The following is a 96,717-nucleotide window of genomic DNA, read 5'->3' on the forward strand; positions in this document are numbered from 1 at the left end:
CCATCCGCCCGCTGTTTGTAAGTGCAGGGGCGGTCAGCGTCAGGCCGTCCCGGGCAATCACCCGACCGCCGGCCTCGTTGCTGGCCCGGCGGGTCAGGTTCAGCAGCAGCGCGGTGGCGCTGAGCTCGCCGCTGTTAGCCAGCGTTTCACCGTTAAGCGTCAGCGTTCCGCCGCTGCGCAGCGCGCCGCGGTTAGTGAGGTCTGCCACGTCAAGCGTCAGGGCCGTGTCCCCCTCAACGGTACCCTGGTTCTGCAGGCTGTCCGCCGTGATGTGCAGGTCGCCGGCGGCAATACTGCCCGCGTTAGTAAACGCAGTGCCGTTCAGGGTGAGCCGGTCGTCCGCCAGCAGGCGTCCGGTATCGGTGTTGGTCAGGCTGAGGTACTCACCGCTCAGGCTGACCCCGTTGATTTCACCCTGGTTTGTCAGCGTGTCGCCTTTAATGCGCAGCGTGCCGTCGGTGGTGATAAGCCCGCCGTTGGCCAGCGCCGGGATATTCAGCGTTAAATCCTGCGCGCTGTAGACCGACCCGCCCGCGAGGTTCGTCAGTGACCCGGTCTTCAGGCCGAGCAGGGTGGTCCCCTGCAGCAGCCCGCCGTTCTCCACCGAGGCAGCGTCCAGCGCCAGCGTACCGGCAACCAGCGAACCGCTGCTGGTGATGCGCCCGGGGGCCGTCAGGGTCATGCGGTCCGCTTTTGCGGCGCCGGACTGGAGGATGTTATTTCCGCTGAGGCTGAGGGTAGCGGCGGTGAGCTCGCCGCCGCTGGTCAGGTCGCCGGACGCGTTAAAGCTCAGCGCGTCACCGGTGGATTTCCCGGCGTGCGTAATCGTGCCCGCCGTCACCGACAGGGCGCCTTTCGCCGCCTGCGTGCCGTTCAGCGCGGCATTCTGCGCCTGCAGGGTGAGCCCCTTCCCGCTCTGCAGGTGCGCATCCCGGCCGGTGGTCAGGTCGCCGGCGCTGACGGTGACCGCCCCCGCCGCGTCCGTCTGCCCGTTCAGGCTGGCGCTGCGGGTCGCGGTAATCTGTATATTGCCCTGGCTGGTCGTGCGGGACGCCTGACCGCTGGTCAGGGTGCCGGCCTGCGCCGTCAGCGCCGTCGCGCCGGACAGGGTGCCGTTTTGTTCAAGGTTGCCTGCGGTCACGTTCATCGCGCCGTCAGCCAGCAGGCTGCCGCCGTTACGCAGGGTCTGCTGCGCCGTGACGGTCGCATCACCTTTTGCGCTCAGCGTGCCCCGCTGCTCCAGGGTTCCGGCGCTTAACGCCAGGTTGCCGGCGCTCTGCAGGGTGCCGTTGTTGGTCACCGTCTGTCCCTTCAGGGTGACGTCGCTGCCCTGCGCCGTGCCGTCATTCGTCAGCTCTCCGCCGTTCACGTCCAGGTGGCCTTTCGCCGCCAGCAGGCCGCTGCTGGACACCCTGTCGCCGGAGAGCGCAATGTCGCGCCCCGCATTCACCTGCCCCTGGTTGCTGACGGTGCTGCCCGTCAGGCGGATATCTGCCGCGGCATCGGCCCGGCTCTGGCCGTCCAGCACCAGCTGCCCGCCGCTCAGGGCCAGACTCTCCCCTGCCGAGACCGCACTGCCCGTGGAGGACAGTGTGCCGCCGCTGCTGAGGGTCGCGCGGGTATCGCTTCCGCTGCGGGTATTCGTCAGGGTGATATCCTTCCCGGCCGCCACGCTGAGCGCACCCTTGCTGGTGACGCTGCCGCCGCGCTGCGTCAGGCTGCCGCCGGTGGACAGCGTGGTGTCGGCCTGGCCCGTCAGCGTTGCATCCGCAAGCGCCATTCCCTGTTTGCTCGTGACGGTCAGCGCCCCGCCCTGTGCCGACACGCCGCCGCCGTTGACGGTCAGAGTGTCCTGACTGTCCAGCGTCGCCGCGCCGCGGGAGATAAGGGAGCTATTGCTGAGCGTCATCGCCTGCCCGCTGCTGACCGCCAGCGCGCCCGCGCTGTTTGTCCCGCCACCGGTCATCTGCACTTTCCCCGCCGCAGAAAGGCGCATATCGCCCTGGCTGGCGAGCGTGCTGTTACTGAGCTCCATATCCTGCGAGCTGGCCACGTTCAGCGCGCCCCCGGCCTGATGGCTGCCGCTGAGGGTCACTCCCGCGCCATTCGCGCGAATCGAACCGCTGGCCAGGCTGTTCCTGACCGTCAGTCTGCCGCCCGCATCCAGCTGAATGTCGCCCTGGCGCGCGGTGAGGTTGCCGAGGTTCACCCCCACGCCCGCCTCGCTGGAGACCAGACGGATACGGTTGGCATACATCCCGCCGAGCGCGCCGGTATCCACCGCCACCACGGGCGCGGCGCCCTCACCGGCAATCGGCCTGACGCTGCCGTCTGCGCCCACGCGGTTCGCCCCTGCCGTTACCGTCAGGTCGTTCGCGTGGATCGCGGCGTTCACTTCCGTTGCGCGCGCAATAATCGACAGCGCGTCGCTTTTACTGGCGTCCAGCCCCTGGCCTTCAACCGTGATGGCGCCTTTCGTCACCTCCAGCGCCAGCAGGTTACCGCTGGCGTCGAACTGCGGTTTCCCCGTGGTCAGGGTGACGTTCGGGGTGTTGATAAATCCGCATCCGTTACAGGTGATCCCGTACGGGTTGGCCACCATAACGTTTGCTGCCTTACCGGCGACTTCCGTGTAGCCCTGCAGCTGCGAGCGGCTGGCGCCCGTGACTTCGTTGATGATACCTTTCGCTTCCCGCCCGGCCTGCAGGTTGGGGTTGTTCTGGATAAGCCCGCCCAGCTGGGTCCGGGTTAAACGGTCCGTGCCGTTATTGAGGATAAGCCCCTCGTTGCCGACGTTATACTCACCGAACTGGTTATGCGAGATACCCGCCCCGTTGGGCGTGGCGATGTTGACGACCGGCACCCCGTTCCCCGCCCGATCGACCGTGGTCTGCCCGGTCGGCGTAAGCGCCGCCGCGACGGCGGGTGCCACCGGCTGCCAGACCATCAGGCCGCAGACAATCCAGCTGATCAGACGCTGCGAGAAACGAACGGGTGGGTGACGGGTATCCATAGTCGTAGAGTCTCTTAAAGCATGAAGGCAATGCGCCAGTTAACGCTCACATGATCCGGGCCGAGCCAGTCGGGGTAGTGCAGAGGCGTGCCGACCGAAATCTGGCTGCTGTACCCGCGCCCTGCGCTGCTCAGCCCCACCGAACCGCCCCACAGCGTGCCGGAGGCAAAGCGGTCCTGACGGTCTTTTTCCAGCCAGCCGCCGTCAACGGCGACCGTTGCGCTTACCGCGCCAATCACCGGGAGGGTGAAGAGGGAATACCCCAACTCGTTACGCCAGTAGCCGCCGTTATCCCCGGACAGGTACTGCTCTTTAAAACCGCGCACGGAGCTTTCGCCGCCGAGCGTCAGGCGCTCGGAGCCGTACAGCCGGTCGGGCGACCACTGGCCGTAGGCGCTGGTCAGCCACCACGCGTTGCGGGCGACAGGCCGCTGGAAGCTGGCGTTCAGGCTCCATTTACGGAATTCCGCGCGCGGCATATCCCCGGATTTATTTTCGTCGGTTTCGGCACTGAACCAAGGCATGCCGTGGCTCCAGGTCGGGTTGAAGGTCGCCACGCCGCCCAGCATTTTTTGCGTGTGGGTAATCCCGAGGACCAGGCTGGAGAGGTTGCGCGTGCTGCTCTTAAGCGGCGCGTCGTTGAGCCAGTTGCGGCTGGAGCGCTGAACCACGCCTGCCGCAATACCGGTTTTCACATCCCCGTTGCGGAACACCACCCAGGACGCGTTAAGGCGGTGGGTTTTAGTATCGCCCGTGGAGAGCCAGTTGAACCCCTGGTTACTGATGGTGGTCCGGTAGTTACTCCAGGCGTAGCTGTAGTCCAGCAGGCCGTAGCCGAACGGCACGCTGACGCCCGCCTGGAAATTCTGCGCATCGTACGCGCTGGCAAAATCGCTGCTGCGCCCGCCGCTGACAAACCATTTATCCGCCAGCCCCAGCATATTATTGGCGGTGAGCACGCCACTCAGCTGATCTTCGCCGGTGCTCTTCTGCCCGCTATTATCCAGGCTTACGGATACACTTAAGGGAAATTCCGGTTTTGCCGTGAGATTAACGATGGAATATCCGGCCTGCGTTCCCGGCAGAATTTCAATCTGCACCGGGTCGGTACGCAAACGGTTAATTTGCTCCATGCCCTGTTCAATGTCGCGTAAATTAAGGATGCCGCCCACCCGTCCCGGAAACGCCATTTTCAGCATGCGCGGCGTTTCGCCTTCCAGACGAATTGCTTCCAGTCTGCCTTCCAGCACAACAATATTCAGCTGACCGCCGGAGAGATCCTGCTCGGTGAGAAAGGCGCGGCTGGTGATATATCCCCGGCTGATATACCAGTCAGAAATATGGGCGAGAAGTTCCGTTATTTTCGCCATATCCAGACACCGGCCCTGCCACGGTGCGACAAGGGTCTGACGGGTTTTCGGGGAGATTAAGGTCGCACCGGAAAGGGTAATGGTATTAATGGTGAAACAGGGCCCGGAGCCGGTTGCAGGCAGAGGCCTGGCAGGCGCGGGGCGAGGAATACTCCGCTCCAGCTCTTCGCGCTGTTGCTGGTTCTGTAATAAAAGCTGCTGCTGTTGCTGCTGAATAGCGTCGCGATCGGCTGGCGACAAGGGGGCAGCATTCACACTCGCTGAAAAAAGCGCAATTAATAATATAGCAACAGTATAATTCACAAATGAAACTATTCTATTTTTTATTTCGGAGCTATTCATCCATGCCACAAAAATGTCCGCAATGATTATTTTTGTAATATAAGAGCATTCTTAAAGCGAGTATATCTAATTTGCATTAGGGCCCCTAAAATTAATGGTTCTTTCGGAAAGGTGAGAAAGATATTAAGAGAAAATAAGAAATGGTTTAACTCACCCTTAAATCTTGAGTTAGCCGTAATACACTAGCTGTGGAGACGAAACGTTTTTCTCCACTCTGCCGGACTGACCCCAAAACGCGCCTTGAACTGCTGTCGCCAGGTGACGGGGGAATTAAATCCCACGAGTTCAGCCACGCGCTCAATCGGCATATTTCCGGCCTCAAGCAGGATCTGGCTGCGCCGCAGGCGTTCGGCGGTAAGCCAGTCGGCGACGCTCATCCCCGTGGCTTTAATAAAATGCCGGGTCAGGGTGCGGCGGCTCATCGAAACCACCTCTGCCAGCGAGTCCAGGCTATGCGGTTCGGTGATGTGCTGCTGCAGGTAGTCGATCAGGCAGTTAATGCGTCCGTCGCGGGTATCTTTGGGTACCGGCTGGGCGATGAACTGCGCCTGACCGCCCTCGCGGTGGGGCGGAACAATCATCCGACGGGCAATCTGGTTGGCGACCACGCTCCCAAAACGCTGGCGAATGATATACAGGCAGCAGTCCAGCGCAGCCGCGGTACCGGCAGAGGTGATGATATTGCCGTCATCCACGTAAAGGGCATTAATATCCAGCTGAACGCGCGGGAAGAGCGACTGAAATTGACGTTCGAACTCCCAGTGGGTGGCCGCACGTTTGCCGTCGAGGAGCCCCGCCCAGGCAAGAACAAACGACCCCAGACACAGCCCGACGATTTCCGCACCGTTGTCTCTTGCCTGCACCAGGCTGTCGAGCAGCGCCTGGGGCGGTCGTTCAAGGACGTGCTGCCAGTAGGGAACGACGACAATATCGGCCTGACCCATAGCGGTGAAATCCTGCGTGGCGTTGAGGGCAAATCCGTCTTTTGAGGTGAGGAACCCCGGCGTTTCGGCGCAAATCGTCACGTTAAAGCGCTTTTCGCCGGAGACCGAATCGCCAAACAGAATGCAGGGAACGGAGTAGTGGAACGGGCTGAACCCGTCTACCGCGACAATCGCGACGTTGATTAGCGACATCTGTCTCTCCTTTCCCTTTTAGACGCTCAGAATATAACGGTTTCGCCATCCTGGGGAATGCTCACCGCGTCACTCACCTGATTGGCTTCAACGTACTCACGCAGCGCGCTGCGGGTCAACAGGCAGTGGTTAATCGCCTCCATATGGCTCGCCACAATGTTGGCCTGCGGCAGCAGGAAATGAACGTTAAGCACATCCTCCTGCCCCATAATAATGGGCCCAAAACCAATGACGTGTGCATAGCCAGCGTTCAGTACCACCACGTCCGGCTGGTGCTTTTGCAGATCGGCCGCTACTTCGTCACGCCAGACGGTATCCCCGGCAAGATAGAGCGTCTTCTCATCGGGATGACGCAGCACCACGCCGCAGGCCTCGCCCAGCCGCTCCGCCAGCTCCGGCACGGCGTAAGCGCGATCGGTGCCGTGCTGCCCGCCGTGGGTTTTCGTAATCTGAATATCGCCGAAGAAGGTCGCGTCGGTCATGACCGTCAGGTTGCTGAATCCCTGGCTTCGCAGCAGCGCGGCGTCACGATCGTTTTGCACGTAGATCGGTTTGTCTTTGGCGATCAGCTCCGCCGCGGCGCGATCCCAGTGATCGTCATGGGTATGGGTGACGATCACCGCGTCGGCGCCCAGCAGCGTGCTGACGTCAACGGGGAGTTCGACCGTCGGGTTACGGCGTTCGGCATACGCCGTGCCGGGAAAGCCCGGATAAGCCCCCTTCGGGGCCAGCATCGGGTCGATTAAAAGACGTTTTCCGGCGTAGGTAATCAGCTGGGTGGCGTTGCGAATATGGGTAATGTTCATGGGCTATCCTCCGGTTGGTGTGATAAGGAGGATAGCCAGCGGTCGCAGCTGACGCTGTGGGTTAAAGGGCGATTACCGATGGAATCGGGCCAATTTAAGCAACCCGTTTTCCGTCAGATCGTTTACCAGCCCGGCACCGCCCCGCCGTTAAAGATCGTCTCCGCCGCTTTCGCTACCTCAGGCGATTGATACGACTGGATAAATTCCTTCACGTTCTCCGCGTCCTTGTTGTCTTCGCGCGTCACCACGATGTTCACGTACGGCGAGTTTTTGTCTTCAATAAAGACGCTATCATGCACCGGCGACAGCCCGGTTTGCTGAATATAGGTCGTGCTGATGATGGCGACATCCACTTTCGGATCGTCCAGCACGCGCGGCAGCTGCGCCCCTTCCAGCTCCATAATTTTCAGCTGTTTAGGGTTGGCGGTAATATCCAGCGCCGTCGGCAGCAGCCCGGTGTCCGGCTTCAGGGTAATGAGCTTCTCCTTTTGCAGCAGCAACAGCGCGCGGCCAAGGTTGGTCGGGTCGTTTGGAATGGCAATGGTTGCCCCGTCCTTCAGGTCAGAGACGGATTTGATTTTGCGGGAATAGCCGGCCATCGGGAAAACGAAGGTGTTCGCCACGGCCACCAGCTTGTAGCCATGCGCCTTGTTATCCTCAGCGAGGAATGGGCGATGCTGGAAGACGTTGGCATCCAGTTCCCCCTGGTTAGTCGCATCGTTAGGCAACAGCGAACCGCTGAAGCCGACCAGCTCCACGTCCAGGCCATATTTCTCTTTTGCCACCTTTTTGGCGACTTCCGCTACGTCCTGTTCAGCGCCGTTGATGACGCCCACTTTAATGTGTTTGGCATCGCTGCCACTTTGATCGCACCCTGCCAGCAGCAGGCCAGCAAGTACCAGAGCACCCAATCGACGTTTCACAAGACAGTTCCTTTTGCTGAATGTTGTAGTGACTATATCGACAACGAAGCGGTGAAATAAAAACCGAAAAAGAATCAATAAGAAGGATCGGTTATATGCGAGTATTGCCGGGTGGCGCAGCGCTTACCCGGCCGACAGATTCAGGGCTTAAAGGGCTTTCGCCAGGTAATGTCGCTGCATGCCCGGGTACGGATAATCCTGCAAAGACATCTGCAGCTGGTACCCCTGTTTTTCATAGAACGGGCGCGCCTGGAAGCTGGCGGTGTCGACCAGCGCATGCTTGCAGCCTTTGCGTCGGGCTTCCTCTTCGGCCGCTTTGATGAGCTGGCTGCCCACGCCGGATCCACGCACGGCGTCGCTCACCCAAAGAAAGTCGATATTCAGCCAGTCGCCTTTACGCACCCCAATTAGCCCGCCGAGCATGGCGCCTTTATCGTCCCGCACGTAAACGCCAATGTCGCCGCTAAAGTTCGCCAGATCGATAAACTGTCCGTTAAAGGCTCTCAGACCGACGAGTAACTCTTCTTTTTCCTGCGCAGTAACCACATGAGTAATGCTCAGGTGCATATTTTTATCTCCTTGTTATCTGTGCCGCTTCACTATCTCACACAGATCTCCCGGAGAAAATTCATACTTTCGGCTGGCGTCGCTACACTGAATGTAACGATATATTTCATGGGAAGCCTGTGACTTCGAAAGGGGGTTGTTGATGAAAGCCGCGCACCTGGTCTGCCTGCTGGTTTGTCTGCTCTTCGCCGCGTTTGTCCATGCTCAGGAAAAGGATGACCCTGCGAAAGAGGCGCAAATAAAGCAGCAGGTCCTTAAAGATATTAAGAAAACCTGCACGCCACAGAAAAAGCAGAGCGATAAAGCCTGGCAGGCGATGATTTTATCGTCCGAGGCCAATCAGTTGCTGATCAAAAATGCCATTACCGCCGTGAAGCGCGACAACCTGGATGCCTACTGGGGGGCGATTGGTCAGGTGGATTGTATGGAGGATTATTAAGCGTGAAGCCGGGCTTCACGCTTTTTTCAGCGCTTCCGCATATCCGGAATGATGAGATCCCCGCGCAGAACATAGGACCCGAGCATCTGCGTTTTCTCCGTCAGCCAGCTCACAATGCGCGCCGCCATCGCGTCCATGGAATATTCAATAGCCGGGATCACCGGAATACCCGGCAGGTGCAGCGATCCGGCAAGGCTGAAGACCATGATGTCGTCCGGCACCGATTTATTAAACGCCTGCAGCTGCGGGATCACCCGCTGGGCTTCCTGCTCGTCCGCCACCAGCAGCGCGTTGAAGTTCAGGGTGCTGGCGTTATTAAGCAGCTCCTGTAGCGCAACGGACGAAGAAGTCGCATCCATAAAGACCAGGTTGCGATTAAAGGGCAGGAAATTTTTCTCCAGCGCATGCTTGTAGCCGAGAAGCACCTGATCGGCAAAACCGCTGCCGTGGGGGTGGATCAGCGCAATCTGGCGACGCCCCTGACTGGTGAGGTAGTTACAGGCGGTCTCGGCGGCAAAGGCGTGATCAAACTGAATGCTGTTGGCGTTATCAGACTCCATGCAGTCCACCAGAATGACGTTGTCCATCTCCACGTCCAGCGGGAAACGGGCGCCAATCACCAGGATGTCATCGCAAAGCCCGCAGGAAAGTTCTTCAAGGGCGTTCATCACTTCCGCTTTGCTGTGCGCGAAGCGCAGCAGGAGGTGTTTTTGATGCTGGCTGAGCTGTTTTTCCAGCGCGTAGAGATAACCGGTGGTCTGGTTAATATTTTCCTGCGCGCAAATGACCCCGATACACCCCGTCGACTGGCTCAGCAGCGACTGGGCTATCACGTTAGGCCGGTAGTTCAGCTCATCCACCGCTTTTAGTACGGCCTGACGGCTGGCTTCCTTTACGCCACGCGACCCACTCAACACTCGCGATACCGTGGCTTTAGACACCCCGGCAAGACGTGATACATCATTGATTGTCGACATCTCTTTCCCCTGGCAGGCTTACCTCGCGCCTGCAAATTCCATCACCGCTTCGGCTCACATTATAGCCAGAACGGAGTATATCCGTTTCCGTTTTTCATGGAAACCGATTTTCCGTTTCCACTCCAAATGATGTCAAAACTGCCAAATTATGTGACGCACATCGGGTTAATTAGCCTCATAAGTAAGGCATCTTGATGGTTGTCACACTTCTGTCTTTTATGAATGGAAACCGGTTTCCGTATAATGTCCAATCATCCTCGCAATAACTTTTTACATTTAGAGGATGGTTGTCGATGTTCAAAATTATGCTGTGCTGCTCTGCCGGGATGTCCACCAGCCTGCTGGTCAGCAAAATGGTCGATGTCGCGAAAGAACGTGGTTTGCCGGTGAAGATTGATGCGTACGGCGTTTCCGAATTTGATACGCAGTTTCCGCAATACCAGGTGGTACTTCTCGGACCGCAAGTGAAATACATGTTACAGACACTCTCAGACAAGGCGGCGACGCAAGGCATTCCGGTGCAGCCCATCGATATGATGGACTACGGCATGCAGCGTGGCGATAAAGTACTGGACTATGCTCTGTCGCTCATCGAAGCGGCACACTAAAAGGTGTTCACATGAGTTCGTTATATCAATCCATGGTCGCGGTGATTGAGCAGTCGATTACTCCGCTGGCCGCGAAGCTGGGTCAGCAAAAGTACGTGATTGCCATCCGCGACGGCTTTACCGCCGCGCTGCCGTTTATGATCATCGGCTCGTTTATGCTGGTGTTCATCTTCCCGCCGTTCTCGGCGGATACCACCAACAGCTTCGCCCGCGGCTGGCTGGATTTCTCCCAGACCTACCGCGAACAGCTGATGCTGCCGTTTAACCTCAGCATGGGGGTGATGACCTTCTTCATTTCGGTGGGGATTGGGGCAAGCCTGGGGCGTCAGTTCAACCTCGACCCGGTGATGTCCGGCCTGCTGGCCTTTATGGCCTTCCTGCTGGTCGCCGCGCCGTATGCCGACGGCAAGATATCGACGCAGTACCTCTCCGGACAGGGCATCTTCACCGCGCTGATCACCGCGATTTACGCCACCCGCGTTTACGCGTGGCTGAAGCAGAACAACGTCACTATTCGCCTGCCGAAGGAAGTCCCGACCGGCGTGGCGCGTTCGTTTGAAATCCTGATCCCGGTGATGGTGGTGATCGGCACGCTGCACCCGCTGAACCTGTTCATTGAAGCGCAAACAGGGATGATTATCCCGCAGGCGATCATGCACCTGCTGGAGCCGCTGGTGTCTGCCTCTGACTCCCTGCCAGCCATTCTGCTCTCCGTGCTGCTGTGCCAGATCTTCTGGTTCGCCGGTATTCACGGCTCGCTGATCGTCACCGGCATCATGAACCCGTTCTGGATGGCGAACCTCTCGGCAAACCAGGCGGCGCTGGCGGCCGGCGCGGCGCTGCCGCACGTTTACCTCCAGGGCTTCTGGGATCACTACCTGCTGATTGGCGGCGTAGGCTCCACGCTGCCGCTGGCGTTCCTGCTGCTGCGCAGCCGCGTAACCCACCTGCGTACCATCGGCAAAATGGGCGTTGTGCCGAGCTTCTTTAACATCAACGAACCGATTCTGTTCGGCGCGCCGATCATCATGAACCCGATGCTGTTTATCCCGTTCGTGTTCGTTCCGCTGGTTAACGCCTGCCTGGCGTACGCGGCAACTAAACTCGGCTGGCTGGCGCAGGTCGTCTCGTTAACCCCGTGGACCACCCCTGCACCGATTGGCGCCTCGTGGGCGGCGAACTGGGCGCTGAGCCCGGTGGTGATGTGCCTGGTCTGTATGGTGATGTCCGCGCTGATGTACCTGCCATTCCTGCGCGCCTATGAGCGTACGCTCATCAAAAACGAAGAGCAGAAGGCCCAGGCAACCGTCGGTGCCGCCGAGACCGCCAGCAATTAAGTCAAAGAGGAAGAGTCATGAAATACGCATTTCCCGATAACTTCTGGTGGGGCAGCGCAAGCTCTGCTCTCCAGACCGAAGGGGCAAGAGAGGGGGAAACCACGTGGGATTACTGGTTTGCCCGCGAGCCGAACCGTTTTCACAACGGCGTGGGGCCGCAGCAGACCTCCACGTTTTATCAGCACTGGAAAACGGACATTCAGCTGTTAAAGCAGCTGAATCACAACAGCTTTCGCACCTCGATTAGCTGGGCGCGCCTGATCCCCGACGGTATCGGTGAAGTGAACCCGGACGCGGTCGATTTTTACAATCAGGTCATTGATGAGCTGAATGAACAGGGCATCACGCCGTTTATGACCCTGTTCCATTTCGACATGCCGATGGCGATGCAGGAAATCGGCGGCTGGGAAAACCGCGACGTGGTGGAGGCTTACGCCCGCTATGCGCAGATCTGCTTCGAGCTGTTTGGTGACCGCGTGCTGCACTGGTTTACCTTCAACGAGCCGATCGTGCCGGTGGAAGGCGGTTATCTGTACGACTTCCACTACCCGAACGTGGTGGATTTTCGTCGGGCAGCCACCGTGGCGTATCACACCGTGCTGGCCCATGCGAAGGCGGTGCAGGCCTACCGCGCCGGGCATTACGCGGGGGAAATTGGCATCGTGTTGAACCTGACGCCGTCCTATCCGCGCTCGCAGAACCCGGCGGACTTGAAGGCGGCACACGTTGCAGATCTGATGTTTAACCGCAGCTTCCTTGACCCGGTTCTGCGCGGCGAATACCCGGCGGATCTGGTGGCGTTACTGAAATCTTACGATCAGCTTCCCGCCTGCAAGCCGGAAGACGGTTTTCTGATTGCGGAAGGGAAAATCGACCTGCTCGGCATTAACTACTATCAGCCGCGTCGCGTGAAGTGCCGAGACAGCGCGGTGAACCCGCAGGCGCCGTTTATGCCGGAGTGGTTCTTTGATAGCTACGAGATGCCGGGCCGCAAGATGAACCCGTACCGCGGCTGGGAAATCTACGAGCCGGGTATTTACGATATTCTGGTTAACCTGCGCGACAATTACGGCAACCCTCGCTGCTTTATTTCTGAAAACGGCATGGGCGTCGAAAACGAGCAGCGCTTTATTGAAAATGGCCAGATAAACGATCGGTACCGCATCGAGTTTATTTCCGAACATTTAGCCTGGCTGCATAAGGGTATTAGCGAAGGGTGCAATTGTCTCGGTTACCATATGTGGACGTTTATTGATAACTGGTCGTGGTGCAACGCCTATAAAAATCGCTACGGATTTATCCAGCTCGATTTAGAGACACAGAAACGCACCATTAAGAAAAGCGGAGAGTGGTTTGCCGCCACCGCGTTAAATAATAGTTTTGAAAAAGAGTAATGATATGATCGCACTAGAAGAAGCCGTAATGGAAATTATCGTCAATGCCGGACAGTCCCGCAGCCTGTGCTTTGAAGCCCTGCACGCGGCGCGCCAGGGCAACATTGACGAAGCCAAAAGCCTGCTGCGCGAAGCCGATGGCTACGCGCGCCAGGCGCACAAGATGCAGACCAAACTGATCGAGCAGGATGCGGGCGAAGGCCGCCAGCCGATGACGTTAATTATGGTGCACGCGCAGGATCACTTAATGAATTCCTTATTAGCGCGTGAACTGTCCGAAGAAATTATTCATTTATACCAGAGATAATCTATGGCGAAATAATTATTGTAATACCTCTGTACCCTAAATAGAGATCCACTTGTTCTGATGATAGCGACATACTCTGTCAGATCGGAGCGGGATGGTTATTGTCTGAATAAAATTAAACTATATTGAGATAACCATGAATACGATTAAAAAACTTCCATTAACCATGGCGGTTATCGCCGCGCTTTGCCCAATTTCCGTGCTCGCACAGGAATTCACCCAGGAGCAAATCGACGCCATTGTGGCGAAAGCGGTGGATAAAGCCCTGGCCGAGCGGCAGGCTAAAATGGATGCGGCGGTCGCGAAAAAAGCGGACGTGGTGACCGAGCCGCAAAGCGCGGCGCAATCTCCCGATATGGCGATCCCGTTCGGGGTTAAATTTACCGGCTATGCCCGCTACGGCGCACATTTCCAGGCCGCCGATCAGAAATATGTGGCGGTGGACGGTTCCTACAACGGCGCGTCCGCCATTGGTCGTCTGGGCAACGAAGGCAACGGCGGGGAATTCCAGCTCTCCAAGGCCTTCAAGGGTGAAAACGGCGCCATCTGGGATATCAACGTGATGATCGACCACTGGGGCGACGAAGTTAACCTGAAAAAAGCCTACGCGGGGGTGACCAACATTATGGCCTCCAACCCGAACGCCTATTTCTGGGCCGGGCGTGACTTCCACCAGCGTCCGCAGCAGGGCATCAACGATTACTTCTGGATGAACCACGACGGCCAGGGCGCCGGGGTGAAGAACTTCGACATCGGCGGCGTGCAGTTTGACGTCGCCGCCGTGGCGGCGGTGGAATCCTGTAGCCCGGAAGTGATGGAAGATGAAGCCAACCCGTCGCGCATCACCTGTACCGGCGGTTCCGGCACGGGCGATAAAGGCAACTACGCCGCGACCTCAAAAATCCACGGCATGAAGCTCGGCCCGATCGACATGGAGCTGTACGCCAACTACGGCTTTGACTCCAAGGCGGTGGAGAGCGACGAGCGTCTGAACGCCTGGCAGGGCGGCGTGGTGCTGAGCCACACCAACGACAGCGGCGTGAACAAGGTGATTGCCCGCTACTCCGATAACGCGGACAACAGCGTGTTCAACAAAACCGAGGACCTGACCACGGTCTACGCCAGCTTCGAAGGGCTGTACAAATTCACCCAGGCGACGCAGGTGGAGTACATCCTCGCCTTCCACGACTACGACAACAGCCGCGATAAGACCGACAACCGCAAGAACTACAACGCCATCGTGCGTCCGATGCACTGGTGGAACGACGTTCACTCCACCTGGCTGGAAGCAGGCTGGCAGCACGTTGACTACGATAACGGCGGCGACAACAAGGGCTGGAAGCTGACCCTGTCGCAGAACATGTCTATCGCCATGGGGCCGGAGTTCCGCCCGATGCTGCGCTTCTACGTGACCGGCGGCAAAGTGGATAACGCACGCACCGCGCGCGTGAACAACACCAAAGACGAAACCCTCGACGACTTCAACGTCGGCGCGATGTGGGAGGCGTGGTTCTAAGCAAGGTAGAAGCAAAACGGCAACGAGAGTTGCCGTTTGTAGTGTTTGCTCCCTCTCCCGTGGGAGAGGGCTGGGGTGAGGGCATCAGAGCGCACGCTATCATGCTATGCTGTTGACCGAATAAACGACAACATAGCAGGGGAGAAAATGGGTTCCACACGTAAAGGGATGCTAAACGTTCTGATCGCCGCCGTTTTATGGGGCAGTTCCGGCGTTTGCGCGCAGTACATCATGGAGAAAAGCCACATTTCTTCGCCTTACCTGACCATGGTTCGCCTGCTGTTTACCGGCGTGATCCTCCTGACGCTTTCTTTCGTTCACGGCGACAAGATATTCTCGGTCATCAAGCAGCGCAAAGACGCACTCAGCCTGCTGTTTTTCTCGCTGGTCGGCGCGCTTACCGTGCAGCTCACTTTCCTGCTGACGATTGAAAAATCCAACGCGGCGACCGCTACCGTGCTGCAGTTCCTATCGCCAACCATTATCGTGGCGTGGTTTGCCCTGGCGCGGAAAAAGCGCCCCGGCGTGTTTGTTTTGTCCGCGATTGTGACCTCGCTTGTCGGGACGTTCCTGCTGGTCACCCACGGCGACCCAACCTCGCTCTCCATCTCGCCTGCCGCGCTGTTCTTCGGTATCGCCTCGGCGTTTGCCGCGGCGTTTTACACCACCTATCCGTCAACGCTGATCGCCCGCTATGGCACATTGCCGATTGTCGGCTGGAGTATGTTGATTGCCGGATTAATGCTGACGCCGTTCTACGCCGGACGCGGGACGACCTTCGTCATTGACGGCAGCCTGCTGCTGGCGTTTTTCTATCTGGTGGTGATCGGCACGGCCCTGACGTTCAGCCTGTATCTGAAAGGCGCACAGATGATCGGCGGGCCGAAGGCGAGCATTCTGAGCTGCGCCGAGCCGCTGAGCAGCGCGTTGCTGTCGGTGATTTTACTGGGCGTGGCGTTCACCCTGCCGGACTGGCTGGGCACGCTGCTGATTGTATCGTCGGTGGTGTTGATTTCGATGGATTCGCGTAGAAGGGTTAAGGCATCGGCGTAGCCTGATGCCCTCACCCCAACCCTCTCCCACGGGAGAGGGAGAAAAGCACTACTTCGCCTTAACCTTCCCCGCCACCAGCAGCGCGGTCAGCAGCATCAGCGTGCCGGAAAGTACCAGCGGCGATGTCAGCCCCAGATGGTCGAGCGCCACGCCGCCAATGGCCGCACCGCAGGTATTCGCCAGCTGGATCACCGCCACCTGAATCGACCCGGCCTTTTCAGCCTGATCGGCCAGCGTTCGGGTGATCCACGTCGACCAGCCCACCGGCACCAGCGCAAAGGCAAAGCCCCAGATAATCGCAATGGCAGACGCGACCCACTTATCGCTGCCCCACAGCACCAGCACCGCCGCGCTCGCCGCCAGCACCAGCGGCGCACCCGCCAGCGCCACCTTCAGGGAACGTTTCAGGAACTGCGAAGACAGCGACGTGCCGACAAAGCTGGCGATACCGAAGCTCAGCATCACCAGCGTCAGGCCGTCTACGTCAAAGCCCGCCATGTTCATAAACACCGGGCGGATATAGGTAAAGAAGGCAAACTGCCCGGCAAAGGCCATAAAGATCGCGGTCATCCCCGCCAGCACGCCGGGGCGCTTCAGCAGCGCGAACATGTTCTGCTTATGGTGCGCCGCTTCGCCCGGCAGGGACGGCAGCGCCTTCCACACCCAGATAATACACAGCACGCCCATCACCGCCGCGGCGTTAAAGACGTTACGCCAGCCGATAATCCCGCCCAGGAAGCTGCCCAGCGGCGCGGCAATCACCAGCGCGATAGAGACCGCACCGAAGATAACGGAAAGCGCTTTTGGTACCGTCCGCGCGGGCACCAGGCGCATGGTCAGCGAGGCGGACATCGCCCAGAAGCCGCCTAATCCCAGCCCCAGGCAGGCGCGCCCCAGCAGCAGCAGGGTGAAGCTTTCCGCAAAGGAGACCAGCAGGCAGGAGAGCGTCAGCAGCACGCTGAACAGAATGACCACCTTGCGGCGGTCGATAGTGCCAATCACCTGGGTGATAAACAGGCTGGCGAACATCGCCACGAAGGCGGTGACGGTAACGGACTGCCCCGCCACGCCTTCGGAAATACCCAGATCCTGCGCCATCGGCGTCAGCAGGCTCACCGGCAGAAACTCAACGGTAATCAGGCAGGCGACGCAGAACGCCACGGAGAAAACGGCCGACCAGTTGGGGCGTGAAACCTCTTTGGTCTGCGGTCTGGTCGTGGGCTGGATATGTTCTGTCATGGCGTCACCTGAAGATAAAAAAACGTGCGGAAAAGTCGCGCAGTTTATCATCAAAAGTGTGATGGATTTAACGTTTAGACAACTTTTGTCGTTTTTACAGGGGATCAGTGCAGGTAAAACACGCCCTCTTCCGGCAGGAAGAGCTGGTTATAGCGTAGCTGGAAGGCGTTTAGCTCCTGCGGATCGGGCTCCATCTCGCGCATGAAGCCAAGCGCCAGACGAATTTGCGCATCGGTAATGGGTGCGGCAAGGCGGGCTTTACGCAGCATGCGGTGCCAGGCGTGCAGGTTCTCTTCACTACCATCAACAATACACACCTGCCAGATAAGCAGCACCTGCGCCGCGTTTTGCAGATGCGCCTCATCGGGGCGCTCAAGGTAGCGGATAAACTCATTGCCGGGCGTTTTACCGAACTGGTCGATCATCGACTCGACCGGCATCGGAGTGATGCCCAGACGCTCGCTTAAACGTTTGATCGCGCGGCGGGAATCAGAGGTCAGGACGCGAAATCCCACCACAAACACCACGGCAAGCGTTGCCAGCATTATCCAGACCATGCGTTCTCCTTAGAATAGCCGCTCATCATAGCGGGAAACGCACGGCGTCGACAGCGACAGGCATAAAAAAGCCCGGCGTCACACACCGGGCAAAGAAGTTACCTGCACACTCAGGCTGCTTTCAATTTCTGCTTCTGCGCGCGATTCTCACGGCGAATTTTACGTTCTTCCAGCACCGCGACTATCGCCATCAGGACGATACAGCCGATGGCCGCCGCATCCAGCGCCGCGAAGGTGCCCGCCCAGCCGGTGAGGCCGAAAATCGGCGTGCCGTCGGCGATCATCCCCAGACCCAGCTTGGCGAAGCTGTCGCCGATCAGGTAGGCGAAGGTGCCTTTAATCCCATCGGCGGCGCCTATCGCTTTTTTCGGTACGAAGCCGACTGCCGCCACGCCGATCAGCAGCTGTGGACCAAACACCAGGAAGCCGAGCGCGAACAGGGACGCCAGGTAAACGTACTGGTTGCTGGCGTGCTGGTAGACGCCGAGGGTGGCGATAATCAGCGCCAGCGCGACGCAGGCCACCAGCGCGCGACGGCCGTTGGCAAGATCCGAAAGCCAGCCCCACAGCAGCGTGCCGACCAGCGCGCCCACTTCGAACAGGGTGAAGCCCTGAATCGCCACTTCTTTAGAGAGCTTCAGCTCCTGGAAGGCATACACGGTCGACCACTGGTCGATACCAATACGCACCACGTAGAGGAAGATATTCGAGAAGCACAGCAGCCAGATCACTTTGTTTTTCAGCACGTACTCAACAAAGATCTGCCATTTGGACATCTCGTTCTCTTCGGTCTCTTTGTCCTCTTCGCTGATCTCCTCCCCGAACAGCTCTTCGGCTTTTCCGAGGCCGTAAGATTCCGGGGAGTCGCTGCCGTAGCGCAGGCCGATAAAGCCGACAATCAGGGCGATAATCGACGGGAAGATAAACATGCCGATCACATGGCCGTCGAACAGATAGTTCGCACCAAACAGCGCCACGCCTGCCGCCCCCGCCCCGCCGAGGTTGTGGGAGATGTTCCACATGCCGAGGTAGGAACCACGCTTGCGGCGCGGGGTCCATTTGGTGATGGTGGAGTAGCTGCACGACCCGCCGGTACTCTGGAAGAAACCGCTCAGGGCGTAGAAAGCGATCATCATGAACAGGCTGACGGAGCCCGCGCCCATGCTGGCGCTGAAGCCGAGCATACAGATGGCGGAGAGGATCAGCATAAACGGCAGGAACTGCTTGGTGTTTTTGCCGTCCGCGTAGTAGGAAACGACGGTTTTCCCCACGCCGTAGGTGATGGAGAAGCCCAGACCAATCATCCCCAGCTGCGTCATGCTCAGCCCGTAGGTTGAGATCATATCGTTCTGCGCGATGTTAAAGTTTTTGCGGATCAGGTACATGGTCAGGTAGCCGATGAAGACCACCAGATAGGACTGCATGAACGGTTTGAACCACATCTTGCGCCGCACGTCGAGCGGCAGATCCAGGGTCGGCTTGCGCACCTGGTTGAGGAAGGCCAGCATGGTTTGCTCCTGAGCTGATTTTTACCTGCGAATGGCAGGCATTGTAAAAATCAGCCAGGAGAGATGCCTGAGACAGCGTCCAGGTAAAACCGGGAAAATTTCTTAGTTTTACGCTACTCGGGCCAGAAAGGTGAGGCACATCACGCTTCGCTCACCTCGCGCGGGGCCTGCGCGTGCAGGAAGGGCAGCAGCAGCAGCGCGGAGATCCCCGCCGCGATGGCGATCACCGCGAAGAAACCGCTCCAGTGCCAGACGTCAATCACCCGCGCCAGCGGCCAGCCGGAGAGCGATGCGCCGAGGTAGGCAAACAGTCCGACAAAGCCCGTCGCCGCGCCTGCCGCCTCTTTGTGGGAACACTCCACCGCCGCCATGCCGATCAGCATCTGCGGGCCAAACACGAAGAAGCCAGTGGTGAAGAAGCACGCCGCCTGCATCACATAGCTGGCGAACGGCATCAGCCACAGCGAGCCGACGGAGAGCAAAATCCCGGCGGCGAAAATCAGGTTCATCGGGCCACGGTTGCCGTTGAACAGCTTATCCGATCCCCAGCCCGCCACCAGCGCGCCGATAAACCCGCCCAGCTCGAACATCGTCACCGCCGAGTTGGCGGTCACCAGATCCACGCCGAGCGTCTCGGACATGTACAGGTTGCCCCAGTCGTTGATCGCCGCGCGCACCACGTAGACCAGCACGTAGCAGAGCGACAGCAGCCAGATGTATGGGTTTTTCAGCACGTATTTGGTGAGGATCTCCCTTCGGGTCAGCCCCGCGCCTTCCTGCTGCTGGGCAATCTCCATCTCGTCGTGCCGCCAGTCGCCCACCGCAGGGAGGCCGACGGTTTGCGGCCGGTCGCGCAGGCGCCAGCAGAGAAACAGCCCGGCGACAATCGCGAGGCCACCGGCAATCATCATCCCCGCGCGCCAGCCGTAGTGCAGCGCCGCCGCACCTACCACCATCGGGATCAGCGCCCCGCCGACGTTATGCGCGGTGTTCCAGATTGCCCACCAGCCGCCGCGCTCGTTGCGCGAATACCAGGCGGTGAGCAGGCGGGCGCAGACCGGCGCGCCCCAGCCCTGGAAAAAGGCGTTCAGCGCCCACAGCAGGGCGAAGGCCCACAGCGAGGTGGAGAAACCAAACAGGATGTTCACCACCCCGGTGGCGATCAGCCCGACGCCCATAAAATAGCGCGCGTTGGAGCGGTCGCTGACGATGCCGGAGAAGAACTTCGACAGGCCATAGGTGATGTAAAACAGCGTCGCCAGCAGGCCGATATCGGTGCGCGTCATCACGCCGCTGGCAAGGATTTCAGGCGCGGCGGCGTTGAAGCTTTTGCGGGTGAAGTAGAACAGCGCGTAGCCGAGCCAGATGGTCATCAGGATATGGCGACGCCAGTAGCGGTAGCGGGCGTCGATTTCCGCTTTATCGCCAATCGGCGCGGCGCTGGCAGGGGTTTTAAACATGGTAACTCCGTAGCGGCAGGCTGACGCTGACGCGCGTCCCGTGGGTGCAAGAGATATTCAGCGTACCGCCGAGCGCCTTCACGCGCTCGCGCATGCCCGCCAGGCCAAAGCCCTGCTGGCCGGAGCCCGGCGGCAAACCGCAGCCGTCGTCTTCAATCACCAGCATCAGGCGCTCGTCCTGCTGCCAGCCCTGGATGGTAACCGCGCTGGCGCTGGCGTGCTTGACGATGTTGTTCAGCCCTTCCTGACAGACGCGGAACAGCGTCACGCGCTGGCCTTCGCTGAGCGTAGATTCGTTAATGCGCCAGTCGAGATGGCTGACGATGCCGCGGCTTTCCAGCTCCATCTCGCGCATCAGGGAACGCACCGCCTGCTCCAGCGACAGGTCGTCGAGCTGGCGCGGACGCAGCCGCCCTAACAGGCGTCGAACGGAGTCATAGACGCCCAGCGAAAGCTGTTCGATATGTGCCCCGCCCTGCTTCACGCCCGCGTTTTCAGCCGCCAGGCGCTGAACAATGCCCGCCTGGGTCCGAATGGCGGTGATGGTCTGGCCGATATCGTCGTGCAGCTCGCGGGCGACCTCCTGCCGCACGCTCTCTTCGGTTTCCAGCAGACGCTCCGCCAGACGGCGGTTGCGCGCCAGCTCGGTTTGCAGGGACTGGTTCAGCTCGCGCAGGCGCTGAATGCCCGCGCCGAGCAGCAGCCCGGTCAGGCTCTGGGCCAGCAGGGAGAGCAGCAGATCCACGGGATGATCGTGCCAGGTCTGGCTGGCGATCAACGCGATGGCGTTCATCAGCGTGGCGATCAGCGCCCCCTGCCAGCCGTAGTGCCAGGCCAGGGCGATAATCGGCAGCGCCAGACAAAACGGCGTAAAGCGTGAAAGCTCGGCGGGCAGGCCAAGCTGGAGCCACAGGCTCACCACAAACAGCAGCAGATACCAGATGAGGTGCCGGGCGCGCCAGTTCACCGGCTGGGAAACCAGCGCCGGGCCGAGCGGCTGCCAGACGGTGCTGGTGAGATAGTGCCAGATAACGAGGCAGGTCGGCGCGAGCGTCAGGCCGCCGGTGAGGGTCAGCAACAGGGCGTTGAGCATCTCTTTCTCGCCGATCCACGGAAGCGACTGCAGCAGCGCGGCGGCCATCAGCGCCGCCCCCTGACGCAGCAGCGTGCGCCAGTCGCGCTGGTGGCGGTAGCGGGAAATGAGGGCAACCGGGAGAAGCGTGAGCAGGCTTCCGGTCATCAATAAGGGCAGGTGCGCGAGAGCAACTTCCTGCGCCAGCCAGACCAGCATCAGCCACTCTGCGCCGAGCAAAACCGGCCAGTAGCCGCGCGGACACTGGAGCATTAAGCCCAGACGCAGCCCGAAGGGAAACAGCAGCACCGCCAGCTCGGGGCGTTCCACCAGATGCAGGCTGATGCTCCACAGGCAGAACCACGCGGCGGAGAAAATAAAAAAGCTGGCGACGACGGCGATCAGCCGTGAAAAAGCGGAACTCATTGCCAGCTGTCAAACATGCGGCGCGCCAGCTCGACGTCGTTGCTGACGTTAAGTTTTTCCATCAGGTTGGCGCGGTGAACGTGCACGGTTTTCGGGGACAGATCCAGCTCGGCGGCAATCTCTTTTACCGACATTCCCTGCGCGAGCTTCTCAGCCACCTGGCGCTCGCGCCGGGTGAGCGGATCCTGCCGTCCGGCCGCCAGCTTGATGGCGATATCCGGCGTTAAATAGCAGCCGCCGGTCGAGACCGTACGCACGGCGGCGATCAGTTCGTCGGGGCTACAGCGCTTGGAGAGAAAGCCGCGCGCCCCCGCGTTGAGCGCCTGCTCGACCAGCGCCGGGCTGTCGTGGACCGAGAGCATGATCGTCGCCATCCCTTTCGGCAGCTGGCTTAACAGCTCCAGTCCGGAAAGATCCGGCATCGAGATGTCGCAGATACAGACCTGCACCCCGCGCCCCGGCAGGCCCGCCAGCGCCTCGCGACCGGAGCCAAACTCGGCCACAACCTGAAAATCCGCTTCGAGATTCAGAAGCTGGGCAAATCCGGAGCGGACGATAAGATGGTCGTCGATAAGGGCGATGGTGGTCATGGCGCGTTCCTGGCGGGCGGATAAAAAAACGCGCCTACCTTAACGATAAGCGCGCGGGTGTTCAAGCAATGAGCGATTTATTCGAAGAACACCGCAATTTTGTTAAACATGGTAGGATCGGACTGGTTGCGAGCCACTTTGGTGACGTCTTCCAGCTTGTCGATCTGGGCCATCATTTGCTCCAGACGCTGGTCATCATTAACCAGTAGCCAGATGCGGCTGTGCTCGCTGCCCTGAATCGGCAGACAGAGAATGCCTTCCACGTTAAACGCCCGGCGGGCAAAGAGCCCGCAGACGTGGGTCATGACGCCAGGGTGGTTGCGGACGGTGAGTTCCAGAATGACGTTATCATGTTGTTTCTGCATGGCTTATTCTCCCACCATCTCAGTATTTGCCGCACCCGGCGGCACCATCGGATACACTTTTTGTTCAGGGTCGATACGCACGTGGATCAGGGCCGGGCCGGGGCGAGAAATCGCCGCCTGCAGCGCCGCGTGGGCATCCTCTTCCGCGTTCAGATCGCAGGTGTGCAGGCCGAAACCGGCGGCAATCTGCATAAAGTTAATCATCCCCGGATAGGTCGCGGCAAACACGCCCTGCTTGTAGAACAGGCTCTGCTGCTGGTGCACCAGCCCCAGCGCCTCGTTGTTCATCAGGATGATTTTCACGTCTAACTGGTTTTCGGCCGCGGTCGCCATCTCCTGAATGTTCATCATCAGGCTGCCGTCACCGGAGAAGCAGATGACCTTGCGGTCCGGGTTGGCGAGGGCTGCACCGACCGCCGCAGGCAGGCCGAAGCCCATGGTTCCCAGACCGCCGGAGGTCAGCCACTGGCGCGGTCGGTTCAGCGGGTAGGCCTGGGCGGTCCACATCTGATGCTGGCCCACGTCGGTGGTGATAATCGCGCTGTCGTCGACACAGGCGGCCACGGCGTTGATAAGACCATAGTGGCTCAGCGGATCGCCTTCGGTTGGGATGGCGCCCGGGAACTCGCGCTGCAGATCGGCCACCAGCTGGCGCCAGTCCGCGCGCTCGGCTGCGTCCGTCTGCGGGATCAGCTGCGCCAGCACCTCGGCCACGTCGCCCTGAATAGCCACGTGCGGCTGCTTGATTTTACCCAGCTCGGCGCGGTCGATATCCACGTGAATGATTTTGGCGTTCGGGCAGAACTGCTCGGTTTTGCCGATCGCCCGGTCATCAAAACGCGCGCCCATAACAATCAGCAAATCAGCCTCTTGCAGGATGTAATTGGTGCTGCGCGCGCCGTGCATGCCCAGCATACCTAATGACAATGGGTGCGCCTTAGGCAGCATGCCCAGCGCCATCAGGGTCATGGTAGTGGGCAGGTTGGCTTTCTCTGCAAACTCGCGGATTTCATCCGCAGCGTTAATCGCCCCGCCGCCCAGATAAAGCACCGGGCGTTTGGCGGCGTTAATCATGGCGGCGGCATCGCGCACGCTCTCAGCGCTGAATTCCGGCGCGGGGGCACGCTCGCCCGGCTCCGGCAGGACGTCGATCTCGATCTCTGCGGTCTGGACATCCTTAGGAATGTCTATCCACACCGGGCCCGGGCGGCCAGACTGCGCAATGCGGAACGCATCGCTGATAACCTGAGGAAGCTCGCTGATATCGCGAACTAAATAGTTATGTTTGGTGATGGGGATAGAGATGCCGTAGGTGTCCACTTCCTGGAACGCATCGGTGCCAATCATCGAGGACGGTACCTGGCCGGTAATGCAGATCAGCGGAATGGAGTCGAGGCGCGCGTCGGCGATGGCGGTGACCAGGTTGGTTGCGCCCGGGCCGCTGCAGGCCATGCAGACCGCCGGTTTGCCCTGCGTACGCGCCATGCCCTGAGCAATAAAGCCTGCCCCCTGCTCGTGGCGCGCCAGCACGTGGCGGATCTGCGTGCTTTGGCTCAACGCATCGTACAGCGGCAGCACCGTGCCGCCCGGAATACCCGCAACGGTAGTGATGCCCTGTCGTTCCAGCAAATGAACGATCAGCTGCGCGCCAGTAAAACGCCTCTTTGTGGATGTTGTGCCCGAAATTGCCATGCTCCAGTCCTTTTCTTCTGGGCCGACGGTCCGGGGAGGGTCCTAAACGAAAAACCCCGCCCGGTTTGCGCCGGCGGGGTTTTGGATTCGTGTGTTGATCCAGTCCCTACGGCGCATTGCCGACGACCACCACCACACGCACGACGACCACTGCGGCTGGTTGCGCAGTTTTTAGTAGGGTCGAAGTGAAGATGGATGAAGTCATTGGGGACCTGTGTTTGGAATCATTGATGGAATTTATACAAACACAGGTTTTCGGGCGTGACAATGGAAATATTTTCATCTGCGCAAAAATGCGTCAGGGATCACGTTTCGTTTGTTGGGGGATGAAAACAAAAAACCCCGCCTAAGCGAGGTTTTTATCAGGGTTTTGCGGTTGGTCGCCGCAGAACACACTGTGTTACGTCAACGCAAAAAGTATACGCGATCGAAGATGAACGCGCAATTCCGGCACGGATTTTGACGCTTTTGAGTATGGATCGCCTTCCTGATTTTGTCCAAAAAATACTGTTCATACATACAGTATTTATCTATACTGAGGGTGTTCGCAGTGAGCGAGGGGGCCGCAGTTTTACCGGCGCAACGAAGTCCTGGCTGAAACGGGTGGTGCCGTCAGTGCCTTAACCCCTGAAGTGAGCACACTGTGTTACGTCAATCCAGGTGCTGGCAACAGGCGGCGGAAAGGTACGCCAGCATCGTGCTCCTTTTACCCAAAAGGAGACGCGTATGAGCGTAGTGGATATGGTGATACTTATCCTCAAACTCATTGTTGCTGTACTGCAACTGCTTGATGCTGTCCTGAAATTCCTTCGGTAATTCAGGTTCAAGTCGCACCTGAGAGGGGCGGGCAACCGCCCCTCTTTAATAACGAGGGAATGCTATGTCGCGTCTGTTAATTGAGCCTGTCACACCGGATGAGCCGGGGTATATCGCCCTGAAGGCTGAAAGTATCGCACTGAATTTCAACATGCTGCGCAGGCTTGAAGAGAACTGGCAGCGCGGCGAGAACCGCTTTAACGCGCCGGGAGAAAAGCTGCTGGGCGCGTTTCTCAACGGCAGGCTGGTCGGCGTATGCGGCCTCAACCGCGATCCGTTCAGCCAGCAGCCGCGCGCCGGACGTATTCGCCATCTCTACGTCAGCGAGAAGTGCCGCGGGCTGGGCATTGGCAAACAGCTTTTAACCGTGGTGATGGCCGATGCCAGCATCTGGTTTGATTTCCTGAATACCCACGCGCCGGACAGCGCGTACGGCTTCTATCGCCAGGCGGGTTTTACGCAGGTCTCGGACGAACCGCGGGTGACGCACCGCCTTTTTTGTGCCGTGTAGCCGGCTGGCAGCATCAGGGTGTGAATGTTACAGTTGAGTGACAATTCATCACCCGATACGCCATGACCACCACCGTTTTCTGCATTTTGCTCTTCGCGGCGCTGCTGCATGCCAGCTGGAACGCCATCGTTAAGGCCGGAACGGACAAGCTCTATTCCGCCATAAGCGTCAGCGGGTCCGCCACGCTTATCGCTCTGGTCTTATTACCGTTTTCCCCACAGCCATCTGCTGCAAGCTGGCCGTTTTTGATCGTCTCCTGCGCCTTACAGGTGGTCTACACCGTGCTGGTAGCGAAGACCTATCAGGTCTCGGATATGAGCCAGACCTATCCGCTGATGCGCGGCACCGCCCCGCTGCTGGTGGCGCTGATCGGCGTGCTGGCGCTCGGGGATCGTCTCTCCTGGCTCGCCTGGTCCGGCATCGGAGTAATTTGCCTTTCGATTCTGGCGATGGCGATGCATGGCCACATGCAGTCACGCAAAGGGATCTGGCTGGCGCTCCTGAACGCCTGCTTCATTGCCGGGTATACGCTGGTCGACGGCACCGGCGTGCGGCTGTCGGACACCGCGCTGGGCTACACGCTGTGGACCTTCTTTATGAACGGCTTCTGCCTGTTGAGTTGGGCAATGGTGGCGCGCCGGCGCGAGGCGTCCAGCTACCTACGCATGCACTGGAAAAAGGGGTTACTCGGCGGGGTGGGCACCATGGGCTCTTACGGTCTGGCGCTTTGGGCCATGACGCAGGCACCGCTGGCGGTGGTCGCGGCGCTGCGTGAAACCTCGATTCTTTTTGGGGCGCTGATCGCGTTTGTCCTTTTAAAAGAGAAGGTTGCGGGCCTGCGCATCGCGGCGGCGCTGGGTATTGCCGGCGGCGCCATTCAGCTGCGCCTGGCGTAAATCACTGGCAACATTAGTTGCCGATCTTGTTTACAAATCCTGCCTTTCCCGGTTTTTTCATTCACCACGACAATGCTTAAATTGTCATCTCTCTGTGGTAGATTCCTCGCGCATTTATGGGAATGCGCAGTCACTTATTCTTCATTTTTCTCTTTTTGCAAAAGTATTCAGCGACATGAAAAAACAAAGGAACGTTAACTTATTGTTGATGCTGGTGTTACTGGTGGCCGTCGGTCAGATGGCGCAAACCATCTACATTCCGGCGATTGCCGACATGGCAAAGGAATTGAACGTCCGCGAGGGCGCGGTGCAGAGCGTGATGGCAGCCTACCTGCTGACCTATGGCGTTTCGCAGCTCTTCTACGGCCCGCTGTCTGACCGCGTCGGGCGTCGCCCGGTGATCCTGGTGGGCATGAGCATTTTCATGGTGGCGACGGTGATTGCCATTACCACGCACAGCCTGACCGTACTGATTGCCGCCAGCGCCCTGCAGGGTGTCGGGACCGGCGTCGGCGGGGTGATGGCGCGAACCTTACCGCGCGATATGTATCAGGGTACACAGCTCCGTCATGCCAACAGCCTGTTGAATATGGGTATTCTGGTCAGCCCGCTTCTCGCCCCGCTGATTGGCGGCCTGCTGGACACGATGTGGTCCTGGCGCGCCTGCTACGCCTTCCTGCTGGTGCTGTGCGTGATTGTCACCTTCAGCATGGCGCGCTGGATGCCGGAAACGCGCCCGCAGGACGCGCCGCGCACGAAGCTCATCACCAGCTATAAAACGCTGTTTGGCAACGGGTCGTTTACCTGCTACCTGCTGATGCTGATCGGCGGCCTGGCGGGCATTGCGGTGTTTGAAGCCTGTTCCGGCGTGCTGCTGGGCGCGGGTCTGGGCCTGAGCAGCATGGTCGTGAGTATTCTGTTTATTCTGCCGATCCCGGCGGCGTTCTTCGGCGCGTGGTTTGCCGGACGCCCGAACAAACGCTTCTCCACCCTGATGTGGCAGTCGGTGATCAGCTGCCTGCTGGCGGGTCTGATGATGTGGATCCCAGGGCTGTTTGGCGTGATGACGGTCTGGACGCTGCTCATCCCGGCAGCGCTGTTCTTCTTCGGCGCGGGGATGCTGTTCCCGCTGGCGACCAGCGGCGCGATGGAGCCGTTCCCGTTCCTCGCAGGCACGGCTGGTGCGCTGGTAGGCGGTTTGCAGAATATCGGCTCCGGCGCGCTGGCCTGGCTCTCGGCGATGATGCCGCAGACCGGGCAGGCTAGTTTGGGCCTGCTGATGACGCTGATGGGGCTGCTGATTTTACTGTGCTGGCTACCGCTGGCGTCGCGTGTTCCGCATCACGAGCAGCCGGTTTAACCGCATGATGGCCCGGCTTCTCGCCGGGCTTTTCGCAGACGGGCGCAATCATCGCCTGCAGCAACGGCTCCGGCGCGGGCCGCCAGGCCCCCTCTTCCCCGTCGTAAAACTGGAAATCCGCGTTCAGCGCATACGGGATTTTCGCCTTTTGCAGCTCGCAGGCCATAAAGGTGGAGAACTCCATTTGCGAAGCGGTTGGCGTGAGGTGGTTTGACTCTCCCACGCCCCAGCCCCCGACCCAGCTAACGTGCCCGGTTTTTTGCTGCCAGCGCAGCGCGGTATTGATGCGATTATGGATAGCCGCTTTCTCCGCCGCCGTGCCGGACGTCCACGGGTATTTACCGCTATTTTTCAGCGGCCCCCACGGGAAAATATGCCACTCCGCCAGCAGGTAGTTTTGGCTGTGCGCAGGCAGCTTCAGGCTGGATAAATCCTCCGGCGCGGCGCGCAGGCGTGGCGCAATAAAGATCATGCGCTGCGGATCCATGTCGTGGATCGCTTTAATGGTTTTTTCATATACGCGGTTTAGCGACGCGAGGTTGTGGTTAAGCTTGTCGGCCGGCTCATAGATGAGATCAAAACCCAGCAGCGGATAGCTCTGACCAAAATAGTGCGCCACGGCAATCCACCAGTTAATCGTCTCTTTCTCGTTATCGGCTTTCGGGTCGTTTTTATATTCATCAGCCTGATAAGCGATGATAGGGATCACGCCATACTGCTCGCAGGCTTCCACCAGCTTGCGCAGGTGGATCAGCCGCGCTTCCGTCGGTTCATCGGCGACGCGAATGCGCACGTGGGTAATGCCTTTTGCACGAAAATCCCGTACCACCAGCGGGTCGAATTCGCGTATGCCGCGCTCGGTGCGCGCCCAGTCCACATCCATCCCGACGCCCAGCTGCTGCGCATAACGGGCAGCCGTTAGCGGCGGCTCAGCGGCAATCGCCCAACCGGAAGAGATCAATAATGCAGAGACAATAAAAGGCTTTAACACGGTTTACCCTGGATAAATCGAAAGCATTACCTGTATTTAGCACGCTTTTTCACATTCCGTGTAGAGCGAAAGCGTAATAATTCTTCAACCGGCCAGTTCTCTCAGCCAGCCGATAAAGGCATCTATTTTCGGCCACTGTCGGCCTGAAAGCGTCGAGATATAGTAGTGCTGATGGCATTTCAGAGTTTTTTCACCAAACGGGGCGATAAGCTCGCCCCGCTCAAGTCGTTTCTGCACCAGCCGCTTTCTGCCCATCGCGACGCCGACGTGGTTGATGGCCGCAATAATCGCTAAATCGGAACGATCGAAACCAATGCCCGACGATGGCGGCATATTCACCGCAAAGTGCTGCGCCCAGCTCAGCCACTCATCCGTACCGGAATCGTTGCTCCAGGCCTGACGGTCGTGCAGCAGCGTGCAGTGGCTGAGGTTATCGGGGTTTTTCAGCAGTTCATGCTCGCGGGCATACTGCGGTGAGCAGACGGGCAAAATCTCCTCGTCCATCAAGAAGTGATGAGAGAGATGGTTTGGCGGCGTATCGTCGAAATAGAGCGCCAGATCGACGCCCGTTCGCTGCATATTAACGTAATCATTGCCGGTCAGGACGGTGAGTGAAATCGACGGATAGCGGCGGGTAAAGTCTCCCAGTATGGGCACCAGCCAGCACTGGGCGATCGACGGGCGGGAGTAAACCGTCAGCGTGCCGGACAGCGCCTGGTTTTTGATATCCAGGATCTCCTGATTCAGGGTGTCGAGGGACGATTTCAGCGTCCAGTAAACGCGCTTTCCCTCCTGCGTCAGCTCAACTTTACGGTGCGAGCGGACGAACAGCTGAATGCCCAGCTCCTCTTCCAGCAGGTTGATGCGGTGGCTCACCGCGCTGGGGCTGAGCGACAGCTCCTCCGCCGCCAGGGCGAAGGACTCATGCCGGGCGGCCACTTCAAAGGTATACATTTTCGACAGCTGCCAGCCGTTTAACAGGCGGTTTCTGGCTTCATTCGCATCGGTCATCACAATTCTCACGCGGGTTTTCTGCGCTCAGCATACCGCTCAAGGGTGAATTTATGTGAACCTAATACGAATTGAGTGCGCTTTTTAGAGCGCAGTCACTCAGTTGATCCAATCTGGCTCACCTGAACGCCAATTTATATCGTTTGTCAGCCCACGCCGTTTTTTCGTCCAATAACCACAGATGACATAAGGGTGAGGTGAGATATGGGATCTCAGGTCTGGGTTGTGGCAACGCTGCTGGTCAGCATTGTGTTGATTGTTTTAACCATCGTAAAACTGAAGTTTCACCCGTTCCTCGCGCTGCTGCTGGCGAGCTTTTTCGTCGGAGCGATGATGGGGATGAGCCCGCTGGATATGGTGAACGCCATCGAGAGCGGAATTGGTGGTACGCTGGGCTTCCTGGCGGCGGTGATTGGCCTGGGCACCATTCTCGGCAAGATGATGGAAGTCTCCGGCGCGGCAGAGCGCATCGGGATCGCACTGCAGCGCTGCCGCTGGCTGTCGGCGGACGTGATTATGGTGCTGGTAGGCCTTATCTGCGGCATTACGCTGTTTGTGGAAGTGGGCGTGGTACTGCTGATCCCGCTGGCGTTTTCCATCGCCAAAAAGACCAACACGTCGCTGCTCAAGCTGGCCATTCCGCTCTGTACCGCGCTGATGGCGGTGCACTGCGTGGTGCCGCCGCATCCGGCCGCGCTGTTTGTGACCAATAAATTAGGCGCGGACGTCGGAACGGTCATTGTCTACGGTTTGATGGTGGGCCTGATGGCCTCGCTGGTCGGCGGCCCGCTGTTCCTGAAGCTGCTCGGCAACCGTCTGCCGTTTAAACCGGTTCCGGCGGAATTTTCAGACCTGAAGGTGCGGGAAGAGCACACCCTGCCGTCGCTGGGCGCCACGCTGTTCACGGTGCTGCTGCCGATTGCCCTGATGCTGGTGAAAACCATCGCCGAGCTGAATATGGCGAAAGAAGGCACGCTGTATACGCTGCTGGAGTTTATCGGCAACCCGATCACCGCGATGTTTATCGCCGTGTTTGTCGCCTACTACCTGCTGGGGATACGCCAGCATATGGGCATGGGCACGATGCTGACGCATACCGAGCACGGCTTCGGCTCTATCGCCAACATTTTGCTGATTATCGGCGCGGGCGGCGCGTTTAACGCCATCCTGAAAACCAGCGGACTGGCGGACTCGCTGGCGCATATTCTCTCGAACCTGCACATGCACCCTATCCTGCTCGCCTGGCTGGTAGCGCTGGTGCTGCATGCCGCCGTCGGCTCCGCGACGGTGGCGATGATGGGCGCCACGGCGATAGTCGCGCCGATGCTGCCGCTCTACCCGAACGTGAGCCCGGAGATCATCACCATTGCCATCGGTTCCGGTGCCATTGGCTGCACGATCGTGACCGATTCTCTCTTCTGGCTGGTGAAGCAATACTGCGGCGCTACCCTGAACGAGACCTTCAAATACTATACGACGGCGACGTTTATCGCCTCGGTGCTTGCACTTGGCGGCACATTCCTGCTTTCCTTCATTATCTGAGCGCGAAGAGACGTACTATGGAAAACGCAACTATCACTACTTTAACCGCACAGTTTCCTCTGGTTGAGGATCTGATTGCCCTGAAAGAAACCACCTGGTTTAACCCGCGCACCACGACGCTTGCAGAAGGGTTGCCGTACGTCGGGCTGACCAAAGCCGACGTGGACGACGCCCACGCGCGCCTCAACCGCTTCGCGCCGTACCTGGCGAAAGCCTTCCCGGAAACGGCGGCAACGGGCGGGATTATCGAATCCGAACTGGTTGCCATCCCGGCGATGCAAAAGCGGCTGGAGAAAGAATCTGCGAAGTCTATTCCCGGCACGCTGCTGCTGAAAAAAGACAGCCATCTGCCGATCTCCGGTTCGATTAAAGCGCGCGGCGGCATCTATGAGGTGCTGACTCATGCGGAAAAACTGGCGCTGGACGCCGGGTTGCTGAGCATCGACGACGACTACAGCATTCTGCTGGAGCCGCGCTTTAAGGACTTCTTCAGCCAGTACAGCATTGCGGTAGGCTCAACCGGCAACCTCGGGATGTCCATCGGCATTATGAGCGCCCGCATCGGCTTTAAGGTGACGGTACATATGTCCGCCGACGCCCGCGAGTGGAAGAAAGCCAAACTGCGCAGCCACGGCGTCATCGTAGTGGAATATGAGCAGGATTACGGCGTGGCGGTAGAGCAGGGACGAAAAGCGGCGGAAAGCGATCCGAACTGTTTCTTCATTGACGATGAAAATTCCCGCACCTTATTCCTGGGCTATGCGGTGGCGGGCGAGCGCCTGAAGGCGCAGTTTGCCGAACAGGGCCGCGTGGTGGATGCCGATCATCCCCTGTACGTCTACCTGCCGTGCGGCGTCGGCGGCGGCCCTGGCGGCGTGGCGTTTGGCCTGAAGCTGGCCTTTGGAGATAACGTCCACTGCTTCTTCGCGGAGCCAACGCACTCCCCGTGCATGCTGCTGGGCGTTTACACCGGCTTGCACGATGAAATCGCGGTGCAGGATCTGGGCATTGATAACGTGACGGCGGCGGACGGTCTGGCGGTAGGACGCGCGTCGGGCTTCGTGGGCCGTGCGATGGAGCGCCTGCTCGACGGCTTCTATACGCTTTCCGATCAGAGCATGTACGACATGCTCGGCTGGCTGGCGCAGGAGGAAGGGATCCGTCTGGAGCCGTCCGCGCTGGCGGGCATGGCCGGGCCGGTGCGCGTGCCTTCAGATGCCAGCGTTACCCACCTGGTGTGGGCGACCGGCGGCGGTATGGTGCCGGAAGACGAGATGGCGAAGTATCTGGCTAAAGGGAAAAAATAACCTGTAGATGGGTTACCGCAAACAGCAGCGACAGCAACAGCACGGCCAGGGCGATCAGGAATTTATCCCGCACCGCCTTCGGCTGTACAAAATCATTCTGCGCCACATCCATCAGGTTACGGCTGCGGGTATAGCGCCATAAAATGATGGCCACCAGCGCCAGCACAACAATAGAAATCCAGAATGGCACCCCTGTGCGGTGCCAGTTGTGCTTAATCGCCAGGGCAATCAGCGCGCCATACCCCAGCAGCGTGCGCAGCCAGGCCAGCGACGTCCGCTCCGGCTGCAGGCCGGGGTCCGCTTCGCGCCGCGCTTTGCGGCTATCCGCCATAGAACACCAGCACCATTACCACGCCCGCCACCGTCAGCAGAATCGTGCTGATAATCAGCAGCCCGCGCGTATAGGGCAGATCCTGCTTCAGACGCATCGCCTTCTCATTGCGCAGCCAGCGCAGGTAGCCGTAAATCGCCAGCACGCCCGCGAACAGGCACAACAGCAGCGCCAGCACTTCGCGAATCAGCGGCGTGGCGAAATCGGGCGCAAGCTGATCGAGACCCACCCCTGCCGCCAGAAAGCCCAGCGCCGTGCGGATCCACGCTAAAAACGTGCGTTCATTGGCCAGAGAGAAGCGGTAGTCCGGCGCTTCGCCGAGGCGGGAAATTTTCATGAAGGTTCCTTGTCGTGCTTCGGGCAGGCTTCAGCATAGCGTAAATCGACAAGGACAAGGAGACCGGCATCGGGCGATGCCGGTCAGGACGATTAGTGCAGCTCTGGCCAGTAGTCCTTATTGGCCGCGATCAGGTCATCCAGAATCGCTTTCGCGACGGACGCGCTCGGCACGGTTTTCGACAGGGTGATCGCCTGCCAGAGTTTCTGGTATGAGCGCTGCTCCCAGGCATCCACCACCAGTTTTTCCACAGCCACCTGCTGGCTCATAAGCCCTTTCTGGAAGTGTGGAATATCGCCCACCGTAAGCGGCTCCGGCCCGTTATGGCCGACCAGACACGGAATTTCTACCATCGCATCAGCATCAAAGTTATGGATGGCCCCGTTGTTTGGCACAATCAGCAGCATCCGCTCCTGGGTGTTAAAGGCAATTGCCGTCGCCAGATCGACGATGTACGACGCATGTTCGTCGATTTCCAGCTCACCGGCGGCGGAGTGACCGGCTTCGATAATCGCCCGGCAGGAACTGAACACGTGCTTCTCACGGTGATCCATGACCTCATTGGCGCGGGTGCGTTCCGGGTTGGAGTGCGCGACCACGTAGTCCGGGAACAGGTAATACTTCAGGTAGGTGTTCGGCATGGTATCCGGATCCAGCGCCTGCACGTCTTTTGCTTTGGCAAAGGTATCGTTCCAGCTCGCTTCGGTGTGCGCATCTTCCGAAGGCGGAACATAGCCGTTTTTAGCGACGTATTCGCGCAGTTTCGGCATCAGATCGTTGCCGTTAAGATCTTCAATAGAGGTCCACCAGCCGAAGTGGTTCAGGCCGTAGTAGCGCACGCGCATCTCTTTACGGTTTTTCAGGCCGACAATCTGCGCCATGCGCCCTTCAATGCCGATCGGCATATCGCAGATGTTGAGGATTTTGGCGTTCGGGCGCAGGCGACGCGTGGCTTCCGCAACAATCGCCGCCGGGTTGGAGTAGTTCAGCATCCACGCGTTCGGAGAGTACTGCTCCATGTAATCCACCAGCTCCAGCACGCCGCCGATAGAGCGCATGCCGTAGGAGATGCCGCCCGGGCCGCAGGTTTCCTGGCCCAGCACGCCGTGGCGCAGCGGGATTTTTTCATCTTTTTCGCGCATCGGGTATTTGCCCACGCGGATATGCGCCATCACAAAATCAACATCGGTAAACGCCGCTTTCGGATCGGTGGTGTAGCTGAACTCAATCTCCGGGGCTTGTTCCTTAAGGATGATTTTGCACGCTTCGGCGATGGTCTCCTGACGCGCGCCGTCGTTGTCATAGAACTTCAGCGCGCGCAGCGGGAAACGGTCACGGTTGGCTAACAGCATCAGGACGATACCAGGCGTAAAGGTGCTGCCGCCGCCTGCAATGACAACTGAGAATTTTTTCATGATATAGCCTCTGTCAGGGTGGTTTGTTCATTCGATAAAGGGGTTTTCATCAGCGATTCAAGCTGGTCGCGCACCTGAGGAACGTGCAGGCCGACAATCACCTGAATGCCGTTGCCGCGTCGCACCACGCCGTGGGCGCCGAGGGCTTTGAAGACGTCATCGCTTTGCGTTTTCGCCATATCCACCAGCGCAATGCGCAGGCGGGTGGCGCAGTTGTTGATGCTTTCGATGTTGGCCGCGCCGCCGAGCGCCTGCAGGAATCCGGCTGCCTGCCCAACCTGCTGGCTGGCCGCCGCCGGGGCGGTGGTTTGCCCGCGCGCCGCCTTATAGTCGGCCTTGCTGTAGAGTTTGATTTCGCTCTCTTCCCGGCCCGGCGTTTTCAGGTTCAGGCGTTCGATCAGCGTTTTGAAGACCACGAAGTAGATGCCGGTGAAGCAGACGCCGATACCGATCTGGGTGAATACCGTCGAGGCATGGTTATGGAACATTGGGATCCAGTTTTGCGGCAGGAACTGGTCCAGCAGGCCGCCGCCCATATTCCCGACCACGCCGAAGGTATACATCACCGTTGCCATGGTGGCCGCCAGCACCGCGTGCACGGCAAACAGCAGCGGCGAGATAAACAGGAACGTGAACTCAAGCGGTTCAGTGATGCCCACCAGCACGGCGGTGAGCGTGGCCGGGACCAGCAGCCCCGCCACCTTGACGCGGTTTTCTGGCGACGCGGTATACCAGATCGCCAGCGCAATCCCGACCGAGCCAAACACTTTTGAGTTGCCGTGCAGCGCGAAGCCGCCTTCCGGGAATAGGGTTTTCAGCGGCAGGGTGCTCTGGCTGAACGCCTGCAGGTGCTGCGCCCAGTAGACCTGAATCCCGCCTTCCACCGCCGCCGGGCCGAAGATGAACGGACCGTAGACGAAGTGGTGCAATCCGGTTGGGATCAGAATGCGTTCCAGGAAGGTATACACCCACACGCCCAGCGCACCGGCGGAGCGCAGGAACGCCTGCAGAGACTCGATACCCATCTGTACTTTCGGCCAGCCCAGCAGCGTCAGCCAGGCGCAGGGGATCATGACGAAGAACGCGAGGATAACGACAAACGAGCTGCCCTGGAAAATCCCCAGAAAGACCGGCAGCGGCTTGTCGAAGTAGCGGTTGTGGATGGCGGTGACGATGCCTGAGATCACAATGGCACCGATGATGCTGGTATCGAGCGTTTTGATCCCGGCAATCATCGCCAGCCCGCTTCCGGCCGTCGGTTCGGCGGAGAAGTCGACGCCGAAGAAGTGGCCCCAGGTCATCCCCATCGCGTTAATGAAGTAGTTCCAGGTCAGGAAGCTAATCAGCACCGCCAGACAGGCGCGGCCCTGCGCCTGCTTCGCCAGGCCAATCGGTAAGCCAACGGCAAAAATCAGCGGCATATTGCGAAACACCGCCCAGCCGCCCTCTTCAATGATGTGCACAATCTGCGCGAAAAGATGATCGGGGGCCGTTAAGGCTTCGCCGACAAACAGCGGGTTGCGAAGCATGATGGCGATTCCCACCACGATCCCGGCGAACGGAAACAGCAACACCGGGGTAAACATGGCACCGCCAAAACGTTGTATTTGACTGAGCATTTTTAAATCCTCATGAAACAACCTGTAGGGGTAGAGGCCTTTATGGTTTTTTGCTGGCCTGAGCTGAGCATAAGAACTTACTGATGCGCGAACATGGCGTGCCGCTGCGATTCGTGATCGCATTCATGGTTTTATTTTGACCAATCAGGTCTACTTTTTTGCGTAAATATGGATATGTCAGGACACAATCCACGCCCTGATAAGGGAAAAGAGGTCTACTGGTGATCTACAAATCTATTGCTGACAGATTGCGGCTGCGGCTGAATTCGTCGGACTACAACATCGGCAGCCCGCTGCCCGGCGAAAAAACGCTGGCGCAGGAGTTCGGCGTGGCGCGAATGACCATCCGCAAGGCGCTGGATCTGCTGGTGAGCTGGGGGCTGGTTGAGCGACGGCACGGCAGCGGAACCTTTGTCTCACGCAAAGATGTTCACCACGAAACCACCAACCTGACCGGGCTGGTGGAGGTGCTGCGTCAGCAGGGAAAAGAGGTGCAGAGCAAGGTGCTGCAGTTCGAAGTGATGCCCGCCCCGCCCGCCATTGCCAGCCAGCTACGGATTCAGGTGGATGAGCGGATCTACTTTTCCCGGCGGGTGCGCTACGTGGACGGAAAGCCGCTGATGCTGGAGGACAGCTTTATGCCGGTGAAGCTGTTTCGCAATCTTTCGCTGGCGCATCTTGAGGGGTCTAAGTTTGATTACATCGAGAAGGAGTGCGGGATCACTATCAGCGGCAACTACGAGAGCCTGACGCCGGTGCTGGCAGATAAAACGCTGGCCGGTTATATGAACCTGCCGGAACAGACGCCGCTGCTGCGAATTACCTCTCTCTCCTACAGCGACAGCGGCGAGTTCCTCAATTATTCCGTGATGTTCCGAAATACCAGTGATTACCAGGTGGACTACCATCTGCGGCGCATCCACCCGGACGATCTGCTAGCTCATCCCCCAGAACAGCACCGCCAGTAGCTGCGGGGTGATGATGCGCAGGAACATCACCAGCGGGTAGACGGTGGCATAGGAGAGCGCGGCCGCGCCGCTGGTAGTGTGCAGGTTGTTGGCAAAAGCCAGCGCGGGCGGATCGGTCATGGAGCCCGACAGCATCCCGCACAGCGTCAGGTAATTCATTTTGGCGAACATCCGCGCCAGTATGCCTACCGTCAACAGCGGGATCGCCGTGATGAAAATACCGTAGCCGACCCAACTCATCCCTTCGCCCCTGACCAGGGTATCGACAAAATCACCGCCGGATTTCAGGCCGACCACCGCCAGGAACAGCACGATACCCAGCTCGCGCAGCGCCAGGTTGGCGCTCGGCGGCATAAACCAGTAGAGCTTACCGATGCAGCCGATACGCCCGAGGATCAGCGCCATAATCAGCGGTCCACCCGCCAGGCCCAGCTTGAGCGCCACCGGGAAGCCCGGCACGTACACAGGAATAGAACCGAGCAGCACGCCGAGCCCGATACCGATAAACACCGGCAGCATCTGCACCTGCTGCAGCTTTTGCTGGGCGTTACCCACCATATCCGCCACGGCGTCGATGGACGACGGGCGCCCGACCAGGTTGAGGATATCCCCGAACTGCAGGCTGGCCTCCGGGCTGGCGACCAGTTCAACACCCGCACGGTTAAGGCGAGAGATCACCACGTCATAGCGCTCTTTTACCTGCAGATCGCGTATTTTCTTGCCAAGAACGTGTTCGTTAGTCACCACAACGCGTTCCACGCGCATATCGGTGCCGCGGGTTGAGAGCGAAGTATCCACTTCCTGGCCAATCACCAGCCGCGCGTTGTTTAAATCTCCGGGCTGGCCGACCAGGTGCAGCAGATCGCCCTGCTGAATGACGGTGCCGGGGGCAGGCACCATCAGCATATCGTCACGCTTGAGGCGGGAGCATATGATATTGGCGCTGTTCAGAATCGGCACGTCCTGAATCGCCATATTGTTCAGGTTGGGGTTATCGACCCGAATGTTGATGGTTTTGATCGGCATATGGCCGTTGGTGAGCGTGGTTTCATGGTCCTTCGCCTCTTTGTCGACGTTAATGCGAAACAGGACGCGCACCAGCCACATGGAAAGCAGAATGCCGCAAATCCCAAACGGATAGGCCATGGCGTAGCTCATCCCCATCTGGTCGACAATGCCGGGTTCAATACCCAAATCGCGCAGGATTTGCTGCCCGGCACCGAGCGCTGGCGTGTTGGTGACCGCCCCGGAGAAAATGCCCAGCACCACGGGGAGCGGGATATCGAAGATTTTGTGCAGAATGGCGGTGACCAGCCCGCCCATCACCACAATGCCGAGGGCAAACAGGTTGAGCCGTAATCCGGAAACCCGAAGTGAGGCGAAAAAGCCCGGTCCCACCTGAATACCGATGGTATAAACGAAGAGGATCAGGCCGAACTCCTGGGTAAAGTGGAGCATTTCGGCGCTGAGGACCAGCCCGAGCTTGTCGGCGAAGTGCCCGACAAAAATGCCGCCAAACAGTACCCCGCCTATCCCAAACCCGACGCCGCGGATTTTGATATTACCTATCCACAGGCCAACAACAGCGACCAGGGCCAACACGCTGACGGTTAACGCGATATCACTCATGACCCACTTCCTTATCATAACCTTAGTTATGATAAGGATTCTCTCAGAGCTGGGGTCGGTTGTATGGGCGATGGCGCACAAAAAAGCCCTGCCGGAGCAGGGCTTTATCTTTTCACCCTCTACCTGCGGGAGAGGGCCGGAGTGAGGGCATCAGCCCGCACGCTATTAGCTATTCAACGCAGGCCGCTCGCTAATGGCGATACGCTGCGGCGCGATGGCTTCCGGCACATTGCGGATCAGGTCGATATGCAGCAGCCCGTTGGTAAACGTTGCGCCGGACACTTCCATATGGTCTGCCAGGGTAAAGCTCAGGCTAAACGGCTGATTAACCAGCCCCTGATGCAGCCATTTGGTCTGGGTCTCTTGTTTTTCCGGCGCCCCTTTCACGGTCAGGCGAGTGCCTTCAAGCTGGATGTCCAGATCGTCCTGGCGGAAACCGGCCAGCGCAAGGGTTATGCGATAGTGGTTATCGTCGCTTTTTTCGATATTGTACGGCGGAAACGTCTGTTGCTCGGTGGTGCTTTGCAGGGCGTTAGCCAGTTTGTCAAAACCAATCCACTGACGCAGCAGGGGGGATAAATCATAGTTACGCATACTAAATCTCCTTCTGAGAAGCGAGTTCGGCACAGTGTAGTTTTGTGCGCAGTTGTTCCTGCAAATCCTGGTGGATTCGCATATGCTCCCGTTACGGCAAGCAAGTCCGGGTGGGCCGCTCACGCGACCCGCGTAATTAGTTAATTTCGATACGACGCGGTTTTTTCTCTTCCGGAATCACACGTTCCAGTTCGATAAACAGCAGGCCGTTAACCAGGTTCGCGCCTTTAACGTGAATGTTCTCGGCTAACTGGAACTTGCGTTCAAAGTTGCGCTCGGCGATGCCCTGATAAAGGTAGGTACGTTCTTTCTGCTCGGCCGTATGGGAACCTTTCACCACCAGCAGGTTGTCCTGCGCGGTGATCTCCAGTTCGTTTTCTGCAAAACCGGCGACGGCAATGGCGATGCGGTAGTGGTTTTCGTCAACCAGCTCAACATTGTATGGAGGGTAGCCGTTGCTCTGGCTTTGGTTATTTTCTAAATGGTTAAACAGGCGGTCAAAACCAATTGCAGAACGGTATAGCGGAGAAAGATCGAAGTTACGCATAAATAAAACTCCTGAAATCAGCGAGAAATTGTAGCCTTCCACCATGGACAGGCCTTTGCGCCCCCGAACACCCATCAGGCGAGTTCGTTATCGGGCCACATTCTTAAAATGGGTCTGCAATCGGGCTTTTCAAGAACGACACCTGCACTTTTTTTTGCACTTTCCTGCATCTAGCTTAGACTGGGACGACAGCACAAAGGGTTAAATTGCGATGGCTGCCACAGTGCGGGGTTATCGGGCTATCCATTTTGGATAAGGCTCGCTATAACCCTGAGTTGCAGGTCTATGCAGTGCCATTAACGATGACTGAGTGATGATGAAAAATGTTCTGATAAAGCTGACGACGTTCAGCGGGGTAGTTTTACTTTGCGGGTGTTCGAGCGTGATGTCTCACACCGGCGGTAAAGAAGGAACATATCCGGGGACGCGCGCCAGCGCGGCGATGCTCTCCGATGACGATACAAACTGGGGCACCAAATCCCTGGTTATCCTGGATATGCCGTTTACGGCCGTGGCGGATACGCTTCTGCTGCCGTGGGATGTGTTTCGTAAGGACAACTCCGTGCGCTCACGGGTAGAAAAAAGCGAGCAGGAGAATCTGGCAACAAACGCCGTCATCCCGCCCGCTGACATGCCTCTACGCTAGCGCTGCGCGGTTTCCGTTGCCCAAAGCTGACGGAAACCGGCTGTCTCCTCCATCCACGCAATAACGCGCCCGTCAGGGGAAAACACGACCGCATCAGCAGACGGTGGGTTGCCATGATCGGACGTCAAAAACGTCACCTCTCCGGTCTGTGCGTCGCAGCAGGCGATCCGATTTTCGAGCACAAACCCCAGACTGCCGCCCGCAGGATGCCAGTTAAATGCAGACTGAATATCGCTCCCGGTACGCGTCAACTGGCGCGGTTCCCCGCCCTCAGGAGAGATCAGCCACAGCTGCACAATGCCGTTATCATCCCGCATCAGAAACGCAATCTGCGTCCCCTGCGGGTTGCTGCGAACCCAGTGACGCGGCACGTTCACCAGGCCCGGATATGCCCTCTGATGCGTAAAGGTTAAACGACGCTGCTCTACTCCTGCTGGCGGGGCTGGCAGGGTCCCCGTCGTGCCCTGTAGCGGCGCATCGCCCGCACGCTTCCAGCCCTGCTCGTCTTTCGGCAGGTCGACGATAAACAGTTCGGGTACTTTTTCGCCCTGCGCAGAGAGGGTGTCGCCGATAAATGCCAGCCTGTCGTTGCCCACCCAGCCCTCTTCGTAAGCGCGGTTGATTTCATCGCTGCCCGGCTGCGGGTTGGGCGTCGTGCGGCTAACCAGCACGCTCCAGAAGGTTCCCGAATATTCACGGGGATGGTTCCCCTGCGGGTTCACCGGGCCGTAAGGCGCAGCCACGCAGACGTTGCGTAAATCGAGTTTAGGATCGCGCTCGTGCAGGACATGGTCGTTATAGGTAAAGCTGACGAGCTGCCCGTTCGGGCTGAAGACATGGACGTGGCTGCCGCCGCGCAGCGCGCCTGCGGTGTAAGGCGCTGTGATATCCATCGCGTCCAGGTTGCTCACCTGACCGTTTTGCGCAATCACTCCCTGACGATGATGAAAATCGTAGTGCCAGTCTGCATCCGGGTTTTTCGGGCCGTGGATAAAGACATATTTCTCTTCTGCAGGATGAACGGTCACCACGCCGACATGCGCGCCGTCAGTCGCGCGATATACCACCTCTACCTCACCCGTAGCGACATTAACCCGCTCGATGGTTTCACCGGTGAACGACGCACCGGATGGGCGCACGTCGTAGACCAGCCACTGGCTGTCCGGCGTCCAGGTATTGATGTTGGTGAGCTGATGGTGGCGGGAAGCGAAGGTGATTTGTTTCATGAGGATACCCTGATGCGCAGTTATCGCATCAGGGTATCGCAAGCGGGTTTTTAGTTCAGCACAAACTTCTCAATGGCATAAGCCACGCCGTCTTCGAGGTTGGATTTGGTCACGAAGTTAGCCACTTCTTTCACCGATGGGATCGCGTTATCCATCGCCACGCCCATACCGGCGAATTCGATCATCGCGATGTCATTTTCCTGGTCGCCCAACGCCATGATCTCTTCCTGTTTAATGCCCAGCGCATCGGCCAGTGATTTAACACCGGTGCCTTTATTGACGCGTTTATCGAGGATTTCGAGGAAGTACGGCGCACTTTTCAGCACGGTGTACTTCTCTTTTACCTCCGCCGGAATGCGCGCAATCGCTTTATCCAGGATCTCCGGCTCGTCGATCATCATCACTTTCAGGAACTGGGTCGCCGGGTCCATCTTCTCGGCTTCACAGAACACCAGCGGAATGGTCGCAACGTAGGATTCATGTACCGTGTAGTAGCTGATATCGCGGTTGGCGGTATAGAGCGTATTGCGATCGAGGGCGTGGAAGTGGGAACCCACTTCACGGGACAGTTTTTCCAGGAACAGGTAGTCATCGTAGCTCAGCGCGGTTTGCGCAACCGTACTGCCATCTGCGGCTTTCTGCACCAGCGCGCCGTTATAGGTGATGCAGTAGTCGCCCGGCTGATTCATGTGCAGCTCTTTCATATAGCTATGTACGCCCGCATACGGACGCCCCGTGGTCAGGACCACATTCACGCCCTTTGCGCGCGCCGCGGCGATCGCGTTTTTAACGGCTGGAGAGATGGTGTGGTCTGGCAGCAGCAGCGTGCCGTCCATGTCGATTGCAATGAGTTTGATAGCCATGAGTTCCCCGGAATAAATGAGTGCTGCCTCATGCTAACGCGATTAAGCACACAAAAATAGAGCTACATTGCGCAACAGGAATGCCCCTTTTACGTTTATTCCGGGGAACAAAGGCTTACTCGCGGGTGAGAACAATTTTACCGAACGCGCCGCGATCGAGGTGTTCAAACGCCTGTTCAAGCTCGTTAAAACGGTAGCGATGCTCAATCACCGGCTTCAGCCCCGTGACGTCAACTGCGCGGACAAAATCTTCCAGCGCCCGGCGGTGCCCCACGCCAATCCCCTGAATGACGGGGGATTTCAGCAACAGTTCGCCAGCAGAGAGCGTAATCTCCGTCCCGGCCAGCACGCCAATGACGGAGATACGTCCGTGAACGGCAACGGCACGCAGGGAATGCTTCAGGTTCTCTCCACCGACGGTTTCGATAATATGGTCGATGCCGCGATCCTGCGTGAGCGCCAGCGTATTTTCCGCCCAGTCGCCCTTCAGGCGGTTGATGCCGTGGCTGGCTCCCAGCGTTTTGGCCAGCGCCAGTTTCTCATCGCTCCCCGAGGTGACAAACACCTCCGCGCCGTGCGCTTTTGCAATTTGCAGGGCGAATATCGCCACGCCGCCCGTGCCCTGCACCAGCACCGATTGCCCGGCGCGCAGCTGGCCGCGTTCCACCAGCGCAAACCAGGCGGTAAGCCCTGCGCAGGGTAAGGTGCTGGCCTCTGCGTCATCCAGGGTCTCCGGGGAGGCCACCAGCGCGTCTTCCGTCACAATCACATACTCGGACAGCATTCCCTGAAAGTATCCGCCGGACGTTTTATAGGGCAAATTACGCGCGTCCGCCTGCGGCTTACCGTCGATCCACTCCGGGAAGAAGGTTGAGATGACGCGGGCGCCGGGCTGGAAGCGCGTAACGCCTTCACCAATGCTGTCCACCACGCCCGCCATGTCTGACGCCGGGGTAAACGGGAAGGAAAGCGGGATCGGCATTGTGCCTTCAACAACCATTTTATCGCGATAGTTGAGCGCAACGGCATTCACCCTAACGCGCACTTCACCCGGGCCAGGCTGTGGAACGGGTGCCTGGGTCAGCTTGAGGTTCTCGCGCCCGAGGGCATCCATGGACCAGCGTTGCATTGTCTCTGTCATTTTATTTCTCCTGCCATCAGATGAGCTTTAGTCCTGACAGTCTACCGTTGACTAAAGGTCTCCAGTGGCGATAAGTTTTCTCTTTATTGACGCCATAACAGATACAATCCATGACCGATACGCTGAAGGATATTCCTGTTTTTGTGGCCGCCGTTGAGGCGGGAAGTTTTGCTCAGGCCGCCATTCGTCTGCATTTATCACGCTCGGCGGTGGGGAAAAGCATCGCTCGCCTTGAACAACGCCTGGGGGTACGTCTTTTTCAGCGCACCACCCGCAGCCAGAGTTTGACCGATAACGGCGCCCTTTTTTATGAACGCTGCCTGCGCGCGCTGGAGGAGATTCGGAGTGCGGAATCGCTGCTTGAAACGGGGAAACAGCAGGTCAGCGGCCGCCTGCGCGTTGCCATGCCGGTGCTCTTTGGTCGCCAGTGCGTCGCCCCGCTGCTGATAGCGCTGGCGCAGGAACACCCCGGGCTTGAACTGGAAATGTCATTTAGCGACCGCGTGGTGGATCTGGTCGAGGAAGGGTTTGATATGGCGGTGCGTAACGGCACGCTTCAGGACAGCAGCGTGCTGGTCGCCAGAAAATTGGGGGAACACCGCATGGTGCTGTGCGCCGCGCCGGTGTATCTGCTGAAGAAAGGCCAGCCACAAAGCGTTAATGATTTATCCCAGCATACGGCCATCAACTATTTGAGCGCAGGCAGAGTGTTGTCCTGGCAGCTGATGGATAACGAAGGAACGTCGCACACCTTTACACCCCGATCGTCCCTCAATATGGATGATTTGCAGGCGATCTGCGACGCTGCTCTGGCCGGACACGGCATTGCATGGCTGCCCTGCTGGATGGTCGTCAAAGATATTCACCAGGGTAAACTCGTCCCGCTCCTGAAGCAGGCACCGGATGTGCATTTCAACGTTCATGCCGTGTGGCAGCAGACGCCGCATCTGCCGCTGAGGGTAAGAATAGCGATAGATACGCTGGCGAGCCGTTTACCGGCAGCGATGTCACTGGACCTTCCAGCGCCCATAAAAAAGCCGCGCTAAAAGCGCGGCCAGTTATCGTGCGGCATAACGACGTTTAAATATCGATATTTGCCGCTTTCAGGGCGTTCTCTTCGATGAAGGCACGGCGTGGTTCAACCGCATCGCCCATCAGGGTCGTGAACAGCTGGTCAGCAGCAATCGCGTCCTTAACGGTGACGCGCAGCATGCGGCGGCTTTCCGGATCCATGGTGGTTTCCCACAGCTGCTCCGGGTTCATTTCGCCCAGACCTTTATAGCGCTGGATCGCGAGGCCACGACGGGACTCTTTCACCAGCCAGTCCAGCGCCTGCTCGAAGCTGGCTACCGGCTGACGACGTTCGCCACGTTCGATGAACGCATCGTCTTCGATCAGGCCGCGCAGCGTCTCGCCGAGCGTGCAGATACGGCGGTATTCCGGACCGGTCACAAACTCGTGTTCCAGCGGGTAGTCGGTATCAACGCCGTGGGTACGCACGCGAATAATAGGCTCGAACTGCTTATCGGCGTTCTGCTGGATATCGCATTTCCACATGCTGCCGTGCTGCTCTTTCTCGTTCAGATCGGTCACCAGGGCGTTCACCCAGCGGGTCACGGTCTGCTCGTCGCTCAGATCGGCTTCGGTCAGGGTTGGCTGATAAACCAACTCCTTCAGCAGCGTTTTCGGATAGCGGCGTTCCATACGCGTAATCATTTTCTGCGTGGCGTTGAACTCGGACACCAGACGCTCCAGCGGCTCGCCGGCCAGTGCAGGGGCGTGCGAGTTCGCATGCAGGGTCGCGCCATCAAGGGCGATCGCGATTTGGTACTGATCCATCGCTTCGTCATCTTTGATGTACTGTTCCTGCTTGCCCTTCTTAACTTTGTACAGCGGCGGCTGGGCAATGTAGACGTGGCCACGTTCAACGATTTCAGGCATCTGACGATAGAAGAAGGTCAACAGCAGCGTACGAATGTGCGAGCCGTCGACGTCCGCATCGGTCATGATGATGATGCTGTGGTAGCGCAGTTTGTCCGGGTTGTACTCATCACGGCCGATGCCGCAGCCCAGCGCGGTGATGAGCGTCGCCACTTCCTGAGAAGAGAGCATCTTGTCGAAACGGGCTTTCTCAACGTTGAGGATTTTACCCTTCAGCGGCAGAATCGCCTGGTTCTTACGGTTACGGCCCTGCTTCGCAGAACCGCCCGCGGAGTCCCCTTCCACGAGGTACAGTTCGGACAGCGCCGGGTCGCGTTCCTGGCAGTCAGCCAGTTTGCCCGGCAGGCCTGCCAGGTCCAGCGCACCTTTACGACGGGTCATTTCACGGGCTTTACGCGCCGCTTCACGGGCACGCGCCGCATCGATAATTTTGCCCACCACGATTTTCGCGTCGGACGGGTTTTCCAGCAGGTATTCGCTCAGCAGTTCGTTCATCTGCTGTTCAACCGCCGATTTCACCTCGGAGGAGACCAGCTTGTCTTTAGTCTGGGAGGAGAACTTCGGATCCGGCACCTTCACGGAGACAACGGCAATCAGGCCTTCACGGGCATCGTCACCGGTGGCGCTGACTTTCGCTTTCTTGCTGTAGCCTTCTTTGTCCATGTAGGCGTTCAGGGTACGGGTCATCGCCGCACGGAAGCCTGCAAGGTGAGTACCGCCGTCACGCTGCGGAATGTTGTTGGTGAAGCAGTAGATGTTTTCCTGGAAACCGTCGTTCCACTGCAGCGCCACTTCCACGCCGATACCGTCTTTTTCGGTGGAGAAATAGAAGATATTCGGGTGAATAGGCGTTTTGTTCTTGTTCAGATACTCAACGAACGCCTTGATACCGCCTTCGTAGTGGAAGTGGTCTTCTTTGCCGTCACGCTTGTCGCGCAGGCGAATAGAGACGCCGGAGTTCAGGAACGACAGTTCACGCAGGCGTTTCGCCAGGATGTCATACTCGAATTCGGTGACGTTGGTGAAGGTTTCAAGGCTCGGCCAGAAACGCACCATGGTACCGGTTTTGTCGGTATCGCCAGTGACGGCCAGCGGTGCCTGCGGCACGCCGTGCGTATAGAGCTGACGGTGGATTTTGCCTTCGCGCTGGATAACCAGCTCCAGCTTCTGCGACAGGGCGTTAACCACGGAAACGCCTACGCCGTGCAGGCCGCCGGAAACTTTATAGGAGTTATCGTCAAACTTACCGCCTGCGTGCAGCACGGTCATGATCACTTCCGCAGCAGATACGCCCTCTTCCGGGTGAATACCGGTTGGGATGCCACGACCATCATCGGTGACGGAGACGGAGTTGTCCGCATGGATGGTGACCACGATGTCTTTACAGTGACCCGCGAGCGCTTCGTCGATAGCGTTATCTACCACCTCGAATACCATGTGGTGCAGACCGGTGCCGTCATCCGTGTCGCCGATATACATACCCGGGCGCTTACGCACCGCATCCAGCCCTTTCAGGACTTTGATACTGGAGGAGTCATAAGAATTCGACATCAACGTTTCTCGCTCATTTCAACTTGGGTTAATCCGTTATTTTACCCTTTTCCACGGTAAACATCTTCGAATTTTCGTCCGACATGTCTATAACGTGTTCAGCGCTAATGGCGCTGACGAAAACCTGCGACTGCGTGGCTTTTAAGCGGCTGGCAAGCAGCCCGCGCCGCGCGTCATCAAGTTCCGAGGCAAAATCATCTATCAGGTACAGGCAGCGTCTTCCGCTCTCGCGGGTGAGAAACTCTCCCTGTGCCAGGCGCAGCGCGCACATCAGGAGCTTGAGCTGCCCGCGCGACAGCGTGTCTTCCACCGGTGCACCGTCGGCACGAATGCGGAAATCCGCCTTGTGCGGGCCGTGCGCGGTGTAGGTCAACATGCGGTCGCGCTCGAAGCTTCTCTCTAACACCTCGGCATAATCCGTCTCTTTCTCCCAGCCGCGCTGGAAGGAGAAGGTGAGAGAGAATTCAGGTAAAAACTGTTTGCAGGTGTCGGCCATATCTTCGGCGATACCTGCGCTGTATTCGGCACGCCAGTTGCTGATTTGTTCCGCGAGAGGGATTAACTCCATGTCCCACGGACGCAGCTGGGCGTAACGGGTAACCTGGCGCAGCGCAGCGTTACGCTGCTTGAGCAGACGCTTCAGGTTGCTCCAGGCGTTAAAGAAACCGGCTTCGTTGTGAAAGCATCCCCAGTCGAGGAATGCTCTTCTGTATTTGGGGCCGCCGTTGAGTAAAGTAAACCCCTCCGGCGTAATCAGCTGCATTGGCATCAGCAGCGCCAGCTCCGCCACTTTATGGCCGTCGGTGCCGTCGATGCGCACCTTACTGTCGCCCTGCTTGTCTTTGGTCAGGCCGATGGCGGTTTCCCGCTCCGCCCCCTGCAAACGCCCGTGCAAAACAAAGGATTCCTGCTCGTGGCGAATGACGCGACCAATCTGCAAACTGCGAAACGCCCGACCGTGGCCGAGCGTATAGATGGCCTCAAGCACGCTGGTTTTGCCGCTGCCGTTGGCGCCAACCAGGAAGTTAAAGCCAGGGGATAAAGCGAGATCCGCGCTTTCGATATTGCGAAAGTCACGGATCAACAGACGGGTGAGCGACATTACAGTCTCATTGGCATGACAACATAGGCAGCCGACTGTGATGCGGCATCTTCAATCTGTACGCTTGAAACGGAGTCGGTCAGCAGAATGCGCACGTTCTCGCATTTCAGCGCATTCAGCACATCCAATACGTAGCTGACGTTAAAGCCGATTTCCATCTCAGCGCCGGCGTAGGTGACGTCCAGAATCTCTTCTGCCTCTTCCTGCTCCGGGTTGTTAGCGGTGATTTTGATCTGGTTTTCATGAACAAACAGGCGCACGCCGCGGAATTTCTCGTTAGAGAGAATGGCCGCACGGGCAAAGGCCTGCTTGAGGCTATCGCATCCCGCTTCCAGCGTTTTGTCCGGGTTCTTCGGCAATACGCGGCGATAATCCGGGAAACGACCGTCAACCAGCTTCGAAGTGAAGACAAAATCGCCCACGTGTGCACGGATGTTGTTGCTGCCGATCTGCACGCGCAGCGGCGTGTCGCCGCCGTCGAGCATACGCATCAGCTCAATCACCCCTTTACGCGGCACGATCACCGAATGGTTTGGCAGCGCGTCGCCAATCGGCATGGAACAGACCGCCAGACGGTGGCCGTCGGTAGCTACAGTACGCAGCTCTTCACCTTCGGTTTCGAACAGCATGCCGTTTAAGTAGTAACGAACGTCCTGATGCGCCATGGAGAACTGCGTGGCTTCAATCAGACGCTTCATCGTCGCCTGTGGCAGGGTGAATTCAACTTCGCTCTGCCAGTCGTCCAGGTTCGGGAAGTCCGTAGCAGGCAGCGTGGAGAGCGAGAAACGGCTGCGGCCAGAGCGCACCAGCATACGGTCGCCTTCCAGCTGCACGGCGATTTCAGCGCCTTCCGGCAGCCCGCGGCAGATATCAAAGAATTTACGTGCCGGAACCGTGGTCGCGCCCGCGTCATGCGGCTGCGTCAGCGTAACGCGCGCGATCATTTCCATTTCCAGATCTGTACCGGTCAGCGACAGCGTACCGTCCGCGACCTGAAGCAGCAGGTTTCCGAGAATAGGCAGCGTTGGGCGGCCACCTAATGGGCCACTCACCTGTTGCAGCGGTTTTAATAAATGTTCACGTTCAACGGTAAATTTCATAGCGTCACGATGATAATGTTCTGATTAAATTGGAAAAATCTTCTTTTATGTCGTGGCTTTCTTCGCGTAACTGCTCAATCTTACGACAAGCGTGCAGCACGGTCGTATGGTCACGGCCACCAAACGCATCCCCGATTTCCGGCAGACTGTGGTTGGTTAACTCCTTTGCCAGCGCCATCGCCATCTGACGCGGACGCGCCACCGAGCGGGAACGACGTTTAGACAGTAAATCTGCCACTTTGATCTTGTAGTACTCAGCCACCGTCTTTTGAATATTGTCGATAGTGACCAGTTTTTCCTGCAATGCCAGCAAATCGCGCAGCGCTTCACGCACAAAATCGATGGTGATCGCACGACCGGTGAAGTTGGCATTGGCGATAACGCGGTTCAGCGCCCCTTCCAGCTCACGCACGTTGGAGCGCAGACGCTTGGCAATGAAGAACGCCACTTCGCCCGGCAGGCGAATGTCGTTTTCATCGGCTTTCTTCATCAGGATCGCGACGCGGGTTTCCAGCTCCGGTGGCTCGATCGCCACGGTCAGGCCCCAGCCGAAGCGGGATTTCAGACGATCTTCAACGCCGTTGATCTCTTTTGGATAACGATCCGAGGTCAAAATGATCTGTTGATTGCCTTCCAGCAGGGCATTGAAGGTGTGGAAAAACTCTTCCTGCGATCGTTCTTTATTCGCAAAGAACTGGATGTCATCGATGAGCAGCGCGTCAACGGAACGATAGTAGCGTTTAAACTCTTCGATCGCATTGTTTTGCAGGGCTTTTACCATGTCCTGAACGAAGCGTTCGGAGTGCATATACACCACTTTGGCATTGGGCTTGCGGGCCATAATGCCGTTACCCACCGCATGCAGCAGGTGCGTTTTACCCAGACCCGTGCCGCCATAAAGGAACAGCGGGTTGTAGGCCCCACCAGGGTTATCAGCAACCTGACGAGCCGCCGCGCGCGCCAGCTGGTTCGACTTACCTTCAACGAAGTTATCGAACGTGTGTTTCACGTTAACGTTAGAGCGGTAGGTTGGCTCAGCCGGTGCGGGGACATTATCCCAGCCCTGACGAGCGGGTGCGACGCGAGGGGCCGGAGCAGGAGCGGCCTGAGCGGGTGCTGCTACGTTCACGGTTTCACGAACGGTTTGGGTGACCGGCTTTGTGCCCACTTCAAAGCGCAGCTGCGGGGCATCTGACCCGCAGAAATCGTTCAGCAGTCCATTGATGTTATTAAGGTACTTGTCCCTTACCCAATCGAGCACAAAACGGTTTGGCGCATACAAAGCCAGCGTGTTATCGCTCAGTTCCGCCTGCAACGGGCGGATCCACATACTGAATTCTGTGGCTGGTAACTCATCCTGCAATCGGGCAAGACACTGCTGCCAAAGCGAAAGTGACACGGCGGACTCCACTCGAACAATAAAAGAAAACTATTGAATATTCATGATTGTTGGCGCACATCGACATGACCCAATGAGGGTGATGTGCGAACCGCTATCTGCGGTTATACCCGGCCAGGATCGCTGGATCCCGATCGGGACCGCGGATCATAGCCTAAACTGAGCCAGAGATCTTCTGTTTCTCACAGATTCTTCCCGATTTATCCACAGGAAGATCCGGAACCGGATAAGTGTAAACGATCCTGGCGCCAGTGCCCCACGATTTAGTCCGCATATTGGAAAAATTAATGAGCACAGACAATTTATTGCTTAAATGATCTAACGAAGATCCGGGACGATCCTTGCGCTTTGTTGGCGAGGCCGTATAATCCTCGACCCGGCGCGTGATGCTCATCTTCCTGCGTCGTCCGTTGCTCATTTTCCACGCGAAAACGTGCGGAAATACGCGGGAAATAAGGAAAGAGAATTGACTCCGGAGTGTACAATTATTACAATCCGGCCTCTTTAATCACCCACGCTGAGGCGTTAGTCGTTCGAAACTCGTTCGGGTATACGCAAAAGTCAGTGAATTTATTCAAGTTTAGGTAGAAATCGCCATGAAACGCACTTTTCAACCGTCTGTACTGAAGCGCAACCGTTCTCACGGCTTCCGTGCTCGTATGGCTACTAAAAATGGTCGTCAGGTTCTGGCACGTCGTCGTGCTAAAGGCCGCGCTCGTCTGACCGTTTCCAAGTAATAAAGCTAACCCCTGAGTGGTTAAGCTAGCATTTCCCAGGGAGTTACGTTTGTTAACTCCCGCTCATTTCACTTTCGTCTTCCAGCAGCCACTACGGGCTGGCACGCCGCAAATCACCATCCTCGGCCGCCAAAATTCGCTGGGGCATCCCCGCATCGGTCTCACAGTCGCCAAGAAAAATGTTAAGCGTGCGCATGAACGCAATCGGATTAAACGTCTGACGCGTGAAAGCTTCCGTTTACGTCAGCACGAACTGCCTTCAATGGATTTCGTGGTGGTGGCGAAGAAAGGGGTTGCCGACCTCGATAACCGTGCTCTCTCGGAAGCGTTGGAAAAATTATGGCGCCGCCACTGTCGCCTGGCTCACGGGTCCTGATAGCCCTCATTCGGGTCTATCAACGCCTGATTAGTCCGCTACTCGGGCCGCACTGCCGTTTCACACCAACATGCTCAAGCTACGGAATTGAGGCATTGCGCAGGTTTGGAGTGATAAAAGGCAGTTGGTTGACGGTGAAACGCGTATTAAAATGCCACCCTTTACACCCAGGTGGAGACGACCCCGTCCCCCCAGGACCCTTTGATACCAGAGAACACTAACGATGGATTCGCAACGCAATCTTCTTATCATCGCTTTGTTGTTCGTGTCTTTCATGATCTGGCAGGCATGGGAGCAGGATAAAAATCCTCAACCCCAGCAGCAGACCACGCAGACTACGACCACCGCAGCGGGTAGCGCCGCCGACCAGGGCGTACCGGCCAGTGGCCAGGGGAAACAGATTACGGTTAAGACCGATGTGCTTGAGCTGACAATCAACACCCGTGGTGGTGATGTTGAGCAGGCGCTGCTGTTGACCTACCCGAAAGAGCTGAAGTCTAACGAACCGTTCCAGTTACTGGAAACCACGCCTGAGTTTATCTACCAGGCGCAGAGCGGCCTGACCGGTCGTGATGGCCCGGATAACCCGGCTAACGGTGCGCGTCCACTGTATAACGTCGAGAGCGACACCTTTGTGCTGGCTGATGGTCAGAACGAACTCGCGATCCCGATGACGTATACCGACGCCGCAGGCAACACCTTCACCAAAACCTTCACCCTGAAACGCGGTGAGTATGCGGTGAACGTGGGCTACAGCGTACAGAACGCCAGTGCGAAACCGCTGGAGCTGTCGACCTTTGGCCAGCTGAAGCAGTCCATCAATCTGCCGTCTCACCGTGACACCGGAAGCAGCAACTTTGCGCTGCACACCTTCCGTGGCGCGGCGTACTCCACGCCAGACGCGAAGTATGAGAAATACAAATTCGACACCATTGCGGATAACGAAAACCTGAACGTTAGTTCCAAAGGCGGTTGGGTGGCCATGCTGCAGCAGTATTTCGCGACCGCGTGGATCCCGAATAACGACGGTACGAATAACTTCTACACCGCGAACCTGGGCAACGGTATTGCCGCCATCGGCTACAAGTCTCAGCCGGTTCTGGTACAGCCGGGTCAAACCGGTAAGATGGCAAGCACCCTGTGGGTTGGCCCGGAAATTCAGGACAAAATGGCCGCTGTTGCGCCGCACCTGGATCTGACCGTGGATTACGGTTGGTTGTGGTTCATCTCTCAGCCGCTGTTTAAGCTGTTGAAGTTCATCCACAGCTTCCTGGGTAACTGGGGCTTCTCCATCATCGTTATCACCTTCATCGTTCGTGGCATCATGTACCCGCTGACCAAAGCGCAGTACACCTCCATGGCGAAGATGCGCATGCTGCAGCCGAAGATTCAGGCAATGCGTGAGCGTCTGGGCGATGACAAACAGCGTCAGAGCCAGGAAATGATGGCCCTGTATAAAGCAGAGAAAGTAAACCCACTGGGTGGTTGCTTCCCGCTGCTGATTCAGATGCCAATCTTCCTTGCGCTGTACTACATGCTGATGGGTTCCGTTGAGCTGCGCCACGCGCCGTTCGCACTGTGGATCCATGACCTGTCCGCACAGGACCCGTACTACATCCTGCCGATCCTGATGGGCGTGACGATGTTCTTCATCCAGAAGATGTCGCCGACCACCGTGACCGACCCGATGCAGCAGAAGATCATGACCTTTATGCCGGTCATCTTCACCGTGTTCTTCCTGTGGTTCCCGTCAGGTCTGGTGCTGTACTATATCGTCAGCAACCTGGTGACCATCATCCAGCAGCAGCTGATTTACCGTGGTCTGGAAAAACGTGGCCTGCATAGCCGCGAAAAGAAAAAGTCCTGATTCGGTAAGTTAACGCTAAAATAAGGGCGGTCGATTGACCGCCTTTTTTATTTGTATTGAACGAGACCAACCATGAGCCATAACGACACTATCGTCGCCCAGGCAACCCCACCGGGACGCGGTGGTGTAGGCATTCTGCGCATCTCCGGCCTGAAGGCGCGCGAGGTGGCCGAAGCGGTGCTGGGTAAACTGCCAAAGCCGCGCTACGCTGATTACCTGCCGTTTAAAGATACCGACGGCACGCCGCTGGACCAGGGCATTGCGCTGTGGTTCCCCGGCCCGAACTCTTTCACCGGCGAAGACGTGCTGGAGCTGCAGGGCCATGGCGGCCCGGTTATCCTCGACCTGCTGTTAAAACGTATCCTGACCCTGCCTGGCCTGCGCATTGCGAAGCCGGGCGAGTTCTCCGAGCGTGCCTTCCTCAACGACAAGCTCGACCTGGCGCAGGCAGAAGCGATTGCAGACCTGATCGACGCCAGTTCTGAACAGGCGGCCCGCTCCGCCCTGAACTCGCTGCAGGGGGCATTCTCCGCCCGCGTAAATCACCTTGTGGAAGCACTTACTCACCTCAGGATCTACGTGGAAGCGGCTATCGACTTCCCGGATGAGGAGATCGACTTCCTCTCTGACGGTAAAATCGAAGCGCAGCTCAACCAGGTAATGAACGATCTCGACGCCGTGCGCGCCGAAGCGCGCCAGGGCAGCCTGCTGCGTGAAGGGATGAAGGTGGTGATTGCCGGACGTCCTAACGCCGGGAAATCGAGCCTGCTGAACGCCCTGGCGGGCCGTGAAGCGGCAATCGTGACCGACATTGCCGGAACCACCCGCGACGTGCTCCGCGAGCATATCCACATCGACGGGATGCCGCTGCATATCATTGATACCGCCGGCCTGCGCGATGCCAGCGATGAAGTGGAACGCATCGGTATCGAACGCGCCTGGCAGGAGATCGAGCAGGCCGACCGCGTGCTATTTATGGTGGACGGCACCACGACCGACGCCGTTGACCCGGCTGAGATCTGGCCAGACTTTATCGCCCGTCTGCCGGCGAAACTGCCCATCACCGTGGTGCGTAACAAAGCGGACGTCACCGGCGAAACGCTGGGCATCAGCGATGTGAATGGTCACTCACTGATTCGCCTGTCGGCGCGTACCGGTGAGGGCGTTGACGACCTGCGTAACCATCTCAAGCAGAGCATGGGCTTTGATACCAGCATGGAAGGCGGCTTCCTCGCGCGTCGTCGTCATCTGCAGGCGCTGGAAGAGGCGGCGAACCACCTCGTTCAGGGTAAAGCGCAGCTGATCGGCGCGTGGGCGGGTGAACTGCTGGCGGAAGAGCTGCGCCTGGCGCAGCAGAATCTGAGCGAAATCACCGGGGAGTTTACGTCGGACGATCTGCTGGGACGGATCTTCTCGAGCTTCTGTATCGGTAAGTAATTCCCGCTAATCAATGGTGATTTCCTCCCGGGAAATCACCATTGTCCAAATGGCAACTCGCCTAATCCCTTTTCACCCCCTATCCTGCATGCCTGCATCTATGGGGGGTTTATGGCGCGTTTTCTGTTTTGTAGTTTCGCATTAGTTCTGCTTTATCCGTCCGGCATTGATATGTATCTGGTAGGATTGCCGCACATCGCCCGCGATCTGGGCGCCAGCGAAGCGCAGCTCCACATCGCGTTTTCGGCTTACCTAGCGGGGATGGCGTCGTCGATGGTGTTTGCCGGGAAGATCGCGGATAAAGCAGGCCGTCAGCCCGTCGCCATAACGGGTGCCATCATCTTTGCCCTGGCCTCCCTTCTCTGCTCACAGGCGCAAAGCGGCACCTTATTCCTGGCCGGACGGTTTATTCAGGGCATTGGAGCCGGTGGCTGCTACGTCGTCGCTTTTGCCATTTTGCGCGACACCCTCAGCGCCCAGCGTCGCGCTAAGGTGCTTTCGATGCTGAACGGTATTACCTGCATTATCCCGGTGCTGGCCCCGGTCGTGGGATATCTGATCATGCTGAAATTCCCGTGGCAGAGCCTGTTCTGGACCATGGCGGCGATGGGCGCGCTGGTGTTTATCCTGTCCATCGCCGTGCTGAAAGAGACCCACCCGGGCTCGCAGAATACCGGCCATACCGCAACCATTCACCCAGCCGAGAAGCTGCTTAACCGCTTTTTCCTCAGTCGTCTGGCCGTGACCACGTTAAGCGTGGCGGTGATCCTGACCTATGTAAACGTTTCCCCGGTTTTACTGATGGAGGCCATGGGCTTCGATCGGGGTGAGTATTCAACGGTGATGGCATTAACCGCGATGGTCAGTATGGCAGTCTCGTTCTCTACCCCCTTTGCGCTAAATGTTTTCAGCCAGCGCACGCTGATGCTGACCTCACAGGTTTTATTCCTCACGGCAGGCACGATCCTGGCAACTACCACCTCGCATGCGGTAATGCTGGCGGGTATTACCCTCATTTGCGCCGGGTTCTCGGTTGGCTTTGGCGTGGCGATGAGTCAGGCGCTTGGCCCCTTCTCGCTGCGGGCAGGCGTAGCAAGCTCGGTGCTGGGAATTGCGCAGGTCTGCGGCTCGTCGCTGTGGATTTGGCTGGCGGCGGTCATCGGGCTTAACGCGCTGAATATGCTGATCGGGGTTCTGATTGGCTGTAGCATACTGTGCATCACCTTACTTATGGTCATCCAGCCCGCGGCGCATTATGAAGAAGCCCATCAGCAGTCTCGATCTTAACCTGTTGCTGTGCCTGCAGCTTTTGCTGCAGGAGCGCAGCGTCACCAAAGCGGCAAAGCGGATGAACGTGACGCCGTCTGCGGTGAGCAAATCGCTGGCCAAGCTGCGTGACTGGTTTGACGACCCGCTGTTTGTCAAAACGCCGTTAGGGCTGCTACCGACGCCGCTGACGGTAAGCCTGGAGCAGGATCTGGCCGACTGGATGCAAATCGGCAACCAGATCCTCGATAAATTCCACCATGATTCGCCAGGCGGGCTGACGTTCGTGCTGGCCGCCGAAACGCCGTTGATGCTGATCCGCTTTAACGCCCTGCTGGAGCAGGTGAACCAGCGCTATCCGCAGGCTACGGTGAAGATGCGTCACTGGGATTACGACTCGCTGGACGCCATTACGCGTGGAGAGGTGGATCTGGGATTCACCGGACGCGAAACGCACCCGCGATCGCGTGAATTGCTGAAGCTAATGCCGTGGTTCATCGACTATGAGATCCTGTTCAGCGACCGTCCGTGCGTGTATCTGCGTGAGGATCATCCCGCGTTACAGCATGAATGGAACCTCGAGACCTTTCTGCGCTACCCGCACATCAGCATCTTCTGGGAACGCAGCGACACCTGGGCGCTGGACGAAGTGCTAAAGGAGATGGGTCGGGAGAGAAATATTGCCATGAGCGTGCCGGGCTTTGAGCAGTCGATGTTTATGGCGGCGCAGCCCGGCCATAACTATATCGCCACGGCTCCGCACTACTGCCATCACTACAATCAACTCCACCAGCGGAAGCTGATCGCGCTGCCCATTCCCATTGACGAAGCGCAGGCTGAAAAGCTTACCGTTCCCTTCACGCTGATCTGGCATAAACGGAACAGCCACAATCCGAAAATCCTCTGGCTGCGGGAAACCATCAAGGCGCTGTACGGTGCCAGCGATCCAATTTTTGCCTAAGAAAATGTAAAGTTCGGTCCTGAGGCTTCTCTTACTCCCATTTACTGATTAAAACAGGAGTCAAGTTAAGCGATAATCATGTAACCGTTTAACCGATTACGACCATTATCAAGGAGCGAAAAATGGCTACGCACTTTGCAAGAGGGATACTTACGGAAGGACGTCTCGCATCGGCAAGAATTTCTTCAGCCTGTCACAGTGAAGCACTCACTCTCCCGGAACACCGCAGAACGCGGTTTTTAGCTTCCCGGGCGCTTCTCGCAGAACTGCTGTTTATGCTGTACGGCACCAGCGAGCTGCCGGACATCATTACCCAACCCGAAGGCCGCCCGGTCTTTGCCGACCCGGAGCTCCCACGTTTTTCAATTGCCTACGCGGGCAATATCATTGGCGTCGCGCTGACCACCGAAGGGGATTGTGGGCTCGACATGGAACTTCAGCGCGCGACGCGCAGCTTCCATGGAGGTAATGCGCATGAAGACTACCCGCTCTCCAGCAATGAGAAGCTGTGGGTACGCAACCAGAACGATCCTGTCGAAGCCAGAGCCCAGCTCATTACCCTGCGCCAGAGCATTCGCAAGCTCTGTGGATGCGCCTCAGACGACGCCAGCATGCTGCAACTGCTTCCAGGCTCCGGACGTCTGCGCGCCGCCCAGGCCACGCTGGTAGAGGCGCTCAGTGACGCAGAGGATGTGCTCATTTGGTCCATTGCGGTTACCCCCGCCATCGAACGCATGAAAATCTGGGAATTTGACAGCCACCAGGGATGGCGTAGCCTTCCTGATGTGCCCGAGCGCGCCAACGAGTCCGCCGCACGCCTGATGCGTTTAATCAGTTTACCGGCAGAAAAAGCATTCACCCTTAGCTGATCCAATCAGGGTCATCATGATGAAACAGGAGTAATCATGTCTGATACGTTGAAAGTAGTTACGTTACTGGGAAGCCTGCGCAAAGGTTCATTTAACGGGATGGTTGCCCGCACGCTGCCACAGCTGGCACCGGCAGGAATGGAAATTAGCGCCCTGCCGTCTATTGGCGATATTCCGCTGTATGACGCTGACGTACAGCAGGAAGAGGGTTTCCCGCAAAGCGTTGAGGCGCTGGCAGAGCAGATCCGCCAGGCCGACGGCGTGGTCATCGTCACGCCGGAGTACAACTATTCGGTTCCGGGTGGTCTGAAGAATGCCATCGACTGGCTGTCCCGTTTGCCTGAGCAGCCGCTGTCAGGCAAACCGGTGCTGATCCAGACCAGTTCAATGGGCGCCATTGGCGGCGCGCGCTGCCAGTATCATCTGCGCCAGATCCTGGTGTTCCTGGATGCGATGGTCATGAACAAGCCGGAATTTATGGGTGGTGTGATTCAGAACAAGGTCGACCCGCAAACGGGTGAAGTGGTGGATCAGAGCACGCGCGATCATCTGTCTGGCCAGCTGACGGCGTTTGGGGATTATATTAAGCGGGTGAAGGCATAAGCTTACTGCGGCCTGATGCCCTCACCCTGACCCTCTCCCACGGGGAGAGGGAACAAACATGTTTATTTGGCGTCAATAAACACAATCTTCAGCACAAACAGCAGCGCCACAACGATGACGCACGGACTGAGGTCGCGGAAGCGGCCGGTACCGATCTTCATTACGCAGTAAGAGATAAAGCCCAGCGCGATACCTTCGGTAATCGAGAAGCTGAACGGCATCATCACGGCGGTAATAAACGCCGGCACCGCTTCGGTTAAATCATCCCACTTCACGCGTGACAGGCTGGAGGTCATCAGCACCCCCACATAGATCAGCGCACCGGCTGCCGCATACGGAGGAACCATACCCGCCAGCGGAGAGAGGAAGATCACCAGCAGGAACAGAATACCCACGACCACCGCCGTCAGGCCGGTACGGCCGCCCACGGACACGCCGGAAGAAGATTCAATGTACGCGGTAACGGACGAGGTTCCGATAAAAGCACCGGTCACAGAGGAGACGCTGTCCACAAACAGCGCCTGCTTCATGCGCGGGAATTTGCCTTTCTCATCCGCCAGGCCCGCTTTGTCGGTCACGCCAATCAGCGTGCCGGAGGAGTCAAACAGGTTGACCAGCATGAAGGAGAAAATCACGCCCGCCAGGCCCAGGTTCAGGGAACCCGCCAGATCGACGTGACCAATCACGGTAGAGACGCTCGGTGGCGCGGAGACGATTCCGTTATAATGAACGTCGCCCAGCATCCAGCCCAGCAGGGTGGTGACAACGATGGACACCAGCACCGCTGCGTGAATATTACGGGAAGCCAGGATCGCGATGATAAAGAAGCCCAGCACGCCCAGCAGCACGTTATGAGAGGTCAGGTGACCAATGCTCACCAGCGTGTCCGGGTTAGCCACGATAACGCCGGCGTTTTTCAGCCCCATCATACCGATGAACAGACCGATACCGCTGGTGATGCCCACGCGCAGGCTTACGGGAATGTTCGCAATCATCCAGTAACGTACGCGGAAAATGGTCAGCAGCAGCAGGCCAACCGCGCCCCAGAAGATCGCGCCCATGCCAACCTGCCACGGCAGACCCATCGCCTGAACCACCACGAACGCGAAGAACGCATTCAGGCCCATAGCCGGTGCCAGCGCAACAGGCAGGTTAGCGAACACACCCATCAGGATGCTGCCAAGGGCCGCGATCAGACAGGTTGTCACGAAGACGGCGCTGGTATCCATGCCAGCGACGCCCAGAATTTGAGGGTTCACAAAAACGATATAGACCATCGTCAGGAAGGTGGTGAAACCAGCGATCACTTCGGTGCGTGCCGTTGTGCCGTGCTCGCGCAGTTTAAAAACGCGCTCAAGCAGACCCTGACCAGATGTCTGGGTAGTGTGTTGTTGACTCATCATCAATTTCCGAACAAGGAGGGAAAATTCGTCGCTATCCTATACCAAAATGCGACAATAGTGGCGGTTACGTGATACTTTTTTCATTGATTTTGCTTATACGGCAACGATTGCGTCCCGGCGAAATGCCGTACGTAAACGTTAAACTTGTTAAAAGGGAAAGGCATGTCCGGAATTGAAGCGGTATTTTTCGACTGTGACGGTACTCTGGTCGACAGTGAGGTCATTTGTTCCCGCGCGTATGTCACTATGTTCCAGGAATTTGGCATTACGCTGGAACTCGAAGAGGTGTTTAAACGCTTTAAGGGCGTGAAGCTCTACGAGATCATCGACATCATTAACGAAGAACACGGTGTGGATCTGGCGAAAGCCGATCTGGAACCGGTGTACCGCGCCGAGGTCGCACGCCTGTTCGACTCCGAGCTGGAGGTTATCTCCGGGGCTAACGCGTTGCTGGACGCGATGACGGTGCCCATCTGCGTCGTCTCTAACGGTCCGGTCAGCAAAATGCAGCACTCGCTGGGCAAGCTTGAGATGTTGCACCATTTCCCGGAAAAACTGTTCAGCGGCTACGATATCCAGCGCTGGAAGCCGGACCCGGCGCTGATGTTCCATGCGGCAAAAGCGATGAACGTCAACGTAGAGAACTGCATTCTGGTGGATGACTCGTCTGCGGGCGCGCAGTCGGGGATTGATGCGGGGATGGAGGTGTTTTACTTCTGCGCCGACCCGCACAACAAGCCGATCGATCATCCGAACGTGACGACCTTTACCGATCTGGCGCAGCTGCCAGCGCTGTGGAAGGCGCGCGGGTGGGATATTACGCGTTAAGCTAACGTAGGGCGGGTAAGCGCGAGCGCCACCCGCCACAAACATCATTCTTTCGGGTCTTTACCCGCGAGCAGCTTGTCCAGCTCATCGCCGCCCACGTGACGGAAGTCCTGACCTTTCACGAAGTAGAAAATGTATTCGCAAATGTTCTGGCAGCGGTCGCCGATACGCTCGATGGAGCGCGCGCAGAACAGGGCGGTCAGTACGCTTGGGATCGTACGTGAATCTTCCATCATGTAGGTCATCAGCTGACGCACGATGCCTTCATACTCCTGGTCGACCTTCTTGTCTTCACGGTAGATACGCACCGCTTCGTCCAGATCCATACGCGCAAAGGCATCCAGCACGTCGTGCAGCATCTGCACGGTGTGGCGGCCCAGCGACTCCAGGCTCACCAGCAGCGGCTGGTGCTGCTGAGAGAACTTCTCCAGCGCGGTGCGGCAGATTTTATCCGCAACGTCACCAATACGCTCCAGCTCGGCGATGGTTTTGATGATCGCCATCACCAGACGCAGGTCGCTCGCCGTCGGCTGACGCTTCGCGATAATGCGCACGCAGGCCTCGTCGATGGCGACTTCCATCATGTTGACGTTTTTGTCGCCTTCAATGACGCGCTTCGCCAGCTCGCTGTCCTGGTTGTGCATTGCAGTAATCGCATCAGAAAGCTGCTGCTCGACCATGCCGCCCATAGTCATTACCTGGGTGCGAATGCTTTCCAGCTCTGCGTTGAACTGGCCGGAAATGTGTTTATTAAGATTGAGGTTGTCCATGGTTTCTCCACATGCACTAAGGCAAATCAACCGTAGCGGCCAGTAATATAATCTTCGGTTTGTTTCTTCGCGGGCCTGGTGAACAGCGCGTCCGTATCGCTGAACTCAATCAACTCGCCCAGGTACATAAACGCCGTGTGATCGGAACAACGCGCAGCCTGCTGCATGTTATGGGTCACGATAACCACGGTGTAATCCTGCTTCAGCTCGGTGATCAGCTCTTCAATACGACCGGTTGAGATCGGGTCCAGCGCTGAACACGGCTCATCCAGCAGCAACACTTCCGGGCGAATAGCAATACCGCGCGCAATGCACAGACGCTGCTGCTGACCACCGGAGAGAGAGTAACCGCTCTGGTGCAACTTATCTTTGGTTTCGTTCCATAATGCGGCCTTGGTCAAAGCCCACTGCACGCGCTCGTCCATATCGGCACGGGAGAGTTTTTCAAACAGGCGAACACCAAAGGCGATGTTGTCATAAATGGACATCGGGAACGGCGTGGGTTTCTGGAACACCATCCCCACTTTGGCGCGGAGCAGGGCGATATCCTGAGCCTGGGTCAGAATGTTTTCACCGTCGAGGATGATTTCACCCTCAGCACGCTGCTCCGGATAGAGCGAATACATTTTGTTAAAGGTGCGCAGCAGCGTGGATTTCCCACAGCCGGACGGACCGATAAATGCCGTGACCTGGTTCTTTGCGATATCCAGGTTGATGTTCTTCAGGGCATGGAATTTGCCGTAGTAGAAGTTCAAATCACGAACCTGAATCTTACCCGGGGCAGTATCAACCATACTCATTGACTCATTTCCTCATTCGGCGCCGCGAGCTGCCGCGCCGTAAAAAATTAACCGTGTTTCTTCTTCGCGAAAATGACGCGCGCCAGAATGTTCAGCAACAGTACGCAAAGGGTAATGATCAGCACCCCGGCCCAGGCCAGCTGCTGCCATTCCGCGAATGGGCTCATCGCAAATTTAAAGATCGTCACCGGCAGGTTGGCGATCGGCTGCATCATGTCCGTGCTCCAGAACTGATTGGAGAGAGACGTAAACAGCAGCGGCGCCGTTTCACCCGCGATACGCGCAACCGCCAGCAGGATACCGGTCATGATCCCGGAAACAGACGCCTTCAGCGTAATTGCAGAGATCATCTTCCATTTCGGCGTACCCAGCGCGTAAGCCGCTTCACGCAGGCTATCCGGCACCAGTTTCAGCATGTTCTCGGTGGTACGAATAACAATCGGCACCTGCAGCAGCGCCAGGGCAATCACACCCGCCCAGCCGGAGAAGTGTTCCATTTGCGCCACCACCACGGTGTAAACAAACAGACCCACGACGATAGACGGGGCTGACAGCAAAATGTCGTTGATGAAGCGAATGACTTCCGCCAGCCAGGATTTACGACCGTATTCAGCCAGGTAGATGCCCGCCATGATGCCCAGCGGCGTGCCGAAGACCGTCGCCCAGAGGATCAGCAAGCCGCTGCCCGCCAGGGCATTCGCCAGGCCACCGCCCGCCGTGTTCGGCGGCGGCGTCATTTCGGTGAACAGCGACAGTGACATCCCGTCAATCCCGCGAACGACCGTTGAGAAGAGGATCCAGACCAACCAGAACAGCCCGAATGCCATTGTCGCCATCGAAAGCGTCAGGGCAATGCGGTTTTTCATGCGGCGTCTGGCCTGCATTTTGCGGCGGGATTCAGCCAGTTCAGCGGTAGCTTGCATTTCGAGAGTGGCCATTAGCGTGCCCCCTCATTTTTAGCGAGGCGCATAATCATCAGCTTGGAAATCGCCAGAACAATGAAGGTGATAACGAACAGAATCAGACCCAGCTCCATCAGCGCCGCCACGTGCAGCCCGGATTCCGCTTCCGCAAATTCATTCGCCAGCGCCGAGGTAATACTGTTCCCCGGCATGTAGAGCGACGCGCTGTCGAGCTGGTAGGTGTTACCGATAATAAAGGTCACCGCCATGGTTTCACCCAGCGCACGACCCAGGCCCAGCATCACGCCCCCGATCACCCCATTTTTGGTGAACGGAAGGACAATGCGCCAGATAACTTCCCAGGTGGTACAGCCGATGCCGTAGGCCGACTCTTTCATCATCACCGGCGTTTGTTCGAAGACATCGCGCATGACCGCCGCAATGTACGGGATAATCATGATGGCGAGGATCACACCTGCCGCCAGAATGCCGATACCAAAAGCCGGGCCAGAGAACAGGGCACCCACAAACGGAATGGCGGAAAGCACGTTACCGACCGGTTCCTGGAAATACGTTGCGAATAGCGGAGCAAAGATGAACAGACCCCACATGCCGTAAACAATACTTGGAATGGCCGCCAGCAGTTCGATAGCGATCCCCAGCGGGCGTCGCAGCCAGCCCGGCGCAAGCTCCGTCAGGAACAGCGCAATACCAAAGCTCACCGGAACCGCAATCAGCAGGGCGATGAACGAGGTCACCAACGTGCCGTAAATCGGCACCAGGGCACCGTAGATGTCGTTCGGCGCGTCCCACTCTTTAGTCCACAGGAAGGAAAAACCGAATTTCTGGATGCTCGGCCACGAGGAGAAAATCAGAGACACGATAATGCCGCCCAGCAGCAATAGCACAATCAGCGCAGCCAGTTTCACCAGCGCGCTGAAAATCATGTCACCTTTTTTACCCGGAGGGTTAAATGCAGGCTTGGTTGCAGCCATAAATTACTCTTCTGTTAAACGCGTTTACGAAAGGGGCGGGTTAGCGTTAGCGCCACCCGCCATTTTCGTCAGAATGCTAAATTAATACAATGCTTTACCGCTGCTGTCTTTCACGTTGGTTTTCCATGCAGCGCGAATCTGCTCAACCACGTTGTCCGGCAGGGTGGCGTAATCCAGAGCGTTAGCCTGTTTGCCGCCGTTTTTGTACGCCCAGTCGAAGAACTTCAGCACTTCGGCGCCCTGCTCAGGTTTCTTCTGCTCTTTGTGAACCAGGATGAAGGTGGTAGAGGTGATTGGCCACGCGCCTTCGCCTTTCTGGTTAGTCAGATCCTGCGCGAAGGATTTGCTCCAGTCAGCGCCTTTTGCCGCGTTAGCAAAGTTCTCTTCGGTTGGGCTAACCGGTTTGCCGTCGGCTGAAACCAGTTTGGTGTAGGACAGGTTGTTCTGCTTAGCGTACGCATACTCTACGTAACCAATTGAGCCAGGCAGACGCTGTACGAACGCAGCGATACCGTCGTTACCTTTACCGCCCAGACCGGTTGGCCAGTTAACGGTAGAGCCGGAGCCGACTTTAGATTTCCACTCTTCGTTCACTTTTGCCAGGTAGCTGGTGAACACGAAAGAGGTACCGGAACCATCCGCGCGGCGAACCACGGCGATGTTCTGAGAAGGCAGCTTCAGGCCTGGGTTGAGTTTAGCGATCGCTTCGTCATCCCATTTTTTGATTTTGCCCAGGTAGATGTCACCCAGCGTTTTGCCATCCAGCACCAGCTCACCCGACTTCACGCCCGGCAGGTTGATGGCCAGGACCACGCCACCGATCACGGTCGGGAACTGGAACAGGCCTTCCTGAGCCAGCTTGTCATCAGACAGCGGAGCGTCAGATGCACCGAAATCAACGGTGTTCGCGGTAATTTGTTTAACGCCACCGGAGGAGCCGATACCCTGATAGTTAACCTTGTTACCGGTTTCTTTCTGGTAGGTATCCGCCCATTTGGCATACACCGGCGCAGGGAAGGTTGCACCAGCGCCAGTCAGGCTTGCTTCTGCAAATACAGAGAACGCGCTCAGAGATAAGGTCGCGGCGACAACAGTTGCGACAGTGGTACGCATAACTTTCATAATGTCTCCTGCAAGATTTTCGTAAATCGTTGTTTAGTGGCTACGATGAGCAAAATAGGACAAACAGGTGACAGATAAATGTACGAATTATGACAGTTTTATGACAACGTAAATTTCACTTAAAATTACGCAAAAGAAAGTTTATTTTTCATCAATTTAGCCGGTTTTATGACAAGACGTTTTCAGAAATATTTTCTTTATGTGACACTGAAAAAAGTAGCTGAAGATGACAAATTGTCATTATTAAAAACGAGAAAGGATTGATTAAAAACAAGCCGGGCAGGATAAAAAAGCTCCACCCGAAGGTGGAGCCTGAAGGGATTATTCTACGGTAACCGATTTCGCCAGGTTACGCGGCTGGTCAACGTCGGTGCCTTTGATCAGCGCAACGTGATAGGCCAGCAGCTGCAGCGGAACGGTGTAGAAGATTGGTGCAATCACCTCTTCCACATGCGGCATCTCGATGATGTGCATGTTGTCGTTGCTGACAAAACCGGCATCTTTGTCGGCGAAGACGTACAGAACACCGCCGCGCGCGCGCACTTCTTCGATGTTAGACTTCAGTTTTTCCAGCAGTTCGTTGTTTGGTGCCACAACGATGACCGGCATATCCGCGTCAATCAGCGCCAGCGGGCCGTGCTTCAGCTCGCCAGCCGCATAGGCTTCAGCGTGAATGTAGGAGATCTCTTTCAGCTTCAGCGCGCCTTCCAGCGCAATCGGATACTGATCGCCACGACCCAGGAACAGGGCGTGATGTTTGTCAGAGAAATCTTCCGCCAGGGCTTCAATGCGTTTGTCCTGAGACAGCATCTGCTCAATACGGCTCGGCAGCGCCTGCAGGCCGTGAACGATGTCGTGCTCAACGGAAGCATCTTCGCCTTTCAGACGCGCCAGCTTCGCCACCAGCATCAGCAGAACGGTCAGCTGAGTGGTAAACGCTTTGGTGGAGGCCACGCCGATTTCTGTACCCGCTTTGGTCATCAGCGCCAGATCGGACTCACGCACCAGCGATGAGCCAGGAACGTTACAGATAGCCAGAGAGCCCAGGTAACCCAGCTCTTTAGACAGACGCAGCGCTGCCAGGGTATCCGCCGTTTCACCAGACTGGGAAAGGGTGATCATCAGGCTGTTACGACGCACCGCGGATTTGCGATAGCGGAATTCAGACGCGATTTCCACATCGCACGGCACACCCGCCAGGGATTCAAACCAGTAGCGAGAAACCATACCGGAGTTGTAGGAGGTGCCGCAGGCCACGATCTGAATATGCTCAACCTTGCCGAGCAGTTCGTTCGCGTTTGCGCCCAGCTCGCTCAGATCCACTTCACCGTGGCTGATACGCCCGGTCAGGGTGTTTTTGATGGCGTTTGGCTGCTCGTAAATCTCTTTCTGCATGTAGTGACGATAAGCGCCTTTGTCGCCCGCGTCGTACTGCAGATTCGATTCGATCTCCTGACGTTTCACCTGCTCGCCTTTGGTATCAAAGACGGTCACGCTGCGACGGGTCACTTCCGCGATATCACCCTCTTCGAGGAAGATAAAGCGACGGGTAACCGGCAGGAGCGCCAGCTGGTCAGAAGCGATGAAGTTTTCGCCCATGCCCAGACCGATAACCATCGGGCTACCGGAACGCGCTGCCAGCAGCGTTGACGGATCGCGGGAATCCATGATCACCGTACCGTACGCACCGCGCAGCTGAGGGATAGCGCGCAGCACCGCATCACGCAGTGTACCGCCCTGCTCCAGCTCCCAGTGCACCAGGTGAGCAATCACTTCGGTGTCAGTTTCAGAGACGAAGGTGTAGCCGCGCGCTTTCAGTTCTTCGCGCAGCGGTTCGTGGTTTTCGATAATGCCGTTGTGCACGACCACGATGTGTTCAGACACATGCGGGTGCGCGTTACCTTCAGACGGTTCGCCGTGCGTCGCCCAGCGGGTGTGCGCAATACCGGTACCACCGTGCAGCGGATGTTCTTCCGCAGCCTGGGCCAGCATCTGCACTTTACCGAGACGACGCAGACGGGTCATATGACCTTCTGCATCGACGACAGCCAGACCGGCTGAGTCGTAACCACGGTATTCCAGACGACGTAAACCTTCGAGAAGGATTTCAGCAATATCACGCTGCGCAACTGCGCCAACAATTCCACACATAATTTTAGATTCCGAATTTAGGCATTATGCCTGCGTTGTCGCTGACCTGTATTTTCCCTTTCCGGGCACCCCGAGCCTTGTAGAGAGTGGGGTTATTTTTATGGGTACTGCTTGTGGGGGGAGGATTATATTATCCCCTCACCCCGGCCCTCTCCCCAAAGGGGCGAGGGAGAAAAACACCGCACCGAACGATCCCCTCTCCCCTGTGGGGAGAGGGTTAGGGTGAGGGGTAAATCCGTTACTTTTTCTTCACCGGGCGTTTCCAGCCCTGCTTGCTGACCTGCGGAACGCGGCTTAACACCAGCTCGTTCTCGGCCACATCGCGCGTAACGGTTGTTCCGGCGGCGATAGTCACTCCGTTACCCACGGTAACAGGCGCCACCAGCTGCGTATCGGAGCCAACGAACACGTCGTCACCGATGATGGTTTTAAACTTATTAGCACCGTCATAGTTACAGGTAATAGTCCCTGCACCAATATTCACGTTATTGCCAATTTCCGCGTCGCCCAGATAGGTCAGATGACCGGCTTTTGAGCCTTTACCCAGACGCGCTTTTTTCATTTCCACGAAGTTACCCACGTGAGCGCCTTCCAGCAGCTCAGCGCCCGGGCGCAGACGCGCAAACGGGCCGATGGTACAGGCCGCGTCCAGACGGGCATCTTCCACCACGCTGTACGGGCTAATTTCGCAGTCGTCACCGATAACGCTATTTTTAATCACGCAGCCGGCACCAATTTTGACGCGATTGCCCAGCGTGACCTGACCTTCGAGGATAACGTTAGTATCAATTTCAACGTCACGACCGTGAGATAACGAACCACGCAAATCGAAACGCGCCGGATCGCGCAGCATCACGCCCGCCAGCAGCAGTTTTTCGGCCTGCTCGGACTGATAAATACGCTCAAGACGGGAGAGCTGAAGGCGGTTGTTCACGCCGTCCGTTTCGCTGATCCGCGCCGGATGAACGGCGGCAATTTCACGCCCTTCGTGGTACGCCATAGCAATGATATCGGTGATGTAGTATTCACCCTGCGCGTTGTTGTTATTGAGCTTCGACAGCCAGCGCTTCATATCCGCGCCGTTGGCAATCAGGATACCGGTGTTGATCTCCTGAATCTGGCGCTGCTCGTCGCTGGCATCTTTATGCTCAACAATCCCCGTGACGTTGCCGTTTTCACGGGTGATGCGGCCATAACCGCTTGGATCGTCCAGCACGACGGTTAATAAACCGATGCCGCCCTGCGGTTTGGCTTCACGCAGGCGAGTAAGTGTTTCAACGGAGATCAGCGGGACATCGCCGTAGAGCATCAAAATGTCTTCGTCATCCGCAAAGAAAGGCGCAGCCTGCTGCATCGCATGGCCTGTGCCCAGCTGTTCGGCCTGAAGCACCCAGTTGAGATTGTCATCGCTCAGCGTCTTTTTAAGCAGATCGCCGCCGTGGCCGTAGACCAGGTGGACCTGACTGGCACCCAGTTCGTTGGCTGCATCAATGACATGCTGCACCATTGGCTTTCCTGCAAGCGTGTGGAGCACCTTTGGCAGATCGGAATACATGCGGGTCCCTTTGCCAGCGGCAAGGATCACCACGCTCATCGCACTGTTTGACATACGCATCCTGACGGTAGTTTGAGTGTGAAGTAAAAACGTTTGATGCTCAAAATTCTACATCTTTTTCATCATGAATTAAGGCCGAAAAAAAAAGCCAGCCTGGTATCCAGACTGGCTTTTGTGCTTTTCAAGCCGGTGTTACATCGCTTTTTTGGTCAACTCGATAACGCGCAGTTTCGCGATCGCTTTGGCCAGCTCCGCAGACGCCTGAGCGTAATCCACGTCACCATGAGAGCTGCTAATGTGCTCTTCAGCCTTACGCTTCGATTCCAGGGCTCGCGCTTCGTCGAGATCCTGTCCACGGATAGCGGTATCGGCCAGAACGGTCACACTGCCAGGCTGCACTTCAAGAATGCCGCCGGACAGATAGATAAACTCTTCGTGACCGAACTGTTTAACGATGCGGATCATACCAGGCTTAATGGCGGTGAGCAGCGGTGCGTGACCCGGGAAAATACCCAGTTCACCTTCACTACCCGTTACCTGGATTTTTTCGACCAGACCAGAGAACATTTGTTGCTCTGCGCTGACGACGTCCAGGTGGTAAGTCATTGCCATATCACCCTCCGATTAAGGCGTTAAAGTTTTTTGGCTTTTTCCACGGCTTCGTCGATGGAACCGACCATGTAGAACGCCTGCTCCGGCAGGTGATCGTATTCGCCTTCCATGATGCCTTTAAAGCCACGGATGGTGTCTTTCAGGGAAACGTATTTACCTGGAGAACCGGTGAATACTTCCGCAACGAAGAATGGCTGGGACAGGAAGCGCTGGATCTTACGCGCACGTGCTACCACCAGTTTGTCTTCTTCAGACAGTTCATCCATACCCAGGATGGCGATAATGTCTTTCAGTTCCTGGTAACGCTGCAGCAGGGACTGTACGCCACGCGCGGTGTCGTAGTGTTCCTGACCAACAACCAGTGGATCCAGCTGACGGCTGGTGGAGTCCAGCGGGTCAACGGCCGGGTAGATACCCAGAGACGCGATCTGACGGCTCAGTACCACGGTTGCATCTAAGTGCGCAAAGGTGGTTGCTGGAGATGGGTCAGTCAAGTCATCCGCAGGTACGTATACCGCCTGAACGGAGGTGATAGAACCGGTTTTGGTAGAGGTGATACGTTCCTGAAGAACACCCATCTCTTCCGCCAGCGTAGGCTGATAACCTACCGCTGAAGGCATACGACCCAGCAGTGCAGATACTTCCGTACCGGCCAGGGTGTAACGATAGATGTTATCAACGAACAGCAGAACGTCACGGCCTTCATCACGGAACTTCTCAGCCATAGTCAGACCGGTCAGCGCAACGCGCAGACGGTTTCCTGGTGGCTCGTTCATCTGGCCGTAAACCAGGGATACTTTGTCCAGAACGTTGGAGTCGGTCATTTCGTGGTAGAAGTCGTTACCCTCACGAGTACGTTCACCTACGCCCGCAAACACGGAGTAACCGGAGTGCTCGATCGCGATGTTACGGATCAGCTCCATCATGTTTACGGTTTTACCTACACCCGCACCGCCGAACAGACCGACTTTACCGCCCTTCGCGAACGGACACATCAGGTCGATAACTTTGATACCGGTTTCCAGCAGTTCCTGAGAGCTGGACAGCTCTTCGTAGGAAGGTGCCGCGCGGTGGATAGCCCAACGCTCTTCTTCACCGATGTCGCCTTTCATGTCGATTGGCTGACCCAATACGTTCATGATACGACCCAGTGTTGCTTTACCTACCGGGACTTCGATCGGGTGCTCAAGGTCTTTGACTTCCAGACCACGACGCAGACCGTCGGAAGAACCCATCGCGATGGTACGCACGATACCGCCGCCGAGCTGCTGCTGAACTTCCAGCACCAGGCTCTCGTTACCATTCTGTACCTCAAGCGCGTCGTACACGCGTGGTACGGCGTCCTGAGGGAACTCGACGTCCACCACGGCGCCGATTACCTGGACAATCTTTCCAGTAGCCATCTTGAATCCTCTACGTAATTCGTAAACCTGGTTAAACCGCGGCGGCCCCCGAGACGATCTCGGTGAGTTCCTGAGTAATGCTGGCCTGACGAGCTTTGTTGTAAACCAACTGCAGCTCTTTAATCAGGCTGCCGCCATTATCGGTCGCGGCTTTCATCGCCACCATTCGTGCGGCCTGCTCGCTGGCCAGGTTTTCTACAACGCCCTGATAAACCTGAGATTCAACGTAACGACGCAGCAGGGTATCCAGCAGCGGTTTCGGATCGGGTTCATACAGGTAATCCCAGGCTTTTTGCTTCAGCTCGTCATCTTCTGATGCCGGTAACGGCAGCATCTGAGTGAGCGTTGGAACCTGAGACATGGTGTTAATGAATTTGTTGCTGACAACGTACAGTCTGTCCAGACGGCCTTCATCATAGGCCTGCAACATCACTTTAACCGGGCCGATCAGTTCGGACAGGGACGGGTTATCACCCATACCGGTCACCTGAGCGACAATGTTGCCACCAACGGAGTTAAAGAAAGAGACGCCTTTAGAGCCGATCATTGCGATATCGCACTGAACGCCTTTTTCAGACCATGCTTTCATATCCGCCAGCAGTTTTTTGAACAGGTTAATGTTCAAGCCGCCACACAGACCACGGTCGGTCGACACCACCAGGTAGCCCACGCGCTTAACGTCGCGTTCTTCCAGGTAAGGGTGCTTATATTCCAGATTACCGTTTGCAAGGTGACCAATCACTTTGCGCATGGTTTCTGCATAAGGACGGCTGGCCGCCATGCGATCCTGCGATTTACGCATTTTGGAAGCGGCGACCATCTCCATCGCTTTAGTGATCTTTTGCGTGTTCTGGACGCTTGCGATCTTACTACGTATCTCTTTTGCGCCGGCCATGAGCTTCTCCTCAATGCCAGGCGGCTTGTCCTGAGACAAGCCGCCGGACGATTACCAGGATTGGGTTGCTTTGAAGGAATCGAGGATAGCTTTCAGCTTGCCTTCGATTTCGTCGTTATAGCCACCGGTCTGGTTGATCTCTTGCATCAGCGGAGCGTGATCACGGTCGACGTAAGCCAGCAGAGCGGCTTCGAAGCTACCGATTTTAGCCAGTTCCACATCTTCGAGGTAACCGCGTTCAGCCGCGAACAGTACCAGGCCCTGCTGAGCAACAGACATTGGTGCGTACTGTTTCTGCTTCAGCAGTTCGGTCACTTTCTGACCGTGGCTCAGCTGTTTACGGGTTGCTTCGTCCAGATCGGATGCGAACTGAGAGAACGCAGCCAGTTCACGATACTGTGCCAGCGCGGTACGGATACCACCGGACAGTTTCTTGATGATCTTGGTCTGAGCAGCACCACCAACACGGGATACGGAGATACCCGGGTTAACCGCCGGACGAATACCGGAGTTAAACAGGTTGGTTTCCAGGAAGATCTGACCATCGGTAATGGAGATTACGTTGGTCGGAACGAACGCAGAAACGTCACCCGCCTGGGTTTCAATGATCGGCAGAGCGGTCAGAGAGCCCGTTTTACCCTTCACTTCACCTTTGGTGAAGTTCTCGACGTATTCCGCGTTTACGCGGGATGCACGCTCCAGCAGACGAGAGTGGAGGTAGAATACGTCGCCAGGGAACGCTTCACGTCCAGGTGGACGACGGAGCAGCAGGGAAACCTGACGATAAGCAACAGCCTGTTTAGACAGGTCATCGTATACGATCAGTGCATCTTCACCGCGGTCACGGAAGTATTCGCCCATTGCGCAACCGGCATATGGCGCCAGGTATTGCAGTGCAGCGGATTCAGACGCAGTTGCTACCACAACGATGGTGTTAGACAGTGCGCCGTGCTCTTCCAGTTTACGAACCACGTTGGAAATGGTGGACGCTTTCTGGCCGATGGCCACGTACACACATTTGATGCCGGAGTCACGCTGGTTGATGATGGCGTCAATAGCCATCGCGGTTTTACCGGTCTGACGGTCACCGATGATCAGTTCACGCTGACCACGACCGATTGGGATCATGGCATCAACGGACTTATAACCTGTCTGAACAGGCTGATCTACGGACTGACGGTCGATAACGCCCGGTGCGATAACTTCGATTGGAGAGAAGCCATCGTGCTCAACCGGACCTTTACCGTCGATTGGCGCACCCAGGGTGTTAACAACGCGACCCAGCAGGCCACGGCCAACCGGCACTTCCAGAATACGGCCAGTACACTTAACCTTCATGCCTTCGGCGAGGTCAGCGTATGGACCCATCACAACTGCACCTACGGAGTCGCGCTCCAGGTTCAGTGCGATAGCGTAACGGTTACCCGGCAGGGAAATCATCTCACCCTGCATACAATCGGCCAGGCCGTGGATGCGGATAACACCGTCACTAACAGAAACAATAGTACCTTCGTTGTGAGCTTCACTCACAACACTGAACTGAGCAATGCGCTGCTTGATCAGTTCGCTGATTTCGGTGGAATTCAGTTGCATGCTCCAGTCCCCTTAAGACTGCAAGACGTCTGCAAGGCGTTCAAGACGGCCGCGTACGCTGCCATCAATGACCATATCACCCGAACGGATGATTACGCCTGCCATTACAGACTTATCGATTTTGCAATTCAGCTTAACTTTGCGTGACAGACGTTTTTCCATCGCGGCGGTGATTTTCGCAAGCTGTTCATTACTCAGTTCAGTCGCAGAAGTCACTTCGACTTCAGCGGTTGCTTCACTAAGGGCACGTAAGTGCTCAAACTGCTCGAGAACATCCGGGAGCACACGGAGACGACCATTTTCTGCCATCACCTTAATCAGGTTCTGGCCGTTGGCATCCAGTTGCTCTCCGCACACGGCGATAAACGACGCGGCGAGGGTTTCAGGTGCTAACGCACCGGAAAGCAACTCAGCCATTTGTTCGTTTTTCGTCACCTCAGCGGCAAACGCCAGCATATCCTGCCAGCGATCGACATTTTGGTGTTCGACAGCAAAGTCAAAAGCTGCTTTGGCGTAGGGGCGAGCTACCGTAACAAATTCAGACATCAGCCCCTCCCTCCTTACAGTTCAGCGACAAGTTTGTCCACGATGTCGCTGTTAGCAGCTTCATCCACGGAACGTTCGATGATCTTCTCGGCGCCAGCAACAGCCAGAATCGCAACCTGCTTACGCAGTTCTTCACGAGCACGTTTACGCTCAGCATCAATTTCTGCCTGAGCCTGTGTCACGATCTTAGTACGTTCCTGTTCTGCTTCAGCTTTGGCTTCGTCCAGGATCTGAGAACGGCGTTTGTTAGCCTGTTCAATGATTACCTGAGCTTCAGCTTTCGCTTTTTTCAGCTGGTCTGTCGCGTTGGCCTGTGCAAGGTCCAAATCTTTCTTAGCGCGTTCTGCGGAAGCCAGACCGTCAGCAATTTCTTTCTGACGTTTTTCGATGGCAGCCATTAAAGGCGGCCATACATACTTCATGCAGAACCAGACAAAGAGAATAAACGCGATGGCCTGGCCGAGGATTGTTGCGTTCATGTTCACAGCACAATACCTCTTTAATTTCTGTGGCTTAGGGTTTTAAAACTACTACTACGCGACAGCAAACATCACGTACAGACCCAGACCTACAGCGATCATTGGGATAGCATCCACCAGACCCATAACGATAAAGAACTGAGTACGCAGCAGAGGAATCAGATCAGGTTGACGCGCTGCGCCTTCCAGGAATTTGCCCCCGAGGATGCCGATACCGATCGCAGCACCGATAGCCGCCAGACCCATCATCACAGCGGCAGCCATGTACAGCAGATCCATATTCAGGTTTTCCATGACAGTCTCCAGTTTGTTTCAATTAAAACGTAGTAGTGTTGGTAAAAAATCAGTGCTCTTCAGACGCCATCGACAGATAGACGATCGTCAGAACCATGAAGATAAAGGCTTGCAGCGTAATGATCAGGATGTGGAAAATGGCCCATGGCACATTCAGAATCCACTGTGACCACCACGGCAGAAGACCCGCGATCAGAATGAAAATCAGCTCACCCGCATACATGTTGCCGAACAGTCGCAGACCCAGTGAAACAGGTTTGGACAGCAGGCTAACGCCTTCCAGGATCAGGTTGACCGGAATAAACGCCCAGTGGTTGAACGGCTGCAAGGTAAGCTCTTTCACAAAGCCGCTTACGCCTTTCATTTTGATGCTGTAGAAAAGAATCAGGATAAATACGCCCAGCGCCATCGACAGGGTGATGTTCACGTCCGCAGACGGTACAACACGCAGCGCTGGCAGGCCGAAGATGTGCTCACCGATGAACGGCAGCAGATCGATTGGCAGCAGGTCCATCAGGTTCATCAGGAAGACCCAAACGAACACGGTCAGGGCCAGCGGAGCAATCAGCTTGCTCTTACCATGGTACATGTCTTTGACGCTGCCATGGACGAAGCTGATGATCATTTCGATGAAGGTCTGGAATTTCCCTGGTACACCGCTGGTCGCTCGTTTAGCAACACCGCGGAACATGGCCAGGAACAGAAGACCCAAAACCACCGAGAAGAACATGGAGTCGATGTTGATCGTCCAGAAGGTGGCCGGGGGGTTATGTGGATCCACCAGCGAGAATGTACGCAGGTCCAGCTGAAGGTTATTCAGATGGTGACCTATGTAATCCTGCGGCGTCATATTTTCTGAAGCCATGATGCCTTTTACCCTTTGTTATTGATTACAGCTGGAGCCAGAACTTGTACCACCAGCACCAAAACCCACGTTGCTATCAGCGGCATGAAGACCACTTTCAAAACCGCCAGCGCCATCACCAGTAGAGCAAAGGTCAGCAACACCTTACACACTTCGCCGAGGGCGAAGGACCAGGCCACGCGGCCTTTGGCGGGTGTATGCGCCTGATGACGCCAGGCAAAAATCATAAACAACACGTTTGGCAGCACAACCGCCAAACCCCCGCACACGGCGGAGATGCCCCAGAAGGGGTCTTTGAGGCTAAACAGCAGTCCACTTGCTATCACAGCCAGAAACTGAATGAACAGAAGCTTACGAGCAACGTTTCTACTCAAGAGCGACACAGACATCACGTTTTTACTCCTGCTCCCTTCGAGGTATGCCGCGTGTCGTATAAAACGTTCTTTAAGGCTCAGAGTCAAGCATCAAAAAGCGGTCAAATTATACGGTGCGCACCCGTGATTTCAAACATTAAGTAGCGAAAAGGTGAATAAATGTTTAAATATTTTTCCCCAGCGCTATTTTTTAACTTTCGCTGAAAGCGTCAACCTTCGACCAAAACTGCAAACAGCGCGAAAACGTTGGCGATAAAGCGTGCACGAGATCACAAAACACACATTTGCGATAAGGTTGTCTTTATCAAAGGCGCAAATCGCGCAAATTTATCTTTATGAAATTAAACGCAAAATGCCGTAACTATTTTCAAAACAGCCCAGTACACAATAAAAACGTTTTATTGACATTCTTAATAAATAATTAACATTGCGTTCTGGTTACCACCTTCCACTTTTAGCAGACTTATATTTTCACAGATGACTATCTTCTCGGTGAATAAAAGTCGCCAGGTTAACCATAAGAAAAACCTTAGTAAAAAAGAGGTTAAAAGCCCGCCGGTAAACCCTCTTTATTTGTGCTGTTTTTTAACATGCGAAGAACAGCACAAATTCCACATTTTTTATTAATTTTTTAAAAATTGTTTGGCTTAATTATCACCAGATGACGCTCCCCATCGAGCTGAGGAATGTGTAATTTCTCGATGGATTCAACAGCAAAACCGTCCGGAAGCTGCTCAATCTCATCGCCTGGCAACTGCCCTTTCAGCGCATAAAAGCGGCCATTCTCTGCAGGCAAGTGCTTACACCAGCTCACCATGTCATTGAGTGAAGCAAACGCGCGGCTGATAACCCCGTCAAACGGCGGCTCTGCCGGGAACTCCTCTACCCTGCTCTGCACGGGCGTGATGTTTTCAAGCTTCAGCTCATGCTGTACCTGACGTAAAAAGCGCACGCGCTTGCCAAGGCTGTCCAGCAATGTGAAGTGGCTCTCAGGGCGAACAATCGACAGCGGAACGCCCGGTAAACCCGGTCCCGTCCCCACATCGATGAAACGCTCACCTTTCAGCCACGGGGCAACCACGATGCTATCGAGAATATGGCGTACCAGCATCTCGTTGGGGTCGCGTACGGAGGTCAGGTTGTACGCTTTGTTCCATTTGTTCAGCATATCGACATAGGCCACCAGCTGATTTTTCTGGTGATCGGTGAGCGAAATACCTGCCTGATCCAGCAGACGAGAGAGTTTGTTGAGCACGGTGAATACCTGTTGAGAGTTTTTTGCCCGGTGGCGCTGCCGCTTACCGGGCCTACGAATAAGTAGGGCGGGTCAGCGAAGCGCCACCCGCCAAAAGCAATGTCAATTACGCGCTGCGGCGCAGCATGCCCTGCTTTTTCAGCCAGACCAGCAGGATCGAAATCGCCGCAGGGGTAACACCCGAGATACGGGATGCCTGGCCGATCGATACCGGTTTGTGATCGTTCAGCTTGGCGATCACTTCGTTGGAAAGGCCCGTCACCTGGCGGTAGTCCAGCATTTCTGGCAGCAGCGTGTTTTCATTACGCTGCTGTTTTTCGATCTCATCCTGCTGACGCGCGATGTAACCTTCGTACTTCACCTGGATCTCAACCTGCTCTGCCGCTTCAGCGTCTTCCAGGCCCGGCGCGAACGCGGTCAGTTTAACCAGGTTCTCGTAGGTGACTTCAGGACGGCGCAGTAAATCTTCACCGCTGGCCTCGCGCGACAGCGGCGCTGTTAAGTGAGCGTTTACTTCGGCAGCGGTTTCCGCCTGCGGATTCACCCAGGTGGTTTTCAGGCGCTGACGTTCCTGTTCAATGCGCTCCAGCTTTTCGTTGAAGCGCGCCCAGCGCTCGTCATCGACCAGACCCAGCTCGCGGCCCATTTCAGTCAGACGCAGGTCGGCGTTATCTTCACGCAGCATCAGGCGATATTCCGCGCGAGAGGTAAACATACGGTACGGCTCTTTGGTACCCAGCGTGCAGAGATCGTCAACCAGCACGCCCAGATACGCCTGAGAACGGCCTGGTGCCCAGCCCTCTTTCTCAGCAGAGAAGCGCGCGGCGTTCAGACCGGCAAGCAGGCCCTGTGCAGCCGCTTCTTCGTAGCCGGTGGTGCCGTTAATCTGCCCCGCGAAGAACAGACCGTGGATGAACTTGCTTTCCAGGGTTGGCTTCAGGTCGCGTGGATCGAAGAAATCGTACTCAATAGCGTAGCCGGGGCGAACAATTTTCGCATTCTCCATCCCCTGCATTGAGCGAACAATTTGCATCTGCACATCGAACGGCAGGCTGGTGGAGATGCCGTTCGGGTAAATTTCGTTTGAGGTCAGCCCTTCCGGCTCCAGGAAGATCTGGTGCTGGTTACGATCGGCGAAGCGCATCACTTTGTCTTCGATCGACGGGCAGTAGCGTGGACCGATCCCTTCGATCACGCCGGCATACATGGGGCTGCGATCGAGGTTGTTGCGGATCACGTCATGAGTTTTCTCGTTGGTATGCGTGATGTAGCACGGTACCTGCTGCGGATGCTGAGCCGCATTGCCCATGAACGAGAACACCGGCATGGGGTTATCACCGTGCTGTTGCGCCAGCACGCTGAAATCAATGGTGCGCGCATCAATACGCGGCGGCGTGCCGGTTTTCAGGCGGCTAACGCGCAGCGGCAGTTCACGCAGACGGCGAGACAGTGGAATAGACGGCGGATCGCCGGCACGGCCACCGCTGTAGTTATCCAGACCGATATGAATTTTACCGTCAAGGAAGGTGCCCACGGTCAGCACCACGGCTTTCGCGCGGAATTTGAGGCCCATCTGGGTCACGGCGCCCACGACGCGATCGTTCTCAACGATAAGATCTTCAACCGCCTGCTGGAAGATCATCAGGTTCGGCTGATTCTCCAGAGCGGTACGCACCGCCTGACGGTAAAGCACGCGGTCTGCCTGAGCTCGGGTCGCACGCACTGCGGGACCTTTACTCGCGTTTAGTATCCTAAACTGTATGCCGGCTCGATCGATCGCTTTCGCCATCAGGCCGCCAAGTGCATCCACTTCTTTTACCAGGTGTCCTTTCCCAATGCCGCCAATCGCCGGATTACAGGACATTTGTCCCAGCGTGTCGATATTGTGTGTCAAAAGCAGGGTCTGCTGACCCATACGCGCTGCGGCCATTGCGGCCTCAGTGCCTGCGTGACCCCCGCCAATGATGATGACGTCAAAAGGATCCTGATAAAACATGGTGGTCTGCCTCGCGTAAAGCGGTATGAAAATGGATTGAAGCCCGGGCCGTGGATTCTACTCAACTTTAGTCTTTCGAGAAAGCATTGGGATCCTGGGCTATTAAAAAGAAGATCTTTTTATTTAGAGATCTGTTCTATTGTGATCTCTTATTAGGATCGCGAACCTGTGTGGATAAGTCCGATCTCACAAAGAAGATCATGCAGTTAGAAAGGATCGTTTGCTGTGAATGATCGGTGATCCTGGACAGTATAAGCTGGGATCAGATCGCGACTTTATACACAGGTCAAAAACGACACAACAGTTGTTCTTTGGATAACTACGGGTTAATACGAGCTTTTAACCAGAGTTATCCACATCTGTTCGCGCGATCTTTAATCGTTTTTGAGTAAATTTTTCCATTCCGCGAGCCAGATCTCGGCTGGATCCTCCGGAATGTCATGATCGAGGATGTTGATCTTGAGCGTTTCACCCAGCTGTTTTGCTCCGCAGGAGGTGACAGCGGCTTCAACTTTCTCTATTGCCCCGCAAAAGGTGTCATATTCACGACTGCCGATCCCCACCGCGCCAAAACGGACGTTTGACAGGTCAGGCTGCTGTTCCAGCAGTTCGTCATATAAAGGTTGCAGGTTATCCGGCAGATCGCCCGCGCCGTGCGTGGAGGTGATCAGCAGCCAGACCCCGTCAGTCGGGAGATCTTCAAGCAACGGACCGTGCAGGGTTTCCGTAGAAAAGCCCGCATCTTCCAGCTTTTCAGCCAGGTGTTCCGCTACGTATTCCGCACCACCAAGGGTGCTGCCGCTGATAAGGGTAATGTCCGCCATTGATCGCTCGCCCAGATAAAGAGACGGCCATTGTACGCTGTGAACGAGCTGGGATCTACCTGTGGAAAATGTGGGAATGAAATTGCCCGATCACGGGCGGATGGTACGCATGATCGGGTTTTGCAGGGAGATCAGCGTCTCGGTGGACTGAATTTCATCGATTGTTTGGATCTTGTTGATAAGTACCTGCTGGAGGGCGTCGATGGATCGGCACATGACTTTAATAAAGATGCTGTAATGCCCGGTGGTGTAATACGCCTCGGTGACTTCATCCAGCGCGTTCAGCTTCGCCAGAGCGGAAGGGTAGTCTTTGGCGCTTTTAAGAATGATGCCGATGAAGCAGCAGACGTCGTAACCGAGATGCTTAGGACTGACGTCAATGCGTGCGCCGGTAATGATCCCCGCCTGCTTCATCTTCTCTACGCGGACGTGAATGGTTCCCGGGCTGACGCTAAACTGTTTTGCCAGTTCGGCGTAGGCGGTACGGGCATTGGCCATTAACGCCTCCAGAATGCCGCGGTCGAGATTGTCGATCTGATAATTTTCCATAGCTTTTTCTTATGAAGATTAATGAATCATTCTATTCTAGCGTTTAATTTTATCGAATCAAAAGTGAAGGTGGCTTTTTGTTGATGAGTTATTGAATATGATGCCATTTCTGTTGCTTAATCAATATCAACAGGACGCAGGAGTATAAATAATGAAAACCGCTTACATCGCAAAACAACGCCAGATCAGTTTCGTAAAATCCCATTTTTCCCGCCAGCTGGAAGAGAAGCTTGGCCTTATTGAAGTTCAGGCGCCGATTCTGAGCCGCGTGGGTGACGGGACGCAGGATAACCTTTCTGGATGCGAAAAAGCGGTACAGGTGAAAGTGAAAACACTGCCAGACGCTCAGTTCGAAGTGGTTCATTCCCTGGCGAAGTGGAAGCGTCAAACCCTGGGACAACACGACTTCAGCGCGGGCGAAGGGCTCTACACGCACATGAAAGCCCTTCGTCCCGATGAAGATCGCCTTTCACCGATTCATTCCGTTTACGTTGACCAGTGGGACTGGGAGCGCGTGATGGGGGATGGTGAACGTCACGTCGGCACGCTGAAATCCACTGTTGAGGCGATCTACGCCGGGATCAAAGCAACCGAAGCGGCCGTAAGCAAAGAGTTTGGTCTGGCACCGTTCCTGCCGGATACGATCCACTTTGTTCACAGCCAGGCGCTGCTGAGCCGCTTCCCGGATCTCGATGCTAAAGGCCGCGAGCGTGCGATCGCCAAAGAATTAGGTGCTGTGTTCCTGATCGGAATCGGCGGCAAACTGTCTGATGGCAAACGCCACGACGTTCGCGCGCCGGATTATGATGACTGGAGTACTGCGGGTGAAGGCGAATTTGCCGGGCTGAACGGCGATATTCTGGTGTGGAACCCGGTACTGGAAGACGCCTTCGAGCTCTCTTCTATGGGGATCCGCGTGGATGCTGACGCGCTGAAGCGCCAGCTGGCGGTCACCGGCGATGAAGATCGTCTCAAACTCGAGTGGCACCAGGCGCTGCTGCGCGGTGAAATGCCTCAGACGATCGGCGGTGGTATCGGCCAGTCCCGTCTGACCATGCTGCTGCTGCAATTACCCCATATCGGTCAGGTTCAGTGTGGCGTCTGGCCGCAGCAGGTACGTGAAAGCGTCGGTTCTCTTCTGTAATTAACGCTGCCAGCGTCTGAGCAGGCGGCTACGCAACCCGGTATCAAAGCGCCAGATATGATCGAAGATGCGCATGATGCCGGGTTTTCCATGGGCTGACATCGCCACCGCATGAAAACGGTGCTGATGCACTCGCTGTAACTCCTTCACCTTATTCACCACGTCATCCGGCAGCCGCTGGGCAATAAAATCGGAAATCACCACCGCGTCAGCGTCGTACCAGTCGCCGCCCTGCATACGCTCCACAATGCTGCGAAAGCAGCTGGCCAGATCCGTGCCGCCGCGAAAGCGCTGGCTCAGGAAGCGGATTGCCTGCTCGATACCCTGCTGGTTCGTCAGCTCATAGCCCACCACCTCGCTGGAGAAGAGCATGATAAAGCAGCGACGGCGATCGGCGAGCGCCACGCGCATCAGTGCCAGACAGAACGCCTTCGCGCACTGCTCGTTAAACCCGCCCATCGAACCGGACGTATCCACGCAAACAATGAATGGCCCGCGCGGCTGTTCATCAAAATCCTGATGGACGACCGGCCGTTGGCTGACTTTCTCGCGCCAGGCTTCGCCGTGCAGTCGGTAGGTGAGAAGCTGTTTTTCCACCAGCCGACGATAGAACTCATACTCCAGCTCCGTCATCCCCAGCGTGCTCAGCTCCGTTGGCAGCAGGCGTAAAATGTCATCGCTCTGCTGGAGCCCGTCGACCTGCTCCGGCACGGTAGCCGGTTCGCGCACCAGGGTGCGGAAGGTTTCCATCGGGGCATCTTTCTTTGGGACCGACTTTGCCTCCCTTGAGCGACCCAGCTGTTCTGCAAGCTTCATCAGCTCGGGCTGCTGCGCCAGAAAATCGCCGTATTTGACGATCAGCTGATAATCCCCGCGCCGGAGCTGACCGGCGCTCATGTCCCACAGACGTCCGGCGGCATTTTCATTCTCCACCAGCACCTGTTCTAGCTGGCCGCTCAGCGTCATACGTTCCTGAACTTCACTGAGCAGCTGTTCACGCTCTTCATCCAGCAGCTGCTGGTTCAGCGTTGTGGCCTGCACCACCAGGCTGAGGCGCCAGCGCTGTAAGAAGAGGGTGTGCAGTGCGGGAGTGAACGTGGCGTTGTCCGTGACCAGCCCCCGAGCCTGGCTGGCAAACGGGGAGTGGACGTTATCGAGCAACGTCAGGGTTTGCGGGAGCTGGACGATAAACTGCGACGTGGAGAGCCGCTGGCACTGCTGATAGCAGGCCACCTCTTCCGTTAACTCAGGCGGAACTTCGGTCTCCCTGAACCGCTGACGCAAATTTTCTCGCCAGCGGGGCAGATCGTCCGTCATCGCCTTTTTAAGCTTCGGAAATTTTTCGAAGAAGGCCGCCAGCTGCGGCGACGCCAGAAGGGTAATGACCACTTCTTCGATCAACCCCTCCTCGCTGACCGCCAGCATGACGTTAAGCGTATCCAGGGTTAGCATTGACGCGCCTGTTTGATCTGCGCGCTGACGTCCTGCAGGCTGGCTTCGATGCGACCTAACCAGTCGCTATGAATAAAGAGGCATTTTTGCTGCTCGCTAAAGCGGGTGTGCTGCTGATGCCATTCGGTATCCAGCGCTTCCAGCTGCTGCTTAATCTCTTCGGGGACGCTGTCAGAGGCGGTGCCCGGAAGAGCAAGACGCGATCCCTGGAGGCTGACGTCGCGGATCACCAGGTGCTGGCTGCTGTCCACTTCCATATTCAGCGGCTGCGCGAAACCAATGCCGTTGAGTTTTCCCCGGATCTCTCCGCCCTTATCCAGCCACTGCGCCAGCGCCTCGCGCTCAATCGTAATGTGTACCACCTGCATATCATGCAGTTTAAGCGGCTGCTGGAGCAGCAACGTTAGCGTTGCTGAGGTCAGATCCGCGGGAAGCTCGTAGTGCGGTTTGCGGGCGAACATGCCCCCAAGGCGATTTACTTTCAGCGCGGTTTTATCGCTTTGCTGCTGCTGGAGCTGGATGCGCCGCTGGGCAATCGCCCCCAGCTGGTTGAGCATTGCCTGCTGCCCCCAGGCGTGTCCGGTCATCAAAACGTCAAGCTGCTGCTGCATCAGGTTCATACCTTCTGCATCGTGCCAGAGGCAATCTTTCAGCAGGATCAGATCGATTGGCGCGACGGCATCACGGCCGCTGAACAGGGCGCTCGCCTGCAGCAGGCGGATCGCTTTTTTCCACCGGCGATCGGAGACATAGGGCGCTGAAGGGATGAGATCAAGCTGCTGGCGCAGCAGATAGATCAGCTCGAAGACGGCGTCTGGCAGTTTGATTTTGCCGATGTCCTGCTGCCACTGGTGATACTCCTCATCCGTCACCTGCAGCGAAGCGGATACCGGGTTTTCACTTTCATCCTGCTGGCTGACCAGCATGGAGCGAAAGTTGGACTTATCCTGTACTTTGTCCAGCCACAGGCGGATAAGCATACGGTCATACAGCGCTTCCAGACTGCTGTCGGCTTCAGGCCGTTCGTTAGAGGCGGCCACCAGCAGGCGCATCGGGATTTTCTCTTCACTGGCGCCGTTACGGAACCGACGTTCGTTTATCGCCGTGAGGAGGGTGTTAAGAATAGCCGGCCCCGCTTTCCAGATCTCATCGAGAAAAACAATCTCAGCCTCCGGAAGATACCCTTCTGTCAGACGCTGATAGCGACCCTCATCTTTCAATGCCTGGATGGAGAGCGGACCAAAAACTTCTTCTGGGGTGGAAAACCGGGTCATGAGATATTCGAAGGCGCGGGCGTTCTGAAAAGCAAATTTTAGCCTGCGGGCAATCAGGCTTTTGGCAATGCCCGGCGGTCCCAGCAAAAACACGCTCTCACCGCTCAACGCCGCCAGTAAACAGAGGCGGATGGCGTGGCTACGCTCGAAAAGGCCTTTCTCCAGCGCGCTGCTGAGGCGGGAAATTCTTTCTGCTAATAAATGTGAGTGAGCCATAATAGTTTTGCATCCTTTCGCCGTCGTGGCGGCCAATTGAAGCGAGTATAGACGTTTCAGTCAGGGCTGGTAATAGACTGAAGTGCGGCGCAATTTTCTTTGCGCTACATTAATGCGGTTGCATTTAGGGGTACGATTTTGCATTGAATCGTGCATACTGTGCGCTTTTTGTGGGCCAAGGGACCGGGAACACATTTGTTATTTAAACGAAAAGACTAGTCTATGAGCACTGATAATAAGCAATCATTACCCGCAATAACGCTTGCGGCGATCGGGGTTGTCTACGGTGATATTGGCACCAGCCCGCTTTATACGCTTCGTGAATGTCTGTCCGGCCAGTTTGGCTTTGGTGTTGAGCGCGATGCCGTATTTGGCTTCCTGTCCCTCATCTTCTGGCTGCTGATCCTGGTGGTTTCCGTTAAATATCTCTCCTTCGTTATGCGTGCTGATAACGCAGGTGAAGGTGGGATCCTGACCCTGATGTCTCTTGCCGGGCGCAATACCTCGGCCAGGATGACCTCTGTGCTGGTCATTATCGGCCTGATTGGCGGCAGTTTCTTCTACGGAGAAGTGGTGATAACGCCGGCTATCTCGGTGCTGTCGGCGATAGAGGGGCTGGAGATTATCGCTCCCCAGCTCGATTCATGGGTGGTCCCATTGGCCATCATTGTCCTGACGCTGCTGTTCATGATCCAGAAGCACGGTACAGGGCTGGTGGGCAAACTGTTTGCGCCGATTATGCTGGCCTGGTTCCTGATCCTGGCGGCGCTTGGCTTGCGCAGCATTATCGCGAACCCGGAAGTGCTGCATGCGCTGAACCCTTACTGGGCGGTGCATTTCTTCCTCGAATACAAAGTGGTTTCCTTCGTGGCGCTGGGGGCCGTCGTGCTCTCCATCACCGGTGTGGAAGCGCTGTATGCTGACATGGGCCACTTCGGGAAACTGCCTATCCGCGTGGCATGGTTTATTGTGGTGCTGCCGTCGCTGGTGCTGAACTATTTCGGTCAGGGCGCGCTGTTGCTTAAAAACCCGGAAGCGATCAAGAACCCGTTCTTCCTGCTGGCGCCCGACTGGGCGCTGGTGCCGATGCTGATCCTGGCGACGCTGGCGACCGTCATTGCCTCCCAGGCGGTGATTTCCGGCGTGTTCTCTCTGACGCGCCAGGCCGTGCGTCTGGGGTATCTGTCACCGATGCGCATCATCCATACCTCTGAGATGGAATCGGGCCAGATCTACATCCCGTTCGTTAACTGGCTCCTCTATTTCGCGGTTGTTATTGTTATCGTCAGCTTCGAGCACTCCAGTAACCTGGCGGCGGCGTACGGTATTGCGGTAACCGGTACGATGGTGCTGACATCGCTTCTCTCCACCACGGTGGCGTACCGAAACTGGCACTGGAATAAATTCCTCGTGGCGATGATTCTGGTGGGCTTCCTGTGTATCGACGTGCCGCTGTTCTCCGCAAACCTCGACAAAATTGTCTCCGGTGGCTGGCTGCCGCTGACGCTGGGTCTGGTGATGTTCATTGTCATGACCACCTGGAAAAGCGAGCGCTTCCGCCTGCTGCGCCGTATGCATGAGCACGGCAATTCTCTGGAGGCGATGATCGCCTCGCTGGAGAAATCCCCGCCGGTCCGCGTGCCGGGTACTGCGGTATATATGTCTCGCGCGCTGAACGTCATTCCGTTCGCGCTGATGCATAACCTCAAGCACAACAAGGTGCTGCACGAGCGCGTGATCCTGCTGACGCTGCGCACCGAAGATGCGCCTTACGTTCATAACGTGCGTCGCGTACAAATCGAGCAGCTGTCGCCGACATTCTGGCGCGTGGTGGCGAGCTACGGCTGGCGCGAAACGCCAAACGTGGAAGAGGTGTTCCACCGCTGCGGCCTGGAAGGGCTGAGCTGCCGGATGATGGAGACGTCGTTCTTTATGTCGCACGAGTCGCTGATTATCGGCAAGCGTCCGTGGTATCTGCGCCTGCGCGGCAAGCTATACCTCATCCTGCAGCGCAACGCCCTGCGCGCGCCTGACCAGTTTGAGATCCCGCCTAACCGCGTGATTGAGCTGGGAACACAGGTCGAGATCTAATCCCTTCTGAAAATGCCGGGTGGCGCTTCGCTTACCCGGCCTACCAAACCCCTCGCCAACCCACAATAATTGTCTCTACATTTCACTTAGCGAAACGTTTCGACGTCGATCACAAATCTGTTACGTCATGATGGTTTTCTGAACATTCTTGAGATTAAACTGATGTTAGCGAAACGTTTCGCTAGTGGAGCAAGAAAATGAAGAAAGGCACGGTACTCAACTCAGAAATCTCATCGGTTATTTCCCGTCTTGGGCATACCGATACGCTGGTGGTTTGCGATGCAGGCTTACCGGTTCCGCGCAGCACAACCCGTATCGATATGGCGTTAACGCAGGGTGTACCCTCGTTTATGCAGGTACTGGACGTGGTGACCGCGGAGATGCAGGTTGAGGCCGCCATTCTCGCGGCGGAAATCAAACAACATAATCCGCAACTCCACGAAACGTTGCTCAGCCATATTGAGCAACTGCAACAACACCAGGGAAACACCATAGAAATTCGTTACACGACGCACGAACAGTTCAAACAACAAACCGCAGACAGTCAGGCGGTGATTCGCAGCGGGGAGTGTTCCCCGTATGCGAATATCATTCTCTGTGCTGGCGTCACATTCTGAGGCCATCATGGACGCATTACTGCAACTCAAAGGGATCGATAAGTCGTTCCCGGGCGTAAAAGCCCTCTCCGGCGCGGCGCTGAACGTCTACCCCGGGCGCGTGATGGCGCTGGTGGGCGAGAACGGTGCCGGCAAATCCACCATGATGAAAGTGCTGACCGGTATCTATCAACGCGATGCCGGTTCACTCGTCTGGCTGGGTAAAGAGACTACCTTCAATGGCCCAAAATCCTCTCAGGAAGCGGGCATCGGTATTATTCACCAGGAGCTGAACCTGATCCCTCAGCTCACCATTGCGGAAAACATCTTTCTTGGCCGCGAGTTTGTTAACCGGTTCGGCAAAATCGACTGGAAAACCATGTATGCCGAAGCGGACAAGCTGCTGGCGAAGCTGAACCTGCGCTTTAAGAGCGACCGCCTGGTGGGCGATCTGTCCATTGGCGATCAGCAGATGGTGGAAATCGCGAAGGTGCTGAGCTTTGAGTCGAAGGTCATCATTATGGATGAACCGACCGACGCCCTGACCGATACCGAAACGGAATCCCTGTTCCGCGTTATCCGCGAGCTGAAGTCGCAGGGGCGCGGGATTGTCTATATCTCTCACCGCATGAAAGAGATCTTCGAGATCTGCGATGACGTCACCGTCTTCCGCGACGGGCAGTTTATTGCCGAGCGCGAAGTCGCCACGCTGACCGAAGATACGCTCATCGAAATGATGGTGGGACGCAAGCTCGAAGATCAGTATCCGCATCTGGATAAAGCGCCGGGTGAGATCCGCCTGAAGGTGGACAACCTCTGCGGTCCTGGCGTGAACGACGTCACCTTTACCCTGCGCCAGGGCGAGATCCTGGGCGTGGCGGGCCTGATGGGTGCCGGACGTACCGAGCTGATGAAAGTGTTGTACGGCGCACTGCCGCGCACCAGCGGTTATGTCACCCTCGACGGTCATGAAGTGGTCACCCGCTCTCCGCAGGATGGTCTGGCGAACGGCATCGTCTATATCTCCGAAGACCGCAAACGCGACGGCCTGGTGCTGGGGATGTCGGTTAAAGAGAACATGTCCCTGACCGCGCTGCGCTATTTCAGCCATAGCGGCGGTAGCCTGAAGCATAAAGATGAGCAGCAGGCGGTCAGCGATTTTATCCGCCTCTTTAACGTCAAGACCCCGTCGATGGAGCAGGCGATTGGCCTGTTGTCCGGCGGTAATCAGCAGAAAGTGGCGATTGCGCGCGGGCTGATGACACGCCCGAAAGTGCTGATCCTCGATGAGCCAACCCGCGGCGTAGACGTGGGCGCGAAGAAAGAGATTTATCAGCTGATTAACCAGTTCAAGGCCGACGGTCTGAGCATCATTCTGGTCTCTTCCGAGATGCCAGAAGTATTAGGCATGAGCGATCGCATTATCGTCATGCATGAAGGGCATCTCGGCGGTGAATTCACTCGCGAGCAGGCCACCCAGGAAGTTCTGATGGCTGCCGCTGTGGGCAAGCTTAATCGCGTGAATCAGGAGTAAGAAGATGACTACCCAGGCTGTTTCTGGTCGCCGCTATTTCACAAAGGCGTGGCTGATGGAACAAAAATCGCTGATTGCCCTGCTGGTGCTGATCGCGATTGTGTCGACCATGAGCCCGAATTTTTTCACCGTTAATAACCTGTTCAACATTCTGCAGCAGACGTCTGTGAACGCCATTATGGCGGTCGGCATGACGCTGGTGATTTTGACCTCGGGTATCGATCTGTCCGTCGGTTCCCTGCTGGCGCTCACCGGCGCGATCGCCGCTTCGATTGTCGGCATTGAAGTCAACGCGCTGGTGGCCGTGGCCGCTGCCCTGGCGGCAGGCGCGGCGATTGGTGCCGTAACCGGCGTGATTGTGGCAAAAGGCCGCGTTCAGGCGTTTATCGCCACGCTGGTGATGATGCTGCTGCTGCGCGGTGTGACCATGGTGTACACCAACGGCAGCCCGGTTAATACCGGCTTTACCGATAACGCGGATCTGTTTGGCTGGTTCGGTATCGGTCGCCCGCTGGGTGTTCCGACCCCGGTCTGGATCATGGCTATCGTCTTCCTGGCGGCGTGGTACATGCTGCACCACACCCGTCTGGGCCGCTATATTTATGCGCTTGGCGGTAACGAAGCGGCAACGCGCCTGTCCGGGATCAGCGTTAGTAAAGTCAAAATTATCGTTTACTCCCTGTGCGGTCTGCTGGCATCGCTGGCAGGTATCATCGAAGTGGCGCGCCTCTCTTCTGCGCAGCCGACGGCAGGTACGGGGTATGAGCTGGATGCTATCGCAGCAGTGGTTCTGGGCGGTACGAGTCTTGCGGGCGGTAAAGGTCGCATTGTTGGGACATTGATCGGCGCACTGATTCTTGGTTTCCTGAATAATGGTTTGAATTTGTTAGGTGTTTCCTCCTATTACCAGATGATCGTTAAGGCAGTGGTGATTTTGCTGGCGGTACTGGTAGACAACAAAAAACAGTAACTGACGACACTACAGGACATCTTAGATATGAACATGAAAAAACTGGCTACCCTGGTTTCTGCTGTCGCGCTGAGCGCAACCGTAAGTGCTAACGCCATGGCGAAAGATACCATCGCGCTGGTTGTCTCTACCCTGAACAACCCGTTCTTCGTCTCCCTGAAGGACGGTGCGCAGAAAGAAGCGGACAAACTGGGCTACAACCTGGTGGTACTGGATTCACAGAACAACCCGGCGAAAGAGCTGGCTAACGTTCAGGACTTAACCGTTCGTGGCACCAAAATTCTGCTGATCAACCCAACCGATTCTGACGCCGTCGGTAACGCCGTTAAAATGGCAAACCAGGCGAAAATTCCGGTGATCACTCTGGACCGCCAGGCAACGAAAGGCGAGGTTGTTAGCCACATTGCGTCTGATAACGTGCTGGGCGGCAAAATCGCGGGTGATTACATCGCGAAGAAAGCCGGCGAAGGCGCGAAAGTTATCGAACTGCAGGGGATTGCCGGTACGTCTGCAGCCCGCGAGCGTGGTGAAGGCTTCCAGCAGGCTGTGGCTGCGCACAAATTCAACGTGCTGGCGAGCCAGCCGGCCGACTTCGACCGTACTAAAGGTCTGAACGTTATGCAGAACCTGCTGACCGCACACCCTGACGTGCAGGCCGTGTTCGCGCAGAACGACGAAATGGCGCTGGGCGCGCTGCGTGCCCTGCAGACCGCAGGTAAATCTGATGTGATGGTTGTCGGATTTGACGGCACGCCGGATGGTGAAAAAGCAGTAAACGATGGCAAACTGGCTGCGACCATCGCTCAGCTGCCTGAGCAGATTGGCGCCACTGGCGTTGAAACTGCCGACAAAGTGCTGAAGGGCGAAAAAGTTCAGGCCAAATACCCGGTTGACCTGAAGCTGGTCATTAAGCAGTAAAAGGCGAATCAGGCAGTCGCTGGCTGCCTGAGGGACACCAATAAAGAAAAGTGTGGCATACGCCACCGGGTAACACCGGTGGCGCTCTCAGATGGACAACCCAACCATGAAAACCGCAGGCAACCTCGTCGTCCTTGGCAGTATCAATGCCGATCACATTCTTAACCTTGAATCGTTCCCTGCACCGGGCGAAACCGTCACGGGTAACCAGTATCAGGTGGCATTTGGCGGTAAAGGTGCCAACCAGGCTGTCGCTGCGGGTCGCTGCGGGGCGAAAATTGCGTTTATCGCCTGCACGGGTGATGACGATACCGGCGAGCGCGTTCGCAAACAGCTGGCGAGCGATAATATCGATATCGCACCGGTCAGCGTGGTTGCAGGGGAATCGACCGGCGTGGCGCTGATTTTCGTCAACGCTGAAGGTGAGAATGTTATCGGTATTCATGCTGGCGCTAACGCTGCGCTGACGACGGAGCGCGTAGAAGCGCAACGTGCCATCATCGCCGGAGCGGAAGCCCTGCTGATGCAGCTGGAATCACCGGTTGAAAGCGTGCTGGCCGCCGCGAAAATTGCGCATGAAAATCATACCACTGTCGTACTTAACCCGGCCCCGGCCCGTGTATTATCAGACGAGCTGCTGGCGCTGGTGGACATCATTACGCCAAACGAAACCGAAGCCGAAAAGCTGACGGGCATTCGCGTAGAAAATGATGACGATGCTGCGCGAGCCGCGCGTGCACTGCATGATAAGGGCATCGGTACCGTGATTATCACCCTTGGCAGCCGTGGGGTGTGGGCAAGCGTCAATGGCGAAGGCCGTCGCGTGCCGGGCTTTAAGGTCAAAGCGATTGATACCATCGCAGCGGGAGATACCTTCAACGGTGCACTGGTCACCGCGCTGCTGGAAGGCAAGAGAATGGATGACGCTATTCGCTTCGCACACGCTGCTGCCGCGATTGCGGTGACGCGCAAAGGCGCCCAGCCTTCCGTTCCGTGGCGTAAAGAGATCGATGAATTCTTAAGTCAGCAGGGGTAACGCTTGGCCACAATGAAAGATGTCGCCCGCATGGCGGGTGTTTCTACCTCGACGGTCTCCCACGTTATAAACAACGATCGCTTCGTCAGCGAGGCGATTCGGGAGAAAGTCGAAGCTGCGGTAAAAGAACTCAACTATGCGCCGTCTGCGCTGGCGCGCAGCCTTAAGCTCAACCAGACGCGCACCATCGGTATGCTGATCACCGCGAGTACCAACCCCTTTTATTCAGAACTGGTTCGCGGCGTGGAGCGCAGCTGCTTCGAGCGTGGCTACAGCCTGGTGCTGTGTAATACCGAGGGTGACGAGCAGCGCATGAATCGTAACCTGGAAACGCTGATGCAAAAACGCGTCGACGGGCTATTGCTGCTCTGCACCGAAACGCACCAGCCCTCGAAAGAGATTATCCAGCGCTATCCTTCGATTCCCACCGTGATGATGGACTGGGCGCCGTTCGACGGAACCAGCGATCTCATTCAGGATAACTCCCTGCTGGGCGGCGATATGGCGACTCAGTATCTGATTGATAAAGGCTATACCCGCATCGCCTGTATTACCGGTCCGCTGGATAAAACCCCGGCGCGTTTGCGTCTGGAAGGGTATCTCTCCGCCATGGAGCGGGCGGGCCTTTCCGTGCCGGAAGGGTACCGTATCACCGGTGATTTTGAGTTTCACGGTGGTTTTGAAGCGATGCAGACGCTGCTGGCGCAGCCTCAGCGTCCGCAGGCGGTGTTTATCGGCAACGACGCCATGGCGTTTGGTGCCTATCAGGCGTTATATCAAGCCGGTTTGCGTGTTCCCCACGATATGGCGGTAATCGGCTACGATGATATCGAGCTGGCCAGCTATATGACACCGCCGCTCACCACCATCCATCAGCCAAAAGATGAACTGGGCGAGCTGGCCATCGATGTGCTGATCCACCGTATGGCGCAGCCCACGCTGCAACAGCAACGGCTGCAGCTTACTCCTGTTCTGATGGAACGCGGTTCGGTTTAGCTTTCTCTTTGTGACGCTCTTTAATCAGGTTTCGGCCGTCTTTCGGTTTTAACAGCATAAAGACAAGCGCCGATACCACGGTAAGTGCGCCCATGGTGATAAAGGTATAGTGGAACTGCTCAACGGTATTTGCGCTGTCGAAGCCTTCATAAAACCGCAGCACCGCCGCACTCACGGCAACCCCTAAACTGATCGACAGCTGTTGCGTCACCGCCAGCACGCTGTTGCCGCTACTGGCGTTCTCGTCAGTCAGATCGGCGAGGGTGATGGTGTTCATCGACGTGAACTGCGTTGACATCGCCATGCCCAACACAAACAGCGGCAGGATCAGCATCCAGACGGGTAGCGCGGCGGATTGCAGCGAGAACTGCGCAATCATCAGGCCGATAAAGACCGTCACGCCAACCAGCGTCTTACGATAGCCAAACCAGCGCAGCACCTGTGTCACGGTTGATTTTGCCAGAATCGAGCCCATTGCCGTGGGCGCCATCATGCACCCGGCAATCAGGGCCGGGTAGCCGAAACCCACCTGCAGCATCAATGGCATCAGGAACGGTACGCAACCCGTCCCCAGACGAGACGCAATGTTCCCTGCAATCCCTACGGAAAACGTTCGGGTGTTAAAGAGCCCCAGGGAGATTAACGGCGTCGGATGACGGCGCGCGTGACGTATATAAAGAAGGAATAACAGAATACCGCCGAGGATGACGGAGAGCGCTAACCACGTCGCGACGATCTTCTCGCCAAACAGCTCCATCCCGCTGGAGAATAACACCAGGCTCAGGCCAAACAGGAAAAAGCCGCCCATATCGAAGCTGCGCCTTGGCGTGGTGAAGTTCGGCATATATTTGCGGGCATACAGTAGCCCCGCAACGCCAATTGGAATATTAATCAGGAAGATCCAGTGCCAGCTAGCCCAGGTGACAAACACGCCACCGAGTACCGGGCCAAGAATCGGGCCAACCAGGCCCGGCATGGTGACGAAGTTGAGTACGGGAAGCAGTTCGCTCCTGGGGTAGGCTCGCAGCAAGGCAAGACGCGCCACCGGCATCATCATCGCGCCGCCAATGCCCTGCAATACGCGGAAGATAACCAGCTCCGTTAAGGATGAGGAGAGCGCACAGGCCAGCGATCCGAGCGTAAAGAGCGTTACGGCCAGCATGAAAACTCTGCGGGTGCCAAAGCGGTCGGCCAGCCAGCCGCTGACCGGAATTAACATTGCGACTGTCAGGGTGTAGCTGATGATAGCGGACTGCATCGCCAGCGGGGAGCGGTTAAGGCTTTGCGCTATAGCGGGAAGCGCTGTGTTGAGGATGGTGGCATCCAGTGCCTGCATAAAAAACGCCATGGCTGCAATCCACGGCAATCCGGCCATGCTGCGCGCTTTTTTCGTTGTCATTTATTTACCTGCTGGTGGGTTGGCGCGGCCAGCAATGCCTGGCACGCACTCAGGGCTCGCTGCCCGTCGCTTTCCTGGATGGCATCAACAATCGCCTGGTGCAAATCCAGTTTTACCACTTCGTTTTGCGTAATAGAGGTAAAGTAGGTGTGATACACCGAATGAAATAAAGAGGCAAAAGAGGTGAGGAACGGATTGGCGCTCATCATATAGATGTGTTCATGCCAGGCCATATCGACCTCAACCCAGCGTTCGCGGTTGAAGTGTTTTTTCAGGAACACCATCTCTTCCATCAACGCGTTAAGCTGCGCTTTCTGCTCTGCAGTTCCTAGCGTGGCGGCAAGCAGACATGCCTGAGGTTCAAGGCTGCTGCGCATCACCAGAAAGTGATCGACGACCTGGTGAAAGTTATCTTCCGTCATCCACCAGGAGAGCAGCTCCTGATCGAGGAAATTCCAGTTACTCTGTGGCATCACGCGTGTGCCAATGCGAGGGCGTGGAAGCACCATACCTTTTGCCGTTAGGGTTTTCACCGCTTCGCGCACGGCGGTACGGCTCACCCCAAACTGCTCACCCAGCTCCATTTCTCCCGGCAGGATGCTACCCGGGGCATATTTACCCGCTAAAATCCGCTGAGCCAGCTTTTCTGCCAGCACGTACGACAGGTTTTTTTGGGCGGCCAGCTGTTGTGCGCTTAATGGCATCGCTTTTATTCCTTAAAGATTCATGCTGATAATTATGCCACCTCGAATGTGATTGTGGTTGCAGATACATCAAATAGAACAATTTGTAGCTTGATTTCACCTCTATTGGTGAAAAAAAACGCGGATGGAAACTTTTTTTAAATTTCCTCTTGTCACGTCGGAATAACTCCCTATAATGCGCCTCCACTGACACGGAACAACGGCACACACGCCGCCGGGTCAGCAGAGAAAAGCGAAATTAATTACTTGACTCTGAAGCGGGAAAGCGTAATATGCACACCCCGCGCCGCAGCGAAAAGCGAAGCGGCACTGCTCTTTAACAATTTATCAGACAATCTGTGTGGGCACTCAAAGTGACATGGATTCTTAACGTCCTCGGACGAAAAATGAATGCCAAGTCTCTGAGTGAACATACGTAATTCATTACGAAGTTTAATTCACGAGCATCAAACTTAAATTGAAGAGTTTGATCATGGCTCAGATTGAACGCTGGCGGCAGGCCTAACACATGCAAGTCGAG

The 96,717-nt window shown here is 56.8% G+C and carries 91 protein-coding genes, 1 rRNA gene and 1 other annotated feature; of the genes, 35 read left to right on the forward strand and 57 right to left on the reverse strand.

The features are described from left to right. The 6 genes from NUX24_RS18090 to NUX24_RS18115 all read right to left on the reverse strand — a co-directional run. A partial coding sequence (locus NUX24_RS18090; protein ID WP_257833235.1) for a filamentous hemagglutinin N-terminal domain-containing protein occupies positions 1–3,013 on the reverse strand: 3,013 nt, incomplete at its 3' end. Positions 3,014–3,027: 14 nt separating this feature from the next. Further along, a complete protein-coding gene (locus NUX24_RS18095) occupies positions 3,028–4,725 on the reverse strand; it encodes a ShlB/FhaC/HecB family hemolysin secretion/activation protein (RefSeq protein ID WP_257833322.1) in 1,698 nt (565 codons plus the stop codon). A gap of 182 nt (positions 4,726–4,907) precedes the next feature. Then, positions 4,908–5,861, reverse strand: coding sequence for a GlxA family transcriptional regulator (locus NUX24_RS18100; RefSeq protein ID WP_126330388.1), 954 nt, complete (start codon positions 5,859–5,861; stop codon positions 4,908–4,910). A 26-nt stretch (positions 5,862–5,887) separates the two neighbouring features. Then, a complete protein-coding gene (locus NUX24_RS18105) occupies positions 5,888–6,667 on the reverse strand; it encodes an MBL fold metallo-hydrolase (RefSeq protein WP_257833238.1) in 780 nt (259 codons plus the stop codon). 122 nt (positions 6,668–6,789) lie between these two features. Beyond that, positions 6,790–7,590: a lipoprotein NlpA gene (gene nlpA / locus NUX24_RS18110; RefSeq protein WP_008500128.1), complete on the reverse strand. Its 801-nt coding sequence runs from the start codon at positions 7,588–7,590 to the stop codon at positions 6,790–6,792. 147 nt (positions 7,591–7,737) lie between these two features. Next, positions 7,738–8,157, reverse strand: coding sequence for a GNAT family N-acetyltransferase (locus tag NUX24_RS18115; protein WP_257833240.1), 420 nt, complete (start codon positions 8,155–8,157; stop codon positions 7,738–7,740). A 142-nt stretch (positions 8,158–8,299) separates the two neighbouring features. Between NUX24_RS18115 and NUX24_RS18120 the strand changes: the two genes are divergently transcribed. After that, positions 8,300–8,596: a YicS family protein gene (locus tag NUX24_RS18120; RefSeq protein ID WP_047649986.1), complete on the forward strand. Its 297-nt coding sequence runs from the start codon at positions 8,300–8,302 to the stop codon at positions 8,594–8,596. A 26-nt stretch (positions 8,597–8,622) separates the two neighbouring features. On the opposite strand, the gene NUX24_RS18125 is transcribed toward NUX24_RS18120, so the two are convergent. Further along, positions 8,623–9,573: a LacI family DNA-binding transcriptional regulator gene (locus NUX24_RS18125; RefSeq protein ID WP_193805407.1), complete on the reverse strand. Its 951-nt coding sequence runs from the start codon at positions 9,571–9,573 to the stop codon at positions 8,623–8,625. A 293-nt stretch (positions 9,574–9,866) separates the two neighbouring features. Here NUX24_RS18125 and NUX24_RS18130 point away from each other — a divergent pair, with 293 nt between their 5' ends. From NUX24_RS18130 to NUX24_RS18155, 6 genes are all read left to right on the forward strand, one after another. Further along, entirely contained in the window at positions 9,867–10,181 is a 315-nt protein-coding gene (locus NUX24_RS18130) for a PTS sugar transporter subunit IIB (protein ID WP_023333974.1), read from the forward strand. Positions 10,182–10,192: 11 nt separating this feature from the next. Beyond that, positions 10,193–11,518 (forward strand): PTS sugar transporter subunit IIC, encoded by a 1,326-nt coding sequence (locus NUX24_RS18135; RefSeq protein ID WP_023309840.1) that lies wholly within the window; start codon positions 10,193–10,195, stop codon positions 11,516–11,518. 17 nt (positions 11,519–11,535) lie between these two features. Next, entirely contained in the window at positions 11,536–12,912 is a 1,377-nt protein-coding gene (locus tag NUX24_RS18140; RefSeq protein ID WP_257833245.1) for a glycoside hydrolase family 1 protein, read from the forward strand. A gap of 4 nt (positions 12,913–12,916) precedes the next feature. Further along, positions 12,917–13,219, forward strand: a complete 303-nt coding sequence (locus tag NUX24_RS18145) for a PTS lactose/cellobiose transporter subunit IIA (RefSeq protein ID WP_029741865.1) — start codon at positions 12,917–12,919, stop codon at positions 13,217–13,219. 136 nt (positions 13,220–13,355) lie between these two features. Then, positions 13,356–14,735 (forward strand): carbohydrate porin, encoded by a 1,380-nt coding sequence (locus NUX24_RS18150; protein WP_047649991.1) that lies wholly within the window; start codon positions 13,356–13,358, stop codon positions 14,733–14,735. Between the two features lie 147 nt (positions 14,736–14,882). Beyond that, a complete protein-coding gene (locus NUX24_RS18155) occupies positions 14,883–15,788 on the forward strand; it encodes a DMT family transporter (RefSeq protein ID WP_047649992.1) in 906 nt (301 codons plus the stop codon). Positions 15,789–15,836: 48 nt separating this feature from the next. Here the strand turns inward: NUX24_RS18155 and nepI are convergent, their stop codons facing one another. The 9 genes from nepI to ivbL all read right to left on the reverse strand — a co-directional run bounded on the left by nepI (position 15,837) and on the right by ivbL (position 24,902). Next, positions 15,837–17,027, reverse strand: a complete 1,191-nt coding sequence (gene nepI, locus NUX24_RS18160; RefSeq protein WP_257833248.1) for a purine ribonucleoside efflux pump NepI — start codon at positions 17,025–17,027, stop codon at positions 15,837–15,839. Positions 17,028–17,131: 104 nt separating this feature from the next. Further along, the gene (locus tag NUX24_RS18165; protein WP_021242696.1) at positions 17,132–17,584 is read right to left on the reverse strand and encodes a DUF1198 domain-containing protein; all 453 of its coding nucleotides are present in this window, start codon (positions 17,582–17,584) and stop codon (positions 17,132–17,134) included. Between the two features lie 110 nt (positions 17,585–17,694). After that, positions 17,695–19,092 (reverse strand): hexose-6-phosphate:phosphate antiporter, encoded by a 1,398-nt coding sequence (gene uhpT, locus NUX24_RS18170; protein ID WP_257833251.1) that lies wholly within the window; start codon positions 19,090–19,092, stop codon positions 17,695–17,697. A gap of 140 nt (positions 19,093–19,232) precedes the next feature. Further along, positions 19,233–20,552, reverse strand: coding sequence for an MFS transporter (locus tag NUX24_RS18175; protein ID WP_257833253.1), 1,320 nt, complete (start codon positions 20,550–20,552; stop codon positions 19,233–19,235). Continuing rightward, positions 20,545–22,050 (reverse strand): signal transduction histidine-protein kinase/phosphatase UhpB, encoded by a 1,506-nt coding sequence (uhpB, locus tag NUX24_RS18180; protein ID WP_257833255.1) that lies wholly within the window; start codon positions 22,048–22,050, stop codon positions 20,545–20,547. Before uhpB ends, NUX24_RS18175 begins: the two co-directional genes overlap by 8 nt. Continuing rightward, positions 22,047–22,640, reverse strand: a complete 594-nt coding sequence (gene uhpA / locus NUX24_RS18185; RefSeq protein ID WP_047649998.1) for a transcriptional regulator UhpA — start codon at positions 22,638–22,640, stop codon at positions 22,047–22,049. Before uhpA ends, uhpB begins: the two co-directional genes overlap by 4 nt. A 77-nt stretch (positions 22,641–22,717) precedes the next feature. Beyond that, positions 22,718–23,005, reverse strand: a complete 288-nt coding sequence (gene ilvN, locus NUX24_RS18190) for an acetolactate synthase small subunit (RefSeq protein ID WP_010426528.1) — start codon at positions 23,003–23,005, stop codon at positions 22,718–22,720. A 3-nt stretch (positions 23,006–23,008) separates the two neighbouring features. Continuing rightward, positions 23,009–24,697, reverse strand: a complete 1,689-nt coding sequence (gene ilvB, locus NUX24_RS18195) for an acetolactate synthase large subunit (RefSeq protein ID WP_257833258.1) — start codon at positions 24,695–24,697, stop codon at positions 23,009–23,011. A gap of 106 nt (positions 24,698–24,803) precedes the next feature. Continuing rightward, positions 24,804–24,902, reverse strand: coding sequence for an ilvB operon leader peptide IvbL (gene ivbL / locus NUX24_RS18200; protein WP_057979964.1), 99 nt, complete (start codon positions 24,900–24,902; stop codon positions 24,804–24,806). Positions 24,903–25,423: 521 nt separating this feature from the next. On the opposite strand from ivbL, the gene tisB reads away from it, so the two are divergent. The 4 genes from tisB (at position 25,424) to emrD (ending at position 28,280) form a co-directional block, all read left to right on the forward strand. Then, the gene (gene tisB, locus NUX24_RS18205; RefSeq protein WP_023309830.1) at positions 25,424–25,513 is read left to right on the forward strand and encodes a type I toxin-antitoxin system toxin TisB; all 90 of its coding nucleotides are present in this window, start codon (positions 25,424–25,426) and stop codon (positions 25,511–25,513) included. Positions 25,514–25,577: 64 nt separating this feature from the next. Further along, a complete protein-coding gene (locus NUX24_RS18210; RefSeq protein WP_047650001.1) occupies positions 25,578–26,024 on the forward strand; it encodes a GNAT family N-acetyltransferase in 447 nt (148 codons plus the stop codon). A gap of 62 nt (positions 26,025–26,086) precedes the next feature. Continuing rightward, positions 26,087–26,920 (forward strand): DMT family transporter, encoded by an 834-nt coding sequence (locus NUX24_RS18215; RefSeq protein WP_257833261.1) that lies wholly within the window; start codon positions 26,087–26,089, stop codon positions 26,918–26,920. 175 nt (positions 26,921–27,095) lie between these two features. Beyond that, complete coding sequence (emrD, locus tag NUX24_RS18220) at positions 27,096–28,280, forward strand: multidrug efflux MFS transporter EmrD (protein WP_029741426.1); 1,185 nt, start codon at positions 27,096–27,098, stop codon at positions 28,278–28,280. Here emrD and NUX24_RS18225 read toward each other — a convergent pair. After that, positions 28,183–29,271: a glycoside hydrolase family 5 protein gene (locus tag NUX24_RS18225; RefSeq protein ID WP_257833264.1), complete on the reverse strand. Its 1,089-nt coding sequence runs from the start codon at positions 29,269–29,271 to the stop codon at positions 28,183–28,185. The genes emrD and NUX24_RS18225 overlap by 98 nt on opposite strands. A gap of 84 nt (positions 29,272–29,355) precedes the next feature. Further along, positions 29,356–30,282 (reverse strand): DNA-binding transcriptional regulator DsdC, encoded by a 927-nt coding sequence (dsdC, locus tag NUX24_RS18230; RefSeq protein WP_257833265.1) that lies wholly within the window; start codon positions 30,280–30,282, stop codon positions 29,356–29,358. Positions 30,283–30,486: 204 nt separating this feature from the next. On the opposite strand from dsdC, the gene dsdX reads away from it, so the two are divergent. Then, the gene (gene dsdX, locus NUX24_RS18235) at positions 30,487–31,824 is read left to right on the forward strand and encodes a D-serine transporter DsdX (RefSeq protein WP_023309824.1); all 1,338 of its coding nucleotides are present in this window, start codon (positions 30,487–30,489) and stop codon (positions 31,822–31,824) included. A 17-nt stretch (positions 31,825–31,841) separates the two neighbouring features. Next, positions 31,842–33,131 (forward strand): D-serine ammonia-lyase, encoded by a 1,290-nt coding sequence (dsdA, locus tag NUX24_RS18240; RefSeq protein ID WP_257833268.1) that lies wholly within the window; start codon positions 31,842–31,844, stop codon positions 33,129–33,131. On the opposite strand, the gene NUX24_RS18245 is transcribed toward dsdA, so the two are convergent. From NUX24_RS18245 to NUX24_RS18260, 4 genes are all read right to left on the reverse strand, one after another. After that, positions 33,115–33,462 carry a DUF202 domain-containing protein gene (locus NUX24_RS18245; RefSeq protein WP_047650012.1) on the reverse strand — a complete coding sequence of 116 codons (348 nt, stop codon included), beginning with the start codon at positions 33,460–33,462 and terminating at the stop codon, positions 33,115–33,117. The genes dsdA and NUX24_RS18245 overlap by 17 nt on opposite strands. After that, complete coding sequence (locus tag NUX24_RS18250; protein WP_023309821.1) at positions 33,452–33,799, reverse strand: YidH family protein; 348 nt, start codon at positions 33,797–33,799, stop codon at positions 33,452–33,454. The genes NUX24_RS18245 and NUX24_RS18250 overlap by 11 nt, the downstream gene beginning before the upstream one ends. 92 nt (positions 33,800–33,891) lie before the next feature. Next, positions 33,892–35,214: a 6-phospho-alpha-glucosidase gene (locus NUX24_RS18255; RefSeq protein ID WP_257833272.1), complete on the reverse strand. Its 1,323-nt coding sequence runs from the start codon at positions 35,212–35,214 to the stop codon at positions 33,892–33,894. Beyond that, positions 35,211–36,833, reverse strand: a complete 1,623-nt coding sequence (locus NUX24_RS18260; RefSeq protein ID WP_257833273.1) for an alpha-glucoside-specific PTS transporter subunit IIBC — start codon at positions 36,831–36,833, stop codon at positions 35,211–35,213. Before NUX24_RS18260 ends, NUX24_RS18255 begins: the two co-directional genes overlap by 4 nt. Positions 36,834–37,054: 221 nt before the next feature. Here NUX24_RS18260 and NUX24_RS18265 point away from each other — a divergent pair, with 221 nt between their 5' ends. Continuing rightward, on the forward strand, positions 37,055–37,801 hold the full coding sequence (locus tag NUX24_RS18265; RefSeq protein ID WP_257833275.1) for a GntR family transcriptional regulator: 747 nt from the start codon (positions 37,055–37,057) through the stop codon (positions 37,799–37,801). Here the strand turns inward: NUX24_RS18265 and NUX24_RS18270 are convergent. The 3 genes from NUX24_RS18270 to ibpA all read right to left on the reverse strand — a co-directional run bounded on the left by NUX24_RS18270 (position 37,769) and on the right by ibpA (position 40,571). Further along, positions 37,769–39,430 carry a putative transporter gene (locus NUX24_RS18270; protein ID WP_257833277.1) on the reverse strand — a complete coding sequence of 554 codons (1,662 nt, stop codon included), beginning with the start codon at positions 39,428–39,430 and terminating at the stop codon, positions 37,769–37,771. The two genes, NUX24_RS18265 and NUX24_RS18270, sit on opposite strands and share 33 nt — an antisense overlap. A gap of 165 nt (positions 39,431–39,595) precedes the next feature. Then, positions 39,596–40,024: a small heat shock chaperone IbpB gene (gene ibpB / locus NUX24_RS18275; RefSeq protein ID WP_047650016.1), complete on the reverse strand. Its 429-nt coding sequence runs from the start codon at positions 40,022–40,024 to the stop codon at positions 39,596–39,598. A gap of 136 nt (positions 40,025–40,160) precedes the next feature. Beyond that, positions 40,161–40,571 carry a small heat shock chaperone IbpA gene (gene ibpA, locus NUX24_RS18280; RefSeq protein WP_008500162.1) on the reverse strand — a complete coding sequence of 137 codons (411 nt, stop codon included), beginning with the start codon at positions 40,569–40,571 and terminating at the stop codon, positions 40,161–40,163. Further along, positions 40,565–40,636, reverse strand: a sequence feature (ROSE (Repression Of Heat Shock gene Expression) occurs in the 5'-region of heat shock genes and acts as an RNA thermometer to modulate expression.). Its footprint overlaps the gene before it by 7 nt. 248 nt (positions 40,637–40,884) lie before the next feature. Here ibpA and NUX24_RS18285 point away from each other — a divergent pair. After that, positions 40,885–41,217 (forward strand): YceK/YidQ family lipoprotein, encoded by a 333-nt coding sequence (locus NUX24_RS18285; protein ID WP_047650018.1) that lies wholly within the window; start codon positions 40,885–40,887, stop codon positions 41,215–41,217. Here NUX24_RS18285 and NUX24_RS18290 read toward each other — a convergent pair. The 3 genes from NUX24_RS18290 to NUX24_RS18300 all read right to left on the reverse strand — a co-directional run bounded on the left by NUX24_RS18290 (position 41,214) and on the right by NUX24_RS18300 (position 44,447). Next, positions 41,214–42,443 carry a DUF3748 domain-containing protein gene (locus NUX24_RS18290; protein ID WP_257833281.1) on the reverse strand — a complete coding sequence of 410 codons (1,230 nt, stop codon included), beginning with the start codon at positions 42,441–42,443 and terminating at the stop codon, positions 41,214–41,216. The genes NUX24_RS18285 and NUX24_RS18290 overlap by 4 nt on opposite strands. A 50-nt stretch (positions 42,444–42,493) precedes the next feature. After that, positions 42,494–43,306, reverse strand: coding sequence for a sugar-phosphatase (gene yidA, locus NUX24_RS18295; RefSeq protein ID WP_257833283.1), 813 nt, complete (start codon positions 43,304–43,306; stop codon positions 42,494–42,496). 115 nt (positions 43,307–43,421) lie between these two features. After that, a complete protein-coding gene (locus NUX24_RS18300) occupies positions 43,422–44,447 on the reverse strand; it encodes an NAD(P)-dependent alcohol dehydrogenase (protein ID WP_257833284.1) in 1,026 nt (341 codons plus the stop codon). 110 nt (positions 44,448–44,557) lie between these two features. Here NUX24_RS18300 and NUX24_RS18305 point away from each other — a divergent pair, with 110 nt between their 5' ends. Next, positions 44,558–45,493 (forward strand): LysR family transcriptional regulator, encoded by a 936-nt coding sequence (locus tag NUX24_RS18305; protein WP_257833285.1) that lies wholly within the window; start codon positions 44,558–44,560, stop codon positions 45,491–45,493. A gap of 34 nt (positions 45,494–45,527) precedes the next feature. Here NUX24_RS18305 and gyrB read toward each other — a convergent pair whose 3' ends face one another. Genes gyrB through dnaA form a run of 4 tightly spaced genes read right to left on the reverse strand, consistent with a single transcriptional unit; the run spans position 45,528 to position 51,540 of the window. Next, entirely contained in the window at positions 45,528–47,939 is a 2,412-nt protein-coding gene (gyrB, locus tag NUX24_RS18310) for a DNA topoisomerase (ATP-hydrolyzing) subunit B (RefSeq protein ID WP_023309806.1), read from the reverse strand. Positions 47,940–47,967: 28 nt separating this feature from the next. Further along, positions 47,968–49,041, reverse strand: a complete 1,074-nt coding sequence (gene recF, locus NUX24_RS18315; protein WP_023309805.1) for a DNA replication/repair protein RecF — start codon at positions 49,039–49,041, stop codon at positions 47,968–47,970. Next, the gene (gene dnaN, locus NUX24_RS18320; RefSeq protein WP_257833288.1) at positions 49,041–50,141 is read right to left on the reverse strand and encodes a DNA polymerase III subunit beta; all 1,101 of its coding nucleotides are present in this window, start codon (positions 50,139–50,141) and stop codon (positions 49,041–49,043) included. The genes recF and dnaN overlap by 1 nt, the downstream gene beginning before the upstream one ends. Positions 50,142–50,145: 4 nt before the next feature. After that, positions 50,146–51,540: a chromosomal replication initiator protein DnaA gene (gene dnaA / locus NUX24_RS18325; RefSeq protein WP_010426558.1), complete on the reverse strand. Its 1,395-nt coding sequence runs from the start codon at positions 51,538–51,540 to the stop codon at positions 50,146–50,148. A gap of 596 nt (positions 51,541–52,136) precedes the next feature. Here dnaA and rpmH point away from each other — a divergent pair. The 9 genes from rpmH (at position 52,137) to NUX24_RS18370 (ending at position 59,656) form a co-directional block, all read left to right on the forward strand. Next, positions 52,137–52,277, forward strand: coding sequence for a 50S ribosomal protein L34 (gene rpmH, locus NUX24_RS18330; RefSeq protein ID WP_000831330.1), 141 nt, complete (start codon positions 52,137–52,139; stop codon positions 52,275–52,277). Positions 52,278–52,293: 16 nt separating this feature from the next. Next, positions 52,294–52,653 carry a ribonuclease P protein component gene (rnpA, locus tag NUX24_RS18335; protein WP_032640303.1) on the forward strand — a complete coding sequence of 120 codons (360 nt, stop codon included), beginning with the start codon at positions 52,294–52,296 and terminating at the stop codon, positions 52,651–52,653. Continuing rightward, positions 52,617–52,874 (forward strand): membrane protein insertion efficiency factor YidD, encoded by a 258-nt coding sequence (yidD, locus tag NUX24_RS18340; protein WP_001307474.1) that lies wholly within the window; start codon positions 52,617–52,619, stop codon positions 52,872–52,874. Before rnpA ends, yidD begins: the two co-directional genes overlap by 37 nt. A 2-nt stretch (positions 52,875–52,876) precedes the next feature. Continuing rightward, positions 52,877–54,520 (forward strand): membrane protein insertase YidC, encoded by a 1,644-nt coding sequence (yidC, locus tag NUX24_RS18345; RefSeq protein WP_047650028.1) that lies wholly within the window; start codon positions 52,877–52,879, stop codon positions 54,518–54,520. A 72-nt stretch (positions 54,521–54,592) separates the two neighbouring features. Further along, positions 54,593–55,957, forward strand: a complete 1,365-nt coding sequence (gene mnmE, locus NUX24_RS18350; RefSeq protein WP_023333930.1) for a tRNA uridine-5-carboxymethylaminomethyl(34) synthesis GTPase MnmE — start codon at positions 54,593–54,595, stop codon at positions 55,955–55,957. A gap of 111 nt (positions 55,958–56,068) precedes the next feature. Beyond that, positions 56,069–57,244: an MFS transporter gene (locus NUX24_RS18355; RefSeq protein WP_257833293.1), complete on the forward strand. Its 1,176-nt coding sequence runs from the start codon at positions 56,069–56,071 to the stop codon at positions 57,242–57,244. Continuing rightward, on the forward strand, positions 57,213–58,184 hold the full coding sequence (gene yidZ / locus NUX24_RS18360; protein ID WP_257833295.1) for an HTH-type transcriptional regulator YidZ: 972 nt from the start codon (positions 57,213–57,215) through the stop codon (positions 58,182–58,184). The genes NUX24_RS18355 and yidZ overlap by 32 nt, the downstream gene beginning before the upstream one ends. Before the next feature lie 122 nt (positions 58,185–58,306). Next, on the forward strand, positions 58,307–59,053 hold the full coding sequence (locus tag NUX24_RS18365) for a 4'-phosphopantetheinyl transferase superfamily protein (RefSeq protein ID WP_257833297.1): 747 nt from the start codon (positions 58,307–58,309) through the stop codon (positions 59,051–59,053). A 36-nt stretch (positions 59,054–59,089) separates the two neighbouring features. Beyond that, positions 59,090–59,656: an NADPH-dependent FMN reductase gene (locus NUX24_RS18370; protein WP_014833835.1), complete on the forward strand. Its 567-nt coding sequence runs from the start codon at positions 59,090–59,092 to the stop codon at positions 59,654–59,656. Positions 59,657–59,718: 62 nt separating this feature from the next. On the opposite strand, the gene adeP is transcribed toward NUX24_RS18370, so the two are convergent. Then, positions 59,719–61,056 carry an adenine permease AdeP gene (adeP, locus tag NUX24_RS18375; RefSeq protein WP_023309797.1) on the reverse strand — a complete coding sequence of 446 codons (1,338 nt, stop codon included), beginning with the start codon at positions 61,054–61,056 and terminating at the stop codon, positions 59,719–59,721. A 165-nt stretch (positions 61,057–61,221) separates the two neighbouring features. Here adeP and yieH point away from each other — a divergent pair, with 165 nt between their 5' ends. Next, positions 61,222–61,887, forward strand: coding sequence for a 6-phosphogluconate phosphatase (yieH, locus tag NUX24_RS18380; protein ID WP_047650035.1), 666 nt, complete (start codon positions 61,222–61,224; stop codon positions 61,885–61,887). A 44-nt stretch (positions 61,888–61,931) separates the two neighbouring features. On the opposite strand, the gene phoU is transcribed toward yieH, so the two are convergent. From phoU to asnC, 20 genes are all read right to left on the reverse strand, one after another. Continuing rightward, positions 61,932–62,657 carry a phosphate signaling complex protein PhoU gene (phoU, locus tag NUX24_RS18385; protein WP_008500182.1) on the reverse strand — a complete coding sequence of 242 codons (726 nt, stop codon included), beginning with the start codon at positions 62,655–62,657 and terminating at the stop codon, positions 61,932–61,934. A 26-nt stretch (positions 62,658–62,683) separates the two neighbouring features. Further along, complete coding sequence (pstB, locus tag NUX24_RS18390; RefSeq protein WP_010426574.1) at positions 62,684–63,457, reverse strand: phosphate ABC transporter ATP-binding protein PstB; 774 nt, start codon at positions 63,455–63,457, stop codon at positions 62,684–62,686. Between the two features lie 47 nt (positions 63,458–63,504). Continuing rightward, positions 63,505–64,395, reverse strand: coding sequence for a phosphate ABC transporter permease PstA (gene pstA, locus NUX24_RS18395; RefSeq protein ID WP_024907882.1), 891 nt, complete (start codon positions 64,393–64,395; stop codon positions 63,505–63,507). Further along, entirely contained in the window at positions 64,395–65,354 is a 960-nt protein-coding gene (gene pstC / locus NUX24_RS18400) for a phosphate ABC transporter permease PstC (protein ID WP_023309793.1), read from the reverse strand. The genes pstA and pstC overlap by 1 nt, the downstream gene beginning before the upstream one ends. An 81-nt stretch (positions 65,355–65,435) precedes the next feature. Continuing rightward, positions 65,436–66,476 carry a phosphate ABC transporter substrate-binding protein PstS gene (gene pstS / locus NUX24_RS18405; RefSeq protein WP_008500186.1) on the reverse strand — a complete coding sequence of 347 codons (1,041 nt, stop codon included), beginning with the start codon at positions 66,474–66,476 and terminating at the stop codon, positions 65,436–65,438. 321 nt (positions 66,477–66,797) lie between these two features. Then, a complete protein-coding gene (glmS, locus tag NUX24_RS18410) occupies positions 66,798–68,627 on the reverse strand; it encodes a glutamine--fructose-6-phosphate transaminase (isomerizing) (protein ID WP_023309792.1) in 1,830 nt (609 codons plus the stop codon). Positions 68,628–68,865: 238 nt separating this feature from the next. Further along, on the reverse strand, positions 68,866–70,236 hold the full coding sequence (gene glmU, locus NUX24_RS18415) for a bifunctional UDP-N-acetylglucosamine diphosphorylase/glucosamine-1-phosphate N-acetyltransferase GlmU (protein ID WP_257833302.1): 1,371 nt from the start codon (positions 70,234–70,236) through the stop codon (positions 68,866–68,868). 138 nt (positions 70,237–70,374) lie between these two features. Beyond that, positions 70,375–70,794 (reverse strand): F0F1 ATP synthase subunit epsilon, encoded by a 420-nt coding sequence (locus NUX24_RS18420; protein WP_006177560.1) that lies wholly within the window; start codon positions 70,792–70,794, stop codon positions 70,375–70,377. 20 nt (positions 70,795–70,814) lie between these two features. Beyond that, on the reverse strand, positions 70,815–72,197 hold the full coding sequence (atpD, locus tag NUX24_RS18425; RefSeq protein ID WP_006177559.1) for a F0F1 ATP synthase subunit beta: 1,383 nt from the start codon (positions 72,195–72,197) through the stop codon (positions 70,815–70,817). Positions 72,198–72,228: 31 nt separating this feature from the next. Continuing rightward, positions 72,229–73,092: a F0F1 ATP synthase subunit gamma gene (atpG, locus tag NUX24_RS18430; RefSeq protein ID WP_008500191.1), complete on the reverse strand. Its 864-nt coding sequence runs from the start codon at positions 73,090–73,092 to the stop codon at positions 72,229–72,231. 51 nt (positions 73,093–73,143) lie between these two features. After that, a complete protein-coding gene (atpA, locus tag NUX24_RS18435) occupies positions 73,144–74,685 on the reverse strand; it encodes a F0F1 ATP synthase subunit alpha (protein WP_006808751.1) in 1,542 nt (513 codons plus the stop codon). Positions 74,686–74,697: 12 nt separating this feature from the next. After that, positions 74,698–75,231, reverse strand: a complete 534-nt coding sequence (gene atpH / locus NUX24_RS18440) for a F0F1 ATP synthase subunit delta (RefSeq protein WP_023309790.1) — start codon at positions 75,229–75,231, stop codon at positions 74,698–74,700. A 14-nt stretch (positions 75,232–75,245) separates the two neighbouring features. Next, positions 75,246–75,716: a F0F1 ATP synthase subunit B gene (atpF, locus tag NUX24_RS18445; RefSeq protein WP_014072436.1), complete on the reverse strand. Its 471-nt coding sequence runs from the start codon at positions 75,714–75,716 to the stop codon at positions 75,246–75,248. 48 nt (positions 75,717–75,764) lie between these two features. Beyond that, entirely contained in the window at positions 75,765–76,004 is a 240-nt protein-coding gene (gene atpE / locus NUX24_RS18450; protein ID WP_000429386.1) for a F0F1 ATP synthase subunit C, read from the reverse strand. Positions 76,005–76,053: 49 nt separating this feature from the next. Continuing rightward, the gene (gene atpB, locus NUX24_RS18455) at positions 76,054–76,869 is read right to left on the reverse strand and encodes a F0F1 ATP synthase subunit A (protein WP_257833306.1); all 816 of its coding nucleotides are present in this window, start codon (positions 76,867–76,869) and stop codon (positions 76,054–76,056) included. Between the two features lie 8 nt (positions 76,870–76,877). Further along, on the reverse strand, positions 76,878–77,258 hold the full coding sequence (gene atpI / locus NUX24_RS18460; protein WP_008500194.1) for a F0F1 ATP synthase subunit I: 381 nt from the start codon (positions 77,256–77,258) through the stop codon (positions 76,878–76,880). A gap of 616 nt (positions 77,259–77,874) precedes the next feature. Further along, positions 77,875–78,498, reverse strand: coding sequence for a 16S rRNA (guanine(527)-N(7))-methyltransferase RsmG (gene rsmG / locus NUX24_RS18465; protein WP_023309787.1), 624 nt, complete (start codon positions 78,496–78,498; stop codon positions 77,875–77,877). Between the two features lie 106 nt (positions 78,499–78,604). Then, positions 78,605–80,494, reverse strand: coding sequence for a tRNA uridine-5-carboxymethylaminomethyl(34) synthesis enzyme MnmG (gene mnmG / locus NUX24_RS18470; protein WP_024907889.1), 1,890 nt, complete (start codon positions 80,492–80,494; stop codon positions 78,605–78,607). A 374-nt stretch (positions 80,495–80,868) separates the two neighbouring features. After that, entirely contained in the window at positions 80,869–81,318 is a 450-nt protein-coding gene (gene mioC / locus NUX24_RS18475; protein WP_023309786.1) for an FMN-binding protein MioC, read from the reverse strand. Between the two features lie 90 nt (positions 81,319–81,408). Continuing rightward, positions 81,409–81,867, reverse strand: a complete 459-nt coding sequence (gene asnC, locus NUX24_RS18480; protein WP_047650040.1) for a transcriptional regulator AsnC — start codon at positions 81,865–81,867, stop codon at positions 81,409–81,411. A gap of 151 nt (positions 81,868–82,018) precedes the next feature. Between asnC and asnA the strand changes: the two genes are divergently transcribed. Further along, positions 82,019–83,011, forward strand: a complete 993-nt coding sequence (gene asnA / locus NUX24_RS18485; RefSeq protein WP_045888253.1) for an aspartate--ammonia ligase — start codon at positions 82,019–82,021, stop codon at positions 83,009–83,011. Here the strand turns inward: asnA and viaA are convergent, their stop codons facing one another. Beyond that, on the reverse strand, positions 83,012–84,463 hold the full coding sequence (gene viaA / locus NUX24_RS18490) for an ATPase RavA stimulator ViaA (protein WP_257833312.1): 1,452 nt from the start codon (positions 84,461–84,463) through the stop codon (positions 83,012–83,014). Continuing rightward, on the reverse strand, positions 84,457–85,953 hold the full coding sequence (ravA, locus tag NUX24_RS18495; protein WP_257833314.1) for an ATPase RavA: 1,497 nt from the start codon (positions 85,951–85,953) through the stop codon (positions 84,457–84,459). Before ravA ends, viaA begins: the two co-directional genes overlap by 7 nt. Positions 85,954–86,175: 222 nt before the next feature. On the opposite strand from ravA, the gene kup reads away from it, so the two are divergent. From kup to rbsR, 7 genes are all read left to right on the forward strand, one after another. Then, positions 86,176–88,044 carry a low affinity potassium transporter Kup gene (gene kup / locus NUX24_RS18500; protein WP_023309781.1) on the forward strand — a complete coding sequence of 623 codons (1,869 nt, stop codon included), beginning with the start codon at positions 86,176–86,178 and terminating at the stop codon, positions 88,042–88,044. A gap of 197 nt (positions 88,045–88,241) precedes the next feature. Beyond that, positions 88,242–88,661 (forward strand): D-ribose pyranase, encoded by a 420-nt coding sequence (gene rbsD / locus NUX24_RS18505; RefSeq protein WP_032662094.1) that lies wholly within the window; start codon positions 88,242–88,244, stop codon positions 88,659–88,661. Between the two features lie 7 nt (positions 88,662–88,668). Then, the gene (gene rbsA, locus NUX24_RS18510; protein WP_045354605.1) at positions 88,669–90,174 is read left to right on the forward strand and encodes a ribose ABC transporter ATP-binding protein RbsA; all 1,506 of its coding nucleotides are present in this window, start codon (positions 88,669–88,671) and stop codon (positions 90,172–90,174) included. Positions 90,175–90,178: 4 nt separating this feature from the next. Next, the gene (gene rbsC / locus NUX24_RS18515) at positions 90,179–91,144 is read left to right on the forward strand and encodes a ribose ABC transporter permease (protein ID WP_257833318.1); all 966 of its coding nucleotides are present in this window, start codon (positions 90,179–90,181) and stop codon (positions 91,142–91,144) included. A gap of 27 nt (positions 91,145–91,171) precedes the next feature. Then, positions 91,172–92,062, forward strand: coding sequence for a ribose ABC transporter substrate-binding protein RbsB (gene rbsB, locus NUX24_RS18520; RefSeq protein ID WP_010426610.1), 891 nt, complete (start codon positions 91,172–91,174; stop codon positions 92,060–92,062). Between the two features lie 106 nt (positions 92,063–92,168). Continuing rightward, on the forward strand, positions 92,169–93,098 hold the full coding sequence (gene rbsK, locus NUX24_RS18525; protein ID WP_257833325.1) for a ribokinase: 930 nt from the start codon (positions 92,169–92,171) through the stop codon (positions 93,096–93,098). A gap of 3 nt (positions 93,099–93,101) precedes the next feature. Continuing rightward, complete coding sequence (rbsR, locus tag NUX24_RS18530) at positions 93,102–94,094, forward strand: ribose operon transcriptional repressor RbsR (protein WP_193805373.1); 993 nt, start codon at positions 93,102–93,104, stop codon at positions 94,092–94,094. On the opposite strand, the gene mdtD is transcribed toward rbsR, so the two are convergent. After that, positions 94,060–95,493, reverse strand: a complete 1,434-nt coding sequence (mdtD, locus tag NUX24_RS18535) for a multidrug transporter subunit MdtD (RefSeq protein ID WP_033144368.1) — start codon at positions 95,491–95,493, stop codon at positions 94,060–94,062. The genes rbsR and mdtD overlap by 35 nt on opposite strands. Beyond that, positions 95,490–96,197 carry a FadR/GntR family transcriptional regulator gene (locus NUX24_RS18540; RefSeq protein ID WP_023309775.1) on the reverse strand — a complete coding sequence of 236 codons (708 nt, stop codon included), beginning with the start codon at positions 96,195–96,197 and terminating at the stop codon, positions 95,490–95,492. Before NUX24_RS18540 ends, mdtD begins: the two co-directional genes overlap by 4 nt. A 454-nt stretch (positions 96,198–96,651) precedes the next feature. Between NUX24_RS18540 and NUX24_RS18545 the strand changes: the two genes are divergently transcribed. Beyond that, positions 96,652–96,717: ribosomal RNA gene (locus tag NUX24_RS18545) — 16S ribosomal RNA — on the forward strand; the annotation flags it as partial.

The sequence above is a fragment of the Enterobacter sp. HG048 genome, from assembly GCF_024702055.1.
In the GTDB taxonomy this organism is placed as follows: Bacteria; Pseudomonadota; Gammaproteobacteria; order Enterobacterales; family Enterobacteriaceae; genus Enterobacter; species Enterobacter dykesii.

Bases quoted from the DNA above. Each gene is read 5' to 3' on its own strand.
- NUX24_RS18095 (WP_257833322.1), bottom strand. From the start codon at position 4,725: ATGAATAGCTCCGAAATAAAAAATAGAATAGTTTCATTTGTGAATTAT.
- NUX24_RS18100 (WP_126330388.1), bottom strand. From the start codon at position 5,861: ATGTCGCTAATCAACGTCGCGATTGTCGCGGTAGACGGGTTCAGCCCG.
- NUX24_RS18105 (WP_257833238.1), bottom strand. From the start codon at position 6,667: ATGAACATTACCCATATTCGCAACGCCACCCAGCTGATTACCTACGCC.
- NUX24_RS18115 (WP_257833240.1), bottom strand. From the start codon at position 8,157: ATGCACCTGAGCATTACTCATGTGGTTACTGCGCAGGAAAAAGAAGAG.
- NUX24_RS18120 (WP_047649986.1), top strand. From the start codon at position 8,300: ATGAAAGCCGCGCACCTGGTCTGCCTGCTGGTTTGTCTGCTCTTCGCC.
- NUX24_RS18125 (WP_193805407.1), bottom strand. From the start codon at position 9,573: ATGTCGACAATCAATGATGTATCACGTCTTGCCGGGGTGTCTAAAGCC.
- NUX24_RS18130 (WP_023333974.1), top strand. From the start codon at position 9,867: ATGTTCAAAATTATGCTGTGCTGCTCTGCCGGGATGTCCACCAGCCTG.
- NUX24_RS18135 (WP_023309840.1), top strand. From the start codon at position 10,193: ATGAGTTCGTTATATCAATCCATGGTCGCGGTGATTGAGCAGTCGATT.
- NUX24_RS18140 (WP_257833245.1), top strand. From the start codon at position 11,536: ATGAAATACGCATTTCCCGATAACTTCTGGTGGGGCAGCGCAAGCTCT.
- NUX24_RS18145 (WP_029741865.1), top strand. From the start codon at position 12,917: ATGATCGCACTAGAAGAAGCCGTAATGGAAATTATCGTCAATGCCGGA.
- NUX24_RS18150 (WP_047649991.1), top strand. From the start codon at position 13,356: ATGAATACGATTAAAAAACTTCCATTAACCATGGCGGTTATCGCCGCG.
- NUX24_RS18155 (WP_047649992.1), top strand. From the start codon at position 14,883: ATGGGTTCCACACGTAAAGGGATGCTAAACGTTCTGATCGCCGCCGTT.
- nepI (WP_257833248.1), bottom strand. From the start codon at position 17,027: ATGACAGAACATATCCAGCCCACGACCAGACCGCAGACCAAAGAGGTT.
- NUX24_RS18165 (WP_021242696.1), bottom strand. From the start codon at position 17,584: ATGGTCTGGATAATGCTGGCAACGCTTGCCGTGGTGTTTGTGGTGGGA.
- uhpT (WP_257833251.1), bottom strand. From the start codon at position 19,092: ATGCTGGCCTTCCTCAACCAGGTGCGCAAGCCGACCCTGGATCTGCCG.
- NUX24_RS18175 (WP_257833253.1), bottom strand. From the start codon at position 20,552: ATGTTTAAAACCCCTGCCAGCGCCGCGCCGATTGGCGATAAAGCGGAA.
- uhpB (WP_257833255.1), bottom strand. From the start codon at position 22,050: ATGAGTTCCGCTTTTTCACGGCTGATCGCCGTCGTCGCCAGCTTTTTT.
- uhpA (WP_047649998.1), bottom strand. From the start codon at position 22,640: ATGACCACCATCGCCCTTATCGACGACCATCTTATCGTCCGCTCCGGA.
- ilvN (WP_010426528.1), bottom strand. From the start codon at position 23,005: ATGCAGAAACAACATGATAACGTCATTCTGGAACTCACCGTCCGCAAC.
- ilvB (WP_257833258.1), bottom strand. From the start codon at position 24,697: ATGGCAATTTCGGGCACAACATCCACAAAGAGGCGTTTTACTGGCGCG.
- ivbL (WP_057979964.1), bottom strand. From the start codon at position 24,902: ATGACTTCATCCATCTTCACTTCGACCCTACTAAAAACTGCGCAACCA.
- tisB (WP_023309830.1), top strand. From the start codon at position 25,424: ATGAGCGTAGTGGATATGGTGATACTTATCCTCAAACTCATTGTTGCT.
- NUX24_RS18210 (WP_047650001.1), top strand. From the start codon at position 25,578: ATGTCGCGTCTGTTAATTGAGCCTGTCACACCGGATGAGCCGGGGTAT.
- NUX24_RS18215 (WP_257833261.1), top strand. From the start codon at position 26,087: ATGACCACCACCGTTTTCTGCATTTTGCTCTTCGCGGCGCTGCTGCAT.
- emrD (WP_029741426.1), top strand. From the start codon at position 27,096: ATGAAAAAACAAAGGAACGTTAACTTATTGTTGATGCTGGTGTTACTG.
- dsdC (WP_257833265.1), bottom strand. From the start codon at position 30,282: ATGACCGATGCGAATGAAGCCAGAAACCGCCTGTTAAACGGCTGGCAG.
- dsdX (WP_023309824.1), top strand. From the start codon at position 30,487: ATGGGATCTCAGGTCTGGGTTGTGGCAACGCTGCTGGTCAGCATTGTG.
- dsdA (WP_257833268.1), top strand. From the start codon at position 31,842: ATGGAAAACGCAACTATCACTACTTTAACCGCACAGTTTCCTCTGGTT.
- NUX24_RS18245 (WP_047650012.1), bottom strand. From the start codon at position 33,462: ATGGCGGATAGCCGCAAAGCGCGGCGCGAAGCGGACCCCGGCCTGCAG.
- NUX24_RS18250 (WP_023309821.1), bottom strand. From the start codon at position 33,799: ATGAAAATTTCCCGCCTCGGCGAAGCGCCGGACTACCGCTTCTCTCTG.
- NUX24_RS18255 (WP_257833272.1), bottom strand. From the start codon at position 35,214: ATGAAAAAATTCTCAGTTGTCATTGCAGGCGGCGGCAGCACCTTTACG.
- NUX24_RS18260 (WP_257833273.1), bottom strand. From the start codon at position 36,833: ATGCTCAGTCAAATACAACGTTTTGGCGGTGCCATGTTTACCCCGGTG.
- NUX24_RS18270 (WP_257833277.1), bottom strand. From the start codon at position 39,430: ATGAGTGATATCGCGTTAACCGTCAGCGTGTTGGCCCTGGTCGCTGTT.
- ibpB (WP_047650016.1), bottom strand. From the start codon at position 40,024: ATGCGTAACTATGATTTATCCCCCCTGCTGCGTCAGTGGATTGGTTTT.
- ibpA (WP_008500162.1), bottom strand. From the start codon at position 40,571: ATGCGTAACTTCGATCTTTCTCCGCTATACCGTTCTGCAATTGGTTTT.
- NUX24_RS18285 (WP_047650018.1), top strand. From the start codon at position 40,885: ATGATGAAAAATGTTCTGATAAAGCTGACGACGTTCAGCGGGGTAGTT.
- NUX24_RS18290 (WP_257833281.1), bottom strand. From the start codon at position 42,443: ATGAAACAAATCACCTTCGCTTCCCGCCACCATCAGCTCACCAACATC.
- yidA (WP_257833283.1), bottom strand. From the start codon at position 43,306: ATGGCTATCAAACTCATTGCAATCGACATGGACGGCACGCTGCTGCTG.
- NUX24_RS18300 (WP_257833284.1), bottom strand. From the start codon at position 44,447: ATGACAGAGACAATGCAACGCTGGTCCATGGATGCCCTCGGGCGCGAG.
- NUX24_RS18305 (WP_257833285.1), top strand. From the start codon at position 44,558: ATGACCGATACGCTGAAGGATATTCCTGTTTTTGTGGCCGCCGTTGAG.
- gyrB (WP_023309806.1), bottom strand. From the start codon at position 47,939: ATGTCGAATTCTTATGACTCCTCCAGTATCAAAGTCCTGAAAGGGCTG.
- recF (WP_023309805.1), bottom strand. From the start codon at position 49,041: ATGTCGCTCACCCGTCTGTTGATCCGTGACTTTCGCAATATCGAAAGC.
- dnaN (WP_257833288.1), bottom strand. From the start codon at position 50,141: ATGAAATTTACCGTTGAACGTGAACATTTATTAAAACCGCTGCAACAG.
- rpmH (WP_000831330.1), top strand. From the start codon at position 52,137: ATGAAACGCACTTTTCAACCGTCTGTACTGAAGCGCAACCGTTCTCAC.
- yidD (WP_001307474.1), top strand. From the start codon at position 52,617: ATGGCGCCGCCACTGTCGCCTGGCTCACGGGTCCTGATAGCCCTCATT.
- yidC (WP_047650028.1), top strand. From the start codon at position 52,877: ATGGATTCGCAACGCAATCTTCTTATCATCGCTTTGTTGTTCGTGTCT.
- mnmE (WP_023333930.1), top strand. From the start codon at position 54,593: ATGAGCCATAACGACACTATCGTCGCCCAGGCAACCCCACCGGGACGC.
- NUX24_RS18355 (WP_257833293.1), top strand. From the start codon at position 56,069: ATGGCGCGTTTTCTGTTTTGTAGTTTCGCATTAGTTCTGCTTTATCCG.
- yidZ (WP_257833295.1), top strand. From the start codon at position 57,213: ATGAAGAAGCCCATCAGCAGTCTCGATCTTAACCTGTTGCTGTGCCTG.
- NUX24_RS18365 (WP_257833297.1), top strand. From the start codon at position 58,307: ATGGCTACGCACTTTGCAAGAGGGATACTTACGGAAGGACGTCTCGCA.
- NUX24_RS18370 (WP_014833835.1), top strand. From the start codon at position 59,090: ATGTCTGATACGTTGAAAGTAGTTACGTTACTGGGAAGCCTGCGCAAA.
- adeP (WP_023309797.1), bottom strand. From the start codon at position 61,056: ATGAGTCAACAACACACTACCCAGACATCTGGTCAGGGTCTGCTTGAG.
- yieH (WP_047650035.1), top strand. From the start codon at position 61,222: ATGTCCGGAATTGAAGCGGTATTTTTCGACTGTGACGGTACTCTGGTC.
- phoU (WP_008500182.1), bottom strand. From the start codon at position 62,657: ATGGACAACCTCAATCTTAATAAACACATTTCCGGCCAGTTCAACGCA.
- pstB (WP_010426574.1), bottom strand. From the start codon at position 63,457: ATGAGTATGGTTGATACTGCCCCGGGTAAGATTCAGGTTCGTGATTTG.
- pstA (WP_024907882.1), bottom strand. From the start codon at position 64,395: ATGGCCACTCTCGAAATGCAAGCTACCGCTGAACTGGCTGAATCCCGC.
- pstC (WP_023309793.1), bottom strand. From the start codon at position 65,354: ATGGCTGCAACCAAGCCTGCATTTAACCCTCCGGGTAAAAAAGGTGAC.
- pstS (WP_008500186.1), bottom strand. From the start codon at position 66,476: ATGAAAGTTATGCGTACCACTGTCGCAACTGTTGTCGCCGCGACCTTA.
- glmS (WP_023309792.1), bottom strand. From the start codon at position 68,627: ATGTGTGGAATTGTTGGCGCAGTTGCGCAGCGTGATATTGCTGAAATC.
- glmU (WP_257833302.1), bottom strand. From the start codon at position 70,236: ATGTCAAACAGTGCGATGAGCGTGGTGATCCTTGCCGCTGGCAAAGGG.
- NUX24_RS18420 (WP_006177560.1), bottom strand. From the start codon at position 70,794: ATGGCAATGACTTACCACCTGGACGTCGTCAGCGCAGAGCAACAAATG.
- atpD (WP_006177559.1), bottom strand. From the start codon at position 72,197: ATGGCTACTGGAAAGATTGTCCAGGTAATCGGCGCCGTGGTGGACGTC.
- atpG (WP_008500191.1), bottom strand. From the start codon at position 73,092: ATGGCCGGCGCAAAAGAGATACGTAGTAAGATCGCAAGCGTCCAGAAC.
- atpA (WP_006808751.1), bottom strand. From the start codon at position 74,685: ATGCAACTGAATTCCACCGAAATCAGCGAACTGATCAAGCAGCGCATT.
- atpH (WP_023309790.1), bottom strand. From the start codon at position 75,231: ATGTCTGAATTTGTTACGGTAGCTCGCCCCTACGCCAAAGCAGCTTTT.
- atpE (WP_000429386.1), bottom strand. From the start codon at position 76,004: ATGGAAAACCTGAATATGGATCTGCTGTACATGGCTGCCGCTGTGATG.
- atpB (WP_257833306.1), bottom strand. From the start codon at position 76,869: ATGGCTTCAGAAAATATGACGCCGCAGGATTACATAGGTCACCATCTG.
- atpI (WP_008500194.1), bottom strand. From the start codon at position 77,258: ATGTCTGTGTCGCTCTTGAGTAGAAACGTTGCTCGTAAGCTTCTGTTC.
- mnmG (WP_024907889.1), bottom strand. From the start codon at position 80,494: ATGTTTTATCAGGATCCTTTTGACGTCATCATCATTGGCGGGGGTCAC.
- mioC (WP_023309786.1), bottom strand. From the start codon at position 81,318: ATGGCGGACATTACCCTTATCAGCGGCAGCACCCTTGGTGGTGCGGAA.
- asnC (WP_047650040.1), bottom strand. From the start codon at position 81,867: ATGGAAAATTATCAGATCGACAATCTCGACCGCGGCATTCTGGAGGCG.
- asnA (WP_045888253.1), top strand. From the start codon at position 82,019: ATGAAAACCGCTTACATCGCAAAACAACGCCAGATCAGTTTCGTAAAA.
- viaA (WP_257833312.1), bottom strand. From the start codon at position 84,463: ATGCTAACCCTGGATACGCTTAACGTCATGCTGGCGGTCAGCGAGGAG.
- ravA (WP_257833314.1), bottom strand. From the start codon at position 85,953: ATGGCTCACTCACATTTATTAGCAGAAAGAATTTCCCGCCTCAGCAGC.
- kup (WP_023309781.1), top strand. From the start codon at position 86,176: ATGAGCACTGATAATAAGCAATCATTACCCGCAATAACGCTTGCGGCG.
- rbsD (WP_032662094.1), top strand. From the start codon at position 88,242: ATGAAGAAAGGCACGGTACTCAACTCAGAAATCTCATCGGTTATTTCC.
- rbsA (WP_045354605.1), top strand. From the start codon at position 88,669: ATGGACGCATTACTGCAACTCAAAGGGATCGATAAGTCGTTCCCGGGC.
- rbsC (WP_257833318.1), top strand. From the start codon at position 90,179: ATGACTACCCAGGCTGTTTCTGGTCGCCGCTATTTCACAAAGGCGTGG.
- rbsB (WP_010426610.1), top strand. From the start codon at position 91,172: ATGAACATGAAAAAACTGGCTACCCTGGTTTCTGCTGTCGCGCTGAGC.
- rbsK (WP_257833325.1), top strand. From the start codon at position 92,169: ATGAAAACCGCAGGCAACCTCGTCGTCCTTGGCAGTATCAATGCCGAT.
- mdtD (WP_033144368.1), bottom strand. From the start codon at position 95,493: ATGACAACGAAAAAAGCGCGCAGCATGGCCGGATTGCCGTGGATTGCA.
- NUX24_RS18540 (WP_023309775.1), bottom strand. From the start codon at position 96,197: ATGCCATTAAGCGCACAACAGCTGGCCGCCCAAAAAAACCTGTCGTAC.